The organism is Neorhodopirellula pilleata, from assembly GCF_007859915.1.
In the GTDB taxonomy this organism is placed as follows: Bacteria; Planctomycetota; Planctomycetia; order Pirellulales; family Pirellulaceae; genus Rhodopirellula; species Rhodopirellula pilleata.
In genome coordinates this window covers 60,538-145,953 of record NZ_SJPM01000014.1, presented here as the reverse complement: position 1 = coordinate 145,953, position 85,416 = coordinate 60,538, and the positions used below count along the sequence as shown (strand labels likewise).

At 54.5% G+C, this 85,416-nt stretch carries 76 protein-coding genes and 45 tRNA genes (1 of these 121 only partly in view); 96 read left to right on the top strand and 25 right to left on the bottom strand.

The features are described from left to right. Positions 1–346: 346 nt before the first annotated feature. From Pla100_RS24665 to Pla100_RS24640, 6 genes are all read right to left on the bottom strand, one after another. Positions 347–2,014 carry a DUF5060 domain-containing protein gene (locus Pla100_RS24665; RefSeq protein ID WP_146581159.1) on the bottom strand — a complete coding sequence of 556 codons (1,668 nt, stop codon included), beginning with the start codon at positions 2,012–2,014 and terminating at the stop codon, positions 347–349. Continuing rightward, complete coding sequence (locus Pla100_RS24660; protein ID WP_146581157.1) at positions 2,014–3,534, bottom strand: sulfatase family protein; 1,521 nt, start codon at positions 3,532–3,534, stop codon at positions 2,014–2,016. The genes Pla100_RS24665 and Pla100_RS24660 overlap by 1 nt, the downstream gene beginning before the upstream one ends. A gap of 77 nt (positions 3,535–3,611) precedes the next feature. Beyond that, positions 3,612–5,156 carry an MFS transporter gene (locus Pla100_RS24655; RefSeq protein ID WP_146581155.1) on the bottom strand — a complete coding sequence of 515 codons (1,545 nt, stop codon included), beginning with the start codon at positions 5,154–5,156 and terminating at the stop codon, positions 3,612–3,614. After that, positions 5,156–6,184 (bottom strand): zinc-binding alcohol dehydrogenase family protein, encoded by a 1,029-nt coding sequence (locus Pla100_RS24650; protein WP_146581153.1) that lies wholly within the window; start codon positions 6,182–6,184, stop codon positions 5,156–5,158. Before Pla100_RS24650 ends, Pla100_RS24655 begins: the two co-directional genes overlap by 1 nt. Before the next feature lie 2 nt (positions 6,185–6,186). Further along, on the bottom strand, positions 6,187–7,134 hold the full coding sequence (locus Pla100_RS24645; RefSeq protein WP_146581151.1) for an aldo/keto reductase: 948 nt from the start codon (positions 7,132–7,134) through the stop codon (positions 6,187–6,189). 9 nt (positions 7,135–7,143) lie between these two features. Continuing rightward, positions 7,144–8,391, bottom strand: a complete 1,248-nt coding sequence (locus Pla100_RS24640; protein WP_146581149.1) for a tagaturonate epimerase family protein — start codon at positions 8,389–8,391, stop codon at positions 7,144–7,146. A gap of 220 nt (positions 8,392–8,611) precedes the next feature. Here Pla100_RS24640 and Pla100_RS24635 point away from each other — a divergent pair, with 220 nt between their 5' ends. After that, entirely contained in the window at positions 8,612–9,364 is a 753-nt protein-coding gene (locus Pla100_RS24635) for an AraC family transcriptional regulator (RefSeq protein WP_315853495.1), read from the top strand. Positions 9,365–9,392: 28 nt separating this feature from the next. On the opposite strand, the gene Pla100_RS24630 is transcribed toward Pla100_RS24635, so the two are convergent. Next, positions 9,393–10,907: a sulfatase-like hydrolase/transferase gene (locus tag Pla100_RS24630; protein ID WP_146581145.1), complete on the bottom strand. Its 1,515-nt coding sequence runs from the start codon at positions 10,905–10,907 to the stop codon at positions 9,393–9,395. 155 nt (positions 10,908–11,062) lie between these two features. On the opposite strand from Pla100_RS24630, the gene Pla100_RS24625 reads away from it, so the two are divergent. Genes Pla100_RS24625 through Pla100_RS24600 form a run of 6 tightly spaced genes read left to right on the top strand, consistent with a single transcriptional unit; the run spans position 11,063 to position 18,537 of the window. After that, positions 11,063–11,608, top strand: coding sequence for a sigma-70 family RNA polymerase sigma factor (locus Pla100_RS24625; protein ID WP_146581143.1), 546 nt, complete (start codon positions 11,063–11,065; stop codon positions 11,606–11,608). Continuing rightward, positions 11,605–13,305 carry a LamG-like jellyroll fold domain-containing protein gene (locus Pla100_RS24620; RefSeq protein ID WP_231603529.1) on the top strand — a complete coding sequence of 567 codons (1,701 nt, stop codon included), beginning with the start codon at positions 11,605–11,607 and terminating at the stop codon, positions 13,303–13,305. The genes Pla100_RS24625 and Pla100_RS24620 overlap by 4 nt, the downstream gene beginning before the upstream one ends. Next, positions 13,295–14,443, top strand: coding sequence for a kappa-carrageenase (locus Pla100_RS24615; RefSeq protein ID WP_231603527.1), 1,149 nt, complete (start codon positions 13,295–13,297; stop codon positions 14,441–14,443). Before Pla100_RS24620 ends, Pla100_RS24615 begins: the two co-directional genes overlap by 11 nt. 51 nt (positions 14,444–14,494) lie before the next feature. Then, entirely contained in the window at positions 14,495–16,093 is a 1,599-nt protein-coding gene (locus tag Pla100_RS24610) for a sulfatase (RefSeq protein ID WP_146581139.1), read from the top strand. After that, positions 16,090–18,015, top strand: a complete 1,926-nt coding sequence (locus Pla100_RS24605) for a DUF1549 domain-containing protein (RefSeq protein ID WP_146581136.1) — start codon at positions 16,090–16,092, stop codon at positions 18,013–18,015. Before Pla100_RS24610 ends, Pla100_RS24605 begins: the two co-directional genes overlap by 4 nt. Beyond that, entirely contained in the window at positions 18,016–18,537 is a 522-nt protein-coding gene (locus Pla100_RS24600) for a DUF1553 domain-containing protein (protein ID WP_197168201.1), read from the top strand. On the opposite strand, the gene Pla100_RS24595 is transcribed toward Pla100_RS24600, so the two are convergent. The 3 genes from Pla100_RS24595 to Pla100_RS24585 all read right to left on the bottom strand — a co-directional run bounded on the left by Pla100_RS24595 (position 18,477) and on the right by Pla100_RS24585 (position 21,868). After that, a complete protein-coding gene (locus Pla100_RS24595; protein ID WP_146581132.1) occupies positions 18,477–18,866 on the bottom strand; it encodes a hypothetical protein in 390 nt (129 codons plus the stop codon). The two genes, Pla100_RS24600 and Pla100_RS24595, sit on opposite strands and share 61 nt — an antisense overlap. Before the next feature lie 216 nt (positions 18,867–19,082). Beyond that, a complete protein-coding gene (locus Pla100_RS24590) occupies positions 19,083–19,334 on the bottom strand; it encodes a hypothetical protein (protein WP_146581130.1) in 252 nt (83 codons plus the stop codon). Positions 19,335–19,606: 272 nt separating this feature from the next. Further along, positions 19,607–21,868 (bottom strand): hypothetical protein, encoded by a 2,262-nt coding sequence (locus Pla100_RS24585; RefSeq protein WP_146581128.1) that lies wholly within the window; start codon positions 21,866–21,868, stop codon positions 19,607–19,609. 38 nt (positions 21,869–21,906) lie between these two features. On the opposite strand from Pla100_RS24585, the gene Pla100_RS24580 reads away from it, so the two are divergent. From Pla100_RS24580 to Pla100_RS24565, 6 genes are all read left to right on the top strand, one after another. Then, the gene (locus Pla100_RS24580) at positions 21,907–22,638 is read left to right on the top strand and encodes an ImmA/IrrE family metallo-endopeptidase (RefSeq protein WP_146581126.1); all 732 of its coding nucleotides are present in this window, start codon (positions 21,907–21,909) and stop codon (positions 22,636–22,638) included. Between the two features lie 100 nt (positions 22,639–22,738). After that, positions 22,739–23,926 (top strand): glycosyltransferase, encoded by a 1,188-nt coding sequence (locus Pla100_RS31895; protein ID WP_231603526.1) that lies wholly within the window; start codon positions 22,739–22,741, stop codon positions 23,924–23,926. Beyond that, the gene (locus tag Pla100_RS31890) at positions 23,927–24,250 is read left to right on the top strand and encodes a glycosyltransferase family 2 protein (RefSeq protein WP_231603523.1); all 324 of its coding nucleotides are present in this window, start codon (positions 23,927–23,929) and stop codon (positions 24,248–24,250) included. It begins immediately after the preceding gene. Continuing rightward, positions 24,243–24,956, top strand: coding sequence for a glycosyltransferase family A protein (locus Pla100_RS24570; RefSeq protein WP_146581124.1), 714 nt, complete (start codon positions 24,243–24,245; stop codon positions 24,954–24,956). The genes Pla100_RS31890 and Pla100_RS24570 overlap by 8 nt, the downstream gene beginning before the upstream one ends. 100 nt (positions 24,957–25,056) lie before the next feature. After that, positions 25,057–25,212, top strand: coding sequence for a hypothetical protein (locus Pla100_RS31145; RefSeq protein WP_197168199.1), 156 nt, complete (start codon positions 25,057–25,059; stop codon positions 25,210–25,212). Between the two features lie 15 nt (positions 25,213–25,227). Further along, positions 25,228–25,563 (top strand): C40 family peptidase, encoded by a 336-nt coding sequence (locus tag Pla100_RS24565; protein ID WP_197168198.1) that lies wholly within the window; start codon positions 25,228–25,230, stop codon positions 25,561–25,563. Positions 25,564–25,576: 13 nt separating this feature from the next. Here Pla100_RS24565 and Pla100_RS24560 read toward each other — a convergent pair whose 3' ends face one another. Further along, positions 25,577–26,050 (bottom strand): DUF1569 domain-containing protein, encoded by a 474-nt coding sequence (locus Pla100_RS24560; protein ID WP_146581120.1) that lies wholly within the window; start codon positions 26,048–26,050, stop codon positions 25,577–25,579. Positions 26,051–26,119: 69 nt separating this feature from the next. Here Pla100_RS24560 and Pla100_RS24555 point away from each other — a divergent pair, with 69 nt between their 5' ends. Continuing rightward, a complete protein-coding gene (locus Pla100_RS24555) occupies positions 26,120–26,935 on the top strand; it encodes a radical SAM protein (protein WP_231603522.1) in 816 nt (271 codons plus the stop codon). Further along, positions 26,932–27,369, top strand: a complete 438-nt coding sequence (locus Pla100_RS24550; RefSeq protein ID WP_146581116.1) for a hypothetical protein — start codon at positions 26,932–26,934, stop codon at positions 27,367–27,369. The genes Pla100_RS24555 and Pla100_RS24550 overlap by 4 nt, the downstream gene beginning before the upstream one ends. 190 nt (positions 27,370–27,559) lie before the next feature. Here the strand turns inward: Pla100_RS24550 and Pla100_RS24540 are convergent, their stop codons facing one another. Next, entirely contained in the window at positions 27,560–27,784 is a 225-nt protein-coding gene (locus Pla100_RS24540) for a TIGR03643 family protein (protein ID WP_261344824.1), read from the bottom strand. A 13-nt stretch (positions 27,785–27,797) separates the two neighbouring features. Between Pla100_RS24540 and Pla100_RS24535 the strand changes: the two genes are divergently transcribed. The 30 genes from Pla100_RS24535 to Pla100_RS24435 all read left to right on the top strand — a co-directional run bounded on the left by Pla100_RS24535 (position 27,798) and on the right by Pla100_RS24435 (position 38,099). Continuing rightward, positions 27,798–28,634, top strand: coding sequence for an SOUL family heme-binding protein (locus tag Pla100_RS24535; RefSeq protein ID WP_231603520.1), 837 nt, complete (start codon positions 27,798–27,800; stop codon positions 28,632–28,634). Further along, complete coding sequence (locus tag Pla100_RS24530) at positions 28,631–28,855, top strand: thiol-disulfide oxidoreductase DCC family protein (protein ID WP_146581110.1); 225 nt, start codon at positions 28,631–28,633, stop codon at positions 28,853–28,855. Before Pla100_RS24535 ends, Pla100_RS24530 begins: the two co-directional genes overlap by 4 nt. Before the next feature lie 384 nt (positions 28,856–29,239). Beyond that, complete coding sequence (locus tag Pla100_RS24525; RefSeq protein WP_146581109.1) at positions 29,240–29,707, top strand: DUF1569 domain-containing protein; 468 nt, start codon at positions 29,240–29,242, stop codon at positions 29,705–29,707. Between the two features lie 230 nt (positions 29,708–29,937). Next, positions 29,938–30,063: a hypothetical protein gene (locus tag Pla100_RS32230; protein WP_261344823.1), complete on the top strand. Its 126-nt coding sequence runs from the start codon at positions 29,938–29,940 to the stop codon at positions 30,061–30,063. A gap of 160 nt (positions 30,064–30,223) precedes the next feature. Next, a tRNA-Phe gene (locus tag Pla100_RS24520) sits at positions 30,224–30,295 on the top strand. A gap of 364 nt (positions 30,296–30,659) precedes the next feature. Further along, positions 30,660–30,732, top strand: a tRNA-Lys gene (locus Pla100_RS24515). Between the two features lie 122 nt (positions 30,733–30,854). Beyond that, a tRNA-Gly gene (locus tag Pla100_RS24510) sits at positions 30,855–30,925 on the top strand. Positions 30,926–30,937: 12 nt separating this feature from the next. Continuing rightward, a tRNA-Gly gene (locus Pla100_RS24505) sits at positions 30,938–31,009 on the top strand. Positions 31,010–31,120: 111 nt separating this feature from the next. After that, positions 31,121–31,211 (top strand) — tRNA-OTHER (locus Pla100_RS31140). 16 nt (positions 31,212–31,227) lie between these two features. After that, positions 31,228–31,301 (top strand) — tRNA-Asn (locus Pla100_RS31135). A 90-nt stretch (positions 31,302–31,391) separates the two neighbouring features. Beyond that, positions 31,392–31,464 (top strand) — tRNA-Asp (locus tag Pla100_RS31130). Positions 31,465–31,632: 168 nt separating this feature from the next. Then, a tRNA-Glu gene (locus tag Pla100_RS24500) sits at positions 31,633–31,707 on the top strand. Between the two features lie 100 nt (positions 31,708–31,807). Next, positions 31,808–31,891 (top strand) — tRNA-Ser (locus Pla100_RS31125). 122 nt (positions 31,892–32,013) lie between these two features. Further along, positions 32,014–32,084 (top strand) — tRNA-Trp (locus Pla100_RS24495). Between the two features lie 8 nt (positions 32,085–32,092). Then, a tRNA-Val gene (locus Pla100_RS24490) sits at positions 32,093–32,164 on the top strand. Between the two features lie 50 nt (positions 32,165–32,214). Next, positions 32,215–32,484, top strand: a complete 270-nt coding sequence (locus Pla100_RS24485; protein WP_231603519.1) for a hypothetical protein — start codon at positions 32,215–32,217, stop codon at positions 32,482–32,484. A 65-nt stretch (positions 32,485–32,549) separates the two neighbouring features. After that, positions 32,550–32,640, top strand: a tRNA-His gene (locus Pla100_RS31120). Positions 32,641–32,733: 93 nt separating this feature from the next. After that, positions 32,734–32,804, top strand: a tRNA-Ala gene (locus Pla100_RS24480). Between the two features lie 12 nt (positions 32,805–32,816). Continuing rightward, a tRNA-Leu gene (locus Pla100_RS24475) sits at positions 32,817–32,888 on the top strand. A gap of 238 nt (positions 32,889–33,126) precedes the next feature. Beyond that, positions 33,127–33,199 (top strand) — tRNA-Val (locus Pla100_RS24470). A gap of 98 nt (positions 33,200–33,297) precedes the next feature. Beyond that, positions 33,298–33,369: transfer RNA gene (locus Pla100_RS31115), tRNA-Ala, on the top strand. A 196-nt stretch (positions 33,370–33,565) separates the two neighbouring features. Further along, a tRNA-Arg gene (locus Pla100_RS24465) sits at positions 33,566–33,637 on the top strand. Between the two features lie 17 nt (positions 33,638–33,654). Beyond that, positions 33,655–33,728 (top strand) — tRNA-Thr (locus Pla100_RS24460). A gap of 32 nt (positions 33,729–33,760) precedes the next feature. Then, positions 33,761–33,832: transfer RNA gene (locus Pla100_RS31110), tRNA-Arg, on the top strand. Between the two features lie 112 nt (positions 33,833–33,944). Beyond that, positions 33,945–34,325 carry a hypothetical protein gene (locus Pla100_RS24455; RefSeq protein ID WP_146581107.1) on the top strand — a complete coding sequence of 127 codons (381 nt, stop codon included), beginning with the start codon at positions 33,945–33,947 and terminating at the stop codon, positions 34,323–34,325. A gap of 31 nt (positions 34,326–34,356) precedes the next feature. After that, positions 34,357–34,427 (top strand) — tRNA-Cys (locus tag Pla100_RS31105). 130 nt (positions 34,428–34,557) lie between these two features. Next, a complete protein-coding gene (locus Pla100_RS24450; protein WP_231603517.1) occupies positions 34,558–34,761 on the top strand; it encodes an SEC-C metal-binding domain-containing protein in 204 nt (67 codons plus the stop codon). Positions 34,762–35,687: 926 nt separating this feature from the next. After that, positions 35,688–36,707 (top strand): vWA domain-containing protein, encoded by a 1,020-nt coding sequence (locus Pla100_RS24445; RefSeq protein ID WP_231603515.1) that lies wholly within the window; start codon positions 35,688–35,690, stop codon positions 36,705–36,707. Positions 36,708–36,838: 131 nt separating this feature from the next. After that, on the top strand, positions 36,839–37,552 hold the full coding sequence (locus tag Pla100_RS24440) for a metallophosphoesterase family protein (RefSeq protein ID WP_146581105.1): 714 nt from the start codon (positions 36,839–36,841) through the stop codon (positions 37,550–37,552). Between the two features lie 22 nt (positions 37,553–37,574). Next, positions 37,575–38,099 (top strand): endonuclease V, encoded by a 525-nt coding sequence (locus Pla100_RS24435; protein WP_146581103.1) that lies wholly within the window; start codon positions 37,575–37,577, stop codon positions 38,097–38,099. A gap of 66 nt (positions 38,100–38,165) precedes the next feature. Here Pla100_RS24435 and Pla100_RS24430 read toward each other — a convergent pair whose 3' ends face one another. From Pla100_RS24430 to Pla100_RS24420, 3 genes are all read right to left on the bottom strand, one after another. Next, complete coding sequence (locus Pla100_RS24430; protein WP_146581101.1) at positions 38,166–38,852, bottom strand: metallophosphoesterase family protein; 687 nt, start codon at positions 38,850–38,852, stop codon at positions 38,166–38,168. A gap of 3 nt (positions 38,853–38,855) precedes the next feature. Then, positions 38,856–39,854, bottom strand: coding sequence for an RNA ligase (ATP) (locus Pla100_RS24425; protein WP_146581099.1), 999 nt, complete (start codon positions 39,852–39,854; stop codon positions 38,856–38,858). Between the two features lie 63 nt (positions 39,855–39,917). After that, positions 39,918–42,020, bottom strand: a complete 2,103-nt coding sequence (locus Pla100_RS24420) for a helicase-related protein (protein ID WP_146581097.1) — start codon at positions 42,018–42,020, stop codon at positions 39,918–39,920. On the opposite strand from Pla100_RS24420, the gene Pla100_RS24415 reads away from it, so the two are divergent. The 3 genes from Pla100_RS24415 to Pla100_RS24405 all read left to right on the top strand — a co-directional run bounded on the left by Pla100_RS24415 (position 42,013) and on the right by Pla100_RS24405 (position 45,975). Then, positions 42,013–44,487, top strand: a complete 2,475-nt coding sequence (locus Pla100_RS24415; RefSeq protein ID WP_146581183.1) for a DUF3427 domain-containing protein — start codon at positions 42,013–42,015, stop codon at positions 44,485–44,487. The genes Pla100_RS24420 and Pla100_RS24415 overlap by 8 nt on opposite strands. 205 nt (positions 44,488–44,692) lie before the next feature. After that, positions 44,693–45,577 carry a TIGR02452 family protein gene (locus Pla100_RS24410; protein ID WP_146581095.1) on the top strand — a complete coding sequence of 295 codons (885 nt, stop codon included), beginning with the start codon at positions 44,693–44,695 and terminating at the stop codon, positions 45,575–45,577. A gap of 131 nt (positions 45,578–45,708) precedes the next feature. Continuing rightward, entirely contained in the window at positions 45,709–45,975 is a 267-nt protein-coding gene (locus Pla100_RS24405; protein ID WP_146581093.1) for a hypothetical protein, read from the top strand. Positions 45,976–46,322: 347 nt separating this feature from the next. Here the strand turns inward: Pla100_RS24405 and Pla100_RS24400 are convergent, their stop codons facing one another. Together Pla100_RS24400 and Pla100_RS24395 are read right to left on the bottom strand one after the other, a co-directional pair. Continuing rightward, complete coding sequence (locus Pla100_RS24400; RefSeq protein WP_146581091.1) at positions 46,323–46,619, bottom strand: hypothetical protein; 297 nt, start codon at positions 46,617–46,619, stop codon at positions 46,323–46,325. A 349-nt stretch (positions 46,620–46,968) separates the two neighbouring features. Beyond that, a complete protein-coding gene (locus Pla100_RS24395) occupies positions 46,969–47,541 on the bottom strand; it encodes a hypothetical protein (protein ID WP_146581090.1) in 573 nt (190 codons plus the stop codon). A gap of 63 nt (positions 47,542–47,604) precedes the next feature. Between Pla100_RS24395 and Pla100_RS24390 the strand changes: the two genes are divergently transcribed. The 8 genes from Pla100_RS24390 to Pla100_RS24355 all read left to right on the top strand — a co-directional run bounded on the left by Pla100_RS24390 (position 47,605) and on the right by Pla100_RS24355 (position 56,146). Beyond that, positions 47,605–47,898 carry a cyclic-phosphate processing receiver domain-containing protein gene (locus Pla100_RS24390; protein WP_146581088.1) on the top strand — a complete coding sequence of 98 codons (294 nt, stop codon included), beginning with the start codon at positions 47,605–47,607 and terminating at the stop codon, positions 47,896–47,898. A gap of 559 nt (positions 47,899–48,457) precedes the next feature. Then, on the top strand, positions 48,458–49,750 hold the full coding sequence (locus tag Pla100_RS24385; protein ID WP_231603514.1) for a 3-keto-disaccharide hydrolase: 1,293 nt from the start codon (positions 48,458–48,460) through the stop codon (positions 49,748–49,750). A gap of 37 nt (positions 49,751–49,787) precedes the next feature. Continuing rightward, positions 49,788–51,044 (top strand): hypothetical protein, encoded by a 1,257-nt coding sequence (locus Pla100_RS24380; protein ID WP_146581084.1) that lies wholly within the window; start codon positions 49,788–49,790, stop codon positions 51,042–51,044. Between the two features lie 300 nt (positions 51,045–51,344). Next, on the top strand, positions 51,345–52,373 hold the full coding sequence (locus tag Pla100_RS24375) for a ZIP family metal transporter (protein WP_231603512.1): 1,029 nt from the start codon (positions 51,345–51,347) through the stop codon (positions 52,371–52,373). Positions 52,374–52,786: 413 nt separating this feature from the next. Next, a complete protein-coding gene (locus Pla100_RS24370) occupies positions 52,787–53,224 on the top strand; it encodes a hypothetical protein (RefSeq protein WP_146581081.1) in 438 nt (145 codons plus the stop codon). Positions 53,225–53,454: 230 nt separating this feature from the next. Then, positions 53,455–54,681, top strand: coding sequence for a DUF1559 domain-containing protein (locus Pla100_RS24365; protein WP_146581079.1), 1,227 nt, complete (start codon positions 53,455–53,457; stop codon positions 54,679–54,681). Positions 54,682–54,823: 142 nt separating this feature from the next. Next, positions 54,824–55,339: a hypothetical protein gene (locus Pla100_RS24360; RefSeq protein WP_146581077.1), complete on the top strand. Its 516-nt coding sequence runs from the start codon at positions 54,824–54,826 to the stop codon at positions 55,337–55,339. A gap of 264 nt (positions 55,340–55,603) precedes the next feature. After that, positions 55,604–56,146, top strand: a complete 543-nt coding sequence (locus Pla100_RS24355; RefSeq protein WP_146581075.1) for an RDD family protein — start codon at positions 55,604–55,606, stop codon at positions 56,144–56,146. A gap of 229 nt (positions 56,147–56,375) precedes the next feature. Here the strand turns inward: Pla100_RS24355 and Pla100_RS24350 are convergent, their stop codons facing one another. Then, entirely contained in the window at positions 56,376–58,547 is a 2,172-nt protein-coding gene (locus Pla100_RS24350) for an FAD-dependent oxidoreductase (protein ID WP_146581181.1), read from the bottom strand. 246 nt (positions 58,548–58,793) lie between these two features. Here Pla100_RS24350 and Pla100_RS24345 point away from each other — a divergent pair, with 246 nt between their 5' ends. Then, positions 58,794–59,987 (top strand): outer membrane protein assembly factor BamB family protein, encoded by a 1,194-nt coding sequence (locus tag Pla100_RS24345; RefSeq protein WP_231603509.1) that lies wholly within the window; start codon positions 58,794–58,796, stop codon positions 59,985–59,987. Positions 59,988–60,043: 56 nt separating this feature from the next. On the opposite strand, the gene Pla100_RS24340 is transcribed toward Pla100_RS24345, so the two are convergent. Next, positions 60,044–60,117 (bottom strand) — tRNA-Arg (locus Pla100_RS24340). A gap of 129 nt (positions 60,118–60,246) precedes the next feature. Here Pla100_RS24340 and Pla100_RS24335 point away from each other — a divergent pair. The 20 genes from Pla100_RS24335 (at position 60,247) to Pla100_RS24255 (ending at position 68,308) form a co-directional block, all read left to right on the top strand. After that, positions 60,247–61,512, top strand: coding sequence for a tyrosine-type recombinase/integrase (locus tag Pla100_RS24335; RefSeq protein WP_146581071.1), 1,266 nt, complete (start codon positions 60,247–60,249; stop codon positions 61,510–61,512). Between the two features lie 300 nt (positions 61,513–61,812). Then, on the top strand, positions 61,813–62,712 hold the full coding sequence (locus tag Pla100_RS24330) for a hypothetical protein (protein WP_231603508.1): 900 nt from the start codon (positions 61,813–61,815) through the stop codon (positions 62,710–62,712). A gap of 197 nt (positions 62,713–62,909) precedes the next feature. Next, complete coding sequence (locus Pla100_RS24325) at positions 62,910–63,104, top strand: helix-turn-helix domain-containing protein (RefSeq protein WP_146581066.1); 195 nt, start codon at positions 62,910–62,912, stop codon at positions 63,102–63,104. Then, the gene (locus tag Pla100_RS32495) at positions 63,101–63,325 is read left to right on the top strand and encodes a helix-turn-helix domain-containing protein (protein WP_146581064.1); all 225 of its coding nucleotides are present in this window, start codon (positions 63,101–63,103) and stop codon (positions 63,323–63,325) included. Before Pla100_RS24325 ends, Pla100_RS32495 begins: the two co-directional genes overlap by 4 nt. 97 nt (positions 63,326–63,422) lie before the next feature. Continuing rightward, positions 63,423–63,734, top strand: coding sequence for a hypothetical protein (locus Pla100_RS31885; RefSeq protein WP_146581062.1), 312 nt, complete (start codon positions 63,423–63,425; stop codon positions 63,732–63,734). Beyond that, the gene (locus tag Pla100_RS31095; protein WP_197168193.1) at positions 63,731–64,504 is read left to right on the top strand and encodes a hypothetical protein; all 774 of its coding nucleotides are present in this window, start codon (positions 63,731–63,733) and stop codon (positions 64,502–64,504) included. Before Pla100_RS31885 ends, Pla100_RS31095 begins: the two co-directional genes overlap by 4 nt. Beyond that, complete coding sequence (locus Pla100_RS24310) at positions 64,501–65,841, top strand: replicative DNA helicase (protein WP_197168192.1); 1,341 nt, start codon at positions 64,501–64,503, stop codon at positions 65,839–65,841. The genes Pla100_RS31095 and Pla100_RS24310 overlap by 4 nt, the downstream gene beginning before the upstream one ends. A gap of 514 nt (positions 65,842–66,355) precedes the next feature. Continuing rightward, positions 66,356–66,427: transfer RNA gene (locus Pla100_RS24305), tRNA-Phe, on the top strand. 238 nt (positions 66,428–66,665) lie between these two features. Then, positions 66,666–66,738 (top strand) — tRNA-Lys (locus Pla100_RS24300). An 11-nt stretch (positions 66,739–66,749) separates the two neighbouring features. Then, positions 66,750–66,822 (top strand) — tRNA-Ile (locus Pla100_RS24295). 75 nt (positions 66,823–66,897) lie between these two features. Next, positions 66,898–66,970, top strand: a tRNA-Lys gene (locus tag Pla100_RS24290). Positions 66,971–67,061: 91 nt separating this feature from the next. Continuing rightward, positions 67,062–67,132: transfer RNA gene (locus Pla100_RS24285), tRNA-Thr, on the top strand. Between the two features lie 51 nt (positions 67,133–67,183). Beyond that, a tRNA-Gly gene (locus Pla100_RS24280) sits at positions 67,184–67,254 on the top strand. 8 nt (positions 67,255–67,262) lie between these two features. Further along, positions 67,263–67,334: transfer RNA gene (locus Pla100_RS24275), tRNA-Asn, on the top strand. 115 nt (positions 67,335–67,449) lie between these two features. Then, positions 67,450–67,521: transfer RNA gene (locus tag Pla100_RS24270), tRNA-Gly, on the top strand. Positions 67,522–67,632: 111 nt separating this feature from the next. Next, positions 67,633–67,707 (top strand) — tRNA-Gln (locus tag Pla100_RS24265). A 90-nt stretch (positions 67,708–67,797) separates the two neighbouring features. Beyond that, positions 67,798–67,870 (top strand) — tRNA-Asp (locus Pla100_RS31090). 83 nt (positions 67,871–67,953) lie between these two features. After that, positions 67,954–68,028 (top strand) — tRNA-Glu (locus Pla100_RS24260). Positions 68,029–68,048: 20 nt separating this feature from the next. Further along, a tRNA-Ser gene (locus tag Pla100_RS31085) sits at positions 68,049–68,132 on the top strand. Positions 68,133–68,237: 105 nt separating this feature from the next. Next, positions 68,238–68,308 (top strand) — tRNA-Trp (locus Pla100_RS24255). A 42-nt stretch (positions 68,309–68,350) separates the two neighbouring features. Here the strand turns inward: Pla100_RS24255 and Pla100_RS24250 are convergent. Next, complete coding sequence (locus Pla100_RS24250) at positions 68,351–68,695, bottom strand: four helix bundle protein (RefSeq protein WP_146581058.1); 345 nt, start codon at positions 68,693–68,695, stop codon at positions 68,351–68,353. A 57-nt stretch (positions 68,696–68,752) separates the two neighbouring features. Here Pla100_RS24250 and Pla100_RS24245 point away from each other — a divergent pair. The 7 genes from Pla100_RS24245 (at position 68,753) to Pla100_RS24215 (ending at position 69,638) form a co-directional block, all read left to right on the top strand. After that, positions 68,753–68,824: transfer RNA gene (locus Pla100_RS24245), tRNA-Val, on the top strand. Between the two features lie 50 nt (positions 68,825–68,874). Then, positions 68,875–69,144 carry a hypothetical protein gene (locus tag Pla100_RS24240; RefSeq protein WP_231603507.1) on the top strand — a complete coding sequence of 90 codons (270 nt, stop codon included), beginning with the start codon at positions 68,875–68,877 and terminating at the stop codon, positions 69,142–69,144. Positions 69,145–69,207: 63 nt separating this feature from the next. Next, a tRNA-Leu gene (locus Pla100_RS24235) sits at positions 69,208–69,281 on the top strand. Positions 69,282–69,300: 19 nt separating this feature from the next. Continuing rightward, positions 69,301–69,371: transfer RNA gene (locus Pla100_RS24230), tRNA-Ala, on the top strand. Positions 69,372–69,383: 12 nt separating this feature from the next. After that, positions 69,384–69,455, top strand: a tRNA-Leu gene (locus Pla100_RS24225). Positions 69,456–69,467: 12 nt separating this feature from the next. Continuing rightward, positions 69,468–69,541: transfer RNA gene (locus Pla100_RS24220), tRNA-Leu, on the top strand. Between the two features lie 13 nt (positions 69,542–69,554). Beyond that, a tRNA-Leu gene (locus Pla100_RS24215) sits at positions 69,555–69,638 on the top strand. A 132-nt stretch (positions 69,639–69,770) separates the two neighbouring features. Here Pla100_RS24215 and Pla100_RS24210 read toward each other — a convergent pair. Continuing rightward, on the bottom strand, positions 69,771–70,121 hold the full coding sequence (locus Pla100_RS24210; RefSeq protein WP_146581056.1) for a four helix bundle protein: 351 nt from the start codon (positions 70,119–70,121) through the stop codon (positions 69,771–69,773). A gap of 58 nt (positions 70,122–70,179) precedes the next feature. On the opposite strand from Pla100_RS24210, the gene Pla100_RS24205 reads away from it, so the two are divergent. From Pla100_RS24205 to Pla100_RS24175, 10 genes are all read left to right on the top strand, one after another. Beyond that, positions 70,180–70,252: transfer RNA gene (locus Pla100_RS24205), tRNA-Val, on the top strand. Positions 70,253–70,495: 243 nt separating this feature from the next. Further along, positions 70,496–70,581 (top strand) — tRNA-Ser (locus Pla100_RS31080). A gap of 94 nt (positions 70,582–70,675) precedes the next feature. Continuing rightward, a tRNA-Arg gene (locus Pla100_RS24200) sits at positions 70,676–70,747 on the top strand. Between the two features lie 71 nt (positions 70,748–70,818). Further along, positions 70,819–71,625 carry a hypothetical protein gene (locus Pla100_RS24195; RefSeq protein WP_197168191.1) on the top strand — a complete coding sequence of 269 codons (807 nt, stop codon included), beginning with the start codon at positions 70,819–70,821 and terminating at the stop codon, positions 71,623–71,625. 386 nt (positions 71,626–72,011) lie between these two features. Then, positions 72,012–72,869, top strand: coding sequence for a slipin family protein (locus tag Pla100_RS24190; RefSeq protein WP_197168190.1), 858 nt, complete (start codon positions 72,012–72,014; stop codon positions 72,867–72,869). 99 nt (positions 72,870–72,968) lie between these two features. Next, a tRNA-Arg gene (locus Pla100_RS31075) sits at positions 72,969–73,040 on the top strand. Positions 73,041–73,333: 293 nt separating this feature from the next. Next, positions 73,334–73,918, top strand: a complete 585-nt coding sequence (locus Pla100_RS24185; protein ID WP_146581053.1) for a hypothetical protein — start codon at positions 73,334–73,336, stop codon at positions 73,916–73,918. Between the two features lie 10 nt (positions 73,919–73,928). Further along, positions 73,929–73,999, top strand: a tRNA-Cys gene (locus tag Pla100_RS31070). 850 nt (positions 74,000–74,849) lie between these two features. Next, positions 74,850–75,221 carry a hypothetical protein gene (locus Pla100_RS24180; RefSeq protein WP_146581052.1) on the top strand — a complete coding sequence of 124 codons (372 nt, stop codon included), beginning with the start codon at positions 74,850–74,852 and terminating at the stop codon, positions 75,219–75,221. A 399-nt stretch (positions 75,222–75,620) separates the two neighbouring features. Beyond that, complete coding sequence (locus Pla100_RS24175; protein WP_146581049.1) at positions 75,621–77,279, top strand: TROVE domain-containing protein; 1,659 nt, start codon at positions 75,621–75,623, stop codon at positions 77,277–77,279. A gap of 151 nt (positions 77,280–77,430) precedes the next feature. Here Pla100_RS24175 and Pla100_RS24170 read toward each other — a convergent pair whose 3' ends face one another. The 4 genes from Pla100_RS24170 to Pla100_RS24155 all read right to left on the bottom strand — a co-directional run bounded on the left by Pla100_RS24170 (position 77,431) and on the right by Pla100_RS24155 (position 81,365). Next, positions 77,431–78,327, bottom strand: coding sequence for a plasmid partitioning protein RepB C-terminal domain-containing protein (locus Pla100_RS24170; protein ID WP_146581047.1), 897 nt, complete (start codon positions 78,325–78,327; stop codon positions 77,431–77,433). Next, positions 78,324–79,211: a plasmid partitioning protein RepB C-terminal domain-containing protein gene (locus Pla100_RS24165; RefSeq protein ID WP_146581045.1), complete on the bottom strand. Its 888-nt coding sequence runs from the start codon at positions 79,209–79,211 to the stop codon at positions 78,324–78,326. Before Pla100_RS24165 ends, Pla100_RS24170 begins: the two co-directional genes overlap by 4 nt. After that, a complete protein-coding gene (locus Pla100_RS24160; protein WP_231603505.1) occupies positions 79,208–80,734 on the bottom strand; it encodes a recombinase family protein in 1,527 nt (508 codons plus the stop codon). Before Pla100_RS24160 ends, Pla100_RS24165 begins: the two co-directional genes overlap by 4 nt. Before the next feature lie 172 nt (positions 80,735–80,906). Next, positions 80,907–81,365 carry a hypothetical protein gene (locus Pla100_RS24155; protein ID WP_231603503.1) on the bottom strand — a complete coding sequence of 153 codons (459 nt, stop codon included), beginning with the start codon at positions 81,363–81,365 and terminating at the stop codon, positions 80,907–80,909. 559 nt (positions 81,366–81,924) lie between these two features. Here Pla100_RS24155 and drmD point away from each other — a divergent pair. Further along, positions 81,925–85,200, top strand: a complete 3,276-nt coding sequence (gene drmD / locus Pla100_RS24150) for a DISARM system SNF2-like helicase DrmD (protein ID WP_146581041.1) — start codon at positions 81,925–81,927, stop codon at positions 85,198–85,200. 68 nt (positions 85,201–85,268) lie between these two features. After that, positions 85,269–85,416: the 5' end (the start) of an Eco57I restriction-modification methylase domain-containing protein gene (locus Pla100_RS24145; RefSeq protein WP_146581039.1), read on the top strand. The gene runs 5,084 nt beyond the window's last position; 148 of the gene's 5,232 nt are visible here — the first part of the coding sequence; the start codon lies at positions 85,269–85,271; its stop codon lies beyond the right edge, outside the window.

Genomic DNA, 85,416 nt, shown 5'->3' with positions numbered 1-85,416 from the left:
CACGTCTCGATGCCGCTGCGAAGTTGACTGCACAACGCACGTTGAAGCTGAAGTCTGGATGCTTCAGTACCGCCGCAACCACCCAGCCACGAAAGACCACCGCCATGCCAATTCGATCACGAACCAACACCAAGCCGAGCCCCCGGTCCGCCTGTAATGAACGCCAAAATTCAGCCAAAACCTCAGTCAGCAGTCGCTTGATTGAGGGCTAGTTGCGTCATATGGTGATAAATTTTCATGATTTGTTGCCTTTTGATTTTAGAGCAGCCAAGGAATTCGCTAAGAGTTTTGATGTTCTGAGATTCGCCGAAAGTCTTGACGACTTACGCTACAGTTAAGGGTGGAACTATTTTCCAATTTCGACGACCAGAAGTCGAAATTGAACGCCGTCGGGTTTCTTTACAGCTGGCCATTGCGGGATCGTCTGCTGCTCCGGCTTGCTATACTCGCCGGTCAACGGATCAAACCAAGTAATCGTCATCGTTTGACCTTGGTGCTCCTTTGACAGTCGTAGTCCGAAATACTCGCACTCTCTCGGCACATAGTAGATGAACTGACCGCTTTCATCGTGAAGGCAGAATCCAGCATTACTTTTTTGGTCACTCACCGTCAACTGATCCAGCTTGTAACGATCGACAAACTCTCGCATATGCTTGTAGTACTGAAACTTTGGACGGTCCTTGGGCGGCATCGCTTGGATATCCGGAAAGATCACATTCCAGGCCGCGCCTTGCCAATAGTGAGTCGGATACGTCCCCGCAAACACACATTGGTACGCACGCTCAAGGCAAACCTCCGGCGAGGTGTAATTGCCATTGAAGACCTCGTATGGGCCACGTTCGTATCCACCATGTTCGATGTTCAAGATCGGCCGCCCAGGAATATCGTTACAGACATTCCGCATCACGCTATTCAGATCTGACTTCCAAAGCTGAACCGATACGAAGTCCACCTTTTCAGGAAACCGTTTGCAGTAGCCGTAGTCGTGGACGGTAATGAGGCGATCGTAGACGTCTTTCTCTCGCAGTCTTTCAATGCGATCAGTGATGTAGTGCACGTCGGTGTGTCCGTACCCCAACGCTTCTTTCGAGATATCCCAAACGATGTTCGGATAGGCTTGGTAGCGATGAACGACGTAATCGAAATAGCGATTGTCGGCTTCGGAGTTCGCCTCAGGCCACGCAACACGCTTGTTCCAAACGTAGATCATCAGGTGAGCGACGATGCCTTTGTGATGCAAGTACTCGATCACTCGATCCAGTCGCTTAAAGTACTCGACATTCAAACTCGAAAAGTCTGGCTTGTCATTATTGCCCGCAAAAGGAAAGGCCGTGGGACTGCCGTAGTCGTACTTTGGATCCAGTTTGTCGTCTTTCTTCCAAGTGACGTCATAGGCAAACACGTTCATCACAATTTGGTTGAATCCATTCTCGGCCAGCGCGTCAACAAATTTTCTTGTTCGAGGAATGTCCGATTCGTTATTCGCATCCAATGCAAACAACCAATCGCACTCGAAGGCGATCGGGTAATAGGCATCACCGTTCTCGTAGACGAAACGTCGAGAAGACTTCGGATCAACAACGATGCCTCCCTTTTCAATTTCCCGAGCAGGTTGGATCGTTATCTCGCCTTTGACTCCGTCCAAAACAGTCGCCGAGGATTTGGTTGTATAACGCCACTTCCCACTTGTCGGCAAAGCGAAGCGAACGCAAAACTGTTTGTCGCCATCGTAAAAGCCTGGAACGATCTTCGAGACGCCATCTTCGTTTTGGAAAGTCGCTAAGAACTCAATGTCAAAAGGGTGGGCTGGCATTTCCTGAACGTTGAATCGCAAATTGCGCTCACCATCCAACCAGATTTTTGGCTGCCCCGATTCCGGCTTGGTGGTGGTTTCTTCCGCTGCGACGATGCCGTGAAGATTGCACGTAGAAAGGAGGCAAGCAATCGCGAAAAGCAAAGCAACTTCCCTCAGGTGTTTTGGGCAATGAACTGCAAAGGATACGTTTTGAATCATCACATCATCTCCGGTGTTGTTCGCTGCCCGCTGTTGCGGATTCGCAAGTACTCGTGTCGCATCTGATCAACCCGATGCGTTTGAGCAGGATCATCAACTTTATTTCCAGCCGGATCTTCGGTTGGGTTTTCAACCAAGTTGAAAAGCCCGATCGGTTCGAACTTCGATAGCTTGTTGTCGCTTTGCATGATCAGTTTCCAGCCATCTTTGCGGAACATCACTTCGTGCTTGCTTCCCGCTTGCATCAGCAGATACTCCCGACGCTGAAAACCTTTTTTGCCGGTCAACAGTGGCAACAAGTCAAGAGAGTCCATTGCCTGATTCTCAGGAATCTTTGTTCCCACCAAAGCGGCGAGCGTCGCGACAAGGTCCTGATTGACGGCTAACTCGTTGGTGATGCCAGGCGTAATCCGACCGGGCCAAACCGCAAAGAACGGAACACGATGTCCGCCTTCCAGCGGTGAGTTCTTATTCCCATTCCAACCACCGTTGGAGAAATGCCCGTGCTTGCTGGCTGCTCCATCGCTCAGTCCGCCGTTGTCGGAGGTGACAATAATCAACGTATTATCCAACTTGTCCGCTGCTTCAATGGCGTCAACGATGCGTTTCACTTGCATGTCCAAATCCAGGATCATGTCCAGGTGACGCGTCGGAGTTTCACCCTTGATCTTTTTTTCATCAAACTCGACGGGAGGCAAGTGAGGCAAATGCACCATCGGTGAGCAGTAGTACAAGAAGAAGGGCTTTTCGCCGTCAGCAGCCTTTGTGATAAAGTCTGCGGCTTTGGCCGATAACAGTTTGCCCATTTCGCGAGTGTCCCAGTTGGAATCGCCCAAGCCCGGCCCTTTGTCGCTGATGCTCATCGGGTCGATTGCGTTTTCCTTGTTAAGAAAAACGATCTTTGAATCTTCGGCCAATGGACTCCAAACCTGGTTCTCGTACAGCAAATAGTTCGGGCCTTGTATTCCACACGGCGTTGTGAAGTCATAGTCGAATCCGCAATCTTTTGGGTCGCCCGAGACCATCCGAGTCATGTCGACTTGGCCGGTTAAGTCGCCTTCCTTGTTGCCGCGATAGATCTTGTCGGTACCAGGAATCAGAAAATCGCCACCAAGATGCCACTTGCCGACGAAGCCCGTCTGATAGCCGGCATCGCGGACTACGGTACCAAGAGTGGCGTGCCCCTTCACGAAAGCGGACTCACCAAAAGTGCTCCAGACGCCCCAAGGTGCATAGGACCGGTAGTTACAGTTGCCGCTCATGACCGCGTATCGCGTCGGCGCACACAAGGCGGTTGCCGAGTGACCATCGGTGAACCAAAGTGATTTTGCGGCAAGCGCGTCGAGCGTCGGAGTCTCAACGATGGGCGTACGTTTCTGGATCGTGCGAACATGATAGCTGACATCACCAAGTCCAAGGTCGTCCGCCATGATGACGACGATATTTGGGCTCTCGGCCGCAGAGCATCGCGGAAGGACTGCACTCAAACAAATGCAACAGATGATGAAAGATCGAATCATAGATAAACTCGCGATGAGGTTTTGCGTGATCTTGTGAAAGATATTTGGGAGCTGGAATTCCCATTAGTGTGAAGGGGTCAACGCACCTGAAGCACGTAGGCGAAATCGCAGGGTTTGCCTTCGGGAAGGTTTACGTGCAGCCCGTTGGCGTCACGCTTCCAGCTTATGGCGTTGTCACTGCCGAGCAATTTGATCGACTCGATCGTTTTCAAGTCTGTGTTTGAGTCACTCAAGGTCTTAATGGTCAAGCGATTCGATTCAGGCCAATCTAATGCGATGACAAAGAGTGAATCGCTTTTAGCGGTGAAGCGGATGTCATCGGCCGTAAAGGGTTGGTCTTTCGATTCTGCCAAGTGACCGGTAGTTGTTCCGGTCGGGCCTTCACCAAATGTCGTCCACGGTATGCTTTCGTAGATTGCTTCTCCGTTGATCTTGAGCCACTTGCCAATGCTCAGCAGGATCTCGCGGTCTTGATCCGGAATGGTGCCGTCAGCACGAGGGCCGACATTTAGCAGCAAGCATCCGTTCTTGGAAACGATGTCGACAAGATCATCCACCAAACGGCCAGCGGTCTTGTACTTTTGATTTTGGGTGTAGCCCCAAGAACTGCTGCTGATCGCGGTGTCGGTCTGCCAGAATGGTCGCCGGATCGAATCCATCTTCGATCGCTCTAGATCAAGGACCGCCGCATTTTCAGGGAACGCCTTCCATTTGTAGTTGATGACCCCGAGTGGACCGCCTGACTTCTTGGTTACATTGTAGTAATAGGCGGCGAAACGCTGCAGGTACGGAGAGTAGTGGTTGTCCAAGTCGGCTCGCTGCATCACGGCAAAACCTTTGGGATCGTTTGCGCGAAATCCTTTCAGTGCATTGGGCATCGCTCCATCGAGTGCGCCCACTTCGTTGCTGAAGTCCGGAAGTTGAGAGTAGACCTTGACGGTGGCACCATCCGGCAATTGTTTTGTTGCATCGGGCGCTGCATTGGGATCGACGATCAAATGCTTGACCACCGATTCATTCTGTTGCCCCAGTCGCGTGCGAAACTCGCCGGTTTGCAGTTGAGGTGCCAGAACCAGTGTGGCAACGCTCATTCCGATCAGTGATCCGATCGGATTGAACGCCTGGGCCAGATTCAATCGCTGTGTCGCGGTTTTTTGTGGCCCCATCGCGAGGATATACGGGTTGCAGGCAGTTTCCAGAAACGCCAATCCATAGGTCAGTATGTAAGAACCTAACAGGAACAGACCGAACGATGCGGATGATGCTGCTGGAACGGCCAGGAGTGCTCCCGCAGCATAGAACGCAAAGCCGATCATAATCGCGGCTTTGTAGGAAAACCGACGGATGAACAGAGCGGCCGGCAAAGCCATGCAAAAGTAGCCTGTATAGAACGCGAATTGCAGCCAGGACGCCTGCGACGTCGTAATGATGAATACGTTCTCATAAACTTTGACCAACGGATTGGTAAAGTCATTGGCGAATCCCCAAAGTGCGAAGCAGGTCGTCGTCAGTGCAAACGGAATCAAGTATTCCTTGGGTACGACCGCAGGCTTTGCATTCGAATCGGATCCCACGTCTCCAGATGATGGAGCTTCGCTAGACATGGCGTTCGCTTCGGACATTAGGTCACCTCGATGATGGCTTTGATGACGCCTGAACCAGGTGCAATCCATTGATCGAAGACGCCGATGACATCGTCGAAGGATGCACGATGTGTCATCCAAGGGTCGGTGTTGATCTTGCCTTCACTGATGAGGGAAATGATTCGCGTGAAATCACCAGACAAAGCGTTTCGGCTCGCGAGCAGTGTCAGCTCACGCCGATGAAAAACCGGTGCGTGCGCGAATTGCAAGTCGTTCTGAGTGATTCCGACATAGACGACTCGACCGCCAAAGGCGGCAAACTCGAACGCCCTCGTCATGCTGTGGTGGTTCCCCGTCGCATCAACAATGACGTCGGCAAGCCGGCCATTGCCGAACTTGCGAATAGCTTCCATATCCGAATCGTCACCCTTGAGAAGGATCGTTTGGCTAAAGCCCATGGAGTCGGCAACGAATTCCAATCGCTGAGCGTTGACATCCGCGACGATCACGTTGGACTGAGCGAGCCGCGCGAATTCCAACGCAGATAGCCCGATGGGCCCCGCGCCAAGAATCAATACGTTCTGACCTGGCTGGGCTGCGCCTCGATCGACGGCGTGACAACCGATCGCGAGCGTCTCCACGAGCGCCGCCTGGTCATAGGTCAGGGAGCCGGTTGGATGCAGCTTGTTGGCTGGCAGAATCACTTGTTCGGTCAGGCCGCCGTCACACATCACACCGAATGTCTGATTGTGTTCGCAGCAATTGGTCAGTCCGCGAACGCAGGAATCACATTTGCCGCAGTTGATGTAGGGTTCGACACAGCAGCGATCGCCCACGCGAATGTTGTTGACACCGTCGCCAACTTCCAAAACTTCGACACCAAGTTCGTGTCCGGGAATTCGTGGGAACGCGAAAAACGGGAACTTGCCCAGATAACATCCGACATCGGTCCCACAGACTCCCATCCGATGAACGCGAACACGGGCCTCGCCAGCGGCGGGCTTGCCAACTTCCGGAATGTCAATCCGCTTCCACGTTTTGACATCACTGATCTGCAGAGCTTTCATCGTCAGTTATTCTCCGGCAGCCCTTCGGCATGGCTGATGTTGTGAACGGGTTGAAGGATTTGCAAAACATCGGCAAGCAGTTCTTCGTCGATCGGCTCGTTAATCCACTGAGCCCATTTGCGGATGTTGTTGGGATTGGCACTGCCGGCTACCGTCGTGGCCAAGTCTGGATGACTGCAAGAGAATTGAATTGCCAATTTGGCGATGTCGACGCCGCGTCGTTCGCAAAGTTGTGCCGCCATGCGAGCCGTCTGCTGCACCTCCGCCGAATCCTTATGCCAACTGGGAAGTTCCGCATTCGTCAGCAACCTGGCCGCGAACGGACCTGCGTTCATCACGCCAACGCCTTTGGGCTTGAGGTTTGGAACAACGTCGTCAACCAGACGCGTGTTTTGAAGCGTGTATTGGTTGTACGACATGATGCAGTCGAGGTCCGTTTGCGATGCAACCGTGTTGAACATCTTCATCGGGTAGCCGCTAATCCCAACACAACGGACCTTGCCTGCCTCCTGAGCCTTCCTGACGGCTGGAATAGTTTCTTCGATAATTTGTTTTAGCGGCACGAACTCAATATCGTGGCATAGCACGATGTCCAAGTGATCGGTTCGCAGACGATGCAGGCTGACGTCGATACTCTCGGCAACGCGTTTGGCCGAAAAATCAAAGTGCTCAACGTCGTAGCGTCCCAATTTGGTACACAGCATGTAGTCGTCACGAGGAACGTCCTTGAGGGCAACACCCAGCAAGACTTCCGACATGCCGCGACCGTAATAAGGAGACGTGTCGATCAAGTTCATCCCGCACTCGAGCGCCGCGCGCACGCTGGCAAAGATTTCGTCCATTTCGACGTTGCGAAATTCGGCACCGAGCGATGAAGCACCGAAACTGAGGATCGGCAGTTCGATGCCGGTGTTGCCCAGTTGGCGCGTAGGTAAAGTTGCGATGGTCATTGGTTTCTCCTAGCCGAGAAAGAGCGGCTTCATGTGTCGGTCGAGTAAGTTGCGAGTGACTTGCTCGCCAACGATCGCCTCGTTGGCGTTGAGCAGGTCGAGGTAACGCGATCCTTGTTTGGCGGCGACCTTGAAGGCGACGTGAAGCAATTGGCGAACGTTGGCATTGAATCGAGGATCATCGGGGATATGGCGGATGGTTCCGGCCAACTTCTCGCCATCCCAGGTCGCGACTTCGGCGGCGGGCGGAAGGTCATCGCGTTGAATGTCGATCACACTTGCATACGGCGTGCACAATTCGTCGATGTGATCAAGCGAATACGCGTATATCTCTTTGGTGAGTTCCAGTCCATCACCACCGGCTTCGGCAAGGCCGATCAATTCTTCGAGCCACGTCGTCCCCGCAGTCTTCAAGTGAACGCCGACACCTTTGGTCTGAATCGCTTCGCGGATGGCCGGATAGATACTAAACTTATCGCTTCCGCTGTGAACACTGAGCTTCAAGTTGCTGGGCAAGCCATATCGCTGGATTGCTTCGGCAATCACCGCCAGATCTTCATGGAACTCTCGGCGAAATTGATCGACGTCACCGACATAGTCGACACCCTTGTTGAATCGACCGGTGAACTTCGGTGCGATCGTTTGCAGTTGAATCTTTTCATCCGCCAGCGCAGCCAGGATCACCAACAACTCGGGCGGCGTTTGCGGTGAGTCCGTTTCGTCCATAGAGACTTCGGCGATGAAGTTGTTCTCGCCTTTGATATCGGCGATGTGCCGGTAGATTTCGCCGGCCGCCTTGCAAGCCCCCAGATACTGCCTCGCCACGCGAGTGACAAAATCGCGATCGACGTTGTGGCTGGACTCCATTCCAGGCAATTGAAGCTCACCGATCAATTCTCCGTGGCCGTCGACAAACGCGTTGATGTCGCTGTCAGCCACCGCATCACCGATAAAATCGGCGACGTCGATCGTGAAGAAGTCACTGCAATCCAGGAACGGTCCGACCGTGGAAAGATTGATGTGATCCGCGTCGACGTGCCAGGCACCAGTCCAACCCAAATCCTTGACGGCCTTTTCCGCCGCAGCCTTCACGCTGGGTGGCTGGGATCCCACAAAACCGTGCTCACGATTAGATTTGTTCCAGACCGGCGTCACGTCAATTCCCAGAAGTGCGGCCTGCTGGAATGCGCGTAATTGCGCCTTCGCCTGGTGGGCAAAACGGTCCCCCACGCCAAATGTCAGTTTTTCGAGATTCATAAAAGTCCACGTTTGGTTAATGATTTGGTACCATTCTGACCTTTGCGAATGATTGTTCCATAGCCGATTTCGACACAAGCATGTCAATTCTAAACCACTGCCGATGAACTCTGAGCCTGATTTTGTTTCTCACCAAACGCATGAGGCGAGACGGTTCTACCTGAACCTTCATCCGTCCGAGACGAGACCGCTGACAGTCGTTTGCGGAGGGGTCGAACGAATGGATGCAGACTATTTGGTGGAGCGAAAAGACTTTCCCTATTACGCCATCGAATGGGTCAGCGAAGGCAAAGGGATGCTGACGATGGGAGGCAAAGACCACGAGCTATCGACGGGCACGCTCTTCGCCTACGGACCCGGAATCTCTCATCGAATTCGCAACATCTCCCCAAGCAATATGCGGAAGTATTACCTCGACCTGGCAGGGTCCGAGGCATGCGAAACGCTCAAGCATTTGGGATTGCTGGAGCAACGTCCCATTTCCGTTGCACGGCCCTATGAGCTTGTCGAGTTATGGAATTTGATTGATCGGGAGGCTAGGGACGCCAGTGATTCCTCCGAAGAGATCTGTGAGTCACTGGTGAGGGTTTTGCTGCAGAAGATTGGGCAACGCAAGCTTTCGTCGAATCGTGGCGATTTCACTGAAGCATTTCACACCTTTGAGTCGGTCCGAAAACTGATGGAAGATCGATTCCTGGAATTCAAGACGGCAGAAGACGTCGCAACAGAAATAGGGATCTCGCCGATCTACCTCTCGCGTCTCTTCAAGCGATTCGCCGGTTCGGGAGCCTACCGATTTCTATTGCGTCTAAGAATGAACTACGCGGCCGAGCTCTTACTCGAACAGGGTTTGAAAGTACGTGCTGTGGCAGAACGACTTGACTACGCGGATGCATTCCAGTTTTCTCGCGCCTTCAAACGAGTGTATGGTGTTCCGCCAAGTTCACTCAGTCGAAATTCGATAGGGCGGTAATAGCTGCCTGGCGGCAGAGAACCGTAGTCTAGCGACGCGTCTGGAAGGTCGATTCATACATTGGCATGTGATTGTCGATCCAATTCTTCATGCCGGCGGCGGTGTCGTGCCATTGAGGATCCTGCAACGTCTCGGACCATGCTGCCCCTGCGGCAACCAGTTCACTCAGCAGATCAGGGTTCTGGTCGACAAGGTCAGTGGCCTCACCCTCGTCCGCGACGACATTGTGAATCTGCCACTTCCCGCCCATTTTTCGGTACGCTTTGAGCTCATCTTTGCGGATCGCGACTTCATTGCCTGCTCCGTGATGACGTAACCAATGCATGATTTGACCGGCATGTGGGTTCGTTCCTGATTGAACATTGTCCCAAATGTCTTTTCCATCGAGCACTTTGTCGGCTGGGATCGTCGCGTCAGCAAGTCCCACGAGGGTCGGATAGAGATCCAGTGCAAGCACCGGATGATCGAAGGCGCTGTCCGCGGCGACGTTTCCCGGCCAGTGCATGAACATGGGCACGCGGATGCCTCCTTCATGAGTCGAGCCCTTGTCGTCGCTCAGTGGTGCATTGTTTCCAGCTTGCAGGATCTTGCCGCCGTTATCACTCAGGAACACAATCAGTGTGTTCTTGAGAATCGAATCCTCTTCATTGCCATCTCGGTTTGGGTCTTGCAGGGCCCTCGTGATTTCGCCGATTCCGCGATCGACAGCGTACATCATGGCGACGTAGTTTTGCCGCTTTTCGTAGTCACGAAAATCAATGCCGTTCGCTGGATTGGCGGGCTTGTGGTCAGGATACAAATGCTGCAAATCTTCTGTCTTGCCTTGCAACGGTGAATGCGGAGCGTTGTATGCCAAGTACAAGAAGAACGGATCATTGGACGGCTGCGTGATGAACGACACCGCTTCGTCGGAAAGCATGTCGGTGAGGTAAGCTCCCTCGGGAGACCGGACTTCTTCGCCGTTACGCCGCAGCAGAAACTGGTAATCGTTGATCTTCGGTTCGACTTGATCAGACACCGACGGATAGTAGAGGTGTCCGCCCCCGAGGAAGCCGAAGAAGTGATCAAACCCGCGCGAGTTTGGCTGAAAGGGCTGCGCGTCGCCCAGATGCCACTTGCCGATACAGGCAGTTCGGTAGCCGGAGCTTTGCAGGACGTTGCTGAACAACGTCTCGCTTTCGGGGATACCCTTTTGGTTATAGTCCTCCAGATTCTTGGCGACATCGGGCAGATTCTTTTGGCCACCGAAACCATGTGGCATCCGTCCCGCCATTAAGCCCATTCTGCTCGGCCCACAAAATGGATGGGCCACATACGCCTGCTTAAAGATCGTTCCTGCTTTGGCGAGCCTGTCGATGTTTGGAGTGACGGCGTCCGTTTCTACGCCAAACTGCTTCGCGTTGAAACCGACATCGGCGTAGCCAAGGTCATCGCACACGATCAGCAGAATATTCGACCGCACGGCGTGATCAGCCGCGTTTAGCTGTGGAATGAACGACGCCAGGCAACAGAAGACGACGGCGAGCCGAGTCGGTTGATTCATGCGATTGTCTATTTCGTGGGGATTGGGCGCACGGGAAGTAGCCGGTTTGACGCTGTTTAGGTAAATAGGACTCGTCGCGTCTACCTAACGAGCTTTCAAAAAGATTTTTTTTGTTTTTGCGTTAGATTAGCCCTCCGGTGACTATTCACTATTCAATGAGCCACTCCGATCCACCTTCGTCGTTGAATCCTGAAGAAGATCTCGCCGTTGAAATGGCGAGTATCCAGCCGCGATTGTACGGATTCATTCTCAAACGCTTGGCCGACCGCGAACAGACGCTCGAGGTCCTTCAGCGGACCAACTTGGTGCTCTGTCGAAAGGCGGACGAATTCGAGCGTGGTTCGAGTTTCGCGGCTTGGGCGTTCACGATCGCGAAATTCCAGGTCATGGCCTGGCGGAAATCCGAAGGAGCTGGGCGATTGGTTTTCACCGATCAGGCTGATCAGTTGCTGGATCGATCCGTGGACGAAGAAGTCCAGTCGGTCGATGAACGAATCCCATTGCTCAGGCAGTGTCTGGAGCGACTGAAGGAGCAAGATCGCACACTGATCCATCGGCGCTATCGAGACGGCGAACCGATTGTCGAAATCGCGAAAACGCTAGCCAAATCAGTCGACGCAGTTGGGATGCGACTGTCTCGAATCCGCCGTCAGTTGAGCGACTGCGTGCGAACGAGATTAGAAGTGGAGGGATCGGTATGAATACGCAACCAAACGATTCGATCGACCCGCTCGTCTCTGCGATGCTGGATGGTCATCTATCCGGAGAACAGAGGGTCGCACTGAATCAACGTCTTCAAGAGTCTCCCGACGCGGTCAATCGCTATCACGAGTTACTCGACAACCATGAAGCATTGTGTTCGATCTACCCCGGTGAAGTGTACGCAGAGTCGCTGGATGACGAGTTCGTAAGTCGAAGCGTCAGCGATGGACCTAGTCATCGTCCAGAAACCTGGTTTGGCCCGTCGCTGAAGCGCATGGTGATGTTGCTCGCAATCGCTGCCTCATTACTCATGACCGTCGGATTGGCAGGCTACATCGTTGGCAATGACCGAGGCAAAGATCGCAATAGCGAAGCTGCTGTGGTTGGTAGGCAAGTGGAACAAACGATTGCCGGCCATGCCATGCTTCGGCACTCAGTCGCGTTGCAGTGGACGACTGGCGCCAAGTCCTACCGTGATGGCGATGTCTTACCAGGCGGTAAATTGCAAATCGAATCCGGGATCGCCGAAATCGACTTTTTTTGCGGAGCCACTTTAACAATCGAAGGTCCGGCCGTGCTGGATGTTCAATCCGACTGGTCCGTGAAGGTCGCGTCAGGACGTCTTCGTGCCAACGTACCACCGGCCGCACGCGGATTCATCGTGCAAACCAGTGAAGCTGAAATCATCGACTTAGGTACTGAGTTCGCGCTTGATGTCGGAGCAGAGAGTTCGCGGGTCGAAGTCATTGATGGCGAGGTCGCGCTTAGAGGCGGAGTGCATGACGGCGTTCATCTGACAACTGGTCAACACCAGTGGCTGGGCCAGCAGCGGGCAGCTTCCGGCGGCGACAAGATCAGCGGTTTTGCTGACTTGGAGAGTCGGCGCGAAGACGCCGAGGCGGAACGCTTTTCCAAGTGGCAAGCATTCTCGCAAAAGCATCAACGAGACAAGCGATTGATCGCTTACTACAAAATCGCCGACATGCCACCTGGACGAACGGTACCCAATGCCGCGCTGAGCGGCGTTGGGAAAGAGGCGACGTTGGTGGGCCCGGTTCAGCGGTCGACCGGTCGATTCGGCCAGCCATCAACGGGTTTGGAATTCGACCGGATTGGCGCACGTGCTCGAACCAGAATCGACGGCGAGTTCAAAGCATTCACTTTCTCCACATGGGTTCGCATCGATAGTCTTGATCATGTCTACAACGCTCTATTCATGAGCGATGGCTACGAGACCGGCGAATTGCATTGGCAGATTCGCGATGACGGTTCGTTGATGTTTTCGGTCATGATCGACGACACGCAAGAGATGCATCATTTCAGCGAGCGGGATGGCAGTTTGGTCAAGGCCGCTGGCTTGGCGAAGGTCTACTACACGCCGCCGGTCTGGGATATTTCAAAGAGCGGTCGTTGGTTCCACCTTGTCGCGGTTTACGATCCAGCGGGGCATCGAGTGACGCAGTACGTCAACGGCGAACTCGTGAGCAACGAACCGATTAATGACAAGTTCACCATCGAAAACTTGAAGATTGGTCCCGCCGAAATCGGCAACTGGGGGCAGCCTTTCCGTAAAACCCCGTGGTTCTCCGTTCGCAATTTGAACGGAACGATCGACGAAATGACGATCTACAACGCCGCTCTCGAGCAAGATGAAATTCACAACCTTTACGAGCAGGGAAAACCACTTGGATACTGAACCATTGCTGATTGCGGGAGTGCCACGTACGCATCCACCGCAGTTGATTTTACGAGCTGTCTTTTGCGTTTGTCTTTTCGTTCCAGTCGTTGGTTCTGCTGATCAGCCGCAGCCGTTTGGCGATGTCGCGGACGTCAGCACTTCGAAGTGGAGCTTTGTCGACGGACAATCTGATGAGTTCAATGGCGACACCGTTGATCTCGATAAATGGAACATCGACACAAAAGACTTTGGGCCATGGAGTTGGGAGCCCCGCAATGTGTCTCAAAAAAGCGGCTCATTGCATTTGCAGATGGTTGCTGAAGACCATCAACGCCGCGGACAACAACTTCACTACAGTTCGGGTATGGCTCGAAACGACAAGACGATCACGTATGGTTACTTTGAAGCCCGCATCAAAGGTTGTTCGCGGTATCCCGGTGCTTGCCCTTCTTTTTGGCTCTACAGTATCGGTCCTGAAAATCGCTACAAAGCTAGCGATGGCGAGATCGTGGCTTACTCAGAAATCGACGTCGTTGAGTTGCAACAGAGCGAATACGACTTCGAGAAAAAAGAGCACTTTCCCGTAACCCATATCGACTGCAATCTGCACACCGTCCTGATGAAAGACGGCAAGCGGGTTTGGAGTCGACCAAACAATGAACCGGAACTCTGCAAAACCCATTTCGATTCACCGTGGGATCCGCGAGAGGACTATCACGTCTATGCAGTGAAAAATACACCTGAGGAAATCATCTGGTACATCGACGGCGAAGAAGTCGGCCGCAAACCCAACCTCTATTGGCACCTGCCGATGCACATCACGCTTTCGATGGGCCTTCGCTTTCCGTTCGTCACCTACAAAGATGGCGAGATGGCTCCCGTCAGCGACAAGACAACGACAGACGGCTTCCCGACTCACATGGCCGTCGACTACGTGCGGGTTTGGCGTTTGGCGGCATCGCCGAAATCTATGACGGCTGGCAATGTGGATTGGACGAAGGCCGAATATCTCGAAAAAGAAAAAGCGAAGTGGGATGCGAATGGTTGGGCATGGAATCAAGCCAAGGTGGAGTCCAACTTTATAGAGATTGACAAGAACCAAGACGGCATTGCCTCTGGACTTGAGCGAAAGAATTGGTTCGCCAAGAAGAACTAAATCGCGATCAGTGTTTAAGCCTCCAACAAGTCCCCAAAGACAATGACGAAAATGCGGTATCTGACCTTTTTGTTACTCTCCTGCCTGTCACTTCTCGGCAATTCGGCAGAGAAACCAAACATCCTTTTCATTGCCGTCGATGATCTGCGTCCAGAGCTTGGTTGCTATGGTTCGCCGATCGCCGTCACACCTCATTTGGATGCGTTGGCCAGCGACGGGTTACTGTTCAATCGAGCGTATTGTCAGCAAGCGATTTGCCGTCCATCGCGAGCGAGTTTATTGACGGGAGCTCGTCCAGAGACGACTGGACTTTTCCACAACTACGTATCGCTTCGGGAGCTTCAACCTGACATCGTTACGTTGCCACAGCACTTCATTGCCGGCGGCTACGAAACGGTTTACTGCGGCAAGATCTTTCACGACGGCGACACGGACGAAGGCGTTTCGTGGAGTCGCGATCCGGTGAAGTGGATCAAAGGTCTCAAGCCGCCGGGCGGGACGTTTCGCCTGCCCGAGAACCAGCGCATCCAAGCCGAGGATCGGGAAGCGATGATTGCCAAGTACGGCGAAGCTGCCAAACGCGGATTGGCAAGCGGTCCGGCTTATGAAAAAGCCGATGTGCCGGACACCGCTTACATCGACGGTTACAACACAGCCAAGGCCATCGCCACATTGAAACAACTTGTGGCCGACAACAACAAGCCGTTCTTCCTGGCGATGGGTTACAAACTTCCGCATCTAAATTGGTGTGCTCCCGCGAAGTACTGGGACCTGTACGATCCAGCAGACATTCCGATGGCAAGCGAAACAGAGGCCCCCACAGACGGCGCCGCGATGGGCTTGCACGCTTCGTTTGAACTTCGCACCCGTGCGGGAATTCCCAAGTCGGGACCACTTGGGGCGGAGTTATCTCGAACCTTAAAGCACGCCTACCTAGCCAGCACCAGTTACGTCGACTCACAAATCGGAAAACTAATCGCGGCGTTGGAAGAAGCCGGTATTCGCGACAACACGATCATCGTCGTTTGGGGCGATCACGGTTGGCACCTTGGCGACATGGGCGTCTGGGGAAAAGCGACCAACTACGAAATTGCAACGCGTGTGCCACTCATGATTTGGACGCCAACGATGAAAACTCGTGGAGCCAAGACCGATGCTTTGGTCGAGTTGGTCGATATCTATCCAACGCTTTGTGAGTTAGTTGGTTTGTCCAAGCCCGAACACTTGGAAGGCCATAGCTTTGCACTGCTACTGGATGATCCAAATCAAACTTGGAAGAAAGCCGCGTTTAGCCAGTACCCCAATCCAGCACTTCGCGAATGGGCCGCGAACCCGCTGTCGCCAGCGATGCGAGAAACTTGGTTTGGTCCGCTGATCGGTGAAGTGGAAAGCCGTATCAAATCACAGATGGGCGAGCGATGGGATCGTGAATTGTTTGAGCAACACCTGACTGGCTTCACCATGCGAACGGATCGTTACCGGTTGGTGCTTTGGAAGGATCGACGAGATATGGACGCGGACCCACTCTTTGTCGAGCTATTCGATCACGAAACCGATCCGAGAGAAACGCGAAATGTCGCAGCGGACCATCTTGAGTTGGTACAGCAGCTCATTGCCCAACACACCGCCGGCTGGGAGGCAGCAAAATGACGCGATTCTTATTTCTACTAACAGTCACATTCGGCAGCCTCGGCTTAATCTCGTCGCAAGCGGCTGAAATTGACTTCGAGAATGACGTCCTGCCGATACTGGAAAACAATTGTCTGCATTGTCACGGCGAGGACGAACAAGAATCCGGTCTTCGACTAGATCGTCGTGGCTACATGCTTCGCGGCGGCGATTCGGGACTCGCAGCCTTGGTGCCGGGCAAGCCGGACAAAAGCTATTTGATCGAAGTCATCAGCCATGTCGATCCAAACATGGCGATGCCGCCCGATGAGGACAAGCTTCCCGCCGAAGAAATTGAACTGGTAACACGATGGATCAAAGAGGGAGCGATTTGGCCCGGCCAAATGGACGATCGCGCTGAACAAGAAATTGACCATTGGGCATTCCTGCCTCGCCGAACTGAATTCAAACACGATTCGATCGACGACTTCCTCAGCGAGAAACTCGTGGCGGCCGGACTTGGTTTCTCGGAACCGGCCGATCCGCGTTCGCTAATTCGGCGCGTATCGATCGTTTTGACCGGTCTCGCGCCGACACCTCAGCGCACCGAGGAATTCATTGAGGCGTTCGAGAGAGACGCAGACGTCGCCTACCGATCGCTTGTCGACGAACTGCTTGGGTCACCGCATTTTGGTGAGCGTTGGGCACAGCACTGGCTGGACGTGATCCGCTGGGCCGAGACGAATGGCAGCGAGAGTAATCTGTATCGTAAGAACGCTTGGATGTATCGTGACTACGTGGTCAATTCGTTCAACGAAGACAAATCGTACGATCAGTTCATTCGCGAGCAGCTCGCGGGCGACACGATGAACGCTGGCCCAGCAACCGGTTTTCTCGTTTCGGGTCCGCATGTTCCATCCGCGACCGTGGGGGCCGAACCATCTGCTCGTCGCCAAGCCCGGGCCGATCGGATGGACGAGATTCTACAGACGGTTGGTGCATCCGTGATGGGTATGACCGTCGGGTGTGCCCGTTGCCACAACCACAAGTTCGATCCAATCTCGATTTCCGACTACTACTCGATGACGGCGGTGTTTCAGGACGTCGAGTTTGGAAGTCGCTATCCGGAATTGCCAAACGATGATCCGCGTGTGCATCGCGAAAGCGAGCTGCGTGCGGAATTAGAGCATTTGCGCGGTCAAATGCGAGCGGAGGGTTGGGCATGGATCGAAGACTGGAAGGGCTTTCAAGAAGTCCACTTCCCCAGCCGTACGATCGATTCGCTTCGTATTGCCTTCACCGGACGCTTTGTGCTGATGGACGAAGTCGAGATCTTGCAAGACGATCCAAGAGAGCAGGACGGGCTGCGGAATGTCGCACTTCCATCCTTGGGCGTGACGGTTTCGGAAAACCCAGCGACGAAGAACGAAGGCATGAGCGCCGAGAATTTGGTCAATCAGGTTTACGGCGCCAAAGAATTCAAAGCCAACTCCCCCAAAGATTCGCCGGAGAAACCGTGGGTCACATTTCATTTTCCTGAGCCGACACAGATCAGCCGCCTTCGCCTCAGTTCAAACCGCGAAGATTTTCTAGAAACCGACTACATCAACGGCTTGCATAACATCCAATACGGCGACTTTCGCTTGGAGGTCGAAGACGAATCGGGGAAATGGCAACCGTTCGCCACCACTTCGGCGATGAAGCAGAAATCGAGTGAGGACCAGCAACGGAAGGCAATCCAACAAAAGATTGATGAGATCATCGCGGTGATGATCGAAGAGGGACCTCAGCCCGCGTTTGTGGCCCGCTTTGTTGAACCGGTCGAAACGTTTGTGTTCGCTCGTGGCAGTCCCGAAAGTCCGCGCGATCCTGTTTTCGCATCGGCTCCATCGCGTTTCAACGGAGACCTCGGAATCGAGCCGGACAGCCCGGGTGCGCAGCGGCGTAAAGCATTCGCCGAATGATTGGTCGACTCAAACAATCCGTTGACGGCGCGTGTGATGGCGAACCGAACGTGGCACCACATTTTCGGAAGTGGCATCGTGGCGACGCCCAGCGACTTCGGACTGGCCGGTGCCTCGCCGACTCATCCCGAGCTACTTGATTGGTTGGCCGATCAATTCATCGCGTCCGATTACTCGGTCAAGGACATGATTCGTATGATGGTGATGTCCCGAGGATTCCGCCAATCGGCAGCTCCAAATGAAGTCGGCTTGGCGAAAGACTCATCCGCACAACTGTTGTGGCGATTTCCGCCGCGACGTGTTGAGGCCGAAGTGATCCGCGACAACGTCCTGTTGGCATCAGGCCATCTGGACACAAGTATTGGCGGTTCCAGCTATCGCATTCACGATGTCAAGCAGCGATACGCGCAGTGGGAAGTTGTCGACAATTTCTCGAAACCAACGTGGCGACGAATGTTGTATCAAGAACGCATGCGACGTGTATCTACATCCAACGCCAACGATTTCGTCAGCACGTTGTAAACGAAGTACTCACCCACCTTCGATTGCACCGGCAAGATCTCGCCGTTCGCATCAAGCTCGACTCGCAACGCATCGACGGCGCGGCGACTGAAGGCAGGCAACATGCCCACGCGCGGGTAGTCGTTGTACGGCTCGACCCCTCCAACCACTCTTTGGGGAACCCAAACTTTCGCCAGCGAAACGGGCCTCCAATCGAACTCGCCGTGGAGTTCAGGATCAAAATCGCGTGCAATCGACTCGCGACCGATCAGTGACGGAGCGTCCTCGGGGAACTCAAAGCCACTGAATCGCGGATCGTCCGCGAAATAGGTCAATTCGTAAACGTTCATGGTCATCATTTTCCATTATCAATCGCAACAAATGCTTGCAGAGACTCGGTTAGGTCAACAAAGCTCCCATCTGTGTTCCGCGTCAATAGCTGAGCATAAGAATTCATCCGTACCGTGTCGAAGCACGATTTTAACTTCGGCGCGCTTGGAAGCCCAGAACTCTCAGAAGACTCAGACGTTCAGAACAATCCGTAGTAGATGAGATGGTTCCAGCACCTAGGCGGTTTGATGTTCCACTGCTTCGCGAACGAACTCAGCTGCGTCATCAACCAAGCCGAGCGTGATTTCACCGGTGCTCATTTCGAGAACTGCCCTCGAGAGGATCTTGGGCAACACGATCCGTTTGGCGTCTTCGTTTAGCTGGCTCCAAGCCGCGGCGATGACTTGGACTTCTTTTGCGTAGTCTTTGGTCGGCTGGTTCAATAACCCGCAAATGAGCGTCTCGATTTCGTAGCATTGCACGTTCACGCCAGGGCACGGTGGCCGACCGCCGGCCGTTGATTGGCAACTGTAGTACGGATATCGAATCGAGCCCTTAGGCAGATCGCAATTCCAAAATTTCTCCGCAGCAAGATTTGTTTCGACCGCTTTTCGGTGGAAAGCCTATGACAATCAAATCCCTTGGACTCTCGGGGGCAAATGATCCGGAACGGTGCAGTCGCATTTTGGTCGAGATTCTCAGTTCCTGGCCGTAGATTAAGGCAAGCGATAGCTCGAATAACGACGGAGCAAAAGTGCGACTATTTCGTTCGGTGCTGAATGGCTTCGTTTGCTTCACGGATCTGTTCACGCTCTGCCCAGGCCAGCAAATAATCTCGTTCGAGGGCAGCGTAACGGTAAATCCATTGATTCGGATGGCTCAACAATGACGTCAGCCGCTCGGCCTCATCCTTGAGTTGCGGCGACAGAGGTCCATTCCAAACTCCTGAACTGTTCTTTCCTGCGTGGAGTTCGGCCACAATTTCGTCACTGCCATAGGAAATCAGGAACTCGTCCAGTACCTCGGGCACGTTCATCGATGTTCCCGCTTGATAAGGAGGTGGCATGTGCCGTGCGATCATCTTCACTTCATTGGTTGTTTTGCCGTCACACCAATCAAGCACCACGCGTTTTGGAAGAGCGCTAAGAAGCGAATCGCAGTTGTGGACACGGAGGTACATCCCAGAGTCACCGGCCAACGCCCTTCCGAAACAGTCCATCACTTCAACGGGGTAACCTTCTGCCAACTCTTCGAGACTGGTAAGTGACTTCCGACACAAGGTAGGGTCGTCAGAACCGAGTGCCTCCTCAAACAGCTTAAAGCACTCCAAATCGCCTCTTTGAATAAGCCTCGAACCAATCTGGCACCATTCTCCAACGGAGTGACGATCCAGTTGGGGCAATGCTTTTTGCAAGGTCTCACGAGCGATCACCCGAAACGCAGGCGAAGCGAGAATATCTTGCTCAGCCTCTCCGTGGCGATTTGCCATGATGAGGTGATGAATTAATCGCACCATCCAGTTTGCCTCGCGATCAAATCTCGCGTCGTCGCACGCGAATGATTCGAGCAACCGCAAGCTCGCCTCGGGGGGCAGAGGCTGACCGCCAAAGTTGTAGGCCAATCGCACAACGTCGACAGAGGACAGCTCATCATTCTCGATCGAGGTAAGGATCCTCGAAAACAAATCCATTTTGTTTCCGATGACCTCGACCAATCCCATCGTATGTCGTGGTGAACTCGCAAATTCCTTCTCAACGTATTGCCTCTCATTTTCTCGGGATTGTGGAGACCACACGTCCGGAACGGGACGGCCCGCGTAGAAGGGAGGAGGAACCGGACCACCTCCGGTGCGACCGATCATGGCATCGATTGCAAGTTCACAAAGTCCCAGTGACATTGGGCTGTCAAATCGCCGCTTTAGAACTGTCAACCTTTCATCGAACGGCAACGAAGTATTGGAAAAGTAGATCTGCCAAAGCGTCGCCCAGATCTTTGTCGCGTTGTTTCCGATGTGGTCCTCAGTTTCGGTCGATGCGAGTTTGAAGAGCGCTCTTTCCGCATCGAGAAAGAACTCTGGAAAGAGTGCCATCTTTTCAAACATCCAAACAAGATGCCGTCGTGGCCCCCACGAGCCGCTTCCTAATTGCGTGCCGATCTTGCCGATGTCTTCGGCGGAGCTGTTTTCAACGAGGTCGGCGATCCGATGGACGTATCTGGACGGATCCAACTTTACGATCGAGACCATAAATTCGACGACATCGGCGTCAAGCAAATCGTCAATTGAAAGCGTGACCATCAATCCGCGAAAGTAATCCGCGACCCGTGCCGCGACCTCCTTGCCACCGTAGTGTTCGACGCGACGTTTGAATTGTTCAAGCATTGGTGGTGGTAGAGTCCTCACAAAGCTATCCAAATCATTCTCCGCGAAGGCACGCCATCCTCGACGAAACATCTCAGGTGCGATCAACTCTGGGGTGACGTACCAGAATTGTCCCTGTTGAGTTACGAAGCCGGTTCGATTTCGAATCTTCTCAACGCGACGCTCAATTTCTCGAATGGGTGTAGAGGTCAAGTCAGACAGACTTTCCAACTCGCCTCGGAATTCATCTCGGAAGCCGACTCGCGAAAACAAGGCGATCGCACCGACCAGGTCGCAATCCACATCGTCATCCAAATAGTGATCCACCCACTGACTGACAGATTGAATCGTCTGCGTCAGGTCGCTCAGATTGAGGCCCGATTCGTTCCGACAAATCAGGGCAGCGAAACGAATGTATCCGTCGGAAAGGATGACGATACGTTCACGGGTTTCTTCCGGTACTTCCGGAAAGTTTGTGCGGAGGATTGCATTGGTCGTCTCCGGTGGCAACTTGTCGAGCCATGCTTCCGGCTGATTAGCACCGCCGCCCGTCAGTCGCTCAAAGTGCTCGATCGCAATGATTCGAATACGATGCGAGCTTGCCGCCGCGAGCCCTTGAAGCAAGCGAACTGAAGCCGGACTGCACTCGTCGAGAAACTGCAACAAACCATCAAACGCATGCGGGAAAAGGGGAAGTGACGATGACGTTGGACCTGCTGGCACAGGGATTTGACGTGCCCGAATTGACGCTTACGGAGATAGCGGCTGAGGCTGATGCGGTGCTGGATCGGTACGAGCGGTTGGTGCGGATGCCGACGGTCGCGCCGATCGAAGTCGAAGACATTGCGACGAGCTTGCTGGAATTGGAATTCGAGTTCGTTGACCTGCAATCGCGGTTTGCCGACCGCATTCACGGTGCGACGTGGCTGCGTCGCGGGCTGATTATGTTCGATCACGAAATCAACCCTGACGTGTGGCCATTGATGCTGCCGCGGTTCAATTTCACATTTGGGCACGAACTTGGTCACTGGATTTTGCATCGTCATTACTTTGTCGACCACGATGGCAATCCGATGTTGTTCGGCGATGAGGCAATGCCGGAAGTGATTCATCGATCCGATGGTCGTCGATCACAGATTGAGCGGCAGGCCGATGCGTTTGCGGCGTGCTTGTTGATGCCCAAACGGCTGATGCTGGCGGCATGGAGAGAGCTGACTGGCGGCGACGAGCCAGTCAGCGAAGTAGAAATTCAACGGCGAGTTCCGAACGTTGACTCGAATCGGATTTCGTTTGTTGATGGGGACGATGCTGGCTCGGTGGATCCGGTTCGGCTGCGTCGCGAGACGTTTTGCGATCCGTTGGCGGCTAAGTTCGCTGTGTCCCCTGAGGCGATGCGGATCCAGTTGGAAACGATGGGTTTATTCGTGGAGTGAGTGACTCCGAGAGGGTTAGTACGTTCCTGCGTTGGGAGCGTTTTTTTCGGCTAGAGATGAAGTATGTACTTTAGACCAAAGATTGGGAGGTTTATGTTCGATGACAAGCAGTTTTAATCCGCGGACGGTTCTGCGGCAGACGTCTAACGGGTTGTTGGCGGAGATGTTTTCAGTGCTGGAAATTCCGATTCGGTTGAATTGGTCGGAATTGGCGAAGACGGATGTGGACACGATATTTGCGGCGTATCTGGCATTAGACGACGGGTACCGGCAACAGGCCGAATTGATGCTGCACGATCTTCATTCGATGGTGAACGAGGAATCGCAGATGGTGATTTTTCGGCAGTGTCATCGTGCCGGCGAGCACGTGTTTTTGAACGAACTGGAACGTTGCGAAAGCCGTTACGATGTGGCTTTGTTGACTCGGATCTACACCGATGATCTTCAAGGACTCGAACGACTAACGGGTGAATGCCGGTTCGCCACGCTCGCCGCCCACTGCGGAATCGCCCCGGTCAGTATCCCCAACTCGCGAACGGTCACTTGGAAGCCTTCCATGCCGATCGGATTGGCACCGACGATCTATCATCCGATCAAGCGACTCTTCACCGCTCCCGAGCCGTGGATGCAGCCCGAAGAGATCGCGTCTCTCGAATTGCTGCTGGATCCGATGATGCACGTCCTCGAGTTTGGCAGCGGCCGTTCGACGTTCTGGCTCGCTCATCGCGTTGCCAAAGTTACCACGATCGAACACAACGCCCGCTGGTTGGAACGAACTAAACCATTTCCGCCCAACGTCGAAGTCCGATTCGAACCGCCAGCGTGGCCGGTTCGCTCGCACGCATCCTTCCCCCGGAGTCGGCCGATGAAACTGAGTGACATCACGTTTTGCATCAAGACCATTCATCGACCCTGGTCCTGCCATCGCTTGGTCGAGTCGTTGTGCAAACACATTGCCGAGCCCAACAACAACATCATCGTCGTCGATGATGGACAGCCCGAACGCCGCTTCCTTCCCGCGTATCCTGAGACCGCCGCGAAGTGCCAAGTCATTCACCCGCCACAAGTCGATGTTGGAGTCGGAGTCGGCCGCAACATCTCGGTGGATGCGGTTACCACCGAGTTCATGTTCTTGCTTGACGATGATCACGTCGTCACGCCGAACCTCAACCTAGACAAGCTCATTGATCGGTTCAGCAAACTCGACATCGACATCCTTGGTGTCCGGCAAGGGGCCGGCGGCCGGCCGACAATGCTCTCGCCGCTGATGAACGGCAAACGGATCTGAATGCATCGCGGTGAGATCAAACGCAACGGCTACGTCGCCTGGTGCCACATGTCATCCAACGCGTTCCTCGCCCGAACCGCAACGATCCGCAACCTCCGTTGGGACGAGGAAATCAAAACCTTCGAGCACTGGGAGTTCTTCTATCGAGCCAAACTCGCGGAATTGAAAGTGGCCGTCGCTGGCGATTGTTTCATTCGCCACGCCCACGTCGCGTCCAAAGATTATCGCGACCTCCGCAAGCGATCCCAATACCGATCCATGGGACTACGCAAACACGGTTTTCATTCAATGCGTTATCCCGGCGGAGGTGTGGTTCGTGCGTGATCAAGTGACTTTCTGTATCAAGACCATCCATCGGCCTCAGTGTTGTGCTGCACTCGTTCGCAGCATTCACGAACATTATGGCAGCGATCGCCCGTTGATCCATGTCCTCGATGACGGCCAACCCGAGCTACGCTTCTCGGCAAATTGCCCTGCCGAAGCCGCGATGGTCGACCAAATTATCGAGACCGAATTCGACATCGGGCTCTCCGCCGGCCGCAACCGCTTGCTCGATGCCGGCGACACACCGATTGTCGTCTTCGCCGACGACGACCACATGGTTACCGAGCAAACGCGATTGCCCGAACTAGTCCGCAAGCTCAACGCCCGGCATGACCTCGATCTGCTCGCCGCGTTATCGAATCATCAAGAGCGGCCCAAGCTCATGAAGGTCGACGGCAAACGACTGCGGATTCCTCACGGTCACTACCGCCGCCAAGGCTCGCTCCGCTGGTGCCACTACGTCGGCAACTGCTTCGTTGCCTATCGCGACATCCTACAAGCGATCCGCTGGGATGAATCGCTCAAAGTCGAAGAGCACTGGGACTTCTTCTGGCGGTGCAAGATCGCCGGCGTCAACGTCGCCTGCGATATCTCTCACTCGTTCAAGCACGAACACATCGACCCACCCGGCTACCGACGGCGGCGTCCCGAGTTCCAGAAAGCCGCCCTCCGCAAACACGGAATCGAACGAGTCATCTGGCGCTAGAGCCAACCAATCAACTCATCCACCCAACCATCGATCCATTCAGTCACGAAGCCCTCGCCTTAAGAAAAATTTTCTCGTTGACACGAAATGGAGTTCTCACATGCACGCGTTCACGCGATGGATTGCAACGTCGATGTTCTTGTTCTTTGTTTGCACCGAATGTTCCGGCCAAACCTATCCCGATGGCACGTTGGTGATGTCCCGTCTGAAAGGACGCTTCGGCAACTTCCTCTCGCGAGTAACCGGAACGCATTAGACGCACACCGCGATCGTGATTGACGGCAAGGTTTGCGAATCGACATTCCCAAGAGCCAAATGCTCACCGATCAACCGTTATGCAGCCGGCAAGCCGTGGATCGTCCGCTACGTTCCACCAAGCGAACCACTCACACCTGCCCAAGTGCAAGGCATCCGCGACTACGCGAACCAAAACGTGGGGCGACGTTATGGATTGAAGCAATTCTTCAATCCCAACTCACATCCCGACGGACGCATCTACTGCAGCCAATTCGTCCACGGAGCCCTCACGTCAGCCGGAATCCCACTCCCCGCAAAATCCTGGCACACCCCCGACCGACTTCTTCACGCATCGCCGATTCACCAATGAATTCGCCAGGTAGTCAACATTCGGCCGAGTCACACGGGACAAGAAAGCCTAGATGATGGGCGGCGTGGATCCACATGAATTGTCGCCACTCGTCATGGGATAATCCGTCAACGAAAGGATAGTCATCCAAACTGCCATCAAACAGTTCGGCCTTTCTAATTGTCGCAATGCACTGCTCGATAACCACTGAATCTTCAGCCACATCGCCAGCAGTCGGACGCAAGCTCGGCAACGTCGGAACGCTGGGCATGGACCGAGTTTTCAGGACGCGGCGAGTCATCCAATTGCCGACGGTTCGACGAAGAAGCCAGGGAATGCGAAACCCGAAACCATTCATCTCGCCTTCCATCGTCTTAGTGAGATGCTCACACATCTGAGTCAGGTTCCAACGTTTCAACCTGGAATAGCCGTCGAGTCTCAATCTCTCGATCTCACCGATCACGTCGTCGGCCGTTTGGAAATCAAGTTTTCGCTTTGGAACGCTCATCGTTGCCTCTTTGGGACTGTGTGATCCGAATTCTTGCCGATGGAACCGAATGAGAAAAGGCACCGACCAATGAATGACCGTTTGCCGCTTCCCGCGTTGGAATACCACCTGGCCCACGGCTGCAACCTCTCGTGCCAACAATGCAGCCACTACTCGAATCATCATCTCGCCGGAGCAATGCCAACCGTCGAGCAAGCTGACGCGGATTACTCGCTCTGGTCCCATCGCCTGCGGCCCAAGCGTTTCGCCCTGCTCGGTGGCGAACCGCTGCTCAACCCAAACGTCATCCAGCACATTCTGCTCGCGCGACAGCACTGGCCCGACAGCAACCTGATGCTCGTCACTAACGGCTTCTTCCTGCATCGCTTCCCTAGCTTGCCTGAGGTGCTGATCGAGACCGACTGCCGACTCGAAGTCAGCCAACACGGGGCGCACGACGAATACGTCAAACGATTGCGTGAAGTAAAGCAACTCGTTTGGCGATGGCGAGAACAACATCCCGGCATCCAAATCAAGATCCGCCAATCGCACCGTGGTTGGATGCGGCAATACCGAGTCGTCGACGGCAAGCCCATGCCGTTCGATTCCAAACCCATCGCCGCCTACCGAGTCTGTCTGCAAAAAACATGCACTCAGCTTCATCTCGGAATGCTGTGGAAGTGCCCCGCCTTGGCTTACTTCGCCCAGCTCGAATCCAAGCTATGGCTCCATGATCTGCCCCAGTGGCAACTCTTCCGCGACTACCAAGCCTGCCCGCCGGCCTCCAGCGACGACGAAGTCCGCCAGTTCTTGCAAACCAAGTCGATCCCCCAGTGCGGACTCTGCCCCTCGCGCCGCACCAAGTTCGTTCATCCTAATCCACTGCAACGGAATGCCCTACGATGACACCGCAAGGTTTTTACGACCCCGACCTGCCACCATCACCTTTCGTCCCGCCATTCGATCCACCGGGAAGCCAATCGCACTACATCCCCGAGGGCAGCTCCACCGACGACGACAGCGACGAAGGTGATGATTCAACTACCGCCAGTTCCAGCGACGACTACGGCCCAAGACCTGATTGGTGGCCCGAAGATTGGCCTTGGCCGCCCGAACCCGAAGATCCCGTCGTCATCGAATCCCCGCCACCGCTGCACACGTGGCCGCAACTGCCGCCTGACCATCCGTACTACGTTCCGACCGGTTATTCCGCTCCGGACAACCTGCCGCCGGGTCATCCCGGCGAGTACTACCCTCACATGCCACCGTATCCGATCGTCCACCCGGCACCGGATGAACCCGAAGGCTCGACTGGAGACGATAGCTTCACGGGTCAGTGACGCTTTTTGCTCTTCCAAGTCCCGCCGTACTGGTAGTGCGGATTCCCCGGTTTGACTCTGGCGAGACAGACCGGGCAGACGAAAATCCAATTACCGTCTTCCTCGACGCGAACACGATAGAGAACGTCATTGGTTTCATGGCAACGACTGCAAGACTTCGTCCTGACTCGTTTGATCTTCGCCAACGCGGTTATCCTCGCTGAGACGGAGCTCGAAATTGTCGTAGTTCGTCGCCATTTTCGGTTTTCGCAAACTTGGCCTCGTGCTTGGTTACTCGCCCATGGGTTCTCTTCCGCCACAGCTTGAAAGAACTGGACTTCATCTCTCGACGCATCAACTTAATGACGTCGCCTGGGGACAACCCGAACTGGTCCTGGATGGCGTCAAAGCTGGTGCGATCTTCCCAGGCCATCATGATGACACGGTCGATGTCGCCTCTCGAAAGTCCCGACTGGCACTCGCCCATCCAACATTCTCCTGCAAACTTCGAAATCCGAACGATTTTCCTAATGGCAGGATTGGCGGCCGTCAATGGCGGCATGGGCGTTGCTAGCCGTGTGCCTACAATAACTCAGTCGAGAAAGTTCAACACGATGGAGTTGGGACGGATGAAACGAACAATGATCTATATCACGGGATTCCTCGGAGTTGCTTTGGTTGGCACCGTCGCCGTTGCGATGGCCACTCGAGCGGGGTACGAGTCGGCCGAGTACAAAGTGATCGAGTCCGACGGCAGTTTTGAAGTCCGCGAGTATCCGGACTTGATGCTGGTGGCGACCGATTCGAAGATGGACTCGCAGGGCCGCGACGGCAGTTTCATGCGACTGTTCCAATACATCAGCGGAGCGAATGAGGCCGAGCAGAAGATCGCAATGACGACGCCGGTGTTCATGGAAGGTGAAATCGGCAAGTCAGATGTCTCGATGGGTTTTGTGATGCCCAAAGAAGTTGCCGCAGAAGGCGCTCCTGATCCGAAAGGTGAGGGCGTGAAGCTACGTGAGCGAAAGGGCGGTCGCTTCGCGGTGATTCGCTTTCCCGGCAAGCTCGACTCGAAGCTGGCGAAGGAGAAGGAAGCCGAACTGCGAGCATGGATGAAGAGTCGCGAACTGGAAGGAGAGGAGTCGGCCGAGGCGGCTGGCTACGATCCGCCGTTCACTCCAGCAGCACTTCGCCGCAATGAGATCCTGATCCGACTAAAAGCGTCGTCGAAGGAAACGGAGAACGGCAAGTCGGAAGCCGACAGCGAAACGGCGAAAGACTCGTGAGCGGCCAAGAGAGCAACGACTGGCAGGTGGAAGTCTTCTACGATGGCGAGTGCCCGCTTTGCTTGCGCGAAATCAAACTGCTCCGTCGTTTTGATCGAAAGCATCAAATCCGTTTCACCGACATTGCCGATCCTTCATTCAGCCCGTCAAGCTTCGGGATGACCATGAAAGACTTCATGGATGAGATTCAAGGTCGGCTATCAGTAAAGCCAACGATATGATCATCTTCTGTAGCCACGTAAGCGAAGCGATCAGCGAACCGAGTTCGCCATGTTTCGAGATCGATCGACGGTGAAGCCCAGGCCTCAATTTGGTCAGGTGTGTAGTCGCGGGAATTGACTCGATGAACGCAATCCCGGAACAATGCCAGACACATTTCAGCATATTCTGGTCGAAACGGTCTCAGGTGTAATGGTGCGGTATTTCCCATCACTCGACCCAGCATTTCTTATGGTTCAATGATTCGCAGCATTTGCGGGCACGATCATCGCTGCGAGCCGGTCGGACTTCGATTGCATCGGTATTCATCGCGGGTGTCAATCTTTCGACGAGTCGTTCATAATGCGCTTCAATAGATTCAGATTCTACCGAGATGCCGAAGACATATGAGTGACCTCCGTCAAGTACAGTTCGACAATCTCGAAACGGCCGTCGATGACGCTCGACAATTGCTCGCCAGCGGCTACGTCCGGCACGGAAACTGGTCGCTCGGACAGATCTGTCGGCACTTGGTTTTGGTGCAAGATTACGCGATCGGTGGCTATCCGGCTTGGATGTCGCTCTTTGCTCCACTACGACCATTGATGCGATGGCTGTTGTTGCCGAAGTTGCTGAGCGCTGATTCTCCTCGTGGATTTCGAACCTCCTCAATCTTCCAGCCACCGGACGACTTGGAAGATGCAACCGAAGTGGAAGCATTCGCGGCAAGTGTTGGCCGTCTCCTGGATCACTCCGGCAGCTTCGCTCCTCACCCGGGATTCGGCCGATTGCCGCCTGGGAAGATCCTGGAAATCCACACAGCACATGCTGCTCACCATCTCAGGCATCTCCGCTCGCAAGATGAGCCTTCTTGATTAGCCATTTGAGAAAATCTCGCAACGTGCGAGTACAAAAGCATCGACGAATCGTTTGACTTTCGTGCGAGAGATGGCAACGTTTTTCTTGCCGTCGTGAAGCAATCTCGCCACCTAGCGAGTCTAGTTTTGCGAAAGCGAGATTTTTGGCGAACCATCTGGCCGCGAGAGAGTCTATCTCTACGAACACACAAGTCACATTCATAGACAAGCGAGTAACGAGCTTTCTGATGTTAACGAATATTCAATCCAGTCGACTCGAACAGATATACGAAGGCAATGCGTTCGGCGCTCCTGTCCATAGTGACAGTCCGTTGAATCGGAATTTTGCCCTGGCGTATCCGCGTCTGATGTGACACTCGCTTTCATTAGCGAACGACTTCTTCATGAAGGCTCGGTGTCACTCAGGCATCGAGCCTTTTTTCGTTCGTTAGCGGATTAGCCGTTAGCGAGTTAGCAACTAGCCAGAGATGCAAAAGCTAAACGCTAAATCGCTAAATGCTAACAAGCTATGACGGGCTGGTAGCTGAGACGGTCTAGCGGCGGTCTGAAGAACCGCAGACGAGGATTCGAGCGCCTCCCGGCCCACTGAGAGATAGCTGTTAGCCGTTCGCGATTAGCTGTTAGCAGTGACAGGAAAGCTAAAGGCAAATCGCTAAAAGCTAACTGCTACTGAGGTAGTCGAGGGCTGGTTGTCCAGGCCTTGCTGATAACGAGGTTGTGCCGAGTTCGATCCTCGGGGCTACCACTTTGGAAGTTTGAAGAGAGAAGGGTGAAGAGTGAAATGCCAGGAGCGAAAGTGATTTCCAACTTCACATTTCACTCTTCAAACTTCAATGGACGGTCGCGGGTTCAATTCCCGCCACGCCGATTAAGAGAGACTTGAGTTCCGAGTGATGAGTCCTGAGATCGAACACTCATGACTCGCAGCTCGAGACTCGCAACTGATTTTGGGATTGTGGCAGACAAGGTAATGCATCGGACTCTTAATCCGAGCGATGTGAGTTCGATTCTCACCGATCCCACTTAAAGATAGCGATTAGCTATTAGCCGTTAGCGATTAGCTCCAACACTGGAAAGCTAATTGCTAGATGCTAACCGCTAATAGCTATTTCGATCTTTGACAATTTGGTAGTGATGCATTTTTGCGCCCATGATGTAGCGGTAGCCTGCTGCCTTGCCATGGCGGAAGTGTGGGTTCAACTCCCACTGGGCGCTCTGCAGATTCACGTGTCCTTGGCCGAGCGGCAAAGGTCCCGGACTTCCAATCCGGCTAGGTGGGTTCGACTCCCGCAGGACACTCTTTGATTGGTTTTGAAAATACTCTCTCCGGCGCGTAGTCGCGACGTGAGCCTTTGAAGCTCGCAGGTCGGGTTCAATTCCCGGACGGAGTGCTTTGCAAGTTTGATGTACGCCGGAGTAGCAGTTGCTGGTCGCTGCACCCGATTCTGGCAGTGTTTACCGCCGAGGGGGTCGTCCATTGGTTCGATTCCAATCTCCGGTGTTGTTTAAATCAGTAATCCATGGGGGAGCCGCTGGTGGCTCGGACTGACTGTTAATCAGTTTGCCGCTGGTTCGATTCCAGCCTATGGAGCTGTGGCCGTCCTGTATTGGTTTCAGGAACTTCGCTGTGAACGAAGTCCATATCGGTTCAATTCCGATCGGTCACCCTGTGAACATTTTCGGTGGCAAGTTCCTCTGGGAAGGAAGCTTGATTGTCTATCAAGTCGCTGCGGGTTCGACTCCCGTTGCCATCGCTTTCTAGATCGCCGCATTCGACTACTGGCTAGGTCGGTTGCTTCTCAGGTAACAGGAAGGAGATCGAAACTCCTATGCGGTACTTCGATAGTCCGTAGGTAATAGTCTTTAGTCTGTAGGTCGGAATGATTTCTACGGACTAAGGACTACAGGCTATCAACTATTTTGGCGTGGTAGATTCTGTTGGCAGAATCGTCTGGTTTTCAACCAGGAGTCCGCGGGTTCGATTCCCGTTCACGTCATTGGCGTAGCAGGTTAGCAATTAGCTGTTTAGCGGATTAGGAAATCGCCCTAGTTCGTATCTAACAAGCTAAATCGCTAACAGCTAACTCGCTAGCTCTCGGAAGTCACCCGGCCGGATGAGGACACTGTCTTGAAAACAGCTGCGGCTAATCACCGTTGTGGGTTCGAGTCCCACGGCTTCCGCTAATTCGACCAATTCCTGGGAGCGTTTCCACACGGGAGACTGTAAATCTTCTGCCTTTAATTGTGTGGCGGTCGGCGAGAGGTTCGATTCCTTGCGTTCCCACTTGTTTGAAAAGACACACACGTCTCTGGTGTAACGGTAGCACTGCTGATTCCAAACCAGTTAGTCAGGGTTCAAATCCTTGGGGACGTGCTTTTTTAGGTCCTGTGGTCCAACGGCGACGACACCTGTTTTACACGCAGGAAACGATGGTTCGATTCCATCCGGGACTACTGCCAGCGTCGCGGTGACGCTGCCCCGCAACTTACCACGGAGAACGACGATGTCCAGAAATGTGAAGTACGTGCAGTGTGCGATGAGACGCCGCATCACTGGCGGATCAGTGCAAACGACATCGTACATCCCGCAAGAGTTTGCGAAGGTCGGCCGCGTGCTGAGGCTCCGAGACGACAAGGTCGGTTGGGTCGATGGCTGGGTGGTCGAGTGCGTCGGCGATCTGATCGTCGAAGACGACCAGCTTCCTGATTCGCACAAAGCGATCAAGAACCATCGCAAGTCGACGGGGGACAGTTCTCCGAGGCTACATGCGTAGCACGTTGGCAGCCGTTGGGAAGGACGCGGTCGGTCGCGTCCTTCCCAACGGCACCAGCAATCAACGCCTAGATACGCCAACCGGCAGAGCGGCGAGCCCATTGGGCAATGAACTCAGTAACCCGAGTGTTTGCAGGTTCGACTCCTGCTCTGGGCATCAACAGAAGTCTGAAGAGTGAAGGGTGAAGTTTGAAACATCCGACGCGAACCATTTTCACTCTTCACTCTTAACATTTCTAACTTCATTAATGGGGCGCTCGTCCAACGGGAAGACGTCTGTTTTGCACGCAGAAAATCGGGGTTCGATTCCCCGGTGCTCCACTTTACGCAAACGCTGAGGTAGGCCAACGGCGAGCCGCTTGTCTTAGGAACAAGTGCTTGCGGGTTCGACTCCCGCCCTCAGCACTGCTTGAGACGTGAGCAGTGAGTCTTGAGTCGCGAAAGGATTCTCAGGACTCATTGCTCATGACTCACAACTCCCTCGATGCGGGTGAGCCAGGCTCATCCGGGCCTCATAAGCCTGGACCGTCGGGTGCGACCCCCGAACCCGCTACTGAAAGAGCTGTTAGCAAATGGCTTTTAGCTGTTAGCCCAGACTAAAGAAGCAAATCGCTAAACGCCAATAGCTAATCGCTTCTTCAACGATCGCGTGGTCCAGCGGCTAAGACGCCTGCGTGACAAGCAGGAGACCGATGGTTCGATTCCATCCGTGATCACTTAAATGACAAGGTCTGTAAGTGTTGCGGCAGCACGCGTCTGTGGTATGGACGAAGACCGGGTTCAATTCCCGGACGGACCTTTAATGAAAACAAATGGGCTGGCATGTTCCAAGGAGGCGACTGACTTTTGCAAAGTCGGTGGAAGGGTTCGATTCCCTTTCGGTCCATTCAATTTCTTGTTTACGGAAGGCAGCCGGATACGGTTTGCCGGGCCGCACTGCTAACGCGTGCCACCTTCGGGTGATGAGGGTTCGACTCCCTCGCCTTCCGCTTTTGATTGGCGAATTAGTCGCTAGCGAACTAGCGACTAGCAAGACACTGAATGCTAAAGGCTAAAAAGCTAAATGCTAACCCGCTAGTCCTGGCTCGATGGTGAAACGGAAATCATCTCTGGCTTCTAACCAGAAGTTCCGGGTTCGATTCCTGGTCGGGCTACTGATGCGACAATCCAAGCCGATGTGGCTCGATGCAGAAAGGCACCGCTCTTGTAAAGCGGCTCATGCTGGTGCGAACCCAGTCGTCGGCTCTTGTGACTATGAATGAAGAAAACAACCAAATGACTCGCGGGTGTGCCGGAGAGCATGACAGTCTTCGAAACTGTCGGACCAGGTTCGATTCCTGGGCGGGTTACTCAAAATGTTCTCGGAGTGTGCCGGATTCGCACGCGACTTTGCGAAGGTCGTAGACCAGGTTCAATTCCTGGCGAGAGCACTTAACACGACGCCACGATGAAAGGAGGCCGATGATGAAGAACGACAATGACAACGCATTGGCCCACGGTGCTGGTGCCGGATTGCTCGCAGTGCTGGGAATGTTCGGTCGATGTGCCGACGATGTTGCCCGAATCGGAGTCAACAGCGTCGACGACGTCGGACGAGCTTGCATTAGAAGCACTGACGACATCGGCTCGCTGATGTCTCGAAGCGGCGACGACCTGCTGCGTCCAATAGACGATTTCCACACGGCGAACTACATCGACGATTTGCGGTTCGAGCCATCGACCCCGCGCATCGTTCTGAACGAGAGTGACGAAGGCGTCTCAATCACGCCACACGTCGTCAAGGAAGTCACTGAGGTAACGTTCAAGATCATTGATCTGAACGATAGCGAAAAGGACAAGTAACACGGTCGCCGCCTACCCGGCGGTGACTCATGACGCTGGAGCCAGATGGCCAGGCAACCGGCTGCAACCCGGTCGAAGTGGGTTCGACTCCCACCGGCGTTTCTGACTGATCGACTGCAGATTCGGATTACATCTTGAAAATGTGAAACATCTGAGTTGTCCCTTCGCCGATCAGTCTTTGCACAATCCACCACTTTCAAACTTAGCTGGAGCAGACTAATGCGATACGAACATGAATATGACGACGACAACGCACAATGCTTTCGAGCCAATGAGCAAACGTCGTAAAGGCTACCCGTCAGAAACGAAAGTCAAACGCGGAGTCCGAATCATCCGAGGCAAACAACTCGAGGAAAAGCTCGGTCGCAACGACCTATGCCCATGTGGCAGCGGTCAGCGGTTCAAGCGTTGTTGCCTACGACCGGGGCGTCTGTGATGGCGTCAATCGCGACGACTACTTTTAGGGAATGAGTCTTGAGGAATGAGTCTTGAGTCGTGAGACGTTCAAGACGACGAACGAAATGAGCGGATGGCCGATCACAACACAAAGTTCAACTGCCTGCTGGGAATACATCCTAACTATGAGGACCCTAAGGTATCGAGCTTCCGGGCGACCGGAAGCAGCGTGAGCGTCGATGAATCTCCATGAGAATCGTCGTCGTGTGCCCACTGTCGATGGCATTGCTGTCGATAAGAGCGGTTTTCTCGGCAAACAACTTCGTTGGACTTTTACAAAACATGGCGACTGCCGGCTTGGAATCCATCCATGATTGCGTCCAGTGAGTCTGGGGATCGCGGCAACACGATCGGTAGGTTCGATTCCTACACGCTAGTGGTCTGAGTCATTACTTCGTCGCCACCAATACACGATTGACTGCCTGATTGGACTACATCATGCGAGTGTCGTGGGTTCAAGTCCCACCGATGTGAACCTTGTGTTCGCTTCGTAGCTCAGTTGGTAGAGCATCGAAATGTCTGATTAACAAACTTCGTCAATCGTTTTTACACACAACAACCCGTGGGATAGGCATCCTGCCTGTCATCAAGCAGTCGACAAGCTGGAAGCTTATCCCACACCCGTACACGACTAACTGCCGCATCGGAATACATCTTGATTCGGAGGTTGCGGGTTCGAACCCCCGCCGGCATTGCCAAGCAGTGCCGTAGCTCAATTGGATAGAGCATCGAAACGTTTCTGATCAACCACTTCGTTAGTCGCGTTTTCCACAATTGTCTCGAGAGACTGAACTATGCGTGTTTTACATTCCTGTTTCGCCATTACGACCGGCCGCGAGTAATCCAAGCTCGCGGTCCAGCGGAGAACACACATGCACAATTCAATCTTTCAACGATTACGGAAACATGAAAACCACAACCGAATCTCGATCCAAAACCGTGACGACCGTTGCGGCCAGGATCGCTGGCGAAGACATCGCCAAAGGTGACTACGTCAAGGGACCGCTCGTTTGGAAGGCGATCGCCCGACAGATGGGACCGCAAGCACTACGAATGAACCTCAACACGCTATTGCGTCATGACGTGTTCAAGAAGCCTGGAATCTTGGGATTCGCAGGAACCGACAACGCGATGATCGACTACGTGGCCGGCCAATTGGCGGACCGCGACGCGATCGCTCGCAGCCGTCAGTTCCCGTACCAGTTCCTGGCGGCTTACATGAACGCATCGAACGAGGTTCCGAGCAAGATCAAGACGGCGTTGCATGACGCTGCCGAGATCGCGTGCGGAAACGTGCCAACGCTACCTGGACCAGTCATCATCGGACTCGACACGTCAGGTTCGATGGGATGCCCAGTCACGGGAAACCGAGGTCGGGGCGGAACGTCGAAGCTGCGATGCGTCGATGTTGCGGCACTGTTCGCAGCAGCGATCCTGCGTCGCACCCCAGACAGCGTCGTGATTCCATTCGATACGCAAGCTTACAAGGTCAAGGTCGATCCAAGCGATTCGATCCTGTCACTGTCAGCACGCTTGTCGAAGTACGGAGGCGGAGGAACAGACTGCTCGTTGCCATTTGTCGAAGCCAACACACGATACGCGAAGCAAGCCTTTGCCGGCATCGTGCTGGTAAGCGACAACGAAAGCTGGATCACGAACGGACGCGCCTACAGCTACGGCCAAAACGGTTCAACCGGAGTGATGACGCAGTGGGAGATGTTCAAGCAGATCCAGCGCGGACACGGCATTGCCGATCCAAAGCTGGTCTGCATTGACATCCAACCGTACGGAACCAGCCAGGCACCCGAGCGAAACGACATCCTGAACATCGGCGGCTTCAGTGACGCCGTGTTCAACGTCGTCAGCTCGTTCCTAGAAAACGACGCATCCCGCTTCGTCCGCGAAGTCGAATCCGTCGAGTTGTAAAGTGGAATCAGCTTCCAGCTTGCCATTCGCAGGCTGAAAGCCTACGTTGCGAATACGAGCACCCGCGGGTTGGCTTTCCAGCTCGCGGGTGTTGTTTTTTGATACTCGGAAGCCAAGTGGGGATTGGTTAATTGGAAAAGCCACAGACAACAAACATAAAACAGGTCATCGTCACCGCCGACCTGCAAGGGCGCGAGACGTTCGAGTCCGCTGGCGGACAGCCGCTGCGGCTTCTAGGGGAAGTCGTTCCGGCCATGCTACGAGCGGAAGTACTTCCCAGTCTGGGCCTGCCGAAGGGAGACATCGGTGTTTTGCTTGCCGGTGATTTCTACACCGTCCCGGCGCTCGACAAACGCGGCGGCTCAGGCGACGTACGGCCCGTCTGGGACGCGTTCGCCGCTGAGTTCGACTGGGTTGCCGGAGTCGCCGGCAACCACGACACGTTCGCAGGCGGTGCGAACCGGCCAAGATTCACTGGCCCGATCCACTTCCTAGACAACGACCACGTGACGATCGGCGGCGTCGCAATCGCCGGACTGAGCGGAATCCCGGGTAATCCAAGACGTCCTTGGCGACGAACCGAAGACGACTATGTCGAGACACTCGGCATGCTCTTGTGCGAGAATCCAGGGATCACAATCATGCACGAAGGACCGGACGCTCCAGTCAGTGGCTTCCGAGGATCACCACGAATCCGAGAAGTCTTCGAGCAATCCACTGGGGAAAACACGCTTGTTGTCAGGGGGCATTCACACTGGCCGGAACCTTTCGCGGAACTTGAATGCGGCACACAGGTTCTCAATGTGGACGCGAGAGTCGTGATCCTGACTAAGAACCAAGCATGAACCCAACCATCGCCAATCAACCATGACCATCGCCTGCATCGACGTCGGCTACACCGAATCCGAAACGGATCCAACGAAAGCGATCGCTGCCTGCGTTGTCATCAACGACTGGAGTGATATCGCTTCCGGGTCCGAGCATGTCGTGAATCTCTCGAATGTCCGCGACTACCAACCTGGTCGGTTTTACCTGCGGGAACTGCCGTGCATCGAAGCGGTATTGGCGGTGCTGCCAAGGTCGCCGACCTGCATCGTGATCGACGGCTATGTTTGGCTCAGCGATCAGAAACATCCTGGTCTCGGCAAATATCTCTACGACGCAGTGAACCAGCAAGTTCCTGTGATTGGAGTCGCAAAGAATCCGTTCAAGGGATCTGATCACACACACGAACTCTGCCGTGGCGGCAGCAATCGCCCGCTCTACATCACCTCCATCGGCATTCCGACCGCAGAGGCCGCCAGCAACATCGCCGCGATGCACGGTCCACACCGCTTTCCCTGGATCCTCAAACGCGTTGACCGTCTCAGTCGTGGCGAGCAACCGGAGTGATCCAATTGCTACGCCGTACGCCGCAAGACGTCGATGAACTCGGCCGACGTCATTTCAGGCTCGACGTCAAACTTCATCGTCTTGCTCCCCTGGTTCAATATCCACCACCATTCCGTGGTTGACCAAGCGGCCTATCAGGTCACAGCACGAAGCATTGATGAACTGAATCCCCTCACGAGTTTCGCAGCCAAAATTCTCGATTCCCGCTTCATCATGAATGTGCCCGAACGCGTGAATCCGAGGCTGAATTCGCTCGATCACGTGACGCGTCAATTTCTTGGAGCCAACATGGATCGGTTCCTTCGTGCGCCAGTGCCGCGTCACGTCGCGAATGCCCTTGGGCGGACCGTGCGTGATCAGCAGGTCGGTGTCGCCGGGGATCTCGGCCCAGTAGCCGTCCAATTCTTCACGGTCCTTCATGTACGCCCAATCGAAGAAAGCAGGTGTGTACGGAGAACCAAAGATCCGCAACCCGCCGAGTTCCATCGCTTCATGAATCAAAAAGTGAACCGTTGGAAAATGCCTCGGTGTGATCAACCCCTCCGCGATCGCCGTTGAATGGTTGCCTGGAATAAAGATTTTCGTTTCGATCTCCAGATTCACAAACCAGTCGAAGAAAGCTTTCGATTGCAACTGATTCAGCCAAGGCTTGCGCACGTTCGCCTCATCGCCGCAGTGGATCACCACATCGGCACGCGGAACCGTCAGCTCCGCGTGCCGAGTGTGAGTGTCAGAAATGAACCAGATTTTCATGGCCTAATCGCCATGCTTGGCGAGGAACTTGTTAGAGATCGTTTTGAACGAAACGCGATCATCCCCCGAGCCGCGAACCCAAACCAGCCCTTCACGTTCGGTCTTCGGATTCAAGACGCTCTTCCCCTCGGCCGACGTCAAGATCGCATCCAGACAATCAGGCACGATCATTTCGCCCAGCGGCGGGACGATCGACAAATCAAGCTCGCGACAGATCGTTTCCATCTCGGCTTTGTGAACGTAGGCCGACGCAGCGATATCGAACACATTGAAAACAAACACGGTCGGTGCCTTCAATGCGTAGCGGTTCTTCTGGATTCCCGGCCCGACCAGCTCGCCCTGAATCGCAAGCGACCGGCCCAGCGTTTTCATCCTGCCGCGCAGGTCCAAGTCGCGGACGACTCGCCAGTGACTATTCGATGCATCTTCAGCCAACTGCCAGTTGCGACCACAAACGCCAAACTGCTCCTCATGAACAAACGCCGTGAACGAAGTGCCGTCGATCTTTTCCGAAACATAGAACGCATGTCCACGGAACGAATCAAAATCGGCGGCCAAGTTCTGAATCCGTTCCTCATCCGTCTTCGCGATAAACGCGGGAAACCCACCCACCACATCGCCACCCAAGCAAGCCGGAATCGGCGCCTCGTACTTCACGATCCCTAATTCGTCTGTCACGTCTTCGCCAAGATTAAACGAGCGGCCAAGGATGCTCGGGGCCAGCAGCAGTCCTTGAGAAATCTGACCGCGCAGCTTGACCGTTCGCAGTCGGAAACCTTCGCGGTCATCCATCACCTTCAGCGACGATTTACGCAGAAACTCAAACTCATCCCGCACCGGCAAGAACGAATCGATCTCGCAATAAATCACCGCATCGCCGGCCGCGAACTCCCCCTTCTTCGTCACGCACTTCCAGCCATCAACAACGGCCAGTTCGATCATATCCGCACCCTCGATCGGGCGAGTCTCAAGCACAGTGCGGATGGTTGCTAGTTTTCGCATCAGATCTCCTCGCCACACGGATCGTAAATATCTGTAATGTGACGGCGAGGTTGCCCGGCAGGTTCACAGTGATGCGTCAAGCACTTCCAAGAACTCCCCAAGAACCCGCAAATCGGACGCGACATGCTCATCGACCTCAATCGGCGGATATTCAGGATTCAGCGGCTGAAGCTCAATGGATTGATGCTCCCAGCTATCGTCGGCGGCTCGCTTCGTCGAGTGGTAACGCTTGACCGTATAGCGTCCGCCGTCTTCTGGGTCGGCATGTGTGTTGAGTTGCACCAGCACCAAACGGCCCTGCCTCGAGCCTGTTGGGCACGGTCTAAACAAACAGACACTGCCGCTGGGAATTCGAGGCTGCATCGATTCGCCGACAACCCGAGCCGCAAACATCCCAGGTTTTAGCTTGTGCCCAGCCACCTCAACCCAGCCAATCTCTTCAGGAATTCCCTCCTCACCGAAAGTACCCGCTGCGGCCACCAAGTCGTAAACAGGAACATGCGTTGTGAACTTGGCTGAGTTCGCTATCGATGGCTGTAGCATTGCACCAAAGCCTTGCGCTGCAGTCTCTTGAGTTTCCGGGCTTTCCTCGGATACAACGCTGGCTTCGACCGGTTCCACTCGCCAGCTTCCATCTTCCATATCAAACCGCACGTGAAAGTCGGTCCCCGGCAATCCCGCATCTTTCCCGAACCATCGGCGAAGCAAGTCGGGCAACTGGTTTTTGCTTTGCCCAACTGGGTGCGCGACATTGCAGGCAACTTTCACGAACTTAAACGTCCAAACACTTCCATCCGGCAGTTGCACATCCGTTGGACCAACCGGCCGACCCGGCTGCTGCGTCTCGGTCGGAACGAAAAGGATCGGTCGCCCACTGGTGTGAGAAACTTTTCCCGTAAACGACAGTTCGTTGATCGAAACTTCTTTGAGGCGTTTGCTTTGGATATAGCGAGCCAAACGTCCATCGACCAATTCCTCCGTCATTGCTTCCAAGTCTGGTCGAAGCTCTTCAGCACACTCAATCGACAAACCGAAACGATCGCCCTTTCGTGTGAACCAGCGTTGCCCGTTCTGCTCGTCCAACCAACGATCAATCGGCCACTGGATCCACCAAGCTGTCCATTCCTCGTCGCTGGCATTGTGATGATCGACCGCGTGGTTGCCTTGCAGCAAGTCACGCTGCAAGATCGGATGCTCCAACATGTAACGCCGACACTGCTTGGCAAATTGCGGAAGTTCGACCGACTCGAAAAAAGCCGATTGGTCTAACAAGGCCCGCAGCACCACCATCTTATAGGACTTGTTCAGACTGGTTGTTTCAACCGTTTTTAGCCAATCTTTAAGCGACGCTACGACCTGCTGCTCCAATTCGTCGAGATCCCCTTCCTCTGCCACAAACTCGAACCAGCTTCCCGCGCTACGGCTGATCGTTCCCGGGTTGTACCCTCGGGCGATCAACTCCGCCGGCATCGGCCGTCGTCCCAATTCGTCGCGCATCCCGCGATAAGCTTCAACACTAGCCGTCGCACCAGTGGGCAAAAACTGTTTCAAAACATCTATCGCATCCAGTTCCACGTCCAGCAGGCAACCGGCGGGCAACACCGGCTCAGCTCCACCAAGCCACTTTCTCAAATCAGACCAACTGGCCGTATCACCACTCAACGACAGCAAGTGCAACATTCGCTGCGCGAAGATGCGGTGGTTGCCAACGAACTCAATTACCAGCAGCCGAGTCTTCCCAACACTGGCCCGCAAGCCGCGCCCGAGTTGCTGCAAGAACACAACCTTCGATTCCGTCGGCCGCAGCATCACGACTCGATCGACCGCCGGTACGTCCAAGCCTTCGTTGAACATGTCAACGACACAGAGCGTTTCCAGCTTGCCCTCACGAAGTTGTTCCAGCGACCGACCATAGCTGTCGCCCCCTTCTCCAGAAAACACGGCCGCCGAGCTCACGCCTTTGGCACGCAACCAATCGCGGGCGAAAACGGCGTGTCGCCGCGAACAGCAAAACACAATCGTTCGCTGTCCGGGATGCTCCGCAAGAGCTTGCCACAGCCGATCCATCCGCTCGCTCTGAGCGACTAGACGTTCCAGCTCTTCCTGATCGAACCGTCCATTTCGCCAAGGGATCTGATCAAAGTCGACCGTGTCACGAATGCCCACGCGACTGCACGCAAAGGCTTATCTGTTTCATCGAAACACTGGCTTTGGCAGCGCGTACGTGGGGTCGGCGAATTTATCCAACGCTGCGTTGTCCGAAGGACTCGAATGGACAACCAAGATCAGCCAGTACGAATTGCCTTATCTTTGGGAGAAGGTGACGGGAACCTTCGAGACGTACTGGCAAGACGATGAATTTCAAACCTACGACGAGCAAGCTGTTCCTAGACTACGTGAGGCGATCCAACGAGAACGTCGAGTCACCTCGGACTCGAGCACAACAATCCATTTCGATCTTCGCCCGTTTCCATTCCAAGAAGAAATCCTCGACATCATTGCGGCGGAACGCGAGGTGCACAACAAGCATCGCCATCTCGTCGTTGCGGCGACCGGAACCGGCAAGACGATGATAGCCGCATTCGATTACGCGCGTGTGGCCCAGCAAGTTGGTCGAAAACCACGGTTACTGTTCATCGCTCATCGCAAGGAAATCCTCAATCAGGCCTTGACATCGTTTCGCTGCGTCGTCAGGGACCAAAACTTTGGCGACTTGCTCGTCGATGGTAAAGATCCAGGTCAGCGCGATTATTTGTTCTGTTCGATCCAGAGTTACAACTCCAGGAAGCTGATCGACGAAGCGGCAGATCGGTTTGAATATATTGTGGTCGATGAATTTCATCACGCGGCAGCGCCAAGTTATCAAGCACTGCTTGGCCATGTTCAGCCGACGATCCTGCTGGGACTCACCGCAACGCCCGAACGCTCAGACGAACTCGACGTGTTGACCTGGTTCGGCGGGAGAGCCAGCGCGGAGATTCGACTGCCTGACGCGATCAATCGACGGTTGCTATGCCCTTTCCAGTATTTCGGCATCGCCGATTCGGTCGACTTGGATGCGCTTGATTGGCAGCGAGGCGGCTACCGAGTGGATGACTTGGATCGCCTGTATACCGGCAACGACGTCCGAGCTCAATTGATTCTCGAAAAAGTCTGCGATACGGTTTTGAACCTGGCGGATGTGCGAGGACTTGCGTTTTGCGTCAGCGTCGCTCACGCCGAATTCATGGCAAGATTCTTTGATGACAATGGCGTACCTGCCATCGCACTTTCCGCCCAGTCGACAGATGATGAACGCAACACGGCTCAGCAGAGATTGCGGGATCGCGGTGTGAACTTCATCTTCGTTGTCGATCTTTACAATGAGGGTGTCGATATTCCTGAAGTCGATACGGTGTTGTTTTTGCGTCCTACGGAAAGTCTCACCGTGTTCCTTCAGCAACTGGGACGTGGTCTACGATTGCATTTTGATAAAGAATGCCTCACTGTGCTCGACTTCATCGGTGCGCAACGGAAAGAGTTTCGATTTGCGAGCCGTTTTCGAGCGCTAAGTGGCAAGCCAATGGCCAAGCTCGACGACGAAATTGAAGCTGAGTTTCCGCATCTGCCGAGCGGATGCGTGATCAAGCTCGAGCGAGTCGCTCAGCAGCGGGTGCTCGCGAACGTACGTGAGTCAATACGCTTGGTACGCCCGCGAATGCTGGCGTCGCTGCGCGACCTAAAGCGGTATCTCGGGCGCACACCGTCGATAGAAGATGCCATTGACTACTTCGATACCACGCTGGATGAATTGTTGAAGCGAGGACTTTGGTCACGTCTGCTGGCCGACGCGGGAATCGGAGAGGCGGTCGTCGCACCAGATGAGAAGCAACTGGCCAAGGGGCTCTGTCGATTGAGCCACATCAATTGCCCTCAACAGATAAGTGCGTTGTCACAGCATCTACATTCGCCCCAGCAAACAACGTCCGCCGAAATGAGGACGCTGATCGCGATGCTGCACACAACGCTGTGGGGAATGCAATATTCCGAAATGACACTCGAAGATGCCGAGAATCGTCTGCGATCCAACCCGACTGCGATCGCTGATCTGCAAGCTGTCTTTGACTATCGCCTGCAACACTCGCCGCAATGCCCTTCGTTCGCTTCACCAGCGTACGATCCGTTGGCGATCCACGCAGCGTACACGCGTGATGAGATCCTCGTCGCTCTGGGCCACTGGAGCTATAATAATCGACCAAGCCAACGCGAGGGCGTTCTACACATGAAAGACCGAAATATTGATGTGTTTTTCGTGACGTTGCAAAAGTCGGAAAACGAGTATTCTCCGACAACCATGTACGAAGACTACCTCATTTCACATCATCTGTTTCACTGGCAATCTCAAAGTCATACTTCCGAACAATCGCCGACAGGCCAACGTTACATACGCCATCGCATAATGGGATACACACCGTTGCTGTTCGTCCGGGAGAGCAAAAACCTATCTTCCGGTCTTTCGGCCCCTTACCACTTCCTCGGCCCGTGCGACTACGTGAGTCATTCAGGTAGTCGCCCGGTAAGCATCACTTGGCGGCTGCAACACGCTGTGCCCACACGCTTGCTTCGTACGATGCAGCAACAGATTGCGATTTGAAATGTTGAACATAAGGAGTATCGACGTTTGATCGAGTCGACTCTCGATGGCTTACTCGGATTCCCGTGCTCAGAGCGAGGACTTGTCTTATTTAAGATGCTTTGTCGCCACTACTGGGACCTCGATCTCGTCGCAACGTACGTTGATGCGTATCGCGAGATGTGGGACGAAGACGTGAACAATCCTTAGGATCCAAAGGACCGCAATGAGCAAGCTTAGTTTTTCCGAGACGATTGATTCTGATGTCATGGCACGCGAGAACCGTCGTGTTCTTGAGATTCGCTACGAGATTGCCGAGTCGCTCGGACGGTCTGCGTTGGAGGCGATCGATGCCGGCGAGTACTTAACCGATCACGGGTGGGTGAATTGGTCGGCTGCAGTGAAATCAGCCGAAGCAGCGAAGGTGTCGATTCCACCGGATGCGTCCTTGCCGCAGGTAGACCAGCAATCGCTTGATCACACTCTGGTGAGTGTCGTAAATCGAACTACATTGGCTACCGCTCGTGCGATGGTCGAAGAGGGGCATCGTCCTCTGGCACTCAATTTCGCCAACGGCGTCGAACCGGGTGGCGGCTTCTTGCGAGGTGCTACTGCTCAAGAGGAAACGCTTTGCCGTTCGAGCGCATTGTACGCGACTCTGTTCGGCGATCCGATGTATGACTACCACCGCGACAATGATCTGGCCGCTTCGAGCGATTGGGCGATTCTGTCGCCGGACGTGCCGGTTTTTCGTGACGACGCAGGGATGGAATGCGACAAGCCCTGGCCCCTCAGTTTTTTGACGTGTGCTGCGCCGTACGCTCCGGCGATTGGGCGAATAGATTCAGCAAGGATGCTACGCCAACGAATTCATCGCGTTCTTGCGATTGCTCGGGCTTATCAATACCAAACGCTTGTGTTGGGAGCTTGGGGCTGTGGCGTGTTCGGCAATGATCCAAGACAAACGGCGATGGATTTCCGCGAAGCGCTCGAGCGTGATTTTGCTGGCGTGTTTTCGCACGTCGTTTTTGCGATTACGGATTGGTCCGATGAACGACGGTTCTTGCGACCGTTTAGCGACGTGTTCTCCTGCGACGACCACAGGGCGTAGCGTTCGTTTGTCACCCATCCCATTCTTTCTCGGCAAAAACTATTCTTAAAGTACGATGCGACGCTTATCGCTTTTGGTACGATTTCATCGCCAAGTCATAAAGATCACCAGACGGAAAAGAGTGAGCACGAATGAAGAAAGCGAGCGTTGTGCCCGACGAGATTGCCAAAGTGGAATCGACTGCAGGTGACGCGGAGAAGTTGAAGCGTCCTTACAACGAAGTGTATCGCTTGGTGGAAGAATTGAGCGACGTGGTGGATCGTGAATCGCTGAGCCATTGGTTTCAGACACCCAACGAAATGTTCGACGGCCTAAAGCCTGTCGAGATCATCGAGTGGGGTGAGATTGACCGTTTGTGGAGCATGGTTTTTCTGTTGCGCAGCGGGATGCCGGGTTGAGCAAATCCGGTAAGCACGTCTGGTCATGTTTTTCCGCTTACCTACACTAGCCGTTTGGGCGCTAGCCCCGGTTAAGCGGGGACCGTGGCTAGGGGGCTGTTGATCTAATCGTAACCCGCTGCGTAAGCGAGGGATAATTGATATTGACTCATCCCTCGCTTACGCGTCGGGTTACGATTTAACCGACAGCCCGCTAGAACGGCTAATAAACCGAATGACTTCACCTGACGTACTTAGCAATCATGGTAACCCCAAGAGAGGCTCGCTAAGCAGAATCGCGTATCGACAGGTGTTGATTGCTGCAGCAGCTTTTGGACTCGCAACTCCATCGAGACAGTTCCGTTCATTCAGAACAACAACGCTTGAGGGTCACTTGCGAGCGCGGTGTTAGGAAGTTCGCCTTCTTTTAACTGCACCACGAATGCTTCGATTTCGCCGGTGAAGGGGAACCAGCGAGTCAGCCGTTTCTTGTTGGTTGATGAAGAATTTTCGGTGACTTGTGAGATTCGCTGTTCCATCGTTCGAAACAGCGAGCGGTAGCGGCGTTCGTGTTCGATCGCCTGTTTCTCGTCCAGGGGCTGAACGTGTTCGATCACCAACTCGAACGGGCAGCCGGATTGTAACTCACGACGGCGGCTGGCCACGTCGGATGAGCGTCCGAGCTTTACGAACTTCGCGCCGAAGCATTCGCATGTGATGAAGTAAACCCCCGAATTCCCCAACGTGATTCTCCGCTATTTGGAACGAGTGCTTCAACCACATTTGACTTTAGGGTGTCAGCAACGTGGCTCGACGGTCCTCCGTCGAGAATCACGATGGGGACCACCGTGCCACGTTTTAAACCAACCCTCAATTTAAAAAATTGACGAAGCACTATTTTCGAGGGACATTGTACTTGAGCATGGGTGGAGGGCGAAGGACGCCCGCTTCATCGCAAAGAATGCCAACCAGGGCTGCAGTCGTCGATTGAAATTCGATCGGGATGATCTTTCATCATTCCTCGTCAGGTTCGCTAGTCCGGAGAATATCACCCAGTTGGGCCATGAAATGGTTGAGCTCTTCCGCGTTAGACTTCGCCTGCTCTTTCCATTCTTCTTCGGTCAGCTCAAACGCTCGCTCGCCGAGTCGTTCGACTTCCAATCGAGTGCTCTGGATGACCACACGACCGTTGGCGTTACTGAACCACTCCAAGTAGAGACATTTACGCCAAGTGAAGGGTGGTTTCTCGCCGGCGAGTAACCGACGAACCAACTCGTCGTTGGGGATGTCGTGATGTTTGATCATCTGGTCGGCTGTGATGTCACCGACATGTCCGGACTGATCCAGGCTGATGCTGGAATAGTCGGCTCGAGCGTCCTCGTCGCCACGAGATTCGTCGCTGGACAATTCGGGCTCGATGCGATGAATTCGAAACTTCCAGCCGGCCAGGTCCGGGTGGCAGTTGCCGGCAAGTTTCAATTGCAATCGATCAGTGAAGCCGTCCAATTGCAGCCAACCAACCGTCCAACCCCGCTGGGTGTTGTCCAGTTCGCCGGTTTGTAAAAGCTGCTCGGGTCGCCATGCCATTTCATCTTCCCAAATGCAAAATTAAGCCGACATTTTACCAAACTGACGATCGGAAGGAACATCGTGAAAGTCTACCTCGATGACGAAAGGGCAACACCGAAGGGCTGGACTCGCGTGTATTGGCCGGAGGAAGCGATCGAGCTACTTCGAAAAGGGATGGTCGAGGTCATCAGCCTCGATCACGATCTGGGAAACGATGATCGTGGGACGGGCTACGACGTTGTGAAGTGGATCGAGGAACAGGTCGTCACGGCCGGCTTTGTTCCACCGGAGATGCGTGTTCATTCGGGCAATGTTTCGGCTCGAACGAAGATGGAACTGGGGATCCGTTCGATTGAGCGACTCGCCAAACGCTAGACCTGTCGAGCTTAGCGATTGTTTATCTTAAGGCGGCTACGCCGCAAACATACAAGCCCGACGCGCAAGCGAGTGGAGTCGCTGGTATTGCGAAGTTTGGAGTGGATCCCCTAGCTTGCGCGTTTTGAAGACTGCCATATGGTTTTCAAGTGGGAAGGCAATTTTGTTACGGGTACATATTTTCACCGGTCTGCTCGGAAGCAGTTTTCGATTCGCAATCATCGGAACTGACGCTGGATTGAAAAATCGTTTCGCTTTTGAGTGGCGGTTGCCATGAGAGAATTCCTCGATTGAAGGGCGGAAGCTGATTCCTTCAATGAGAGCACTGAGACTGCCCCAGGGATAGATTTTGGCTATCTTAGGTACATACCAGGCTGGAAGCCTATGCCACTCTTATAATGCGGCAGTTAATGTTCATGCGATGCTAACCGCTTCACTGAAGATCAACGCTGGTCCCTCGCTCATGCTTCAGGTTATGATCTTAGAGACACGCACCGGTTTCCTCCGCTTTTTCGCTGATTGACGTTTCATGATCCTTTCTAGCTCGGCTCGGATTTCATTGGCTTTTCTCCTCTGCTTGGTCGCCTCGCTGCCGGGCTGCTCGCCTCGACCAGTTCCCGAGACGCAAGTCGGAGTGATGGAAAACGCCGAGACTTCTGCGGAGGTCATGCCGGGGGCGTCGACCCAATCACCCGACGAACCGTATACGTTTGAAGCTGAAGCCTACGAAGCATCGGCGGAGCAACTTCTCGATGCCCGGTTGCCGATCGAACAAACGACCGAAGGTTGGATTCGATTGTTCGACGGTCACACGCTTTTCGGCTGGGCGATCGCGGGAGAAGCCAACTGGCGGGTTGAAGACAACGCGATCGTGGTCGATCGCGGTTCGCCCTGTTTTCTCAATACGACCACCCGTTGGTCCGATTATGAGCTCGAACTCGAGTTCCAAGCCGACGAGGAAACCAACTCCGGGATCTTCGTTCGTACGACGATGGAACCGAGCGACCCGGCGATTGATTGTTTTGAAATCAATATCGCCCCGCCGAGCAATCCGTTTCCGACCGGAGGAGTTGTCAAACGCAAGATCGGTAAGACGATCGATATCAAAGCCGAACAATGGCATACCATGAACATCTTGTGCGACGGCGAACGATTGACCGTCAAGGTAAACGATCAAACAACCGTGGAAATGGACAATGCTGCTTCGCCCCGACTCGGCTATATCGGACTGCAGTACCGCACCGGTCCGATCCGGTTCCGCAACATCCGATTGCGTCCGATCGGTTTTGAATCGCTGCTTGATGAGAAACTGAGCCGTTGGACACGTTACGACGACATGGAGGGCGAGTTTCGAGTCAATGACGACGGGCAGTTGGTTGTTGACGGCGGGAAACAACAACTAGAATCGAAAGAAACTTACGGCGACTTTAGTCTCTTGGTCGATTATCAAATGGATTCACCGGAGTCGAATTCCGGGATCTTCTTCCGTGCCATTCCGGGCGATGTGATGATGGGATACGAGTGTCAAGTCAGTAACGAAACCGTCGACGGCAACCCCTTGCAACCGGCCGATTGCGGAGCCGGGGGCATCTTCCGTCGTCAGGACGCCCGAATCGTCGCCGGCGAACCCGAACGATGGAACACGATTCTACTCAAAGCCGAAGGGCCGCATTTCGCCGCGTGGGTCAACGGCTTGCAAGTCAGCGACGTCTACGACGACCGCGCACCCGATGTGAATCCTCGCAAAGGTTTGCGAACCGACCCGGGGACGATCATGATTCAAGGCCACGACCCGACCACACAAGCCACCTATCGTCAGATCTCAATCAAGCCACAACCCGCTGAAAATTAATCGCGGTCGGTTTTCAACCTCGCTTTGGCTGATCGGCATGGTCCGAGATCCACTCCACTCGCTTTCGGTCACTCGATACTGGGCGACCGGTTTCGTCGCGTTGCTGTTCGCTTCGCTGGGCTTGTGGCTGCCGTCGAACTGGACGGCTACGCAAGAGTACCCGGTTGTGCCGATGTTCGCTTTCATGGCCCCCTTGGCTCAACCGTATGGTTTTCTCGCGATTCCGATTCTAGGCACGCTCTGCGTCGCGATCGCGACGTTCGACAGCGACACGTTGCGGGACCGCAAGATTCGGCGCACCGGATGGTTCTCGGTCTCGGTGATGATGATTCTGGGATTCACCATCGACCAACATCGATTGCAACCCTGGGCCTACCAAACGTGCTTGTATGGATTGGTTTGGACGATCCTTCCCCGACAACATTCCATGATCTTTTTGCGGATCATCACCGCGAGCGTCTACTTCTACAGTTCGATCGGAAAGTTTGATTTCCAGTTCACTCATACCGTCGGCCAAGAGTTCTTGAACACGTTGGGGCGCTTTGTTGGGTGGGATGTGTCGGCATGGGACGAATCGCTCCGTAACCGACTTGTGCTGATCTTCCCCACCGTGGAATGCTTCGTCGCATTCGCGTGTCTGGTGCCACGAACCCGCAAGTTCGGTGGCGTCTTGGCAATCGCCATGCACGGGAGTCTCCTGTGTTTGCTCTCACCCTGGGGGATGAATCACAGCTTCGGTGTGTTGACATGGAACATCGTGCTTGCCGGGCAAGCGTATTTGTTGTTCGTTCGTCCCGGCGAGATTCCGACGGACGGTACCGAGTCGGTTGGTCGCATGATGATCGCGTCGTTGCTGGCTTTGCTGGTCGTCATCTTGCCGCTGACCGAACGTCGCGATCGGGCGAGTTCCGAGGCGTTTCATTGGGATCATTGGTTGTCGTGGTCGTTGTACTCGCCGCATAGCAGTCGCTTTCACTTGGAAGTTCATCAAAGTCAATTGGCGGACCTTGATCGGAGTCTTCGTTCGGTCGTCGAGGATGATGCCAACGACGATGGCTGGCACGCAGTCGATCTAGCAGCTTGGTCGTTGAAAGTGCGAGGCGTTCCGATCGTGCCGCAAGCCCGTTATCAGCTCCTCTTGGCGATCACGATTGCGGAGCAGTACGAATGGCAAGCCGCCGTCCGTGGCGTCATCCGTTCGTCCTCGGACCGCAGCGACGGCACCCGACACGAACAATGGCTGATCGGACAAACCGAATTAAAAAAAGCCGCCCAAGCATATTGGTTCCCCTAGTCCCCTTACGCCCCCGTAGGCTGGGTCGCAGCGATAGCGAAGACCCGGCAGGGAAGTGGTTCTTGGTTCTTGGTTCTTGGTTCTTGGTTCTTGGTTGGGCGATTCACGATCGGACCGATCAGTCAGATCCTTGCAATTCTTCACTCTTCACTCTTCACTCTTCACTCGCCTCTCGCCTCTCGCTTCTCGCTACTCGCTTCTTCCAGACCCGGCACGGGTTTGGGAAATCGGCCTGTTCGTTTAACATACGCGGTCGCTTTGCCCAATCAGAACCATTTTTTGTCCCAGGAAACGCATCACTTGACCGAACCGTTTCGTCCGGAATCGCTGCTATTTGTTTACTGCGTCTTCGTCATCATTGCGTCCGTTACAGGTGGGCAACTCTCCAAGCTGCTCCGCATGACGCACCTGCGGACTCAGTTATTGATGAGCGGCGTCGGCGGCTTGATGCTGGGTATTGCGATGTTGCATCTTCTGCCGCACGCCACCGAGGTTTTGCAATCGTCATCCAAGACGGGAGCGGCTGCATTGGCGGGTTTGATCGCGATGTTCCTGTTAGTGAGGTTATTTCACACCCACGATCACGGGGTCGTCGATCACGTTCATCACGAAGACATCGAGGGTCACGATCACCTGCATGACGATTGTGGTGGCCACTCGCATGCACATTCTCATCCGGCAGCCATCGAGCACGAGCACGAGCACGAGCACGAGCATGGGCATGGGCATGGGCATGGGCATGGGCCGAAGACTAAAAAACGTTTCAGTTGGGCGGGAATGTTTTTTGGATTGGCGCTGCATACGATCGTCGATGGGGTGGCGTTGGCCAGCAGCGTGATCGCCGACGCCAGTCACGGAGCCTGGTTGGGTTTGGCCGGTTTGGGGACGTTCTTGGCCGTCGCGATGCACAAGCCGCTCGACGCGTTCGCGATCACATCGGTGATGAGTAAACAGGGGTGGTCGCCACGTGCTCAGGCGATCGCCAACGGGACTTTCGCCGTCACTTGTCCCTTGGGCGCGTTGATGATGTATTTTGGTGCCACACGTTTGGGCACGGCCTATCCCGGCAGCGGCGACGCCATCCTTGGTTGGGGTTTGGCGATTTCGGCCGGATTTTTCATTTGTATCGCCCTGGCGGATTTGTTGCCCGAAGTCGCCTTTCACGACCACGACCGCGGCAAACTCACCCTTGCTCTGTTGATCGGCGTGGGGATCGCCTTGGCGATCGAAAACCTGCCGGGACATCGTCACCAAGACCACCAAGGCCACGGGCACCAGTTTCCTGGCGTGATGGCTCCGTCCACTGCCCCGTCTACAAACTCACCCTAAGGCGGCTCCGCCAACACACAAGCCCGACGCGCAACGGTCTGTTGATGTAATCGTAACCCGACGCGTGAGCGAGGGATAATTGATATTGACTCATCCCTCGCTTACGCAGCGGGTTACGAAAAACCAATGCCACAGGCAAAGGTGCAGCTTCAAGACTCACGCGTCGGGCTTGTATCAATTGCCTTCAAAAAACACCGAATGCGGCGATAACGGATGCAGTGCTTCGCCGCGTATGGGAATGATGAAGAATCACCGAAGATCACCAAATTCGTGCGATCAAGTCCGGAAAAGAACTTTCCAACGACCGCTCGGCCACCTATCGTAGAAGTTCACGTGAACTTTCTTGACGCTCGATGCGTTTTAGGAAATGCTCGAATTCGTCTCATTGAACCCATTTTGGTGCTTCCACAACCGTGACCGTTTGGACTTCCCGTATCGCGTTGATCGCCTATGTGTTGGGAGGTTGGCTTCTGCCTGCCCTCCACCACCACGATCATGCGGATTCCGGGAGCGACCGTCACGGGATCGCCTGTCACCCGTCGCAAACCGCTGGCGGTGAGGTCGTTGCGGCGACTGATTGTGGATGCAGCCACGAGCATCAGCCGGTTGACGAATCGCCGAAAACGACTGCTGCCGAGCATGACTTGGTCAATGGCCATTCGCATTCTGATTGCGTTGGACTCTGTTCGCTGTGCGTCGCCACAACCCTGTTGGCGACTTCTTATCTTCCCGACGCGATGCGCGTCGGCTTAGTGTGTGATCGTTCCCTCTCGCCTTGCCGGAATCAAGCTTGGCCTTGGCAGCCGCTTCCTGGCGGTATCTCGTCACGTGGGCCGCCGGCAACCGTCTGACTAGCCGAACGTTCCTCGAACAGCCGCCACGTCCGATCCTTTGACTGGATTGATTCGCGACGTGAGACAGGCATCCTAGTGATTCCAACGTAAGGCGAGCAACCTTGGGTTGTCTTCCGTCGGTGAAGCTGGCCACGTTTCGCGTGGGCGGATGAAACCAACGCGTTCGAGCGGAAATCCTATTTGTATTTGATTCATCACACACTTTTTAATTCACAGCAGTTCATTCCATGAAAATCTTCAATCTCAAGTTCCCGAGCGTCGCCCGCCGTCGCTCGTTCGGTTTCACGTTGGTCGAGTTACTCGTTGTCATCGCCATCATCGGTGTTCTCGTCGGCTTGCTATTGCCCGCCGTCCAAGCAGCCCGCGAGGCCGCCCGGCGGATGAGTTGCAGCAACAACCTCAAGCAACTAGGACTCGCCGTCCACAATTATCACTCCGCCTACAATCAATTGCCTATGCACGGTGGCGGCACGTGGGCCGACGGCGCACCGATCGGTAGCAACCGCACCAATCGCATGGACCTTTCGATCTGGGTCGGACTGACGCCGTTTTTCGAGCAACAGGCCGTCTGGGAACAGGTCGTCAATCCGCTCGCCAATCCCGGCGGAACGCCCAATCCGTATCCCGCCATGGGTGCCGAGACGAACAATGACGATTACGGCCCTTGGACGATCGAAATGCCAACACTTCGATGCCCAAGTGATCCCGGCCAAGGCTTGCCCGCGTTTGGTCGAACCAATTACGCCGCCTGCGTCGGAGACTCGTCACACTACATGGACCGGGGTGCTCTCGGAATCGACGCCGATGTCACATTGGTTTTGGACACGAACCTTTCCCCGCACGCCCAACAAACGCGAGCCGCCTGCCGGGGTGCGTTCGTGTCGCATCAAAAGACCGCCTTCCGAGACATCCTCGACGGTTTGGCGAATACCATCATCGCCGGTGAAATCGCCACCGACTTGGGTGACCGTGACATTCGCACCATTCCCGCGATCAATAATGACAACGGCACCGAATTCGTTCGCGACGAGCCTGATTTGTGCATCCACGAAGGGTTGACCGACCCGGCCCGGCCGCAATTTTGGAGTGCTGGTAGCCCACCGGACCTTGCTCCCTCCGACCAAGGGCGCGGCTACCGATGGGCGTCCAGCAGTGCTGTTTATGGCGCGTTCAATACCACCTTGCCGCCCAATCGCGAGCTGTGTTTTGGCGAAACCGCTGACAGCCACGGATTGGCATCGGCGAGCAGCCGCCACCAAGGCGGCGTCCACGTCCTGATGGGCGATGGAGCGGTCAAGTTCTTGACCGATTCGATCGAAGCCGGCGACGTCCACCACGGCAACGTTTGGCTCAGCGGCGTTGACGAAAGCGCCCCCGGTTCGATCAGCCCCTACGGTTTATGGGGTGCCCTTGGGACCCGCGCGTCTCGCGAAACGATCAGTGCCGAACTTTAAGCAAAGGGGCTGATTTCCCTATTTTGACGGAAATAGGGGCGGGAAGGCGGAACTTAGATCGCAGGTCGGTTTTGAATGGATTAAATTACCTAACTCTCGGTTTCTCTCTCCCTCCCCCTCTATGTTCCAAAGGAACTACTTTATGAGAACCCTCTTAGCGTTGTCTCTGGTTGCCGTTCTTGCCGTCACTTCGTTTGCCGAAGAAAAACCCAAAGGCAAGAAGAAAGGCCAACCCCAAGCCAACCCGATGGTTGCCAAGTTGATGACCAGCCTGAAAGAAATCGGATTGTCCGACGACCAAATGACCCAGGTCAAAGCGGCCGCCGAAAAGTTTCAATCGACGGTCAAGGAAACTCGAGAAGCGGGCCTGTCCGCTGAAGTCAACAAGAAGTACACGACCGCCATGAAGGAAGCTCGCGAAGCCGGCCTGAAGGGCAAAGAACTTGCCGCCAAGGCGAAGGAATCGGTCAGCGAAGAGGAAGCCGCGCTGATGCAAAAAGTCCAGGACGCAACCGTTCAAATGAAGAAAGCCGTTGCCGGCGTTCTGACCCAAGAACAAATGGAAGCACTCCCGGAAGCTGTCCGCAAGCAACTTCAAACCGGCCCCGCCGGTAAAGGCGGCCCAGCCAAGGGCAAGAAAAAGAAAGACGCCGCCTAAGGTCTCCTCGCTTAAGCCCGGTGAATCAACGACGGATGGACTCCATCCGTCGTTTTTTTATGCGCACCCGGAAAAAAGACAACCACTTGAGACCCAAGCATCAGACACGCCTTCGTCGACGACCTGCCGCGCGGTGGGGACGGTTTGCTCTCAAGTCGAACACAATTCCCTCTTCTACTGGGAAACGTACACGCGTTACAATGGGGGGCCGGTGTACGTTCTGAGACCCGACTGTGGCTAATTCGAATACTTAAAGGAAAATTGATGTCGCCGAATCCGTACCAAGTCGAGAATAGCAACGCGACACCACAGAACCCATATCAAACACCTTCGGAAGCCGGTTTCGTGTTGCCCCATCAATCGGCGGATGAGGCTGAATTGGCTGGTCGTATGAATCGTTTAGGTGCGGCTATGTTGGATGGCATCATCAGTCTTGCCGTCATGACGCCGATCTTGTGGTTTACCGGTTACTTGACGAGAGCAATGGGCGAGAACGTGACTCTGACCGAGCTTATCCTTCAAAGCATCGGCGGGATGGTCATCTTTCTTCTTATCCAGGGTTACTTCTTGGCAAATCGTGGCCAGACACTTGGGAAGATGGCAGCGGGTATCCGCATCGTCTCGGTCCAGGATGGTCGCTTGGTCCCATTTGGTAAACTGATTGGACTTCGTTACCTGCCGCTTTGGTTGCTTCAAGTGATTCCGTTCGCCAACTTCCTCGGGTTGATCGATGCGTTATTCATTTTTCGCCAGGACCGTCGATGTGTTCATGATCTGCTGGCCGGCACCAAGGTAGTGAATGTATAACGGGGACCGGCCAAAGATTCATTTCGAATTTTGCTCCGCATGATCCGCCCGCTGCAGTATCTCGCAATCGAATACTTCAACCACTCTCAACTTCAAGTCCACTCAATCAGCCGAAACGCGATCGAGAGCGACCAGGCATGGCATGGCAGCCTCCTTCGCCTTTTCCTCGTTTGCATGCCGATTCAATTCGGTCGATAGTTCATCTTCAGCGTCAGAACGCATACGTCATCTACTCAAGGGGTTCCGCCGCGATCCACTGAATCGCGTCGACAATCACAAACCCGTCGGTTCCGGCGTTGCCGATTTCAACCGTATAATCGGTGTTCGCCAGGAACGAATACACGCCCAGCGGTTCAAACAATCGATCGATCGAAGGTGGTTTTCGCTGGTTCACCTTGACGCTCGCCTCACCATCGGCATGGGCAATTTTCACGGGAACGTTTGTTGCCCGATTCGCATGGCTTCCATAAGCGATCCGCACTTCATAACGACCTGGTTTTTCAAATCGCGTTGTCAAACGAATCGATTGGTTTCCTTTCTCGGTATCCGAATCGTGTCGATAGTGAACGCCGATGTACGGTCCCACGGTGGTCCCGACGGATTCAAACCCGACGCGCCTTGCTTGCTCGTCATCGACAACGATGCCCGGCAAGCTTCTCGCTTGAATCTCGGCCGCACGCGGTCCGGGCCTCGGACCGGTCCACTCGAGTACCTGATGGTCGGCCAACAATCGTTCGACCAATTTCGCAGTATCGATCCGCTGAACCATCGTTCGCTGGTCGATCGCGTGCCCCGCAGCAGTGGCAGCGGATTGGCCTAAGACCATGAACACCGGTTCCATTCGAATCGAACCGAAAGCCATGTGGCTGGCAGACAGACAGACCGGCACGAGCAAATTCCCGCACTGATTTGCTTTCGGGACGATGGACTTGTAATCGATCGGATAGGGTACAAAACCGCCGACTTGGACATCGCCCTCGTTTCGGACTTTCCCTTCTTCGGTGACATATCGTCGGACATGGTGTGAGTCCATCGTATAAGCGGCCATGCCGACGGGGACATCGGCAATTTGGCGTCCTTGGCAATGATGTTGGGTCATCACGTAATCACTGATCATCCGGCGTGCTTCGCGGATGTACAACTGCTGCTGCCAACCGTTTCCTTCGGTGAATTCGTCCTTGCACATTCCCCAACGCGAAACCTCATTGCGGACATTTTCGGGGACTCGCGGATGATTCGCCAACGTCCACATCAATCCTTGCTGATACTTCAAGTGCTCAGCCACGATTTCCGCCCGCCGCTCGTAAGTCGCTTCCGGATACTCGTAATTCTGGCCGATGAAGTCGGTCGAAACGCCGAAGTTGTTATTCGTGTCGGTCTTGCGGTTGGGCATGATGCCAATGGACAAAGGCACCCGTCGTTCACCGGCTTCGAAGTTCCGTAGTAGCAATTCGTAAGACATTGGCTCGTACCCGTCCGGCTTGTGAAACGGGATGCGATTGTCGGGATGGTCCGTCATGCACATGCGAAAACAGTACGCTTGGATCCGATCGTCGCCGGAGCCATCGGCCAACGGGGCGGACGCGTCGATAAACGGTAACAGTCCACTTTCAGGTTGGCCCGGCGTTAGATACGCGTCAACGCCATCGACGAGTTGATGATGCACTGCCCGAGAGGTTTGGACACCGCTGAGCGTTTCGTCGTACCGACTGTTGGGCTCTCGTCCGAATGTGTAGTCGACCTTTGCCGACGCCATCAGATCGCCTTCGTAGGTTGCATCGATAAACATCTTGCCCGAAAACGTTCTGCCTGATTCCATCCTGATCGCGATGATCCGCCAAGGCAATGAACGTGTCATGGCAACCCCGGCGTTGCGATCGAGGCGTTCCCCGTAGATCACCGGTATTTCATATTCGGCGATCCAGTTTTGGTAGATCTTCGATGCCGTACTCGGTTCGAACGTCCACATCGTATCCTCTCCCTTCGAGGTCATGGACTGTCCGCGCGAACGATACTCTTCTTTGGCTTGCCACTTCCATGCCTCAGGTTTCTCGTAGTGAGCTCGGACGGCTTGGTAGAACTCACGTGCGATTCCCCCGACGGCAGCTTTGTTGCCGATATCGGTCTGTCCGAGTCCTCCGGTGGTCAACCCGCCTAAACGCTGGGAAGGTTCAATCACAACGACCGACCGGCCCATCCGCTTGGCCTGGACGGCAGCGGCGATCCCGCCCGAGGTGCCACCGTAGACGACGATGTCGTAGCTGTTCACGCTCTGTGCTATGTCTGCGTTCTGTGCCACGCTGACGCCAGGGACAAACGCCAGCAACGCGACGGACGACAGAATCCCTATGAAGCGACTTAGTGGAAAACGCTTGGTTCGAACGCAAGTTGTTTTTTTCATCATGATGGAAAGTGAAAGGAAAGTGAGCCGCCGGAAAGGATGTTAAACGGTGTGCATGACCGCGGGGGCGATGTTTGCCAAAAAGGGGATTGGCCGAACCGGGAAAATGAGTGTTTGTTTGCCTGTGTGTTGCCGGGCCGCACTCTAGCCAAACATCGTGTCGTTTGGCTAGTTTAGGTGTTTTTATCCTCAAGAAGGTTGTGGCCGATGATGCGTGATGGGATTGCCTGTACTTGGATCTTGTTGATGTTCCTGGCTCAGACCTGTGTTGCCGAATGGCCTCAGATTCTTGGTTCCAACCGCGACGGTCATGCGATCGGCAAAAAGCTTGATCCATGGACATCGCCGCCTGCGGTCAAATGGCGGGTCCGTTGTGGAGCGGGATATGCTGGTGTCGCCGTGGCCGGCGGTAACGTGCTGCTGTGGCATCGCGAAGACGACAAGGAGTGTTTGGATTGCTTATCCAGTGACGACGGTAGCCGAAAATGGCGAGCGGTCTTTCCCGCTGTCTATCGCGGAGGTGTCGACCCGGATCTGGGTCCGCGTTGCGTCCCCGTGATCGATGGCGAGCAAGTCTATGTCTACGGAGCCGCTGGCGACTTGCAAGCAGTCGGCCTGGCCAACGGCAAAACCATTTGGTCAAGGCCCTTGCGATCCCAATACGAGGCGGACGAAGGATACTTCGGTGCGGGCAGCACACCGCTTGTCATTGGCGATCAATTGGTAGTTGCTGTCGGTGGCGAACCGAATGCGGGATTGATCGCGTTGAATAAAGGCAACGGTGAAACCCGGTGGACGGCATTGGAACAGGAAGCGGCGTATTCCTCGCCAGTTCCAATCACGCTCAAGAATAAAACCTACGTGGCGGCCGTGATGCGTTTGAAAACAGTGATCGTCGACCCGACAGATGGCACCGTTCTTACGGAGTTTGAATTCGGTCGCCGAGGTCCCACGGTCAATGCCGCAACCCCTTTAGTCGACGGATCCAACTTATTCGTCACTGCGGCCTACGGAGTGGGCTGCCGAATGTTGGATTTAGCCGGCGGAAAACCGACAGATCGATGGGGCCAGACCGATGTGATTAGCAGCCAATACGTCACGCCGGTTCGCTGTGGTCAATGGTTGTTTGCCATCACGGGGCGAGAAGACTACGGCAACGGAGAGTTATTGTGCGCCCGCTGGGCCGACGGCAAAGAAGGATGGCGACAACCCGAATTCGGAACAGCGCATTTGATTGCCGTCGGTGATCGTGTTTTAGCTCAGAAAATTAGCGGAGAACTGAAACTATTTGCCGCCGACGGATCGAGTTATCAAGAACTCGCCAGTGCGACATTACCCACCGGTAAGTATCGAGCGCTACCGGCGTTTTCAGAAGGCGTCCTATATTGCCGCCGAATCATTACACCATCCCAGAACGAACTGATCGCAATCAGACCATAGATCACCGATGACCGAAATCGCGAAGAAGTCCGCTAATCACGTGGTTTTTCGGAAAGCACGCCCAGAAGGATTCGAACCTTCGACCTACGGATTAGAAGTCCGTTGCTCTATCCAGCTGAGCTATGGGCGCGACGCGTTTTCTAAAGTCTTGCTACAACCGGTCCACAACTGTTATCCTATTTTAACATTTGAAAAACGCCCCAAACGACGCTGTCACGTCGCGGGGCTTCCATCACCGTGATGTTGAGGATCGACGGCAATGTCTGGGGGTATTCTACGCAATCAGGGGCGAAAGACGAAGCCGGCCAAACCGGATAAGCCCTATCCCGAGTATCCGCTTACTCCTCACGCGTCGGGAAAGTGGTGCAAGAAGGTCCGGGGGAAGCTTCACTACTTCGGTTCGTGGGACGATCCTGACGGCGCGTTAAACGAGTGGCTGGCCAAGCAGGACACGATCCGAGCCGGTGGCGATCCGAACTTCGGGCAGGGAGACCACGACATCGATTGGTTGGTCAATGAGTTTCTGGAATCGAAGAACCAGCAAAAGGAACAGGGCGACCTATCGCAGCGGGCTTTCAATGACTACTTCGCTGCGTGTCAACGGATCACCGAATTCTTCGGAAAGCAGCGTCTGCTTGCCACAATTGACGCTCCCGACTTCGGACGCTTCCGCGCGTCGTTTCCGTCAACGTGGGGACCGTCCTCGATCAACAACGCGATCGCCCGGTCGAGTGCTGTTTTCAACTTCGCTTACAACGTCGGCGGAGTGGACCGGCCAATTCGCTTTGGGCCGAACTTCAAACGGGTGAGCAAGAAACGACAGCGACTTCACCGAGCCACGAAGCCTCAAAAGCTGTTTACTGCCGCGGAAGTTCACAAACTCGTCGACGAGGCCCCGTTCCAAGTCAGAGCGATGATTTTGCTGGGTTTAAATGCGGGGTATGGCAACGCCGATTGTGGCCGCCTTCTCATTCCAATGATCGACTTCAAACGCAATTGGCTTGAAGACCTTCGGACCAAGACGGGTATCGAGCGGGCCGCGTGGCTATGGCCAGAAACCGTCGACGCCATTCAATACGCCATCGCAAACCGGTATCCAACCGCCCCGTCATCTTTGGAGGATCACGTTTTCATCACAAAACGTCGACAAGCATGGTTCCATGACGACGGATCCGCCGACCCGCTTTCCCAGGCCTTCGCCCGCTTGCGGGACAAGGTCCTCGTTGAGCCGGTTGTGAAGAAGTTGGTCGAATCCGGTGCCGATGCCAAGAAAGCTCGAAAGGAACAATTGGCAAGATACAACGGCGTGGGTTTCTACGCTTTGCGTCACACGTTCGAAACAATCGCAGGAAACTCGAAGGATCAAGTGGCCGTGAACCACGTCATGGGCCACTGCGATGATTCGATGGCTGCCGTCTATCGCGAAGGCATCGACCAGAAACGCATCAAGGAGGTTTGTCAGTTTGTTCGCAAGTGGTGGTTGGCCGGGAAGCCAAAAGCTACGAAACGCAAAACCGAAAAATGATCGGCCGCATCGTTCTGGGATTCAACGACCAGGATCGGCAATGGAATTCATGATCGTCCGACGGCCGACGGCCGGAACTAAGGACTTCCGACCCTCGATGCCAATGTGAATAATGCGTTCGTGTCGATCATCAATCGACGCTTCCACGCCATCGCGGGGTGATGCCCGCGAGCTGCCGGTAGGTGGGGTTGCTCCCACCGTGAACGTTGTGCAGTCGACGCCCCTTTGTCGGTTGCACAACGTTCGCCGTTCTCGAGAAAAGGGGATTCTATGACGAAAACAGCAACACTCGAATGGCCTTTGCACTCAGCTCAATTGATAGAACTGCGTGACGCTTCCATCGGAATTCTCGGGCTGTTCGAACTGATTGAGCAGTCAACGCGGCAAGAAGTATTCCGAATCTCTGACCCAGGTGATGGTCACGAGTTGGTGATCAAAATCGCAAGTCATGTGAATGCATGCGTCGGTTACCTATCTGAGTTCTCGGGAAATTTGCAGACTCTGAATTTGATCTTGAATATCGATGCAATTCAAACGATCGTTGATGCCTGCACGGAAAGAAAGGTTCATATGCCTTCAGAGTTACCGATAAGGCATTCTTCAATTTTCGAATTCTGCCTATGGATCGCCGAGGGTTTTAAAAATTCGCTGTTTCGTGGGATCCATCATCGAATTCGATTTGGAAGCTTCCAAGAACTGATTTCCGAATTGGAAAGATTGGCCCAATCGAATCCGCTCGAACTTGTCTGGTTGCTAAAGACGATCCATCAAACGCTGGACCGTCTCAATGTCCTTTCGAAGTCAGAATTGATCAAGACTCAGGTACTCAGAGAAACAGCGGCGGTTCGGCTCTATTGCGGATTCGCCAAGGGTCACGACCGAGATGCCCCTCCATCCACTGACATCCCTCGCAGCACCGGGCCAAAGACTCTCCGCAGGCCTTCATTGGCTAACCGCTCCGCATTTTACGCGTTGCTCGGGTTGGAGGTATACCTCAATGAACATTACAAAGACGCGGAAGACAAGGATTTGACTCACAACCAACGACGTGACCTACTGGCCGCAGTAATTGACAAATTTGATCGCGCCGAACTTCAAATAGCAAGCGACTGGGAAGTTCCCGCAACGGGAAGGATTCTCGCTGAATCGGCGAGGAAATATGATCGGTGGATTATGGCAGGCAATCCAGACATCGTCTGAATGGTGCGGGTGTGGTGCGCTCTCGCGCACCGCAAAACCGAAAAAATTCTAAAAACTTTCGCTGTCCATTTACCCCGTAATTCACGGGGTTTTCTTTTGTTGTGATGCGATCGGTCGCGATGGTGCGCTGACCGGTGCGCTGGTGCGCGAGGCTATTTCAAACGCTCGTTTTCACGTTTGATCTACCGAGGTGCTAAATGGCAGACAATGCCGAACTGTTAACTGGAGCCGAGGCCCGACGGCTATCCGGAGTCCCGACCCCGACGTGGCTGGAGTTGCTCGAGACGGGGCAGCTTCCCGATCCCGTCCGAGTTGCCGGACGGTACATGTGGCGTCGCGAAGACATTCTTCGCTGGGTGCGTGAGATGAAAACGTCGGGGGTGTTCGCATGACCTACACGCCGACCGAAGCCGCTTCAGTCCTGAAGTGCTCCCCGGATCACGTCCGCGCCCTCTGCGCTTCCGGCCGTCTTGCGGCCGTCAACGTCGGACTCGGGCCCCGCCGGGCGAAGTGGGTCATTTCACAGGCTGCCATCGATGCGTTTCTGTCGCCCGCAATTTCGAAATCCGAAACGCGGAGACCGAGGCGATCTGCCCAGCGAAAGTGGATCTGAATCAAACACGAAACGCCCGCCGGTGCAACGGCAGGCGTTTCGCGATTTTCATTTTCCGTCGGGACGAACCGACGACCAACATTCAAAGACATCCAGAATGATATCAGCTAACTTCAACGCGTCCAGTGCGACGCCGCCGCCCGATGGCGGTCCGCCCATCCAACCGGCGGCCGCCCCGAAGACATGGAACGATCTCACCGAGATCGAGCCTCGATTGATCAACATCGCCTCCGACGCCGCCGCTCAACGGTGGTCGCTCGCTCGATACGAGGCGATGGAGTGCCGCGTCCGCCGATTCGTGGGATGGCACGCCCGAGACCCAAGGCTGGGATCATCCGCCGCTTACGAGATCGCAGTGTCCCATTTGGCCGGGCTGATGCGAGACCGATCGCGTAGGGGTCGACGATGAAAACAGGCACCACCTCGCACCCGAAATTCCGATCGTTACAAAAGCGTCTCGAACTACCGGTCTACGCAGTCGTCGGAATTTTGGAGACTGTATGGATGATGGCGGGACAGTTTGCCGACGATGGCGACCTTTCCCGCTTTACTGACGACCAAATCGCTGATGCCGTCGACTGGCCTGGTGATGGTTCCGATCTTGTTGAGGCATTGGTCGAACATCGTTGGCTTGATCGAACAAAGAACGGGGTATCGGTACACGATTGGCTCGAGCACTGTCCGAAATACGTCCAAGATCGTCTGAGCAAACGACAGAAAAGAGCAGACCAAAAGCAGGTTGTCGAAACATGTCGCAGAAAGTCGGCGACTGTCGCCGAAAATCGTGGCCTACCCAACCCAACCCAACCAGACCCAATCGAACTGAAGAATATAGCTCTGAGCGTTTCACGCTCAGAGCCTGCGTTCTCTGGTTTTCGATTCCCAGTGAAAGCCAAAGGCGCTGAGAATTGGCCGTTGCCGGTGGACAAGCTCAACGAGTACGTGGAAACCTACGGCGATCGCATATGGGTTGAAGCGGAACTGCGAAAAGCTCGACAGTGGTGCAATGACAACATCGCGAAACGGAAGACCCCCGGCGGGATGCTGCCCTTCCTCGGTCGATGGCTCGCATCGGCCAACGACAAGGGCCGTTCTCGCACGGCCCAGCTAGCAGCGGACGAACTTCCGGAAATGAAACCGAAGTTCACGCGGTCTGGACATCCGGAGGTGTCGCGATGAACGATCCGACTCCAATCCCAATGTCCGAGATTGAAAACGCCTTGCTGTACGCGGTGTTGATCGATCGGCAGCAAATTCACGTCGCCAGATCGATCGTTAGCTCGGACGACTTCACCGGCCCGCGTCGACGATTGTTCGCAGAAATCTCGGACTTGATTGACGCCGGAGGCGACCACGGCGACATCACGCAGTTGCTCGAACACTTGCGGTCCGTCAATGCGTTATCCGCGATCGGTGGCGCGGGAGCGGTGGCCGCGATCTTGGACAGCTCCGCAACGCCGGGAAATGCATCCACCTACGCCCGCCAAGTGAAGACCGCCGCGAACCGGCGGAGGGTTTCGGCGATGCTCGCGTCCGCGAGCGATCGAATCGACGATCCGAGCGATTCCCTGGATGCGATACTCGATCGACTCATTGGGGACGTGTCCGCAATCCGAGCAACATCGACGACGGCGACCACCGTATCGATCTATGAAGCGGGCCTTCAGGTTCTGAAACACATCAACGATGACACCGAATCGACAGGCGGAGTCTATTCAGGAATCCCGGCTATCGATGGATGTTTCGGTGCGTTCGCACCTGGAACGCTGACGACCATCGCCGCTCGGACATCAATCGGAAAAAGCGGGTTGTGTCTGCAGGCTGCGAACAATATTTCTCTGGGTGGCGGTCAAGTTCTTTATTTGTCGATGGAGATGCCCGCTATCGAACTCGCGTTTCGGTGCTTGGGTAACTCTTCCCAAGTGGATAGTCAGCGAATCGCAAACCGAGCCCTCACCAACGATGAGAGGGTTCATCTGGTTGACGCGTTGGCGCAATACAAGGATGCCGGTCTGTTCATAGACGATTCACCCCACCAAACCGCCGCAAGCATTGCGTCAGCCGCTCGAAGCCGGTCCGCATCGACCGGACTCGATGCGATATTTGTCGATCACATTGGCTTGATCGGTTACCCATTCACTCAAAAAAGAAACGAAGCAATCGCGGATGCTTCTCGCTCGATGAAACGGCTCGCGAAAGAACTTGGCATCCCCGTTTTCATGGCGTGCCAGATCAATCGCAAGGGCGATGAAGCCGGCAATTACAGTCGCCCCCGTCTGAGTCATCTTGCGGATTCAACGTCGATTGAGGCGGACTCGGACAACGTGATCATCTTGCATCGCGACCGGCCCGTTGATCCGATAACGACATTCGCCTTCGAGAAGGTCCGAAATGGACAGAAAGGTGTTCGCAAGATGAGAATGGATTTACCGTCGACATGGTTCGTCGATGCTGATTCGCCGACGTGGCATGACATGCAACCACATGAAGAATTCATGGATCATGCAACGAACTAATTGACCTAACCGCTCACTCGTCAATCACATGCGAGACAGACTCTGATGCCCTATTCTGTGTCGCCCTTTCAAGGCACCAGCGAAGGCCTGCGTTTTGGCGGAGAAAAAATCTTGAATGATCGCCATCAAACGAGTACTTTGTTGGATTGGAGGTGTTTCTTGTTCGTGTGAGTCGATGTCGGCTAAGAAAATATCTTCGTAAGCTGAGAATTATTGCGAACCACCCGACTGTGAGAGAGTCTAACTCTCAGAACACACAAGTCACATTCACAGACGAGCGAGTAACGAGCTTTCTGATGTTATCAAGAACCCAATCCAGTCGACTCGAACAGATACACGAAGGCAATCTCTTCGGCGGGCAACCGTCGTTTGATAATGCCCCGGCATATCCGCATCTGATGTGACACTCGCTGCTCTAGCGAATGCTTTCTCCATGAAGGCTCGGTGTCACGCAGACATCGAGCCTTTTTTCGTGTCCGCATCGAACGGGCAACCCCAACAACGAACCCAATTTGGGCTGGTAGCTGAGACGGTCTAGCGGCGGTCTGAAGAACCGCAGACGAGGATTCGAGCGCCTCCCGGCCCACTGAAAAATAGCGATTAGCCGTTAGCGATTAGCTGTTGGCAAGAACAGAAAAGCTAAATGCCAATCGCTAAAAGCTAACTGCAACTGAGGTAGTCGAGGGCTGGTCGCCCAAATCCGCCTGATACGCGGGTCGCGCTGAGTTCGATCCTCGGGGCTACCACTGACGACAACGACACGAAAGGAAAACCAACATGCCATCTGCACTGCGATTGAAACGCATAGCCGCGATTGAAAAAGCGGGGCTGTGGTGTAACTGGCAGCATGACGGACTTTTAATCCGTTCGGTGAGGGTTCAAATCCCTTCGGCCCCATCGCTACGCATCGGCGTGTAGCTCAGGGGTGAGAGCGGCGTCCTTATAAGGCGACGGTCGCGGGTTCAATTCCCGCCACGCCGACTGACGAGAGACTCGAGTCCTGAGGGGTGAGTCCTGGGTTTGAAAACTCAAGACTCAAGACTCACAACTAATTTTGGGATTGTGGCAGACAAGGTAATGCATCGGACTCTTAATCCGAGCGATGTGAGTTCGATTCTCACCGATCCCACTTAAGAATAGCGACTAGCTATTAGCCGTTAGCGATTAGCTCCAGCACGGGAAAGCTAATTGCTAAAGGCTAACCGCTAATGGCTACTCCAGCACTGATGGTCTAACGGCAAGACTCCTCCGTCGTAACGAGGTGATGCGGGTTCGATTCCGGCTCGGTGCTCTTGAACGCTTCGGCGTTTTGATCTTTGACAATTTGGTAGTGATGCATTTTGCGCCCATGGTGTAGTGGTAACCCATCTGCTTGCCATGCAGAAAATGCGAGTTCGATTCTCGCTGGGCGCTTTACAGAATCCGGTGTGGCCCAATGGTAAGGCGGCTCCCTGTTAAGGAGACGAGTGATGGTTCGAGTCCATCCGCCGGAGCTTCGCGAAGTCTGAAGGGTGGTGGGAAGGTTGAATGGTGAAGGGTGAAGTTTGAAACAACGATCCCGATCCACGATCTTTCACTCTTCACCCTTCTCACTTCAAACTTCATCCCGTGTCCTTGGCCGAGCGGCAAAGGTTCCGGATTTCCAATCCGGCTAGGTGGGTTCGACTCCCGCAGGACACTTTTTTTTAGAGCAAAAAACTCTCTCCGGCGCGTCGTCGCGACGTGAGCCTTTGAAGCTCGCAGATCGGGTTCAATTCCCGGACGGAGTGCTGTTCTGATTGAAGACCAAACGCCGGAGTAGCAGTTGTTGGTCGCTGCACCTGACTCTGAATCAGGAGTCCATTGGTTCGATTCCAATCTCCGGTGCTGTGGCCGTCCTGTATTGGTTTCAGGAACGTCGCTGTGAACGAAGTCCATGTCGGTTCAATTCCGATCGGTCACCCTGTGAACATTTTCGGTGGCAAGTTCTTCTGGGAAGGAAGCTTGATTGTCTATCAAGTCGCTGCGGGTTCGACTCCCGTTGCCATCGCTTTTTGGAAGTTTGAAGAGTGAAGGGTGAAAGTCAACGCGAACCCATTTCACACTTCACCCTTCTAACTTCAAACTTCAATTGGCGTGGTAGATTCTGATGGCAGAATCGTCTGGTTTTCATCCAGGAGTCCGCGGGTTCGATTCAAGCTCACGTCACTGCGTCATTGACGCAATACGGAAGTCACCCGGCCGGATGAGGACACTGTCTTGAAAACAGCTGCGGCTAATCACCGTTGTGGGTTCGAGTCCCACGGCTTCCGCTTGACCAACTTGGGAGCGTTTCCACACGGGAGACTGTAAATCTTCTGCCTTTAATTGTGTGGCGGTCGGCGAGAGGTTCGATTCCTTGCGTTCCCATCTCATTCACGTCTCTGGTGTAACGGTAGCACTGCTGATTCCAAACCAGTTAGTCAGGGTTCAAATCCTTGGAGACGTGCTCGGAAGTTTGAAGAATGAAGTTAGAAGTTTGAAAAGGTGGTCACCGGTTTTTCTTGCAGATCGATGTCAATATGGCGATCAGCTCATTGGCTTCTGCCGTGATCGGTTCAAGACGAGATGAAGGAATTACCTCGGTCTTCGCTAGCAAGCGTAACCAATAGTGTGTTTCGCGGGCCTCCTTCGCCGCAATCGAATATTTGTGAACGAAGTCACGCTTGCTTTCGCTTGCCTGGGCTTCTTCCACATTAGCGCCGATGGATGTACCCGATCGAAGCAATTGCCGCATCAATGTCGCAGCAACACTGCTATCGCTCTCCAACGCGAGACAGAGCCGTACGATTCGCTCGGCAAACGCAAACGTTCGGTCGGGTAAGTCGCTCTTCATGACAATAATCTAACGCATTTCATTTCAAACTTCCTCCTTCGAACTTCAAACTTCCAGAGTCCTGTGGTCCAACGGCGACGACACCTGTTTTACACGCAGGAAACGATGGTTCGATTCCATCCGGGACTACTGCCAGCGTCACGGTGACGCTGGCCCGCACTTAACCAAGGAGAACGACGATGTCCAGAAATGTGAAATACGTGCAATGTGCGATGAGACGCCGCATCACTGGCGGATCAGTGCAAACGACATCGTACATCCCGCAAGAGTTTGCAAAGGTCGGCCGCGTGCTGAGGCTCCGAGACGACAACGTTGGTTGGGTCGACGGCTGGGTGGTCGAGTGCGTCGGAGATCTGATCGTTGACGGCGACCAGCTCCCTGATTCGCACAAAGCGATCAAAAAACATCGCAAGTCGACGGGCGACAGTGCTCCGCGACTGCAAGCCTAATACGTTGGCAGCCAAGGGAAGGACGCGGTCGGTCGCGTCCTTCCCACGGCACCAGCGATCGACGCCTAGATACGCCAACCGGCCGAGCGGCTCGCCTTAAACCCGAGTGTTTGCAGGTTCGACTCCTGCTCTGGGCACTGCAACGAAGATCAACATGGGGCGCTCGTCCAACGGGAAGACGTCTGTTTTGCACGCAGAAAATCGGGGTTCGATTCCCCGGTGCTCCACTTTACGCAAACGCTGAGGTAGGCCAACGGCGAGCCGCTTGTCTTAGGAACAAGTGCTTGCGGGTTCGACTCCCGCCCTCAGTACTGACTCAACATGCTGTGGTACGCAAACCGGCAAAGCGGCGAATTTCAAACGTTCGTGTTTGAGGGTTCGACTCCCTCCCGCAGTACTTCGATTCAAACAGCCAAGTGGTGGAACCGGTAGACACGCGACACTCAGAATGTCGTGCCCACAGCGGCGTGCGAGTTCAACTCTCGCCTTGGCTACTTTCACTCTCAGCAGTGAAACAACGATGCGGGTGAGCCAGGCTCATCCGGGCCTCATAAGCCTGGACTGTCGGGTGCGACCCCCGGATCCGCTACTTTTGGCTAGCTGATTAGCAGTTGGCTTGTTAGCGATTAGCTTTTTCGGATGGACCGGATCAACGCTGCCAAAACTTTCGATGTCTCTGTCAGTTTAGTTCTCAGCTCTGGCATTTCATCGGCAAAGCCGAGGCGGAATGCGAGCGATGCCTGATACTCAACCTCTCGAAGTGAGCCGTATGCGATGTCTAGGAAACGAACGAAATCAGCTTCGCTTTGACGTCCGCATCCTTCGACGATGTTTGATGGGATCGACACCGCGGCCCGTCGCATTTGTGATGTCAATCCAAATTGTTCCTCCTGCGGAAAACTCGACGTGAATTTGTAGATCAGCAGTGCAATCTCATCCGCCAAAGTGAAGGCCCGAAGTTTCGTGTGGTCTCGCATGTCTTCTTCTCCTGTTCTTTGCTAATGGCTAACCAGCTAAATGCTAACAAGCTACTTCGATCGCGTGGTCCAGCGGCTAAGACGCCTGCGTGACAAGCAGGAGACCGATGGTTCGATTCCATCCGTGATCACCTTTCGGAAGTTTGAAGAGTGAAGTTCGAAGTTTGAAACGAAGGCAGCGAACCCATTTCAATCTTCACCCTTCTATCTTCACACTTCATAAATGGGCTGGCATGTTCCAAGGGGGCGACTGATCCTTGCAAGATCGGTGAGAAGGGTTCAATTCCCTTCCGGTCCACTGATCGTAGCAGGCAGACTCCGTTCTGCCGTTCGCAGTAATTGACGGCACAGCGGAGTGTGCCTACGACGCTCACGGAAGGCAGCCGGATACGGTTTGCCGGGCCGCACTGCTAACGCGTGCCACCTTCGGGTGATGAGGGTTCGACTCCCTCGCCTTCCGCTTTTGCTAGCCGTTTAGCGGTTAGCAAATTGGCGGATTAGCAAAGATGAGAATAGCTAACTGCTAATAAGCTAAATGCTAACCCGCTAATCCTGGCTCGATGGTGAAACGGACATCATCTCTGGCTTCTAACCAGAAGTTCCGGGTTCGATTCCTGGTCGGGCTACTGCCGATATTCGCAGTCACGTTGGCTGCCGGCATCCATTCGCTTGTTTGACACTTTTGAAAGGCAATGTCATGAGCATGCAAAGGATCGAGCGTCAATTCACGCGGATTGGTGCTCGAGCAAAACTCCACCCTCCCATCTTTCAGCGTTGGGGAGTAACTCCCGAAGTTTCGATCGACATCGGCAATGACGCCGAGGGCGAGTTCTTCGATATTGCGATTCAGCCTAGTTTAGTGGCCGAAACGCAAGTGATCGACGTTCAACCGTCGATGCGTCACCTGCTGTTGATGTCGCGACAAGACGACGGGAAGCACAAGTTCTTGTGCGGGCACGACGAGCGTCACTGGTTCGTTGCTGCGGTTCCGGAGCGGGCAAGCGTGTCGAGCGTTCAAACGGCGTTTGATGCCTTGAAACCACCGGCCGTCCGCGGCTTGGAACGACGACTCGGCGTGAAGCCGCGAAAGCGGAACCTCCGACGCAATGAAGCGTTCATCCGTCAAGGGGAATGGTTCTTCGTTCCCATCGTCAACCAAACGTCGATCAGTCCGCGTTTGGCACTTCGGAACGAACCGATCGCACGTGGTGGTGGAAAGCCTCACCTCTGCGAGGAACTGGTGCGGCAGGGCGGACAACTGGTTTACGTCACTCATCGTTATCCAAACGGATTGTCTGAGATGGAGCGTCAGCGGCTAGTCAGTCGCAATCCCGAGCTTCGACATCTCCCGTGGGTAGCTCAGCGACGAAATCCAAGAGTGTTCGTTCGCGGACGTGTTCGCCATCCAGACCACAAGACCATCATCTTGAACGGTTGGCACCAAGTCATGATGAACACTGAAAACGAGTCGATCGCAATGCGACATGTCGCATTCATCGACTGAAGTTCGGTCCCGCATTCTGGTGCGGGGCCATTTTTCAAGCCGACGTGGCTCGATGCAGAAAGGCACCGCGCTTGACCGTGTTCCATTTTTGGGCTCGCTCATGCTGGTGCGAACCCAGTCGTCGGCTCTGATCTCTCAAACATGACTCGTGAGTGTGCTGGATAGCACGGCAGTCCTCGAAACTGTCGGACCAGGTTCGATTCCTGGACGAGTTACTTGCCTCGGCGGCGTCAGGAGCGAGCCACCATTTGGTTCCTGCGATCACCTCTCGGAATGAACGCTCAGAATTTCCACATCTGAAAGCTTGTTCTCCACATCGGCTCCGCTCCGAGGCTCCTTACACGACCACTAACAACAGAAACGCAAGCATCGAAAGGAGGTGCGACATGATGATTTCAGGTGCAGGACGAGAGTTCATTATCAAGGATACGCACCGCGGTTTGTACTACGAAGACGGCAAGCTAACCAAGGTACTCGAAGCGGGTCGCTACAAGATTCCACCGCGTAAGCAGTGGTTCAACGAACTGCCAACTGTCGAGTGCATGCTGGTCGACATCCGCGAACGCGAGCTGACGATCAAGGGCCAGGAAATCCTGACCGCTGACAAGGTCGCGATCCGAGTCAGCATCTTGGTGCAGTTCCGCGTGACCGATCCAAAGGCTGCGATCCACACAGTGGACCAGTTCGAGGATCGACTTTACAGCGATGTGCAATTAGCGGCACGTCGTTCGCTGGCGTCGATGAATCTGGAAGAGATTCTCACCAACCGAAACCGATTAAGCGAAGATATCCTTTCGGATGTGACCGAGTCGGCGAATGGCTACGGCGTTGCGATTCGTCGCGCTGACGTGAAGGACTTGATCTTCCCGGGAAACCTGCAGGAGATCATGAACCGAGTGTTGGCTGCGGAGCGACAAAGCCAAGCCCAGTTGGTGGAGGCTCGAACGCGAGCGGAAGTCGAGCAGATCGAGTCGGAATCGCGAGCAGAAATCACGCGACGAGATGCGGAGGCGAATGCAGAAGCACTTCGATTGCGAGAGCAAGCAGAAGCCGAGTCGTTGCGAGCAAAGGTGGATGCGGAAACGCAAGCCTACGAGCAACGTGCAAAGGCAGCATCGGTGTTGGAAGGACACCCAGCATTGCTGCGATTGGCCGAGCTTGAAACGCTTCGTGATTTGGCAAAGAACGCCAACGCACGACTGTATCTCGACCTTGAAAAAGGCCGAGTCAGTCACGAGGAGTAATCGTCGACGAAGAATGATTCGCGAAGGACGCGAGTCGGACCGAGTCGATTGATGTCACTTAGGCAGTGCCGGCAACCAATGATTGTCGGCACTGCATTCGCCTTGCGAGTGTGATGGACAGCACGACGGTCTTCGGAACCGTTAGACGGGGTTCGACTCCCTGGCGAGGTACTGCGAGAGTCGTGAGTCTTGAGCGATGAGTCTTGAGGAAAACACCTCAGGTCTCACTACTCGAGACTCACACCACACCTATGTTCTCGGAGTGTGCCGGATTCGCACGCGACTTTGCGAAGGTCGTAGACCAGGTTCGATTCCTGGCGAGAGCATTCAGAGCTTATAATTCCATCGGTGCAACGCATGGCCCACATCGGATGCCAACGAACCTGAAACGGGTCGACCTGTTTAGCCGAAAGGACCGAAGCATCAGACATTCAATTCTCAAGAAGGATAGGTGAGGGAACACCATGACCAACTACGAAGAAATCCTAAATTGCATTCAATCCGAACCGGCGTACCAAGCAAATCTTGAGTGGGGCAAACCGCGATCGGGGCACCCGGAAGGTTCAATTCGTCAGCACATTATGGAACTCGAACACAATCTTGGACGGCTCAGGCCAAAGTTGTCTGACGATGAGTTCTGGAAACTGCGGGTATTGATTCACACGCACGATACGTTTAAGCCTGATGCAAGTTCGGGCGTAGCGATCGTTGATCCGAACAGCCACGCCTCATTGGCGAGGAAGTTCCTGGAACGATATGTCAAGGATCGCGATTTGCTAACGATCGTCCAGTTTCACGATGAGCCATTTGCTCTCTGGAAGAAGTATCGGTATGGAGGTGACCACAGCGAACGGAAGCGACAGTTGCTTGAAGTCATAGATGACTGGGATCTACTCCTCGCCTTCCTGATCGTTGACGGTTGCACAGCAGGCAAGTCGACGGAACCGCTTGAGTGGTTCTTCGCAGAGATCGAGCACGAGGTAGAATCGAAAGTTGATGCAACTTGGATCCAAATTGCCGCGAACCATGGACTCGGCAGCGAGTCTTAATCTGCAACGTAACGCTGGAGCCAGATGGCCAGGCAACCGGCTGCAACCCGGTCGAAGTGGGTTCGACTCCCACCAGCGTTTCTTGATCGACCAACTGACGAATCGGAATACATCTTTGCTAAAGAACCGTCTGATTCAAAACCTTCGCTGGCCGATCACAACACAACGAAAGTCGCGAGTCTTGAGTTGTGAGTCTTGAGTGGATCGAATTCCCTCGAGTCTCAACCCTCAGGACTCACGGCTCCCCAAAACACGACTGACTGCCGATTTGGAGTACATGGGTTTCTGTGGTCGGAAGACTTTGCGGGTTCGAGTCCCGTCTGCGATCGCAAGATCGTTGTGGTGGAATTGGCAAACACGCAGGAAAGATTCTCTGGTCAACACCTCGTCAGTTGATTTGATCAACCAAACGTGGGAAATCCCACAACCGCACATGATTGACTGCCTGATTGGACTACATCACCTCGGGTGTCGTGGGTTCGAGTCCCACCGAAGTGAACCTTGTGTTCGCTTCGTAGCTCAGTTGGTAGAGCATCGAAATGTCTGATTAACCAACTTCGTCAATCGTTTTTACACACAGCAACCCGTGGGATAGGCATCTTGCCTGTCATCAAGCAGTCGACAAGCTGGAAGCTTATCCCACACCCGATACACGACTAACTGCCGTTTCGGAGTACATCATAATTCGGAGGTTGCGGGTTCGATCCCCGCCGGCATTGCCAAGCGGTGCCGTAGCTCAATTGGTTAGAGCGTCGAAGCGATTCTGATTCAACCACTTCGTTAGTCGCGTTTGCCCCAATCGTCTCGAGAGATCGAATTATGCGTGTTTTACATTCCTGTTTCGCCATTACGACCGGCCGCGAGTAATCCAGGCTCGCGTTTCAACAGAGAACACACATGCACAATTCATTCTTTCAACGATTGCGGAAACATGAAAACCACAACCGAATCCCGATCCAAAACCGTGACGACCGTCGCGGCCAGGATCGCTGGCGAAGACATCGCAAAAGGTGACTACGTCACCATCCTCAGCGAGATCATCGAGCTTCCATCCTACCTATGGGACTGCTCAGGCATCTCACAACCCATCGACGAACTCGTTCGAATTCGCTACTTGCCCAACGCAGCCGGCGAACCGCACAAAGTCGTTGCCGTTTGCTTGCCGTTCGTTTACGCGAAGCGACCCAGAGGAAACCTGATCGCTTTCGACACACGACAGCAACAACTCGTCCGGCTTGACCGAGACAACGGCCGTTCCCTTTGGAAACAAATGGGAAAACCCGCCAAGAAGAAAACGAAATAGAAATCGCTCACGATCGACTGTCGATTCGGAGTACATGTCTAGAAGTTCGAAGTCAGAAGGGTGAAGTGTGAAAGGTCGGGGCTGGATCAATCGGTTCAAACCTCGAACTTCACCCTTCGAACTTTCAGACGCTTCGTCGATCGCGTTTTTGCATCACTACCCGTGGGATAGGCATCCTGCCTGTCACTCAGCAATTGACAAGCTGGAAGCTTATCCCACGAAACAAGACACACTCGACTGCCGGTACGGAGTACATGGCTTTGCAGGTTCGACTCCCGCCCAGCCCGCTTCGTTAATCTCTAACGGGCTGGATCTCTGTCCACAAATTCGTCGAGTGCTTTATCACTTCGTGGGACCGGCAGCGTGCTGGTTTCACTGCATTTCCGTAGGAGGTCAAACATGGCCAACAAGTCTCTATTCCAAAGCATCACCAGCGTCCTGCCACGAGCGACTGTCGTTAACGAAGCAGGCGGCCCAGCGTACAAGATGTCAGCGAAGCACGCGCTCGCCCAAATGGCGGCGACCGGCACGTTCGGTAACGTCTACTACGCGTCCGCGCAAAACCAACTCGACGCAATGCGAAAGCTGATCGACGAGATTGACGACAACGAATTCTTGGCAAAGCTGGCCGTCTACTCACGTGAGCGTGCTTACATGAAGGACATGCCGGCAGCGCTGTTGGTCGTACTGTCGACGCGAGACACCAAGCTCATGCACCAAGTCTTCGACCGAGTCGCGGACAACGGCCGCGTTCTGCGCACCGTTTTCCAAATGACTCGTTCAGGACAGTTCGGTCGCAAGGGTCTGTCGTCTTCGCTGCAGCGTGCGTTCCAGCGTTGGCTGAACGACGCGTCTGTTGGCAAGTTGCTTTCAGCTTCGATCGGTAACGATCCAAGCCTGCGAGACATCTTGCGAATGGCACGTCCAACGCCAAAGGATGACGCGCGTCGAGCACTGTTCGGATGGTTGACCGACAAGCCAGTCGAGAAGTGGGCACCAGCTACGGCTGACAACCTGCCATCGACGGTGCAGTCATTGGTCGCGTACCGAGCAGCTGACACGGCCGAAGCCCAAACGCTGATCGCCGGCGACTTGCAAGTCCGATGGGACTTGCTAGCTGACGCAGCCACGGGACCGCTCGTTTGGAAGGCGATCGCCCGACAGATGGGACCGCAAGCACTGCGAATGAACCTCAACACGCTACTGCGTCACGACGTGTTCAAGAAGCCTGGGATCCTCGGATTCGCAGGAACCGACAACGCGATGATCGACTACGTGGCCGGCCAACTGGCTGACCGAGACGCGATCGCTCGCAGCCGTCAGTTTCCGTACCAGTTCCTGGCGGCTTACATGAACGCATCGGACGAGGTTCCATCCCAAATCAAGACAGCGTTGCATGACGCTGCCGAGATCGCGTGCGGAAACGTGCCAACGCTACCAGGCCCAGTCATCATCGGCCTCGACACGTCAGGTTCGATGGGCTGCCCAGTCACGGGAAACCGTGGTCGCGGCGGAACGTCAAAGATGCGATGCGTCGATGTTGCGGCACTGTTCGCAGCAGCGATCCTGCGTCGCAACCCAGACAGCGTCGTGATTCCATTCGATACGCAAGCTTACCAGGCTAAGGTCGATCCAAGCGATACGATCCTGTCTCTGTCAGCACGCTTGTCGAAGTACGGAGGCGGAGGAACGGATTGCTCGTTGCCATTCGTTGAAGCCAACACGCGATACGCGAAGCAAGCCTTCGCCGGCATCGTGCTGGTCAGCGACAACGAAAGCTGGATCACCTCGGGACGTCGTTACGGCTACGGCCAAAACGGCTCAACCGGAGTGATGACCCAATGGGAGAAGTTCAAGAAGACGCAGCGCGGACACGGTATTGCCGATCCAAAGCTAGTCTGCATCGACATCCAACCCTACGGAAACAGCCAGGCACTCGAGCGAAACGACATCCTAAACATCGGCGGCTTCAGTGACGCCGTGTTCAACGTCGTTTCATCGTTCCTAGAAAACGACGCATCCCGCTTCGTCCGCGAAGTCGAATCCGTCGAACTGTAAGTCGAAAGACGAACAAACCCGAAACGCCCGCGGAGGAGAAATCCCCCGCGGGCGTTTTCTATTTCTCTGAGGATGAACTCGATCGAGGCGTCTTTGAGAGTTCCGACCTTCACTTGCCAACCGTTGTTGCCGCGAGGGCTTCCACCGCGAACTATTGATCCGTGTCAACTTCCAGCATTCGTGACTCAGAAACTTTCTGAAGCTCGTTGAGAATTTCGGGGTAGTTCCCCGCGAGGTATCGAACAATCCTCGCGTTATCCAGAAGTGATTTCAGGTATCCAACCGCAATGACCAAGTTGAGCACGTTCTTACCGTGAACCTCGTCGATTTGCTTGAAGTCCTTCGCGAGTGAGTCCATCTCCCGTTCCATCCTCGCCATGTCGATCAACGAAAGTCCATCGACCTCGCGAGAGCATTCCTTGTCGACCAGTTGCTCGGTTGGCGTCGCCGCAATCAAGCATTTAGAATAGGAGTCCGTGAAGTTGCTCGTTGCACACATCAGCTCGGCCATCTCGATTTGCCGCATCGGGATGACCTTTCGCATCTGAACGAACGTGGCACTCGTTGGTTTCTTACCTTTCAATAGCTCAATTGCTTCGGGGCAAATTCCAACCAGTAAGTCCCGCTTTTTCCGAATTAAGGCAACGTCGATGTCTAGTACGTCCGCGATCTGACTCTCCGATACGCCACTCTTCACCGCTTTCATGATCATGAAATGCTCTTGGATTGCAGTCAAACGATTCACCTTGTGGTTGTAAGTGAACGCTTCGTCGTCGAGAGCAATCAGACATTTGACCTTTTCGAACTTCAGTTCCATCATCACTTCGTATCGAACGTTGCCGTCGAGCAATATGAATTGTCCCTCACTGCCCTTTTGCCGATGGACGACCAGCGGTTCGATCAAGCCGATCTGCTTAATAGACGCCACAATCTGTCGATACTTGACGGTGCCTTTGGCGTTCTTGGGGATCTTTCGCATGGGAAGAATCTCCGAGAGCGAAAGCTCGCGGACGACCGTTTCGCATGCCAGTTGTACTTTTGACGTCATAAGATGGTGCCCCTTCTGTTGAGTTCGGTCGCGAGATAGGTCGGCATCGTGTCGAGTTTTTCAGACCGAAGCAGTTCGACGAAACGCTTGTCGTCGATGAGTTGCCGGATCGCGGACACGACAAACAACAATCGGGTCTCACATAGTTTCGATTTCTGGATGACCAACCGCTGTTTTGCGGATTCAGCCTGATAGGTTTCTAAAAGCTTTTTCCCGGACACCATCGACTTGGTGCGACGTGGGCCACTCCGCAGCGACTTACCGTCAGTTTGTCGTTTTTCGATAAGACGACGCGCCGCAAGAAGCTTTCTTCCACGCAGATCGTTTGACTCGTAGGCTTCGGTTAATGCACGCTGGATATCGTGATCGTCGGCGACCGCGATGGTCACTGCGACGCTGACCGGAATCTGGCCACGTTCGACCGCCATCATGAGTCGCTCTTCGCCTCGTTCGATTAGTTTGATGATTCCGCGAATATATGTGACGGTTAGGTCCGTCTTCCTCGCAATATCGGCGAACGAATACCCTCGCTTTTTAAGAGCACCAATTTCATGAACCATCTCAACGCACGACGGCTTCCGACGAGCGAGATTCTCCACCAAGCTCATCAACAACAGCTTGTCCTCAGGGACGTCAATTACGATCGCTGGAATCTCAGTCTCTCCCAGCCTCTCATAGGCTTCGTAGCGTCCTTGCCCGCAGACCAACAGAAACTCGTCATCGCTGCGCGGTTTCGGTGTGACGGTGATTGGCTTCTTCAAACCAATGTTGGCGATGTTATTAACGATCTGGCGGAATTTTTTCTGTCCCCGATCACGAGGATTGACCACAGTGATCTTATCGAGGGGAATCAATCGGATTTCTTTGTCGTTGGGAGTGTTCATGCTGCCACCTCGATCTTGGTGCGTTCCGACAGCGACGTGAAGTAATCGAGACTGTCGAACTGATAGGTGTCCAAGTAAACGCCATTGGTTTCGCACAACAGCAGTCGAGGCGATTGAATGTCCATGATCGGCAACAGGTAGTAATCGACGACATGCTCGTTGGCAGCATCCATGCGGACCAGGATTGTGATATCGGGAGCGACTTTCTGCTCAACGTTGATCATCCATCGAAGCGAACCTGACTTGGTCTGCCGGCACCGAGAGAGCATCATCGAAGCACTGTATTCTCCGTTGATGAGCAGCAAGTCCGTATCGACGTCTTGGGTGACCGACGCACCCGCCGCGCCAAGACGGGCCATCACATCACCAATCAAGTCAGGGTACATCTCTCGCAACTTCTGATTAATCTCGATGTAATCATAGTCACGGTCGGGCTGATAACCGGCCAACCGATACGCCCGAATCAGACTGCCGAACCGATTACGGTAGGTTGAGGATGTGGGCGTGTTGTCGGCGGCGTCGATCAGTCCGGCTGAAAGGGTGGGGTTTTGCTCCATCAGCAAACGTAAACAGGTAATCATGTCCTCGTCGCTGTAGCATTTGGCTCGCTCCCGGATGATTCCCTGGGCGGTGTAGAACAATTCTTGGCTGACGACCGCCTCGAACGCAGCGTTTTTGCGAATCCAGATGTCTGGCTCGTTGGATACCCGTCGTTGCTTCAACTTGAACGACGTTCGGTTGTAGACGTTGTTGCCGATATACTTTTCATTCGTCAGTAGTTGTCGGACCGTTCCGCGACTCCATGACCTGCCGAGGTCCGTCGCGATACCTTCGGAATTCAACTGATCAGCGATCTGGCGTTCCCGCCGGCCCTCCACGACGAACATCTGATAAACACGATTGACGGTCTCGATCTCTTGTTCTGGTCCCTTCACCAGAATCACGCGGTCAGTTTGCAGGCTCTTGCACTCGCCGCGAGCCAACTGGGCTTTCGCTTCACCCGACTGATCGATCAACATCCGCCGCAGTCCGAACCCCGCCGGCCCGCCCTGACGGTAGCCAAGCTCAATCAGACGACACTGGCCCTGAAACACTTTGGTCGACAATTCTCGACTGTACTCGCCGGCCATCGCTCGCTTGACACTCTTGATGATCGTCGATGTCGGCCCACCATCGTTCTCGAATTGCTCGGCACAATAGTGAACGGAGATGCCGGCTCGCTTGCACAGATATTCGTAGTAGGCACTTTCGTCAGCGTCTTGGAATCGGCCCCAGCGACTCACGTCGTAAACCAGGATGGCTTCGTAGTCGGCCGATCCATTTTGTACGTCCGCGATCATCGCCTGGAGAGAACGACGGCCAGCGACATTCAAACCGCTTTTGCCTTCGTCCGCGTAGGTTTTCACAATCTCGAAGTTTCGTTTCTTTGCGTACTCTTGAATGATGTCATCTTGGTTGGCGGTCGAATACTGCTGATGTTCGGTTGACATCCGGACGTACTGCGCGGCTCGAACCAGTTTCATCTCAGTTTGATCTGTGTTTGCATGCATGACGGGAACTCCTGTTTATTGGCTACCTGGGTGGACTGCGGCAAATAGGCCGTGCGGTTTCACCCAGTATGTCGAGTCCCCGTTTGATTCCCGTTTGACTATTCATGATTCTGCGTTTGATCTGCGTTTGATTTTCAAGCAGTGATCAAACAAGTATCAAACGATAGAACCCGGAATTAGAACCATCGATCGCGCTAGACAGTTCGGCCATTCCTCCCAGAGCCAGTCGATCTCGAAGGCGTTTTGCAACGCCTCGAATGCTCGAGTTCTCACGCGGCCCTCCCCAAACCTCGTCGAGCAGTACGTCGTACGAGATGAACTGATTCGGCGATCGAGAGATGCGTTCAAAGAATCGAAAAAGAAGATTGTTGCCGAGAAAGCAGATCCGACCTTTCCACAAAACCGACTGCGAGTTCGGGTCCACGAGCGAGTTCCGCTTGGATCCGAATAGCTGGAATGTTTGGATCGCAGCCGGTTCATCGTCGAAGCCGATTTCCTGATTGAGCAACTCAATCGCCAGTTCGAGTTGCTGCACTACGATCGCGTGGCTCGAAGCAAGTGTGGCGAGAGCTTCCCTGATCGCTCGCTTTTTTTCAATTTGCACAGTACGAACTCCCGAATCGCTCGATGAAGAACAACGAGATTCGTCGCAGAATTTTGCACTCGTCAACCTCCACGCTAGTCCGAATATTTTGCCGCCGGACAAATTGCATTGGTTGCATAGTTGGCTCGCGAAGCATTTCTCGTCATAAGGTGTTATCGAAAGCAAAATTCGGAATGGTCATTCGGAACCATGCAGCATCACCGCAAACAGTCCGCAAGATCAGTGAGATAGGCTGACGAAGAACGAGCTTGATCCCGTTTCAACATAGGAATTGTGCTTTCCCTGTGCAGTGACGCGCAGCACCGAACTTTATCGTCACTGCGAAACCGTCTTGACCATTTTGGTCGACGATCCAATGCCAAAGAAGCCGTATCCGTGCGCTCAGTATGGTGGGGTTTTTGTCGAACTCGGTGAATGAAAGATCCATTGGGAGGTCTTCGCAGTCCTAGGTAGCCATCTCGTTAGGCGACTTTGAAAACGATAAACTGGGGTGGTTTGAGGTGTGCATCCAAGTCGACTTGCCTCATTCGTTATTAAACACGCTGCAAATGGGGCCGTGATGGCATCTCTCGTTCAAAATTCTGCTGAGAATCCTCGCGTCGGCATGATGGCGATTGTGCGAAAACGTCGGGCCGTCATCAGTGAAGTACGTCCGTTTGATGGTGACGATGGTGTCGTGCACTTAGTGCGGTTGGAATACAAAGACAGCGAGACGCCCGAAACGGAACAGTTGCTTTGGGAATGTGAACCGCATCGCGAACTTCTCAGTCCGGCTGCCGTTCCATTACCGTCCGACCGGCCAATGCCACCGGACGAATTCGATGCCGTCGTCCGAGCCAGTCGCTGGTCCGCGTTGTCGCCCTATCTGGATCCCGATGGCGATGGTCCGTTGGACCGGATGCCGGTGTGCTCGCCGTTTCATGGAGCGGTTCAGGTCGAAGATTATCAAATGGTGCCTCTGCTCAAGGCATTACGGATGCCGCGTATCAACATGATGATCGCGGACGACGTCGGCTTGGGGAAAACGATCGAAGCTGGTTTGGTCCTTCGCGAGTTGTTGATCCGTCGACGGATCCGTCGCGTGCTGGTCCTGACGCCGGCGTCGTTACGCATCCAATGGCGAGATGAAATGTGGGACAAGTTCTCGTTGCCCATGGATGTCATCGACCGCGACGCGACCCAGAAGTTGAAGCGAACGATTGGCATCGACGCCAACCCGTGGCGATCAAGCGCCCGTGCGATCACCTCGTACCATTTTCTCAAACAACCCGATGTCTTGGAACAGTTCCACAGTGCGTGTCAGGTCAGCGAAGACTCACCGCATCTTCCTTGGGACTTGTTGATCGTTGACGAAGTCCACAACCTGATGCCGTCAGCGATGGGCGAGGACAGTGACTTATGCAAAATGCTGCGGCTGGTCGCGCCGTATTTCGAGCATCGTCTGTTTCTGACAGCCACACCGCACAACGGTCGCACGCGTTCGTTCTCCGGCTTGCTCGAGATGTTGGATCCTGTTCGCTTTAGCCAGACCGACGAACTGAAACCCGCCGAACGCAAACGAATCGAACAAGTCGTCGTCCGGCGATTGAAACGCGACATCAACGCTCGCACTGATCCGCCAAAGTTTTCCGAACGAAAAGAGCCACAAGCAATTCCGTTGTCGTTCTCGAAGAAAGAGAGCCAACTGATCACAGCGGTTGATGAGTTTCGCGATGAAGTTCGCAAGATCGTTGCCCAGTCTCGTGGTCGGCGTCGGATGTCGGGCACATTCGCCATCGAGATCTTGGGCAAGCGATTATTGAGCGGACCGGCGACGTTCGCCGAAAGCTGGTACCGGTGCAAACTCGGGCTGTTGGAACAAGACGAGGCGGACGATGGCGAGATGGCCGCGGCCAGCCGCAGCGTTGCTGAGGACACCGCCGACGACAATGAATCGCAGCAACGTGAAGCGTCCGCCACGACCGTCATCGGTGCTTGGCTGAATCATTTCGCCGACGATCTTGCCGCTGAAATCGCCGCCATCGACGATGCGGTCCAGGCTCTTGGTTTTCCATTGCCCGCCTCGGCCGAAGATCTGGAACTGTCCTCATCAAGACACACGATCAATCCCAAAGCGGACGCCCGTTTTGATGTGTTGATCGAACTGATCGAGACACAACTTCAAGACGACAACGGTTGGGACGATGAGGAGCGTTTAGTTGTTTTCACCGAGTACAAAACGACACTCGACTATCTGCTTCGCCGTGTTCGTGAAAAGTTCCCGGACCAGCAAGACAACTTCCTCTCACTATATGGAGGCATGGACGACCTGCAGCGCGAACAGATCAAGGAACAATTCAACGATCCCCATTCTCACGTTCGCGTGCTGATTGCCACCGACGCCGCATCAGAAGGATTGAACCTGCAAGAGACCGCTCGCCATCTGTTGCACTTCGATTGTCCTTGGAATCCAGCCCGCATTGAACAACGCAACGGCCGGCTGGATCGTCACGGCCAAGCCCGCGACGTGTTCACCTATCACTTCATTTCGCAAGAGAACGCCGACCTGCGGTTCATGTCCAAACTGATCCACAAAGTCGATCAGATGCGAGAAGACCTTGGTGCCGTTGGCGAAATCTTGGACGAAGCGATGCACCGCCAAATGATCAAGGGTGAGACCGTCGATCAGCAACAACTCGAATTGCGGTTGGAATCGGCCAAGGGGCAGGCCGAATTTGAAGGCGACGACAGCGCATCGACCGCCGAGATGGACGATAACGATGCGAGCATTGATCGTCTGGAAGCCCTCGCCGCTGAACTGGATTTTGATGGTGACGCCGAGTACGAACTATTGGACGTCGCGATGGGCATGGGTGCATCACGACCGCAACTCGGCCAGCCCGACGCCAAGGGGCGCTGCCGCATCTTGAACCCTGGGCTACCGATGTGGAGCGACACGATCGACCAAACGATTCGCCGCGGCAGCACCGGCAGCGTTGTCGGGGCACTTCCGTACCTCGCATTCACCGCCGATCCCTGCCTGCAACAAATCGGCAACCGGCTCGTCTTTCGGCCTCCCGGCAATCTGCAAATGATGCACCTCGGCCATCCACTGGTGGCCAAGGCGATCGGTTCGCTTAGTCGACGTCGTTATCCAGGCCCGTCCGCCGTCAGCCGCTGGACGGTTCGCACCGGCGAAGTCCCCGCCGGGGCCGACGCATTCGTTTTGCTGCATCTGGAAGAGCTGGCCGTCAACGGACTCCGCGAGACATTCCACCACTGGATACGCACGGTGACGTTTACCGTCGCTGGCGGTGAACTGTCGCCCGCCTTGCCACACGTGCCCGCCCGACAGCTTCGTGGTGCCTCGCCAACAACCGACGAGACGCTCAAAGACCGCGCGGCCGAAATCTTCGCCGACATCGAACTCGACCTTCTCGACGCCATCGCCGGTTTGAAAACCAAGCTGACCGATGAGTTGATTGGGCAGCTTGCCATCGACAGCAAGAGCGCGATCGAACAAGAGAACAAGAACTTCGCAAGTCGACAGGGTGAAGTATCGACGCTGATCGCCGACAACACGCTTGAGAAGATCGAGAAAGAGATCAAGACGCTCAAACGCCAGCGGCAAGAAGGTCGGCTATTCGATAGCGAAGACACCCTGGATGAAATCGACCGCGACATCTCCAAGAAGAAAGAAGAGATCGAGCGGCGAAAGCGGCACTACGAAGAAGTCCGCAGCCAACTGACCCGCGAGCGCGAACGAGTCATCAATCGGCTGCTGCCCCGGCGATTCAGCATCGACGGCGACGCGTCGGTGTTCCCGTTGGCCGTCGAGATTCGTTTACCTGGATAGCCTCCAACGAATCTCCGCCACTCGTCCAACCCAGCCAACAATCAATCGACATCGAAACTCGTCACGCTATGAACTCAGGAACCCCCGACCCACTCGACTGGTGGAACGCGCTTCGTCACGGCGGCATGCTCGTCGATCCGACGCGGCTCACCAAGCTAATCTCCGATCCTCCGCCCGCGCTCAGCTCGTTTGAAACCGATCGACTCCGTCGCCGCA

Coding starts and splice junctions, on each gene's coding strand:
- Pla100_RS24665 (WP_146581159.1), bottom strand. CDS start 2,014: ATGATTCAAAACGTATCCTTTGCAGTTCATTGCCCAAAACACCTGAGG.
- Pla100_RS24660 (WP_146581157.1), bottom strand. CDS start 3,534: ATGATTCGATCTTTCATCATCTGTTGCATTTGTTTGAGTGCAGTCCTT.
- Pla100_RS24655 (WP_146581155.1), bottom strand. CDS start 5,156: ATGTCCGAAGCGAACGCCATGTCTAGCGAAGCTCCATCATCTGGAGAC.
- Pla100_RS24650 (WP_146581153.1), bottom strand. CDS start 6,184: ATGAAAGCTCTGCAGATCAGTGATGTCAAAACGTGGAAGCGGATTGAC.
- Pla100_RS24645 (WP_146581151.1), bottom strand. CDS start 7,134: ATGACCATCGCAACTTTACCTACGCGCCAACTGGGCAACACCGGCATC.
- Pla100_RS24640 (WP_146581149.1), bottom strand. CDS start 8,391: ATGAATCTCGAAAAACTGACATTTGGCGTGGGGGACCGTTTTGCCCAC.
- Pla100_RS24635 (WP_315853495.1), top strand. CDS start 8,612: ATGGATGCAGACTATTTGGTGGAGCGAAAAGACTTTCCCTATTACGCC.
- Pla100_RS24630 (WP_146581145.1), bottom strand. CDS start 10,907: ATGAATCAACCGACTCGGCTCGCCGTCGTCTTCTGTTGCCTGGCGTCG.
- Pla100_RS24625 (WP_146581143.1), top strand. CDS start 11,063: ATGAGCCACTCCGATCCACCTTCGTCGTTGAATCCTGAAGAAGATCTC.
- Pla100_RS24620 (WP_231603529.1), top strand. CDS start 11,605: ATGAATACGCAACCAAACGATTCGATCGACCCGCTCGTCTCTGCGATG.
- Pla100_RS24610 (WP_146581139.1), top strand. CDS start 14,495: ATGCGGTATCTGACCTTTTTGTTACTCTCCTGCCTGTCACTTCTCGGC.
- Pla100_RS24605 (WP_146581136.1), top strand. CDS start 16,090: ATGACGCGATTCTTATTTCTACTAACAGTCACATTCGGCAGCCTCGGC.
- Pla100_RS24595 (WP_146581132.1), bottom strand. CDS start 18,866: ATGAACGTTTACGAATTGACCTATTTCGCGGACGATCCGCGATTCAGT.
- Pla100_RS24580 (WP_146581126.1), top strand. CDS start 21,907: ATGACGTTGGACCTGCTGGCACAGGGATTTGACGTGCCCGAATTGACG.
- Pla100_RS31895 (WP_231603526.1), top strand. CDS start 22,739: ATGACAAGCAGTTTTAATCCGCGGACGGTTCTGCGGCAGACGTCTAAC.
- Pla100_RS31890 (WP_231603523.1), top strand. CDS start 23,927: ATGCATCGCGGTGAGATCAAACGCAACGGCTACGTCGCCTGGTGCCAC.
- Pla100_RS31145 (WP_197168199.1), top strand. CDS start 25,057: ATGCACGCGTTCACGCGATGGATTGCAACGTCGATGTTCTTGTTCTTT.
- Pla100_RS24560 (WP_146581120.1), bottom strand. CDS start 26,050: ATGAGCGTTCCAAAGCGAAAACTTGATTTCCAAACGGCCGACGACGTG.
- Pla100_RS24555 (WP_231603522.1), top strand. CDS start 26,120: ATGAATGACCGTTTGCCGCTTCCCGCGTTGGAATACCACCTGGCCCAC.
- Pla100_RS24550 (WP_146581116.1), top strand. CDS start 26,932: ATGACACCGCAAGGTTTTTACGACCCCGACCTGCCACCATCACCTTTC.
- Pla100_RS24540 (WP_261344824.1), bottom strand. CDS start 27,784: ATGATGGCCTGGGAAGATCGCACCAGCTTTGACGCCATCCAGGACCAG.
- Pla100_RS24535 (WP_231603520.1), top strand. CDS start 27,798: ATGTCGCCTCTCGAAAGTCCCGACTGGCACTCGCCCATCCAACATTCT.
- Pla100_RS24525 (WP_146581109.1), top strand. CDS start 29,240: ATGAGTGACCTCCGTCAAGTACAGTTCGACAATCTCGAAACGGCCGTC.
- Pla100_RS32230 (WP_261344823.1), top strand. CDS start 29,938: ATGTTAACGAATATTCAATCCAGTCGACTCGAACAGATATACGAAGGC.
- Pla100_RS24485 (WP_231603519.1), top strand. CDS start 32,215: ATGTCCAGAAATGTGAAGTACGTGCAGTGTGCGATGAGACGCCGCATC.
- Pla100_RS24455 (WP_146581107.1), top strand. CDS start 33,945: ATGATGAAGAACGACAATGACAACGCATTGGCCCACGGTGCTGGTGCC.
- Pla100_RS24450 (WP_231603517.1), top strand. CDS start 34,558: ATGAATATGACGACGACAACGCACAATGCTTTCGAGCCAATGAGCAAA.
- Pla100_RS24445 (WP_231603515.1), top strand. CDS start 35,688: ATGAAAACCACAACCGAATCTCGATCCAAAACCGTGACGACCGTTGCG.
- Pla100_RS24435 (WP_146581103.1), top strand. CDS start 37,575: ATGACCATCGCCTGCATCGACGTCGGCTACACCGAATCCGAAACGGAT.
- Pla100_RS24430 (WP_146581101.1), bottom strand. CDS start 38,852: ATGAAAATCTGGTTCATTTCTGACACTCACACTCGGCACGCGGAGCTG.
- Pla100_RS24425 (WP_146581099.1), bottom strand. CDS start 39,854: ATGCGAAAACTAGCAACCATCCGCACTGTGCTTGAGACTCGCCCGATC.
- Pla100_RS24415 (WP_146581183.1), top strand. CDS start 42,013: ATGCCCACGCGACTGCACGCAAAGGCTTATCTGTTTCATCGAAACACT.
- Pla100_RS24410 (WP_146581095.1), top strand. CDS start 44,693: ATGAGCAAGCTTAGTTTTTCCGAGACGATTGATTCTGATGTCATGGCA.
- Pla100_RS24405 (WP_146581093.1), top strand. CDS start 45,709: ATGAAGAAAGCGAGCGTTGTGCCCGACGAGATTGCCAAAGTGGAATCG.
- Pla100_RS24395 (WP_146581090.1), bottom strand. CDS start 47,541: ATGGCATGGCGACCCGAGCAGCTTTTACAAACCGGCGAACTGGACAAC.
- Pla100_RS24380 (WP_146581084.1), top strand. CDS start 49,788: ATGGTCCGAGATCCACTCCACTCGCTTTCGGTCACTCGATACTGGGCG.
- Pla100_RS24365 (WP_146581079.1), top strand. CDS start 53,455: ATGAAAATCTTCAATCTCAAGTTCCCGAGCGTCGCCCGCCGTCGCTCG.
- Pla100_RS24360 (WP_146581077.1), top strand. CDS start 54,824: ATGAGAACCCTCTTAGCGTTGTCTCTGGTTGCCGTTCTTGCCGTCACT.
- Pla100_RS24355 (WP_146581075.1), top strand. CDS start 55,604: ATGTCGCCGAATCCGTACCAAGTCGAGAATAGCAACGCGACACCACAG.
- Pla100_RS24350 (WP_146581181.1), bottom strand. CDS start 58,547: ATGAAAAAAACAACTTGCGTTCGAACCAAGCGTTTTCCACTAAGTCGC.
- Pla100_RS24345 (WP_231603509.1), top strand. CDS start 58,794: ATGTTCCTGGCTCAGACCTGTGTTGCCGAATGGCCTCAGATTCTTGGT.
- Pla100_RS24335 (WP_146581071.1), top strand. CDS start 60,247: ATGTCTGGGGGTATTCTACGCAATCAGGGGCGAAAGACGAAGCCGGCC.
- Pla100_RS24325 (WP_146581066.1), top strand. CDS start 62,910: ATGGCAGACAATGCCGAACTGTTAACTGGAGCCGAGGCCCGACGGCTA.
- Pla100_RS32495 (WP_146581064.1), top strand. CDS start 63,101: ATGACCTACACGCCGACCGAAGCCGCTTCAGTCCTGAAGTGCTCCCCG.
- Pla100_RS31885 (WP_146581062.1), top strand. CDS start 63,423: ATGATATCAGCTAACTTCAACGCGTCCAGTGCGACGCCGCCGCCCGAT.
- Pla100_RS31095 (WP_197168193.1), top strand. CDS start 63,731: ATGAAAACAGGCACCACCTCGCACCCGAAATTCCGATCGTTACAAAAG.
- Pla100_RS24310 (WP_197168192.1), top strand. CDS start 64,501: ATGAACGATCCGACTCCAATCCCAATGTCCGAGATTGAAAACGCCTTG.
- Pla100_RS24250 (WP_146581058.1), bottom strand. CDS start 68,695: ATGAAGAGCGACTTACCCGACCGAACGTTTGCGTTTGCCGAGCGAATC.
- Pla100_RS24240 (WP_231603507.1), top strand. CDS start 68,875: ATGTCCAGAAATGTGAAATACGTGCAATGTGCGATGAGACGCCGCATC.
- Pla100_RS24210 (WP_146581056.1), bottom strand. CDS start 70,121: ATGCGAGACCACACGAAACTTCGGGCCTTCACTTTGGCGGATGAGATT.
- Pla100_RS24195 (WP_197168191.1), top strand. CDS start 70,819: ATGAGCATGCAAAGGATCGAGCGTCAATTCACGCGGATTGGTGCTCGA.
- Pla100_RS24190 (WP_197168190.1), top strand. CDS start 72,012: ATGATGATTTCAGGTGCAGGACGAGAGTTCATTATCAAGGATACGCAC.
- Pla100_RS24185 (WP_146581053.1), top strand. CDS start 73,334: ATGACCAACTACGAAGAAATCCTAAATTGCATTCAATCCGAACCGGCG.
- Pla100_RS24180 (WP_146581052.1), top strand. CDS start 74,850: ATGAAAACCACAACCGAATCCCGATCCAAAACCGTGACGACCGTCGCG.
- Pla100_RS24175 (WP_146581049.1), top strand. CDS start 75,621: ATGGCCAACAAGTCTCTATTCCAAAGCATCACCAGCGTCCTGCCACGA.
- Pla100_RS24170 (WP_146581047.1), bottom strand. CDS start 78,327: ATGACGTCAAAAGTACAACTGGCATGCGAAACGGTCGTCCGCGAGCTT.
- Pla100_RS24165 (WP_146581045.1), bottom strand. CDS start 79,211: ATGAACACTCCCAACGACAAAGAAATCCGATTGATTCCCCTCGATAAG.
- Pla100_RS24160 (WP_231603505.1), bottom strand. CDS start 80,734: ATGAAACTGGTTCGAGCCGCGCAGTACGTCCGGATGTCAACCGAACAT.
- drmD (WP_146581041.1), top strand. CDS start 81,925: ATGGCATCTCTCGTTCAAAATTCTGCTGAGAATCCTCGCGTCGGCATG.